Raw genomic sequence first — 115,343 nt, forward strand, 5'->3', positions numbered from 1 at the left:
AAGGAAAACTGTCTGACGCAGGCGTGATGGATGCGATCGCGGGCGTGGGTTTGAGTTTGGCGGCAATTAGCGGGAGTGTGATGTATAGGGAAGCCAGTGGAGTTGGGATAGTACAATCTAGAATTAATTTAGCTGAAGGTCCAACTCGATTCAGTCCTTCAAAGAATGCTGGAATGAAACATATTAAAGACAGACATTTTAATCCATCTAAAAATGCAGGACAGTTTACTATTAGTGGAATAGAACTAAAAAATATCTTACAATCTAAGTTGGTTATAAAAACACCTGTTAAAGAATTAGAATCAGGCGGGTTTGAAAGAGTTGTTGATACTGGTAAGGTTGTTGGGACTGTGAAACCAAGTTTAGGTGGACAACCGACAACATGGATAAAAGTCATAACAGATAAAGCTGGGAATATCATAACAACATTTCCTATTCCAAAACCATAGGGGGAAAAAAATGAATGAAGAAATTTTAAATATTTATAAAGATTTTCAAAATGAAAGCTTGAATATTTTTTTTGATGACCTTATATCTTTTATAAATAAATATCACCATGAATTTTCGAAGTATATATCTGAAGAATATTTAGAGCCAATGGAAAAATTTGAAGCTAACAATTTTATTCTAGGACATTCCGATGATAACTTTGAAGTTGGCATACAATATTATAAAGATTTAATAAAACAAGGCTTGGATAAAGAAAATATCTGTAGGCAAGTTTCGTCGTTAGTATGGGATTTGAGTGGTTATATGTTAGATGAGATATGTCCGAATTGCCATGATAGTAATTTAAGATTAACATCATCAATTGATAAAGAGCAGATTATAAAGTTTTGTGATGAGTGTTTGTACACTGGAATAGACGGAAAATTTGTTGAAATTGATGACGAAATATTTCCAGCTAATAAAAATCAAGTTAATTCATATTTGAAGGAACAAAATATATAAGGGGAGCCACGAAACTCGGCGTTTCGTGTTTATTTCGAGCGCAAAAAGTATGCAAGAAAGACATGATAACTCCTATCCGTCATAGTGCACTAAGGCCTCGGCATATGTAGAAGACTGGGAAGGAAAAACTGTCTGAAGCGGGTGTAATGGATGCGCTTGCGAGTGTGGGTTTGAGTTTGGCGGCAATTAGTGGGAGTATGATGTATAGGGGAGGTAGTAGTACTGCTAAAACAATTAAACCTGATTATGGAAAAAAATTCGACTATTTATTTGGCAAGGCAACAGGTAGTAAGCATAATATTGACAGGTCTGTATCCATGGAAAAACAATTGAATAGTGTTGGTATTTTCGATAATAAAACAGGTAGAGGCATTTTAGAAACACACCTAACTAAGACATTCAATGATAAGAAGAGCGTATTACAAGTTCAAGATAATGGTAGAACAGTGCGAGAGTCGCTTTTAGTTGGTCCGAATGGCTCAGTTAAAATTGAGTCTATCTGGGATAATGAGAAGTTAATAACGGCTAAAATATATGGAGGTAAATAATGGAGGAGTTATTAAAGGGGAAAAATTATCAATTATTTAAAATAGGGACTAAATCTGAACTAATGGAATATCCAGTTCTAGAAATATTAGGGGGAGAAGCACAAGCGAGTAGAGCTTTTTATATTCTACAATTTGTTAATGATTTGAAAATAGGTTTGATAAGTGACGACCAAGGGAATTTTCCAGTTATTCAAATGGTTTCTGATCATATCTGTATGTTTTCTTTAGACACAAATATTTATACAGTAGATACTGAAACTCAAGATATAACAAGTGCCTGTCTAGATTCTTTAGTTTTTGAAATTTACGTAATAAGGGATACAAGTTTTATCATTTGTGAAATAGATGTTTATGCTTTCAATAGCTATTCTTTAGAGGAGAAATGGCATGTTCCATTAAAAGATATAATCATAGATTCTCAAGTAGATGGGGAAATTTTAGTGATTGATACGGATGAGAAGGCATATAAGATTGATTTAATTAAAGGGACATATAATTTTTAAACTTAAAAGACTCGCAGTCGTATTCCTCACTGCGAGTCTTTTTCATGGTTATTATCAGGAGAACGAATGCTTATGCTCCCCATGTTCTCCCCTTCAAGCTCCAAGTTATGTAATTTGTTTTCGCCAACCTCATGAATAGCCCTGTTCATTTCGAAAGAAACGCATTCTTTGTATAGAAACTCCGCAAAAGCACAGTAATAATCATTGTTGCTTCTTACATACATTTGAAAAATCCTATCCAAATAGAACAATTCCCCTTTTTCATCGTGATTCTTTTTACAGAAATCCGCTCCCTCTTTATCACCTGTAGAGCAGAGCGTTAAAAACAAAACGCGAGAAGGCATGAAGCCTCGTATTGTGTTACACTAAACAGATATAAACCCTTTTTCTCCCCATTCCCAACCCCAAGGGAGGTAGTGGGGCTATTGATAGGAGCCCAAAAAATGTTGAGGATAAACTAACTCCAGCTCAGAAAAAAAGTGTAAAGAAGATAAATAATAATGTTAATGATCATTTAACTGATGGTGATTTTAGTGGAACAAGGAGGGATTTGGAAGGAAATCCAGTTCCTAAAAAGGGAGAGTGCGGAAAATATTGGAATCATTTGGATGAGATGCTCAATACCCATAAATCTCTTAAGGGTTCAAAAAGAAGTATTGAAAACTCATTACAAAATCCTAATCTACCTAAAGATGTTAGAAGCTTTCTTCAGAATGAATTACAAAAAGCAAACGATAGTCTTAAAAAGATAGATGACTTATTTAATGAATTTGGAGGTATAGATAAATGGCTGAAAAAATAAAGGAGATTTATCATGTGAGTGATGATTTCCCTATTACGACTGAAAAATATGATGTTTGGTTAAAAGAATTGTTAAATAAAACTGAAGATGAAATAGACGAAAATGATGTTTATACAATGTTTTCTCAGCATGAATTAGAAGATCTGGCAATCAAAAAAGCTATAGAGTTTATTTCGGATAATCCATTGGCTGGCGAGATGTGGGATGGGCAATTTTTAGAGCAGTTAGCAAAAGAGCCTATTGAGAAATTGGAAAGATATAGAAATGAATTAAAAGAGTTACCTTCTCAAATAGATAAAAATATAGATGATTCCTTCTGGGATTTTGATTTTGAAAGAGATGAATTTATGGAAAAATATGAAGGATTTAAGAAAGTAATTTCTAAATTGTGAACTGTAAAAAAGTACTTTATCACAAGGCTAGTAAGCGTGATGCCAATAGCTAACAAAATCTAGCTATGTATTGTACAGTTATCCAGCTAGAAAACGTAAGGTTATTGAATAGGTCTGGGACATAAATAAAAAATAAGCATAAATCTTGTAAAATCCATTTTTAGAGGTGACTTAATTACTAGATCTATGCTTGTTTATTTTTCCTCTTATAGAACAAAGTCTAATTATGCCCCAAGCCCTTTGATTTTCTTCCTAAAACAAGTTACACTAGAGAAAAATAAAGGAGGCTGACATATGATTACAACAACATCTCCAAACATTGAAGGGCAACAAATCGTCGAGTATAAGAAAATTGTATTTGGCGAAGTCATTACTGGCGTAAATTTCGTCAAAGATATTGGCGCGGGTTTACGAAATTTCTTCGGAGGCCGCTCGCAAGGATACGAGGATGAGTTGATTGCGGCGCGCGAAGAGGCGATTCACGAGATGGAGCAACGTGCCGAACAGCTCGGGGCGAATGCCATTATCGGCGTAGATATTGATTACGAGGTTCTTGGTGCTGATAACGGTATGCTGATGGTCACAGCATCAGGTACTGCGGTTATTGTAGAAACACGGGATTATTAAAATCGAAAAAAAAGCCCCTTTCTCCACTTGAAAAGGGTTTTTTTGATTTGATATAGTTTAACGCCAAGCATCTCAATGGGTGCCGCACTAAAAAAAGGCGATTAAAATGCTGAAGCTAAAGTTATTTAGGATATGTATACTTGCTGTATACCAGATGTTGTCTGTTTTTAAATAGACAAGACCAAAAAATAGACCGACCGCCATGTAAGAGACTGTTGATGCTAGTGAAAATTCCACAAAATAATGTGCTAACCCAAATAAAATCGACGAAACAAATAAGCCTACTAGCTTTTGCTTCAGAATAAAATAAACCTTTTCTAATATACATTCTTCACATCATGATGAACCATCAAAAAAAGCATCCTAGTTAACTAGGATGCTGGATGCGGTTCTTTTTTTAATTCTTCCCAAATCGCAATCATTTCATAGGTGACATCGCGCAAGGAATAGGTGGTCATAAATTGATCTTCTGCATGCATAAATAAAATGGTTACCGTTACCTGGTCGCCGCTTGACTCTTTTTGAATTAATTCTACATGCTTTTTATGGCCATCACTTAAATAACCGTTTGCCTCATCGATTTTTTCATAGGCCTGTTTAAATTGTCCTTGTCTTGCGAGTTGCATCGCTTCCATAATACAACTTCTAGCTGCGCCGACTGAACTAATAATTTCAAACGACGCTAGTTCCATCCCTTCCATGAATTAAGCCTCCTCAATCTCTATCACTGTTTCTAAAAAGGTTTCCCGGCCATTTCCGATGAAAATATCGACCTTGCCCGGTTCAATCTGGTATTTTTTCTGACTAGACCAAACTTCAAGTTCTTTTTTTCCAATGTTAAAGCAAATCGTTTGATGTTCATTTGCTTTTAGTTCCATTTTGCAAAAGGCTTTCAATTCGCGTTTGCGCCGAGTGATACTGCCAGACCTGCCATGAACGTATAGTTGGATGACTTCTTTCCCAGTGCGCGCTGAAACGTTTGCTACGTCAACTTTCAAAGTGAAACGCTCACCTTGTTCAAGTTTTTCCGCAGAAAGAATGGCTTTTTCTGTGGTTAATGAACGATATTCAAACTCGCTGTAGCTTTTTCCGTAGCCGAACGGGTAAAGTGCGGCACCGCTTTCGTCAAAGTAGTCTTCTTGGTAAACGACGTCTTTTTGGTTGTAATATACAGGCAACTGTCCCGTTTGACGCGGCATGCTAACAGGCAGTTTCGCCGATGGATTATTATATCCAAATAGCGTCTCCGCGATTGCGACGCCACCTTGTGCACCCGGGTAAAACGAGACGAGTAGTGCGTCTGCGCTTTGCGCAATCTCCGTAACAGCATTCGGTCTACCAGCGATGATAACAACCGTAAGCGGAATGTTTAGTTTGCGCAGTGTTTGGTAGAGTTCCAACTGACATTCTGGAAGTTCTAAGTTTGCCACATCGACATTTTCACCTGCATCCATGTTCGGTCCCTTCGAACTCACTGCCCCGTTTTTTAGAAATTCCATATCAAAATTGCGCGCACTCGAGCCGCCAAGCACGAGGACAATCTGGTCAGACAAAGCCGCCAATTCTTTTGCGCGGTTTAAACTTTCTGGCATCCGCTCGCGAATTTCAGCGCCTTTTTCATACGTAATCACAACACCTTCTGGCGCGACTTGTCGCATCCCGCCGAGAACCGTCACACCTCTCCCAGCCTTTTGCGGCGCCGTATAATCACCAAGCTGATTGTAAAGCGCATCCGCGTTCGGACCGATGACCGCAATATTTTTTACTTCTTTTGAAAAAGGCAGCGTTTGATTTCGGTTTTCCAGCAGACAAACACTTTCTCTGGCTGCCTCTAAATTCAACTCCCGAAAATCAACATCCAAAACCGCCTCATCAACATAAGGATTATCAAATAGGCCAAGTTCAAATTTCAGGGTGAGAACCCGTCGCACCGCTCGGTCAATTATTTTCTCCTCTAGTAGCCCTTTATGAAAAGCCGATTCGATGTGCGGGTAAACTTCGTCCCAAAGACTTAAATCTACTCCGGCTGAAAGCGCCATTTTAGCGGCCACTTCTTCTGTTCCACCGAGCATCAAAAGTCGGTCAAGCGCGCAACCATCGGCCATAACTACACCCGAAAATCCAATTTCCGTACGCAAAATATCCGTCAAAAGCTCTTCGTTCGCATGACAAGGAATCCCGTCGATTTCATTATACGCAGCCATAACACCCTTCGCCGCTTTCCCAGCTACCATTGGCGGTAAAAAAATCTCTCTAAGTTCGCGCTCACCAATTGAAACTGGCCCCGAATTGTGTCCGCCAACCGGCTCACCTTGCGCCGCAAAATGCTTGAGTACAACGGCAATCCGCTCTTCCTTCTGCATACCAGAAACAAGCGCCTCCGTCATCTCAGCAGCTAAATACGGATCCTCACCAAAACATTCCTCCGAACGTCCCCATCTTGGGTCTCGCAAAACATCAAGCGCTGAGGCTAAAGCTAGATGGACTCCCTTCGACGCAATCTCTTTTGCCACGGCTTCCGCCGTTCGTTTTTGAAGCTCCTTATTAAATGAAGCCCCTTTCGCAAGATTCACCGGATAAGACTCGCTTTCAATCGCCTGGTGCCCATGTGGCACTTCTTCTGAAAGAAGCATAGGAATTCCAAGACGCGTGTTTTCAATCACATATTTTTGCAGCAAATTGGCTGCTTTCGCAGATTCTTTACTAGGGATGCCAGTTGACTCATCCATTTTTGACCACGGGTCTGCTCGAAATAGGCCGTATAGCGCGCCAATTCCACCAAATCTCTCCACTTCGTCTTTAAATGTATCCGTCAATGTTAATTGGTCATCTTCATTCCAAGCGAAAGTTTCCCAGCCGTATAAGCGCTGATTGAGTTGTCCACACTTTTCTTGTAGCGTCATTTTTTGCAAGAGTTCTTCCACTCGTTCAGAAATAGATTGTGTTGCCACATGAAACACTCCTTTCTACTATTTTTCTAAAAGTCCGAGTCCTTGTTCCAAAACTTTTTCGCCATTCATTCGTCCGTAGTCGACAATAGCGATAACATCTACTGGTTTGTCGCCCACTGTTTCAGCGACTTTATCTTTCATGTAACTTACTTGCGGGCCAAGTAAGATGGCATCTGCATTTCTCCAATTTTTTTCGAAATCTGTTTCCGAAATTGCCCAAATTTCAATTTCAACGCCTTGTTCGGCAGCACTTTTTTGCATCTTTTTCACTAAAACACTGGTTGACATTCCAGCGTTACACATTAACATTAGTTTTTTCATCAAAATCAGCTCCTACGCTTTTAAATTATCATTTGCTTTTAGGAACGGTAGGTATAACAAGATACAGACACCAATTAGAAAGACTTGGAAAACTGCCGCTCGCCAGTCGCCACCTGTTGCTAAAAACCCAGATATGACTGGCGGTGTCGTCCACGGAACGAGTACAACGACTTTGGAAATCATACCGATACTTGTCGCGATATAGGCAAGTAATAAGCAAAGTGGTGTAGATAGAATAAATGGAATCATTAGGCTAAGGTTATAAACAATTGGCAGACCGAAAACAACTGGTTCATTAATGTTGAATAGGCCTGGCGCCGCTGATAGTCCAGCAATTTCACGATAATCTTTTCGCTTACTCCAAATAAAGATGGCGATAAGTAATGCAATGGTGTTACCACCGCCGCCCATGACGCCAAAAATATCACGGAAAGTTGTGTTGATGATATGCGGAATTGTTGTACCATCTGCAAAGGCAGTCATATTTTCTTGCATGTTCGCAAGTAAAACAGGGTCCATGATTGGTCCAAGAATCCCACTTCCTGCAATCCCAATGGAATAGAGCATTTGCGAAATTAGCATTAACGTAAGGAAACCAGGTACGCTCGTTACTAAGAACGTGAGTGGTTGTTGAATAACTGCACTAATAATGGAATATAAATCTAGACTGAAGATTAGGTTAACTAAGAATGAAACAAACGCAAATAGTAGTACTGTAAGCATTGTTGGAATTAAAACGTTAAACGATTTAATAACTGCTGGTGGTACACTTTCGCCCGAAATACGAATTTTCATTTTTTCGCTCTTTGAAAGTCGAATAAATACTTCTGTTGAAAGTAGCGCAGTCACGATACCAACAAACATGCCTGCTGAACCTGTAAGCGCTGTCGGAATAACACCAGAAACCTCGACAGCTTTTTCCGCCCCAACTGGCACGACTGAGGTCATAAGTGGAATAAAAATAACGATAAGTGCAATGGTTTGTAGCGCTGGCGCAAAGGGATTTTCAAATTTCCGATTTTGTGCCAAAAAGTATGAAACGGAAGCACCGATAAGTAAGGTGATAATTCCTAACGTTCCATTTACAATACTCGTCCCTAGCTCCTGCCATTTTGTTAAAGTGGCTGAACTAATAACATTGGACATAAAACCGTCTGGCTTGATGATGACATTATTAATTAAAACCATAAAACCGGATAACATAATAAATGGAAGAATTGTGGCAAAAGCATCTCGCATTGACTTCAAGTGTATTTGGTTGCCTAATTTTTGTGATAGCCATGTTAATTTTTCAATGAATTTTTTCATGTGCATTCCCTCCTATACCTTAAATATAGCGCTTTCTTAATTGGAAATAAATGCAGTCTTTTTCCGCAACCATTAAAAAGTAGCGGAAATCAAAAAACATGAGAGTCATTTTACGCCCTCATGTTTCTAAACGTGCTAAAATCCGGATAAACTCATTGAAGTTGGTTACTTTTTTTATTTCTTTTGCAAGTTTTGGCGTTTCAACGACTTGGCTTATCATTTCATATACTTGCGAGAGATGCTCCTGCTCTTTATTTTTAATGGCAAGCATGAAAATAATTTGCGCGGCATCGCCGTCCTCATTCCAGATGACAGGTTCTTTTGCAATACAAACGGCAATTTTAGTTTCATTTACATCGGCAAATATTGGATGCGGTACGGCTAATCCATTTCCTAGGTACGTCGCCACAATATCTTCACGTTCTCGAACGGATTCTAGGAAGGCTTTTTGGACGCTCCTCGTCTCTTCGAATTTTTGCGCAAGCAATGTGAGAATCTGGTCTTTACTGTGCTTTTCTTCCAAAACTTCAAAGTAGTTTGCTGAAAAAAACTGCTCAAAGTTATTTTCACTGGTTACCTCTGGGAGGAGTTTCCGAATGTTACGAATGTCGATTTCAGATAGAAAGGGTGTTACTTGCACATACTCGCCGAGCGAATCGCCAAGTGGGACGGTTGAGATTACAAAATCTGCTTGCCAGTCACCTGTTTTATATTCATAAAGCGAATAGCTACCGATTATGTCGATTTCTTCAGTGAATATTTTTTTAATTTTTGATTCTAGCAACTTCGCAGTACCAATACCGGAAGCGCAAACGAGTAGCACGCGCTTTTTCCTTTCTTTTGAGGCATCACTTAACGCGTATAGAAAATGAATCGCTAAATACCCTACTTCTGATTCACTGATGGGCTGATTCAATTCGAGTGCTAGAACTTCTCGGGCAACAAGGCCTAACTCAAAGGCGAGCGGATAATTCGTTTTAATATTTTCAAGATACGGGTTGTGAATATTCATATTAAACTTAATTCGGTTCACCGCAGGCTTTAAGTGTAGTGCCAAATTGGCGATAAATTGCTGATGAGCTGAAAAATCGTAGCCATATTGGCGTTTGATTTCCTCAAGCATTTTATTTACAATAATGATTTCACGGTAGCCGTTATAGCTTTGCAAAACGTGTTTTGAACAGAGGTGTAACAAAATATAGGTTAGTTCGCTTTCCGGGAACTTGATGGATTCAAGCGTTTCAATTTCGCGGATGATTTTTTGCGAAGCGCGTAATTCTTGAATATTAAATTCCAAATCTTCTAGCTCTCCTTGGTTGATATATTGCGCGGCTTTAATGCGTCGCACAGCAATAGCAACATGGATGATTAAATTTTTAATCGCCATATCGGTCATTTGCACTTTATATTGTTCAAGGCTCGCTAAAATAATCGTCTGGATTTTCCGCAAATCAATTTCACCAAAAAAGGTTTGCTCTTCTTCGCTCACAAGTAGGCTTACTGAATCACTTAAAAGATATTTTGAGAAGCAAAAACGAATATTTACTTCGGATCCCTCAATTTTCACCCCGTAACTGGCTCTTTTCGAAAGGGTTAAATGATGTTCTGCTAGCTTCCGCTTCACATCTAAAATATCAGAATTAATGGTCGATTTACTGACGTACAACTCCTCAGCTAGTGTATCTAGCTTTGTAAAGCCGTTTTGAAGGAGCAAATAACGAATAATATACGCTACACGGTCTTCGGCTAGCGTCGGAATTACGTGTAGATTAAAACGTTCCTCTTTAAACGGCGCAAGCCATTCTAAGAAGGCGGTTTCATCGTTTAACTCAAGCCTATATCCCTTTCCACGCACCGCTTCAATTTTATTTCCATCAGCAGAAAAAAGAGCGTTTAACGCTTTCACGTCACTCCGAATTGTTCGCGAATTCACTTGCAAATTAGAAGCTAATTCTTCGCCGCTCATAAAATTCATTTTAGAGTACAGTTGTTGAAGCAATTTTTGCCACCGCGGAATTAACGTTTGCTTTTCTGCCATAAAAAACACTCCTGATAGCAGTAGAGCAGAATCTATAAATTAGACTCTGCTCATTTTCACTGCATTTTATTCAAATAGCGAGCTCACAGATTCATTTTCATGAACTCGGACAATCGCTTCGCCAAGAAGAGCTGCGACTGATAGCTGTTCCATTTTATCAATCCATTTATCCTTTGGAAGGTCAATGGAATTTGTCACAACTAGTTTCTCAATTGGAGAATCTTGGATACGTTCCATCGCTGGACCAGATAATACTGGGTGTGTACAACTTGCAAATACGCGTGTTGCCCCGTTTTCACGAAGCGCATTCGCTGCAAGGGTAATTGTACCTGCTGTATCAATAATATCATCAATCAAAATACAAACTTTACCATCTACTTTTCCGACGATATTCATAACTTCGGCAACATTTGGACGAGGACGGCGTTTATCGATAATTGCAATCGGCGCTTTCAAGCGGTCCGCCATTTTGCGTGCACGCGTCACCCCGCCGTGGTCAGGAGAAACGACCACAATATCATCACCTGTTAAGCCCTGTTCACTAAAATAGTTGCTAAGTAAGCGAACGGCATTCAAATGATCAATTGGAATATCAAAGAAGCCTTGAATTTGCGGGGCGTGCATATCTAGAGTGATCATTCGTGTCGCACCCGCTGTTTCAATTAAATTGGCAACTAATTTTGCTGTAATTGGTTCACGGCTTCTCGCTTTACGATCTTGGCGCGCGTAGCCATAATACGGCATTACAATATTAATTGTAGCTGCTGAAGCTCGTTTTAGTGCATCAATCATGATCAAAAGTTCCATTAAATTTTGGTTAACCGGGTTGCTCGTCGACTGAACGACATACACATGGCAACCACGAATACTTTCTTCAATGTTAATTTGAATCTCGCCATCACTAAAATGAGTTACACTCGATTTCCCTAGCTCAATTCCCACTTCCTTCGCAATTTCTTCCGCAAGCGCGCGGTTTGAATTCAACGAAAAAATTTTCAACTTTGGATCAAAATAATCGTTTGACATAATCAGCCTCCACAAATTTTTATATAAATGATATTTCTTCAAAATAAGGTTGAAAAAATTATTTATTAAACTTATCTACAATTTTTTTAGCGTAGCCTTCTTTGTTTACTTGACGCGCTCGTCCAACGGCAAGTGAACCATCTGGAACGTCATCGGTCAGTGTGGAGCCAGCAGCAATATAAGCATTATCTCCAACCGTAATTGGCGCAATCAAATTGGAATTGCACCCGACAAATACGTTGTCGCCAATTTTTGTTTTAAATTTATTGAAACCATCGTAGTTGACAGAAATCGAACCACAGCCTACATTTACGTTCTTGCCGATTTCGGCATCTCCCATATAAATGAAGTGCGGTAACTTCGTATTTTCCCCAACAGTAGCTTTTTTAGTTTCTACATAGTTGCCAATTTTGACGTTGTTCTCTACATCTGTTTCTGGGCGAAGATGCGCATACGGTCCGATTTGGACATCATCGCCAACTTTGCTGTCTTCAATAGCAGTGGAGCGAATGATGGTGCGATCACCTATTATCGCATTATCAAAGTCACAACCGCTCGTAATCAAGCAATCTTCTCCGATTTTTGTTTTCCCGCGCAACATGACATTCGCTTCTATGACAGTATCTTGACCGATTTCAACATCTACATCGATATACGTGCTTGAAGGATCCACGAGTGTTACACCTGCGCGCATGAGCCGTTCGTTAATGCGATTTCTCATCAATCGACTTGCTTCTGACAAAGCGACTCTGTCATTCACGCCGAGTGACTCTTCAAAGTTTTCCATACGATAAGCGGCAACCACTTCATCTGCATCTTTTAAGATTTTAATCACGTCTGGCAAGTAATATTCGCCTTGCGCATTGTGGTTTGAAACTTTAGAAAGCGCATCAAAAAGCGACTGATTATCAAAACAATACGTACCTGTGTTAATTTCTTGCACGCGTTGTTCTTTTTCAGTAGCATCTTTATGCTCTACAATGCGTTCAACGATTCCTAAATCATCACGCAAAATACGACCATAACCAGTTGGATCCTCTAATTGTGTTGTTAAAATTGTCGCTTTTGCGCGTTTTTCTGAGTGGTACTTGATAAGCGCCCCCATGGTGGAACTTTCGATAAGCGGCGTGTCTCCGCAGACAACGATTGTAACACCATCAAGGTCGGCAAGTAAGTCTTTCGCCTGTAAAACGGCATGCGCCGTCCCCAACTGCTCTTCTTGCTTAACAAATTCACTTTTATCTTTTAAATGTTCACGGACTTCTTCTGCTCCGTGTCCAACAATTGTAACTATTTTTTCCATATTTAGTTGCGCGATTTGATCCACGACATGTTCAACCATTGGTTTCCCACAAACTGGATGCAACACTTTATAAAGCTTTGATTTCATACGTGTGCCTTGTCCCGCTGCAAGCACGATTGCATATTGATTCGTCATATAAAAAGACCTCCAATTACCACTATTCTTCCACACCAAATGATACCGTAAAACCTACTTTTTTTCAAGGTTACAAGCAACGCAAAAAAACCTTACCATTCCTCTGGTAAAGCGATTGTTTTAAAAAAGGCGAAACTTGTCCCTTTAATGAGCTACTTTTAAGTAAATTTAGCATTCGTACTATGTTTGTAAAATTACTCACTTTATAAAGCCCCTTTTCAAAAAGTTGTCTAAAATTAGTATAACATAGTTTTGCTAATCAAAAAAGAGCTCAGACCGACGAAAAAACGGCCCCCTTCGTTCGCCCGCGTCTCCGTTTTGACGCGTTCCGCATAACTTCTCACATGGTCAGGCAAACTATGCCTTCCCTGTTTTCAGTCATCACGCACCTAAGTACGCTCCACTTCGGTACTCGGCTCTGCCTAGAATCTCATCATTTTTCATCAGTCTGATTTTGCTTAAACATTAAGTTTGTCTACAAACAAAGAGCTACTCTTAACGAGTAGCTCGGGTTATTAAATCCATTTTATTCAGCGGAAACTGATTCTGATTCCACTTCTTCTGATACTTCATTCGCTTCTTCTTCGCCAACGCGCTCATATTCAGCTAGAACAACGTCTTGAATTTTCCCACGTGTATCAGAGTTAATTGGGTGGGCAATATCACGGAATTCCCCGTCAACACCACGTTTACTTGGCATTGCGACAAAAAGTCCATTGTTTCCGTCAATAACACGAATATCATGCACGACGAACTCCTCATCTAAAGTGATTGAGGCAATTGCTCTCATTCTTCCATCAGTTTCAACTCGGCGTAATCTCACATCTGTTACTTGCATTTCCGTCACTCCTTATCCCATTTGCCCCTTTACAAAAAAGGATGGTTCGCTTGCGGTATCAGAAACAGGTATCCCCCTCTGTCCGTTTCACTCACTAGTTCCTAATTTTCAGGGATTTTTGTTATTCTGCATCAGCAGAAGTTACTTCAGATGCAACTGGTTCATCAGCCACTTCGTACGCAGCGAGTACAGCTTCCTGTATTTTCGCGCGTGTATCTGAATTGATTGGATGTGCGACATCCCGAAACTCTCCGTCTGGAGTTCGCTTACTTGGCATTGCGACAAAAAGTCCATCGTTGCCATCGATGACACGAATGTCGTGAACAACAAATTCACCATCAATCGTGATTGAAGAAATTGCTCTCATTCTTCCATCTGTCTCAACACGTCGTAATCTCACATCTGTAATTTCCATTTTCTTCACCACCTTAAACTCTAGTTGCAATACTTTTTTCCGAAGTCTAAAAGTCTTTCGGAAAGCTAACCAAGAAAATCGAGATTTCACTTTTTCACCAGGCACCTCTAATTTCCCTATACATATAATAATAAAAAAATAAAAATTTGACAACTTTGTGAATTCGATTCAAAAACATAGGCTATCCTATTAATAATCATTGACAAAACGAATTGTTTTAAAAAAGGTTTTTAAAAGTATACTAAAATAGCTAGTAAACGCTGTTTTTATCCCGTTTTACATTTGATAAACATTTAACACCTTAGAGTTATCGTTTTTTGTGTGTACAATTTTAAAACAAAATTATTTCGATAACAATTCACAAATAAAATAATTTTTCACTGGGGGAGCAGAAGAAATGAAACATCGAAACCATTGATATAAGAGACTTTTAACGCAAAACCCACTTTAACAGTAAGAATTCAAAAGTGTTTTCTCTTTCATTCTGTAACAAACATATTAAAAATAGATGACAAGACAGCCTTTCGTAGAATTTTATACTTTTTAGGTAGATATTTTTACAGCTCTATACAAAAAAGACATAAAATGATAACCACTTTAAAAACGATTATCACCTATGCCTTTTAAAATTTATTCAGACCGAAGTGCATCAATAGGCCGAAGTTTTGCTGCTTTATTTGCTGGTGCAATACCAAATATAACGCCTATACAAAGCGAGAATACAAAAGAGAATATAATTGTTCCGGCCGTGACACCGGAAGGAATATTTGCCACACTGCCAAAGATGATGGCGCCACTAGCACCAATTACTATTCCAATTACACCACCCACTACACTAATCACAACAGACTCAATTAAAAATTGCGTTAGAATCGCACGTTTTTTCGCTCCTAGCGCTTTTCTAATTCCAATTTCACGAGTTCGCTCACTAACGGAAACAAGCATGATATTCATAATACCAATTCCACCTACTACTAATGAAATGGCCGCAATAGCACCTAAAGCAGTTGTAAGTGTGTTACTAATGGTATTAAAGGCATTTAAAATCTCTTGTTGATTAATCACTTGATATTTTGGACCTAATTGCGAGGAGGTGTCTTCTTCATTATCATTCAACTGAATAGAAAGTCGTGATTCAAGTGTGTTTACAACAAAATCAACGGACTCCGCGGAATCAGTTTCTACGTAAATCGTGCGTACATTTGTATCTTTCAACATCCGCTGCGCTGCCATAATAGGAATGAACACTTGATCATCACTTGAACCCATCATGGAGGCGCCTTTTTCTTCTAGAACACCGACCACTTTATACGGCAGACCATTTAGACGGATAGTTTTTCCAACTGGATCAGAAAATCCAAATAAATCACTAGCCACGCTAGGACCTAATACCGCCACTTTCTGTCCGTATTCCACATCAATTGGTAGTAAAAAGCGCCCATTTTCAACTTCTAAACTACGAGCACCTTTGTATTGATCATTTGTGCCGATAACTTTCACATTTTTATTTTGGTAATCGTAAGCGGCATTCACTTGACCAGAAAGTTCAGGCGAAACACTTTTGACACCGCTAATCCCTTGATACTTCATCGCATCATCATAAGAAATTTTATCGTTTGGATTCATAGAATTGTTCATAACTGTGACTAAATTCGAACCAAGGTCACCCATTTGCCCATTGACCTCTTGCGTGACACCTTTTCCTAGCGAAACGAGTAGAATTACGGATGCAACCCCAATAATAATACCTAACATGGTTAAAAAGGAGCGTAGCTTGCTCGTTTTAAGTTGCTTGAATGCCATCTTCATACTTTGGAGGATTGTCATTTGCTTACCTCCTCTTTATACAGACGACCGTCTTGAATGCGAATACTTTTTGTTCCGTATTTTGCGAGTTCTAAATCATGTGTAATCATAACGATGGTGTTTCCAGCTGCGTTTAAGGATTGCAAAATACCCATGACTTCCTTGCCGGTTTTGGAATCAAGCGCGCCTGTAGGTTCATCTGCAAGTAGGATTGATGGCTCCGTTGCCAAGGCGCGCGCAATTGCCACCCGCTGTTGTTGTCCGCCAGACAATTGCGTTGGCAGATTGCGTTTTTTGTCAGCGAGGCCGACTCGGCTCAAGCAGTCCATCGCCATTTTTTCCCGAGTAGAAGAGCCGTAACCTCCGTAAACAAGTGGCAGTTCGACATTTTCAAGCGCGGAAAGCTTTGTTAGTAAATTAAATTGCTGGAAAATGAAACCAATTTTTTTATTGCGTATTTCAGAAAGTTTATTATCATTTAAGCGGTAGACATCGACTCCGTCAAGTTGATAACTACCAGAATCTGGCACGTCTAAACAGCCAATCATGTTCATAAGCGTTGATTTTCCAGAACCAGACGGCCCTACAATGGTGACAAAATCACCTTCATCAACGGATAAAGTCACATCATCAAGCGCTTTAAAGGTTTCGCCACCAAGTGTATATGTTTTGGTGATATTTTTCATCTCAATAAGTGGATGCATATCTTATTACCTCCTTTTCCGCTTGATTAAAAGCCGCCTTCAGTTGTCGTGGATTTTTGGGAAGGTAAGATAACAGTATCACCTTTTTTCAGACCTTTCGTGATTTCGATGTTATCTTCGTTATGCAATCCTGTTTCAACAAATTGTTTTTCTTTTTTCGTACGACCTTCTTTTTCCTTCTTTGGTGTCATAACATAATAACGGTTGTCGTCATCTTTTTGAACAGCCTCAATGGGAACGTAGAGTGCATCTTTTTTCTCATTTACTAAAATCGATGCGTCTGCAGTCATTCCTGATTTCAACCCATCCGTGTTGTCTAAAGAAATGGTAACAGGAAAGGAAGATACACCATTTTGCGCCTGCCCTTGGTCAGCAATTGTTTTGACTTTCCCGGTAAAAGTTTTATCAGGAAGCGCCGTAACCGTCACTTTAACAACTTGATCAATTTTAATATTCGGAATATCTAGTTCATCCATTTGCGCTTGAAACTCAAGTTCGTCGTAATCTGGGAACTGTTTATTTTGCGGCACGATTGCACCCGTTCCAGTCGCGTTAATTTTCATATCCCCTTGTTTTACTTTTGTCGTTACAAAGTCGCTCGTATCAGTTGCTTTTTTCTCGCCACCTTTATTTAAAAACCAAATTACGCCACCACCAATCACTACGATGACAATAATTGCTATAATCCATTTTTTCAATTCTTTTCCTCCTCTATCAACTATGTAATTCTACAATATTTATACATTCTACCACAAAACCACACAAACAACGTACAGCCCCAGACCGATTTCTTTCTAAGAAAACGTGCGTTTTATGTAACTTTTAAATAAAATGCGCGGGCACAGAAAAAAAAAGAAGCCCTTAAAAATGGCCTTCTCCAATTAATTTATTTGACAGTGAAATAATTACCTTCCACCACTTCGATTTGTTTTTCTTTTACATTTACATTTTTAATTTTAACAAGCGACACATAGTCATCAACTAACCGCTCTTCCGCGTATTCTGATTCAACTAAGACCGCGATGCCAACTAGTTTTGCATTGAATTCTTCAAGCAAGCTTTTCATCCCGTTAACCGTTCCGCCTGCTTTCATGAAATCATCAACAACCAGAACGTTTGAGCCTTCTGCCAAACTGCGCTTTGATAATTCCATTTTTTCAATCCGTTTTGTCGAGCCCGATACATAATTGATACTTACAGTGGAGCCTTCTGTCACCTTGCTATCACGACGAACAATAACAAATGGCACACTTAAATGTTCCGCAACAGCTTGCGCAATTGGTATACCTTTGGTCGCAACGGTCATAATGGCATCAATAGGCTGATCATTAAATTTAGTTGCTAAAATTTTCCCAATTGCTTTTAACGTCACAGGTTCACCTAAGAGGTCAGATAAATATAAATAGCCACCCGGTAAAAGACGATTTGGCTCAGCAATACGATTGCATAACGTTTGAACAAAATCAAGCACATCTGCATTTCCAGCAATAGAAATATAACGCACGCCACCTGCAGCTCCCGGAACGGTTTCAAGTGTACCAATTCCACGATCTTCAAACGTCTTTTTAATGATAACTAAGTCCTCACTAATCGATGACTTCGCCGATTTGTAACGTTCAGCAAACATCGTTAGCGGCACTAATTTGCGCGGATGTGATAATAAAAACTCTGTCATATCGATTAAACGTTCACTACGCCGAATTTTCATAAACTCTCTCCCTTTAACTCCGTATATTAAATCAAAAAACAAAATCTTTGTACGTATTTTTCTTTATTATAAAAGACTTCGCAATTCTTGACAACTTAAAAGAGCTACTGCAAATCTCTAAAACTAGCTAGCGTAACATTCTCTTGTGCTAAATAATTTTGTAGTTCTTTTGATGTGAGTAGCGTGACTTCTTTCATACGTTTATCCGTATAAGATGATAACGCCAATAATTCCTCGTCCATAAACGCTGGGTGCGTCATAATTTCAATAACTTTATCCGTATTTTTGTGTGCTTCAACAATTTTACGAATGATTGCCATGTCAACCCCTTCGCCGTAGAAATCATTTACAAATAGGTCTGTGGTTTTGAGACGTTTGTAGTCCACATCTGGCAGACTTCTGCGCACACTAACTCCATATTTTTCTGCCAAGCGATGTTGTACCTCGTAAATATGTGGTTCAAGCAAATGGTGTACGTCAAAGTGTGTGAACGGAATGCCCGTTGCCTTAATTTTTTCAATTTGCGCCGTGAGTTCGCGCTCTACTTCTTCTAAACTAAAGTCAGGTGCGTTTTGTAACAACTCACCGACGTTCCGGTAAAACCTACCCTCATAATTCACGAGCGTCTTTAGGTCCTTTAAAACTGGGCTTCCAAATGTAAGCGCGAGATGAACACCTATATCAAGCCCAGGATTTTCCTTCGCCACTTCAACCGCTAAATCAAACGCATGACCGTTTGCAAGCATTGTTGTCGAACGCACAACACCGTGCTTATACGCGTCTAACGTGCCATACACAGCCCCTTTTGTCATTCCGAAATCATCTGCATTAAAAATGAGTTTCATCCTAATCCTCCTCTATTCTATTCGTCATATGACCATGGTCGTACCATATATACTTCATCACAAAAACCTCTTAATCCGTTATACACACGTTTTGCGCGCGAATGCTGTTTTACAATAGCGAATACAGTTGGCCCGCTACCGCTCATCATTGCTGCATCGGCACCAAATTCAAGCATTTTTTTCTTCAATTGTTTCACTTGACTATTTTTTTCTAGCGTAACACTTTCTAGTACATTCCCCATCGAACTGCAGATACCATCTAAATCGCCTGCAGAAATTGCCGCAAGCATTTTTTTCGTATCAGGATGATCCACTTCTTGTACGCGTAATTCCTTGTAGACAGACGGGGTTGAAACACCGATATTCGGCTTTGCCAAAATAATCCAACACCCGGGCATGCGATTAAGCCGCTCAATTAGCTCACCGCGACCCGTGGCAAGCGCTGTCCCGCCGTAAAGACAAAACGCAATATCCGAGCCAATTTCGGCACTTAAATCGGCTAATTTTTCTAAAGAAAGCCCTAAGTTCCAAAGTTTATTTAACCCTTTCAATGTAGCTGCCGCATCTGTGCTCCCCCCGGCTAATCCCGCAGAAACTGGAATTTGCTTATCAAGGGTGATTTTAACGCCTTGTTTCACTTGGTATCTATCTTTTAAAAGCTGTGCGGCTTGATACACTAGGTTACGCTTGTCATCAGGAATAAAGTGCGCTTTTACATCTAGTTCAATTCGGTCTTCGGGAAGAAGTTCTAATTGCAAGCTGTCCGATAAATCAATCGTCGTCATAACCATTTCCACTTCGTGATAACCGTCTTCGCGTTTATGCAGGGCATCGAGTGATAAATTGATTTTCGCTGGCGCCTTTATCGTTATTTTCATTTTTCCGGCCTCCGTACATCCTTCTAAAATCTCTTTGTTTATTTTATCATATGCACGAAGAAATATGTAGTTGAAATATGATTGAGTTACGCGGATTTTGGAGAACAGCAATAAGTTTTGTTTTCTAAGAAGTTGAAATAGCATTTATTCTGCGCACTGCCACAAACGCTTGGACTCTTTTTCGCTTTCTAAGAGAATTTACGGCTCGAACTTAGAAATTAGGTCTCTGCTCCAAGTTCATACTTGGACTCTAAGAAAGCTAACTACGCTTCTTAAGAGAAGATATGGCTCGAACTTAGGTCGCTTGTCCCAAGTTCATACTTGGACTCTAAGGAAGCAAACTACGCTTCCTAAGAGAAGATATGGCTCGAACTTAGGTCGCTTGACCCAAGTTCATACTTGGACTCTAAGGAAGCAAACTACGCTTCCTAAGAGTCCAAGCAAAAAGCCGAACCTGTTTGGTTCGGCTTGCTTTTCATTATAATGCGACTTCTGTCTTGTCGTCTGTGAACTCAAGTTCGACTGCGTCTGTTAGAATGTCCGTGTAACTGTAAGACACTCTTTCAAAGTTGTTTTCATCTTGATTTAGTTCAACAATGAAAACGGATGGATAGGTTTCTGCTAAAACACCGCAACGTTCAATCGTTTTTTTACGGCCTCCGTTTGCTTTCAATGTTAAAGCTTTACCTAGTCTCTCGTCTAGGCTTTTTTTAATGCTTGCAATGGTTTTTGGCATTATTTTCCACCTCACTAAATAAAATTATAACATAAAGCAAGGAGAAAATCAATAACAGAATATTTTATCAATGAAATAGCACAATGTCAACAGCAATATCTCTTTTCTTATGAAAAATTAATCATTTTTTATAAAAAGTTGTAATTCATTACTAATTTTAGCAAATTCAACAATACTAAATGTTTCACCACGTCTTGATAAATCTATCTCAAGCTCCAAAAAACGCGCCTCTAATTCTGTTTTTCGCGCCTTTAATTCAGGAAACTTAGATGCTAAATTATTCCATAACGTTTTACGTCTTTGAGCAAAAGCTGCACGGGTGACTTCAAAAAAGAAAGCCTCATCTTTTACTTCAGCGGCTGGTTTTTCGCGCTTCACCAAATGAATCACGGCAGAATCCACATTTGGTTGTGGCATGAAAACCGTTTTGGGTACGATGAACGCGAGCTCTGCTTTCATATAAAACTGAATCGCAATCGTTAAACTGCCATAACTTTTTGTTCCAGGCTTAGCACTAATGCGTTCTGCCACTTCTTTTTGCAACATGAACGTCATAGACTCAGCAGGAACTTTTTCGTGTAAAAGCTGTAAAATAATGGGTGTTGTAACATAATACGGGAGATTCGCAACAATTCTAAGTGGCGCATCTGGATTTTCAAACTGCTCGCGCATTACAGTAAGCACATCAGCCTTTAAAATATCCGAATGCACGACAAATATATTCTCATACGGCGAGAGCGTATCCGCAAGAATCGGCAAGAGCCTTTGATCAATTTCAAATGCAACCACTTGTTTCGCAGAACGCGCCAAATGCTCTGTTAACGCCCCAATACCTGGACCAATTTCGATAACATTTGTCTCACTTGTAACATCAGCCGTATCAACAATTCGTCGCAAAATATTTGAGTCGATCAAAAAATTTTGACCAAGACTTTTCTTAAACAAAAAACCGTACTTCTTTAAAATTTCAGTCGTTCGAATAGGGGTCGCAATATCTTTATCCATTTTTTTCCTCCTGTAAAACGGCCTCTAGTGCCTCATCAAATTCCAGTTCTGTGATGCCGAACATTTTTAATCGCACCTCAAGTTGTTTGCCGTTTGTATAACCAATTCGTAAAATATCACCCAGTTTTGCACGACGTCGTTTTGCACCAGCGCCAAATAAGAGCCCTGAGGCGATGATTTTTTCGTGCGGCACTAGCGTTTCAGCCCCAATTCCCACATGCGTTTGATAGCTTAAAAGCGCGTTTTGGATAGCTTGAACGCTTGCATGCTCCACACCAAGCCCCCGTCCGTGTTTTGGCAACGCATCCTTACGCTCAATAAACGCGTGTTTACATCCCGGAACATACGCCTCAATGGTCTTCCTAATTTTTTCTCCCGGAAAATCAGGGTCCGTAAAAACGATGACTCCGCGCTTTTCTTTGGCGTGTTTAATTTCCTCTAAAATGCTTTGGTTGATTGCCGAGCCGCCTGTTTCAATCGTGTCGGCTATTACCGCCCGACTGATTGCCGCTGTGTCATCACGACCTTCCACAACGATAATTTCTTGAATAATTGGTTTTTCCATTTTTAACGTCCTTTTTTAAATCAATAAAGTTATCATACCATAGCCCACAAAAAAAGCGAAGCCTATTTCGCTAGACTTCGCTTAAAATGCTTCTTATAAAACACGTACTGTAACTGTTCTGCGTCCCCAGTTTACACAAGACCCGTGATCTGGGAAATAAACGTCAACGATATTCCCTTTAATAGCTCCACCTGTATCTCCAGCAATTGCAACGCCGTATCCTTCTACCCAAACTTTCGAGCCAAGAGGAATAACACTTGGGTCAACTGCAACTACTTTTAAGCCAGGATTAGCACTTAGATTAATGCCTGTAGCTGTTCTTCCACCACCCGTATAGGCAGTTGATTGCATCGTGAATGTTTTACCACCACTCGGAGCCGCTACATTAGAAGAGCGATTTACACTTGATGCTTTTGGTTTACTTGAGTGACTAACAGAAACTGTTTGAACTTCTTTCGTTCCACGTGCAACAATTTGGTTTTCACTTTTCGTAATAACTGATTCACTAATACGTTTACGTGCTTTTTCTTTACCGTTCTCTAAAACAATTTCATATTTCACTTTTTTAGAGCCAGACTTACCGGCAGAAATAACTTTTGTTTCACCTTTTTTAAGACTAGCATCGTTTTTATAAACTGTATCAAAACCAATGTTCTCGGTTTTTTCTTCTGCTTTTTTATCTACATATGTAACTAAAATTGCCATGTCTTCTTTTAAGGCAGTTTGTTTAGCTGGTGAAACTCGGTCATCTTTTTGAAGTTTAATATTTTTCTCCTCTAAAAGATCGCCAACGTTCGCTTTTGTGGACCATACTTGTTCTTTTTGCGCACCATTTTGTAATACTAATTTAATTGCACGGTCAATTTTTATGTTTAAACCGTCTTTCAATTTCGTATCAAGTGCCACATTAACAACATCATGAGGACGAGTTGTAATATTTTCATCCTTAAGCAATTCTTTTACCGTTGCCTTTGTACTCCACACTTTTGTTTCATTACCATTATCAGTAATATTCACTTGACTGGCATTAGAAAACTTAATTTCCATACCATCTTTAATTTTTGTATTTTTAGACGGTGACACTTCATCGTGCGCACCTAATTTAATTCCTGATTCATCTAAAGCTTCACCAACTGTAGCTGCATGTGTTTTTGCTTCAATTTTTTTACCTGCATTTAAAATGGTGATATCGTTTTTTGTTCCTTCGAAAACGAAATAAAAAACCAGTGCTACTACAATAACAAATCCTGCAATCAAAATCGGTAATTTCCATTTTGACGGTTGGTCTACGTTACTGCTGTTTTCCATGGTCATATATTTCTCCCCTTTCTACTCGCTAGTGATTATATACAAGGGAGGAAAGAACTGTCAATTTTATCGATACTTTGTTCACATTTTCTCAATATATTAATGGAAACGTTGATATAAAGCCATTCTTGTTTTTTCATTTTGCTATACATTCTATTTATGTCAATCAGATGTCAAAAAACTACGACTCAAGACTTAGGCATAAAATCAGGGGATGCGGACAAATCCCACCCCCTCGTATCCAATAAACTTAAGAATTCATTACAGACCAGCGCTTTTGTTACAAAAATATAACAATTAAAAGTCAAGCTGAAATAACGTTATAGCGTTATCCATTGTTGCTGTAGCAATATCTTCATATTTCATTTCTTTCAATTCAGCAATTTTTTCGGCAACCAACTTGACGTAAGCGGGTTCATTTCTTTTGCCTCGATTAGGGTGCGGAGCGAGATAAGGCGCATCTGTTTCAATTAAAATTCGATCAATTGGTATAGCTTCCGCAGCTTTTTTGGGTAATGCCGCATTTTTAAAAGTTACCGTTCCACCAAAAGAAATATAAAAATTCATCGCAAGGCACGCCTCCATAACTTCTACCGTTTCACCAAAACAATGCATGATTCCGCCAACTTCTTCCGCTTTTTCTTCTTTCAAAATTTGGATAATGTCTTCTGTCGCTTCGCGGTTATGAATGACGATAGGCAACTTGACTTCCCTCGCCAGTCGAATTTGTTTGCGAAAAACCTCAAACTGGACTTCCTTAGGCGATGTATCCCAGTGATAATCAAGCCCCATTTCGCCTAGCGCAACCATCTTAGGATGCTTCGTCAGTTCGCGTAGCCATTCTAAATCTGCATCCGTAAAGTCAATTGCATCTGTCGGATGCCATCCTAAAATTAAATAAATAAACTCATATTTATCCGCCAGAATAAGCGCACGCTCAATTGTTTTACGATTAAAACCAACAACCGCCATCTTTGTCACATCATTTTCCTTCGCACGTTTAATCACATCTTCTAAATCATCATTAAACGCGTCATCATTTAAGTGTACATGCGTATCAAAAAGCATTTTTACTCCTCCAAAATTCATCTTTCTTCTATTATAATATAAAAAAAGAAGGTGAGCACTCCTCACCTTCTTACAACTTAAGCCCCTTCAATTAAATCCCGTTTCTTATAACCAAAGTATCCGAGAATAATGAGCGCACACCCGATGACAGTTATAGTAATAAATGTCGGAGCATCAAAACTCTCAATTGGCATTTGTGGGATAAAACTTTGGATAGCCGTTTTTAGGAACCAGTCTGGCAGATCTAAAATACCACTGAAATAGTTGAGCGCAAAAGAATAACCAAGGTAAACATAGACTAGTTTACCAAGTTTAGGCGCAAAGCCGAATACAAATGCGGCCAGACCAACGAAAAAGAGTACTGCTGGCAAGAAATTAAATCCGCTTGCTAAAAAGTTACCCATATCCATGACGGAATTATTTTTCATCACAGAAATTGCTGTACCACCAAGGCTACTAACTGCAAGGAAAATTCCAGCTACTGCCGATAAAATTGCGAGCGAAACCGATGTCCAGTACAATTTAGCACGCGTTACCTTCGTCGAATAAAGTTGACTTAAGCGAAGCCTACTTTCTTCCACAAAAAGTTTGTTTATAATCGCAATTGGCAGAATCGCAACGAGGCTGACCAACACCATCATGATAGTGGCGGTGAATGATTCTTCAATAGAAACGCCCGTTTGTGTAAACATTTGTTTCAATACATCATTACTTTCAAGGAACGTCTGCATATCGCCGTAAATTGAGCCGTAAGCTGCTCCCATCACGACAAATGCAATCAACCAACCAATAATTACACCTTTATTAATCTTGAAAAATAGACCCGGTACAGAAAGTAAAGATTTTTTCGCCGAAGCTCGCCCTTCTCGCTCTGGCAAGTAGCCTGCTCCCATATCACGCTTTTGTTCAAGCGCAAAAGCAATCACAATCATCACAACACTAAAAATCAAAGCATATAAAAGCGGCAACACATTATTTTCGGTAAAAGGATAGGTTAAATATGTCCACCCCATTGGATTTAGCATGGACAAATCAACATTTGCGACATCCGTTCCAGCACGCAAAATATACAAAAGACCTACAATCCCGAGTGATGCACCTGTCGAGCTCGATGAATTCGGCATAATTTGTGCCATAACCAAGGCAATAACTGCCCCAATTAAGCCAGCTGCCGCAATTGACGCCCCGAATAGAATCGAACCGCCTGGTGTAATGCTTGTCGCGCCAAAGCTCATCATCATAACAGCGATAAACGCGCCTAGAAGAACATTGATAACAATCGTTTCCAAAATAACTGCTAGCGAATTGGACTGGCGACCAACTTGAAACGAACGCACAAGTTCAGTTAACCCTAAATCTTCTTCTTTTCTCGTATGCCCTACTACATGCAGCGCCGAAACAATCATGGCGAACAAGCCGCAAAAAAGTAACATTTCATTTGAGTACATGGCTCCAAGCGTATAATCAGCAGCACTGGAAACAGGCGTAGGCCCGACCATTGAAATCATTGCCGGATTTTGCATTGTTTCATACATACCGATTAGGCCAGAGCCTTTTGCGATTTCTTCAAATGCTGGCACATAGGCTCCTGAAAAAGCGCCTAAACCAACTACCCAAAATATAATTTTCTTATAATCGCGTTTTGCATATTGTAAAAACAAAATATGCCAACGAGCAAATTTTTCTTTCATTACATTCCCCTCCAGTCCCATCGCCTAACCTTCATAGTGACGCATGAATAGATCTTCAAGCGTAGGAGGTACAGATTCAAATTTTTTGACACCTAGTTTAGAAGCCGCTAATAAAATCGTATTAATATGTTGGTTGTCGGCAGAAAAAGTGGCTTTATTTTCATTCTGCGTAAAATCATGTACACCTTCCACATTCGCAAGTTCACGAGCATCACCTTCTGTCACAACCGTAATTGTTGAACGCGTTAAATGGCGCAGTTCATCAAGCGTACCCGTTTCCACAACATTTCCTTGGCGAATAATCACAACTTTATCAGCCAAACGTTCTACCTCACTCAAAATATGAGAAGAGAGTAGAATCGCTTTTCCCGCATGTTTAATTTTTTCTACTTCATCTTGGAAAACCGACTCCATGAGTGGATCCAGTCCAGAAGTTGGCTCATCAAAAATATACAAGTCGGACTCAACAGAAAGCGCAGCAATCAAGCCAACTTTTTGACGATTTCCCTTTGAATAGCTCTTTGCTTTCTTTTTAGGATCAAGTTCAAAACGTTTGATTAAATGATCACGTTTGGCTTTGTCACCGCCGCCATGAAGTTTCATAAACAAATCAATAATTTCTCCGCCCGTCAAGCTGCCCCAAAGTGCAACATCGCCAGGTACATATGAAATTCGCTTATGGATTTCAAGACTATCTTTCCAAACGTCTAAATCAAAAACGGTAACTTCGCCGGCGTCCCGCTTAATGATTCCAAGAATTGTGCGAATTGTCGTCGACTTTCCTGCACCATTTGGTCCGATAAAACCAACAACTTCACCAGCGCCAACAGTAAATGTAACATCCTCTAACGCTTGGAATTTCCCGAATTTTTTTTGCAATCCTCGTACTTTCATAATTTCAGTCATAACACTAGACTCCTTTTTTGACGCATTTTATTATTCTTCTCATTCCCTTTTAAACTACAGTTTTAAACTTTTTAATTAAGAACTAAATGTTAAACAATCGTTCTTATTTTTAGTTTTTCACCTTTATTTAAAACTAAATAAGATTTATGAGTCCTATAATAGACCCATTTAATCCAGAAGTCAATGATTTTATGAACTATTTTTTTATTGAAGTTTCTATAAGGTTTATATATAATAGAAGAGAAAATAATTATGAACTTTAAAATAGACTTTAAACTTTTGAGAAAGTAGGGATTAAAATGAATGGTTTCGAAAAACGCACTGAAGAAAAGAAAAAAAGCGTTTTGGAAGCAGCTTTCAATTTGATGAATACAGAAGCTGGCGTTAAAAACTTAACCGTCGATGATATTGTAAAATCTGCAAACGTCGGCAAAACGACCATTTTTAAATATTTTGGTAGCAAGGAAAATATCATTCATGAGGTGTTCTATCAGTTTTTAAATGAAATGGGCGAATCAGCGAAGATGATTATGGCGCAAAATAAACCGTTTGAAGAGACCATCATTATGATGAGCCAAAATAAAATTCTTTTTTTAGACAAAGTAAATAAGCAGTTTTATTTGGATTTAATGGCGTACTTCACCGAAAAAGAGGACGACGGTATGACGCGAATTATGGAGGAATATACGAAGCAAAGTTTTAATATGATGCTAGATTTATTTCACCGCGGGCGGAAAGAGGGTAAAGTGGACTTGAAGTATTCAGACGAGTTCTTAATTCTTTATTTTCAAGCGCTTGTGGAAGGCATTTCCAGCCCAGCAATTTATGAACGCATTTTGCCTTATACGGAGGAATGGACGGAGCTCCTTGTGAAAGGGATTGCGCCATCTGCAAAATAAATGAGCAGAAAACCCCCGAATCCAGTGGATTCAGGGGTTTTCTTATACAGCAAAAATATTACATGCTGCAATTCGTTAATATGATTGTATTATGACACACATGAAAATTCCAAAAACAGAACTATTTTGTTCTTTTTACCAAAAAATTGATGCCATATGCTATAGCTGCAATAACAAGCAGCATAGCTCCATAGACCATTATCGTATAAACTGAATCGTCGAAAGTAAAAATAGTATTAAAATTTAACATACTTTACACTTCTTTCTATGCTTTTAACAGACGTGTGTCACTATTTCACTTTCGCGCCGTTTGGTAGACCGCTTGGGGCTTCGATGACACTTAGTTTGCCGCCAGATTCGCCGGATAAAATCATGCCTTCACTCATTAGTCCGCGTAGTTTGACCGGTTTAAGATTAGCGACGACAATGACTTTTTTGCCTATTAGGTCTTCTGGTGCGTAAAACTGAGCAATGCCTGATAGCACTTGACGGAGTTTACCTTCGCCTAAATCAAGCTGGAAGCACAGCAATTTGTCGGCTTTTTTCACCTTTTCCACCTGTTTCACTTCCGCCACACGAAGATCAAGTTTATCGAAGTCTTCAATGCCGATTTCTGGGGTTTCAAACGGAGCGATTTCCGCTTCTTTTTCTTCAGCCGCGGTGACTGGTTGCGTTTTTTTCATTTGTTCCTGGATATAAGTTACTTCTTCCGCTGCTTCTAGGCGCGGGAAGATTGGCGTGCCTTTTGCGACTACTTTTGTACCTGCTGGAATGTGTCCGAATCCAACAAGTGAGTCGAAATTTTGGTTTTTATCTAAGCCAAGTTGCTCTAAAATGGCTTCAGGCGCTTTTGTTAAAAATGGTTTTAATAATACGGCAATGATACGCAAGCTTTCCGCAAGATGTACCATGACGCTACCTAGTTCCGCCCGTTTCGTTTCCTCTTTCGCTAAAACCCAAGGCGCGGTTTCATCGATATATTTATTCGTCCGCGATACATAAGACCAAAGTTCGCGCAGCGCAACTGAAAACTGCATGCGGTCCATGTTTGCCTCATATTCTTTCACGACCGCATCTTTGAATGCAAGAAGCGATTCATCAAACTCGGTAATTTTCCCAGAATAGCTAGGAATTTCGCCATCAAAATATTTATTAATCATGGCAACCGTGCGATTTAAGAGGTTTCCTAGGTCATTTGCGAGATCATAATTGATGCGGTCGACAAAATCTTCTGGTGTGAATAAACCGTCTGAGCCAAACGGGACTTCACGAAGAAGGTAATAGCGCACGGCATCTAGTCCGTAGCGATCGATGAGCATGTAAGGATCTACGACATTGCCTTTTGATTTGGACATTTTGCCATCTTTCATTAAAATCCAGCCGTGTCCAAAAATCATTTTAGGGAGTGGCAAATCGAGCGCCATTAAAATGATTGGCCAGTAAATGGTATGGAAACGAACAATTTCTTTTCCGACGATATGTACGTCTGCCGGCCAGTATTTTTGGAATTTTGAGTCGTCATTTGAGCCATACCCGAGTGCGGTAATATAATTGGAAAGCGCATCAATCCATACGTAAACCACGTGTTTTGGATTTCCAGGCACTTTAATTCCCCAATCGAATGTTGTACGAGAAACAGCTAAGTCTTCAAGACCTGGCTCAATAAAGTTTTTAAGCATTTCATTTTTACGCGATTCTGGCAAAATGAATTCAGGATGCGAATTGTAATAGTCTACTAAACGGTCTGCGTATTTACTCATGCGGAAGAAATAGGATTCTTCTTTAACGAGCTCCACTTCATTCCCGCTTGGGGCTTTTCCGCCAATGACTTTGCCGTTTTCATCGCGATAAACTTCTTCAAGTTGTGTTTCTGTAAAATATTCTTCATCAGATACGGAATACCAACCTTCATATTCCCCTAAATAAATATCGCCTTGATCTACTAATTTTTGGAAGATTTTTTCCACACCCATTTTGTGACGCGATTCAGTGGTGCGAATAAAATCCGTATTTGTGATTTCTAATTTCTCCCAAAGCCCTTTAAAACCGCTGGCGATTTCATCCACATATGCCTGTTCTGAAATCCCTTGTTCTTCGGCTTTCGCTTGAATTTTTTGTCCGTGCTCGTCTGTACCTGTTAAATAAAAAACGTCAAATCCCCTTAAGCGTTTATAACGCGCCATCGCATCTCCTGCAACGGTTGTGTACGCATGCCCGATATGCGCTTTTCCGCTTGGATAATAAATGGGCGTTGTAATATAAAATGTATTTTTTTCTTTCGGCAACCCTTTCCCCTCCTAAAATTCTAAACGATTCCGTTATATTATAGCATATCCATGTGTCGATTTTTAGATACCTTTTGTAACACCAATCAAAACGCCGCCAATTACGACGAGAATCACGCCTGTAATAACAAACGCCATTTCTTTTTTCGTTTTCTTTTCTCCTAAAAGTAAAATTCCGCCTAGCGTTGAAATCACGACGCCTAGTTGAGATAAGGAGAATCCGGTTGCAACGCCAACAAGTCCGTTTGCATAAAGCATCGCAAGGTTTCCGCCAGCCCAAATCATTCCCGGAATCATAATGAGCCACGTTCGTTTTGTAAAACGCTTCTCTCTTCCGTTATACGTCATGACAAAAGCAGATAGCACCATACCAGCAGCCTGCGGTAAAATGGCATCAAAACCATTGATATGAAAACCTTGAATAATCACCACATAACCGATATAACCTAGCGATGAAATCGTCAGAAGGATTAATCCGCGACTAAGCGATTTCTCCTCGTCCACTTGTCCCTCGGCATAAGAAGTTAAAAAAATTCCACCAATGATGAGAATTAACGCCGAAAACCCTAAAACAAGGCGCAGTGTCGTGTCCCACTCATGAAATAATAGTACGCCAAAAAGTGTTGTCCCAACAAGTTGCATCCCAGTTGAAATTGGCATCGCCTTTGAAACACCAATAATTTTAAACGACTGCAACTGAAACATTTGACCAACAGACCATAAACACCCTGTAAAAAAACTTACGACAAGCGTTTGAACGGTGTATTCAGGTTGTCTAAACGCAAACACAATTAGTGCAAATACGAACGCACCGAGTGTGACTCCCATTGTTTGCTGGCGCGCTGTTCCTCCAACCTTAGTAATGACAAGTGGCATAATCCCCCACAAAAATGCTGGAATTAGTGCAATCAAAATGTTCAAACTTCCGCTCCCCCTTTTAACCCGAATTTTTATACTTCTTCTTATTATAACGGATACTCATTTCGAATGGTAGCTAGCAATAAAAAAACCGCAAATTCTTTTTTAAAAAAGGCGGATTGATATATTTTTATTTAAAGCGGGTAAAGTTTAGATAGACATTTAGAATTAAAGGAAGGTGTAACCCAATGAAATCCACTGGAATTGTTCGAAAAATTGATGATTTAGGTCGTATTGTTATTCCAATTGAGATTAGGCGCACACTTGATATAAAAGTACGGGATCAAATGGAAATTTTCATTGATGACAATGCGATTATTTTCAAGAAGTATACTGCTGGTTTTGAATGCGACGTTACAGGCAAGGTTTCTTCTGAAAATAAACATTTTTTAAGCGGCAAGCTCACGCTTAGTGAAGAAGGCGCGAATCAATTGATTGCAGAAATTAAACGTCAGTTTGATAAATGAAAAAGGAGCTTGGGTATCCAAGCTCCTTTTTCAAATTACTTTTTCTTCCGTCTATGAATAATGTTTTGGAAAGCACTTTTAATAACATCAAAAAAGCTAATAGAGGGTGTCATATTGGCTGGATCGACGTATACGCGTATTGCTCGTAAGGCATCTTTTGGCTTTTTAGAAGAAAAAGTGTATGTGCCGTTTTGCTTCGTTTTAATCGCATAGCGGGGAATCCACTTCCCTTTTAACATGACTGAAACAATGACTTGGTCGACTTCTTCCCACGGAATTTGAATAAACTTGCGCACGTCTCTTGAATTAAAAAATTCAAAACCTTTATCGCCTATCATGATTTTCCCGTAATCCGTGAGCCCTGTAAAAGCAGTAGCATCAATTGTTAAATCTACCTTTGTATTTATCGACTGAACCAAATATATCCGCTCCGTTTCTTTTTACTTTGACATTAATTATACCAGACTATTTAGAAGAAAGTGGTTGGCGGGAACCAACCACTTTAACTGTTTCCGTTTTAGAAAAGTCCGATAACGTGTCCAACTACACCGACTACGAATAAACCTAGGATGATGATAATTGGGCTAACTTTCTTCTTAAGCAACCACATACATAAGAATGTAAGTGCTAAAGCAGCAAGTCCTGGAATCAAACTATCCAAGTTGTTTTGTAAAGTTGTAACTTTTATTTCCGAAAGTGCTAAACCGGCATTTTGTTGCTCAAGAGCTGTTTTAATCCCTTGTGCACCTGCTGGTAAATGATTCCAGTCAATATATGCACCTTCATCTAATTTAACTTTAGAGATGATTGGCGCGAATTGAATATTGACCCACCTCTGTACCAATGCGGCGAGCACGAACATACCGAGTATTGAAGCACCTTTTGTAATATCTTGAAGTAGTCCGCCAGAAAGGTCATCCGTAATTTTAGAACCCGCTTTATAAGCAAACTCTTGCGTATACCACATGAATCCCCAACGAATAATGTTCCAAGCAACAAAGAAAATAATTGGACCAAGAATGTTTCCACTTAGAGCAAGGGAAGCACCTAAGGCACCTAACATTGGACGTAATGTGAACCAGAATACTGGGTCACCAACACCAGCAAGTGGTCCCATCATACCAACTTTTACCCCTTGAATGGCAACATCATCAACTTCTGCTCCGTTCGCACGTTCTTCTTCTAGCGCAAGAGTTACCCCAAGAATTGGCGAAGCGATATATGGATGCGTGTTAAAGAATTCTAAGTGACGTTTCATTGCTTCAGAACGGTCATCTTTAGATTTATATAATTTTTTAATCGCTGGAAGCATTGAGAATACCCAGCCACCATTTTGCATACGTTCATAGTTCCAAGAACCTTGAATAAACGTAGAGCGCCATGCTACTTTCAGGCGGTCTCGTTTCGTTAATTCAACTTTTTCAGCCATTTTTTATTCTCCTCCTTTTTTAGGTTTAATAGTCGTTTAATATATCCCCGAGCGGATCACTCGAATTCCCTTTGCCTCCGCCGTTAGAGTTACCACCACTCATTTTAGAAAGTTGTAGGTAAATAAGTGCTAATGCAACACCTAATGCTCCTAGAGCGATTAGCGTTAACTCGGAAATTGCTGCAACAACAAAACCGATAACAAAGAATGGCCATACTTCTTTCGTTGCCATCATATTGATTACAAGTGCATAACCAACGGCAACGACCATTCCCCCACCAATTGCCATACCATCTGTTAACCAAGCTGGCATTGATTCTAGGAAATTTTGTACAGTAGCAGCTGGAATGAATAAAAGCGCTGCTGCTGGAATTGCGATACGTAGACCTTGCATACAGATTGCCGATACATGGAGCCATTCAACCTGCCTCATATGTCCCTTTTCAGCCGCTCTATCCATCATATGAACAATTGGTACTGCTAAAGTACGAACGATCATTGTTAAGAAAAGACCTGCTACCGCAAGTGGAATAGCAATTGCGATTGCGGACGGAATACCTGCTACACCTTGTCCACCTAAAACTAAAATAATTGCTGATGCTACTGACGCAAGTGCTGCATCCGGTGCAACCGCTGCTCCGATATTTGCCCATCCAAGTGCGATCATTTGAAGTGTACCGCCGAGGATAATGCAGGCAGTTAAGTTTCCTGTTACTAAACCAATTAATGTACACGCTACTAAAGGTTGATGAAATTGAAATTCATCCAAAATCCCTTCAATACCCGCTATAAATGCAACGATTATTACTAAAATCATTGATATAATAGTCATAACGTACCTCCTATTTTTGAATTTATTCGATTACCCTTTTAATTCTGCTTTTGCTTTTTTAATAATTTCATCCATGTTCGCACTAGAATCGTTTGGAACTTTACGAACATCGAATTTAATACCTTTTTCTTTTAGCTTATCAAATGCTTCCACATCTTCTGGTCCCATTGAAAGCACTTTACTTACCACAACTTTTCCAACAGAGTGTGCCATAGAGCCAACATTTACTTCCTCGATGTCTACTCCGCCTTCAACAGCTCGTAATACATCTTCTGGATTTTCAAATAATAAAAGTGCTTTTGTATTTCCAAAACGAGTATCTTTTGCAACTTCAATCATTTTATCTACCGGAATAACGTTCGCCTTAACGCCTGGCGGTGCCGCTTGCTCGATTAATTTTTTACGAAGGTCGTCTTTTGAAACCGCATCCGACACAACAATAATGCGATTTGGTTGGGTTGATTTTGTCCAAGCTGTCGCCACTTGTCCGTGTAATAAACGAGAGTCTACACGAGCTAAAACAAATTTTATTTTCCCATCACCAACAACTGTTCCCGGTGCCATTTGTCCTCCTGTTTGTTCTGCCGTATCCACAGGTGCAGCTTCTGCAGGTTCTAATTCTTCTGGTTTCACACGAATTCCTTCTTTACCGCTCCCAATAATATGTGCTGCAATTTCTTGCGCAGATTCCATTGTAAAGCGTGATGCAAAGGCTTCGATAAGCATCGGCAAGTTAAGACCGGCTACAATTGCCCACGAATCAGCATGTGCTTCAAACAAGTTATTTGCTTGATTAAACGGAGTGCCTCCCCAAAGATCAACTAAAATTAATACTTGATCTTGGTTATCAAACGTTGCAATCGCAGCTTCCATTTTTGCTCTTACGTCATCTGGACCTTCATTTGGCATGAGCGTAATTGCTTGAACATTTTCTTGTTCTCCAAAAATCATCGTACCAGATTGCAAGACGCCAGAAGCAAATTCTCCGTGGGTTGCAAGGATAATTCCTACCATTCTTTTACCTCCTAAGTGAAATATTTTGTTTAAAATAGACAATTTAATGTCTAAGTGGGTTGAATATGTGTTTTCGTTTCTGTCTATTTTAATATTCTTAAATGCACTCCTTTTTAACGAAGAGCATCCAGTTAATATAAAGCAAGTTTTGTGCCAATTATAGTGTATCAAAGCGAACCACATTGTATACCGCTTTTTATCACAGCTAAAAACTGATTCTAGCTTTAGTGTATTGCGTATTAATACGCTATAAGCTAGGAATTATTAGTGTATTATTTAAAGGTTTTCCTCTTATTCTTTACAGTTCTAATCGAATTAAACACTACTTTAATGGCAAAAATTTGTCTTAATCTATACATTGTTACAAAACAAAGTTTAAAAATATATCCTTCATCGCCTGAAACGACTTTTTTTTTTGCATTGCCTTTACCAACTATATTTGTGGTTTCTATTGTGCTAAAGTATACCTATGACAATCAAATGACTTAACAAGGAGGGGGAAAATGCTTAAAGAAAGAATTAATTTTTTACTCGAAAAAAAGGGGATGTCGAGAAAGGAACTTGTGAGCGGACTGATCACCCTGCCTCATTTTTCAAACATTTTAAAAGGACGCTATATTCTCGCTGAAGATTTAGCATCTAAATTCGCTCTAAAGCTTGGGGTAACTGCCGATTATCTGTTAAAAGCCGAAGATGTTTCTAACCATATCTTAAAAGGCGCAAATGATATTGTGAACCAGATGATTGTTTCAATAGATGTTGACAAAACATATGTCACAACATTGCCGAATTATTCAAATTCATTTGTGATTGAATTGACTTCTAGACTCATGTCTGCCTGTTATTATCAGTCAATAGAGGACCATAAAAATTACGCTTCTTTGCATAAAGACTACCTGAACTTTTATTTAAAGGCGTTTTCGGACGATAAAATTAAAGAACTTCCAAGTCCATTAAAAAAAGCGTTTTATTTTTATAAAATCCAGGTTTTTAAATCTAAAAATGATTTTGAACTTGCTTATCAATATTGTATTTTGCTTCTTCCATTACTCGCTGAGGACGTTGAACCTTTTCTTGCTGTGAAAAAAATAGAAGTGGAAATTTTACTTACTCTTGGAAAATTCGAAGTAGCGAAGAAAAGTTTAGATGAAGCGATCCAACAAATCCAGCTAAAGAATTTAAACCATCATCTCCCAAGTTTTTATGTTTTACAAAGTAGCTATTATTTTTATCTAGGTTTTTTGGATGAGGCTCTTATTTGTTTATCAAAAGCCGAAGAAAATATAGTTCATTTGGACACTCAGGTAAAGGGAAGCTACCTCATTACTATTTTTAACAATCGAATTGTCATGCTTATTAAAGCAAAAAAGTTAGTTGAGGCTGAAGCTGAAAGTGACCGTTTTAATGCATTTTTACAACAGTCTTCAGAAGTCCAAGATGCTTTTTTTACTTTAATAAAAATCTACAAGGCAGATATTGCTTTACTTGGGAAACAATTTGACCAGCTAGCTCTGTTAATCGAAGACATCGAAAAGTCACCTAAAAATCGCGATCAACGTTATGCGTTACGTTTTTATAAAGCTATGCTTGCGATTACAAATGGCGACTATCAAACAGCTGAGCAAGAAGCAGAGACAGCTGTTACGTATTTTGAGGCCAACCCAATTATCGAGCGCTTAGTTCCACTTTATGAAACGCTTGGTATTTGCGCCGAGAAAAAAAGGCAGTACAAAAAGTCTTCAGATATGTATAAAAAAATTGTTTATCTATTAAAAGAAAGTTAGGAGAAAAAAATGAAAAAATTATCTCGATTATTATCAGCACTTGGAACATTATCAATTATTGGAACCATGATTTATATCTTCTTACTAAGTAGCAGCGATTTAAGCACCGCAATTGATAGTTCTTTGTTTAGAATTGGAATCTACGGCGGAGTAGCGCTAATAGTTTGTTCTATGCTTCTTTCCGTTTTCGGACTCAGTAGCACGAGGGTGAAAAACGGGGAGGCTGCTTTAGGGATTATTCGTAATATCACACAAACTGGTACTTATGTGAATGAACAACCCCAAGTTACCATTCAGCTGGACGTTATTAAAAGTTCTGGAGAGAATTTCCAAGGGGAAGTGACAACAATTGTCCCTCTCACACAATTATCCGCGTTCCAAATCGGCGCTACAATCCCTGTTGTCACGAACGATGCGCAAAAAGTTGGACTTCCAAAAAACGGGGATCCTACGCTCTCGCAAAATGAAATGCAAAGCTTATTTGAAGAATTTGGGATAAAACAAGGGTTTATGGATGCTGAAGCAGTTAAAATTGGCAGAGAGGGAGTTAGAAGTTATGCCACCGTAATTGGGATGCGCCCACTAAACAGCATGTCAGCAGCTAAAGTTGATGTTTCACTAGATCTTGAAGTTACACTAAAAGATGACAGTAAAAAAAGCATCACTGTTGAAAAAACGGTGTTTAATGAAGCACTCGACCAGGTTCAACCAGGAAAAGTCATTGAAGTTATTTATTTGGAAAGCGATGTCGAAAAACTTGTGATTCAAACGAAAAATACGGCAAAAAACGCCTTCCAGACCGCACTTCACGAATCTTAAACACATAAAAAACAACCAGTAAGTTAAGCTTCAAATGAGCCGCTTGACTTACTGGTTGTTTAATTTGGAGATACAATTTTATAGTTCGCAGGGTTTTTGAGAGGGAGAATAAAGACTTCGTCGCAATTGTTTATGCCATATATGTTCCCATCTTCCACTCTTATATCAACAATTGGGTTGATGTCATCGAATAGAAGCCAATTAAATTCTTTATTTTCATCCAAAACAAGAATATAGCCGAAACTGCCGTGGCTTGCATCGCCGCAATATACCGTATATTTCCCCTCATTCACTGTTTTGAAAATATCGATTTCACCAAAAAAATCTTGGTATTTTTCTATGTTTGGCAAATAAGAATAGAGGAGATGCGTATTTTCCAGCTTTTCTAGACGCCGAATATTAGCAAAATATTTCCCATCTTGGAGCAACAAGCCATCAATATACGGGAGTCTTCTTTCGTTCCAGAGCTTAAAAATTAATTCTGAGACTTCTTTTTCCATTTTCAAATAACCTTGATCATATAAAAAGTCACGCACTTCCTGAAAAACCTCAATTTCCTTTTCATCTGTAGTTGGTTCTTCGCTCATGGCGTACAATTTTGGTAACAGCGCTTGAATTGTTTCTTTTTCCAGCTTAGGAAGTACAAGCGTTATGATGCTATATTTCCACCATTCATCACTGCCGTCTAAGACCGTCAAAATGGGGTCTGTCATAACGCTTTGATGTTTCACGACAAGGTCCAGAATTTCTTTTGAAATCGGCCAGTTTACATCTTGCAGCCATTCTAAAATGGGCATTCCAATTTCTTTAAATTGCGCATCATCTAATTTTTTTAGAGCATTTATTGCCGAAAAATCATTTTTATGTTTTGGAATGAGATTGTCCATTCGTAACTTCACCTCACTCACTTTTTTTATCTAGCTCATGGTATGCTCCGTATACTTCACGTTTTGGTAATTCGCGTTCTTTCATGACCACTTTAATGGCTTCTTTGGAAGATAAGTTCTGTTCTGTCATCACACTTTCAACATGCGCTTTAATGGTTAAATCGCTCCACCAGGCGACGTTTGCTGGCGTAGGATTTTCATTTCCTTCAATGATTAAACAAAATTCGCCGCGGACATTCTCGTTTTCAGCCCAAGAGAGAGCTTCTAGCACGGTGCCGCGGAGAAATTCTTCGTAGCGTTTTGTGAGTTCTCTGCAGAGCGTGATTTTGCGCGATTCACCAGTGGCTTTTAATATTCCTTTGAGCGTTTCTTTGAGGCGGTGAGGCGATTCGTATAAAATCCATGTTTCCATGCGTTCTGCTAGTTCCATGAGCGCTTCTTTTCGTTCTTTATTTTGCCTTGGCAGGAAACCGTAAAAATAAAATGGTTGCGGGGCAAGGCCTGATGCGATTAGCGCGGTTAAAGCAGCATTTGCTCCGGGGAGCGGAATGACGGTTAAACTTTCGGCAAGGCACGCCTTAACAAGTTCGTGACCGGGATCGGAAATTGATGGCATTCCGGCGTCACTCACGAGCGCGATTTTCATGCCGGATGCAATTTGGGCAACTAGTTCATTTTGGCGATTTAGCTCACTATATTGGTGGTAGCTCACCATTTTTGTGTGGATGTCAAAATGGTTAAGGAGCTTAATCGTATTTCGCGTATCTTCAGCGGCAATTAAATCGGCTTCTTTTAGCATGCGAACCGCACGAAAAGTCATATCCTCCAAGTTCCCAATTGGCGTTGGCACCAAATAAAGCGCGCCGCTCTCCCGCTCAAAACTTTTCTGTGATTTCATCCGTTTCCCCCTCCTTCAAATAAATTTCCTTTTGCTTCCGCGACAATTTTTTAAACGCGGCTTCCGCTTTAGTAGCCTCACTTCTGGTTAAAAATTTCTCCGTGTGAATGACTTTGACGGGGCGCCTTGTTTTGGTGTATTTACAACGAATGCCAGCATTATGTTCGGCTTCGCGGCGCAAAACATCAGTCGTATAGCCGCCATAAAACGTGTCATCATTACATTTTAGTACGTAGAAAAAATGTTCACTTGCCTTCGCCATATAAAATCTCCTTTAAAAGCGGGGTGTAATCGCCGTTTTTCTCGTGCACAAAAATGGGCGGCAAATAGCGCACGCCAGATTTCGCGTCCTTTATCCCTTCAACAAGAACCATATTCGCATCGCGGTCCAAATGCGGATGAACAAATTGCACGCGCTTCGGTTCTAGGCGATATTCCCGCATAAAATCCACTATTTCAACGAGGCGTTCGGGGCGGTGAACAAAACTAGCTTTGCCGCCTTGGCGCAAAAGCTCTGCACTCACTTGGATAGTGTCTCTAAGGGTGCACATGACTTCATGACGCGCAATTTTGTAATGTTCGTTGGCGTTTACCTTACTAGACGGGGGCGTGTTAAAATACGGCGGATTACATGTCACAATTTGATGTTTTTCCTTACCAAGAGTTTTTGTAACCTCACGCAAGTCAGCCTCTAAAATCGTAATTTGGTCAGCTAAACGATTATATGAAACGCTTCGACGTGCCATATCGGCTAGCCGCGGTTGAATTTCAACAGCTGTGATGGGTACTTCTGTGTGCTTACTTAAAAGGAGCGGAATAATACCGTTGCCACTACAAAGGTCAACAATATCGCCTTTTTTGCGTGGAATATATGTAAAATGGGCTAGTAAAACGGCGTCAAGAGAAAATGAAAAGACGGATGGGCTTTGGATAATTCGCATTTCTTCAGCAAGTAAATAATCAAGTCGTTCGTCATCTCTTAACAATCGTTTCATCTCCTTAGAAAAGACCTCTCCCCGTTTTCCGAGAGAAAGGCCGTGTTTACTTTTTATTTAACAATGAAAGACAAAATAAGCAATCTTCATCATTTCCTCGCGGGCTACCAAAGTGAACATTGCAGACGTGGAACCCTTCTTTATAGAGTTTCACTAGGTTTTCGTGCCCTGCATTTTGTTCAATCATTTGTTGCATCGCTTCTTTACGTTCTTTTGCCATAATTCCTTTTTCGTGTGAGTCTTGTAGTTTTCCGCTCGACTCACCTTGACGTTTTCGCAAAAGATCATTTTCGAATTCTAGGCGGTTATTTTCTTCTATCATTTGGGCTAGGCTTGTTTTTAGTTCGCCAAGCTGTTGATAAAGTTCGCCAATTTGTTCTTCCATGTTGCTTACTGAATCAAAAAGTGCTTTTTTTTCCATTATTTCCACCTCAAGACTTTGCTAGAAATGAGTTAAACGGACGGATTTCATCTAGTGCGTATTCAAGAATCGTTTCTTCTTCTGGCATGCGCACCTGTAAAAGACGCTGTAACAAGTTAATGCCTGTTACCTTCGCTTCAGTTCCTTCTGGTGTTGTGATGACCGTTCCGACATCTGGCATTTCTCGTTTTGCAACTTCATATTCATCATTTTCATATTTCAAACAACACATTAATCGTCCACATAGCCCTGAGATTTTTGTAGGGTTAAGTGATAAATTTTGATCTTTTGCCATTTTAATTGATACGGGCTCAAAATCACCTAGAAAGGTGGAACAGCAAAGCATGCGTCCACAAGGGCCAATCCCGCCAAGCAATTTTGCTTCATCGCGCACACCAATTTGGCGTAACTCAATGCGCGTTCTAAATACAGAAGCTAAATCTTTCACGAGTTCACGGAAATCGACTCGACCTTCTGCTGTGAAATAAAAAATAATTTTATTTCGGTCAAACGTATAATCAACGTCAACTAAGTTCATATCAATTTCGTGTTCCTTAATTTTTTCCGAGCAAAGACCGAATGCCTCGCTACACGATTCATGGTTTTCTGCTACACATTTGTAGTCCGCTTTTGTTGCGATTCGCACAACATTTTTAAGCGGCAAAACGACATCTTCCTCATCGACAAGTCTAGGCTCGATGACAGCGTGTCCGAATTCAATTCCTTGCGCATTTTCGACGATGACTCCTTGCCCTTCCTTGATTTCTAAATCACCAGGCGAAAAATAGTATATTTTACCAGCGTCTTTAAATCTGACACCTACAATTTTAATCAATTGGATGACCTCCCTGAACTTTCAATACAAGTTGCTCCATCAAAAGTTGTGGACTCATATTTGAATCCAGTTTTGTTTTAGCACTTAAAATAAGTTCGATGTCACCGGTAATTTTCGTTAGTGAAAATTTAAGTGCATCATTTTTTAGCATGTCTTTTTGTCCCACGCAAATGGGTTGATATTCCGAAGAAAGCGCAATATGTAGCACATCTCGGAGCAGAAGCATGAATAAATCTAGCCCCGTTTTAAGATTCTCTTTTTCCTTAAATAACGGCATCCATGTTTCCTGAATAAAAATAAGTGGATTAGGCCCTGAATGATATAAGCCCTCATATAATTTTACAGCGGCAGCTCTTGCATCTGCGAAAAATTCATCTTCTTCAAAATGCATCGCTTCTTCGATACTTCCAGTTAAACTTGCGTATATTCGTGCTTTCTGTTCTGCAATCCCCGCAACAACAAGCCGTTCTACAAGCTGGTTGAAGTTTAATTCTTTAAATTGGACGGGCTGCAAACGTGAAGATATAGTTGGTAAAATCTGACCTTGGTTTTCCGTTAAAAATAAAAGCAACATCCCCGGCTCAGGTTCTTCAATAAATTTAAGAAGACTATTCGCCGCTTGAAGTGTCATTTTATCAGCTTCTTCAATAATGAGCACTTTCTTATCAGATTCCATACCACGTTTTGTGAGCTCCATTTTTAGCTCACGCACTTGGTCAATTTTAATGCTAAGTCCGTCAGGTTCTAAAAAATGAACATCTGGATGGTTGTGATTTTCGATTCGGGTACAATTAACACATTTCCCGCAAACAAGCGACTCGTTTGTCTGCTCTAAGCAAAACAAACTTTTTGCAAGCCAAAGCGCCATTTGTTTTTTTCCAGTACCTTTTGCCCCAGCAAACAAATAGCCATGCGATAAGCGATTAGAGGCTACTGATTGCGTAAAAAGATCCATAACAACAGGCTGCAAAGTACGTAATTCATCTTGTAGTCCCACAAAAATCTCCCTTTCAAGTTCATTCTTTCCTATTATAACATGACAGTCAAAATTTCGTGTAATTTTTTTGTTTTCTTGAAAAAAGTTAGGTTTACATCACTTATGATAGACAAGTAGGCGTTTTCGGAATAGAATGAAGAAGAACAGCGGATATATGCAAAGGGGGCATACACATGCAAGAATCACCAAAAAATATTGCTGATTTTTTGCGCGCACGTACATCTGATATGATTTCGGACTGGCTTGATTCCATCTACTCCATGAAAAAGCCATATACAAGTTTCGTGTACGCGCCGCTATACAAAGAAGAATTACGCGCAGATAGCAAACAAACCGCGAGTTTGATTATTGATTTTTTTAACCCAGATGAAAAAAAGTTTAAAAACTCACTCGCAAAATGGCTCGACCACATGTACAAACGTCGCATGGAAAATGAAGTGCCACTACCTGAAGTACTCATGACTTTGGATAAACTGCGCTACCAATTTTTAAAATGGACAGGAACATTCGCGATTGCCACCGATTCAATTTCAAAAAAGCAATACTCAGAAGCCATTCATTCTATAAACTACGCCTTTGATGTCATCAACGAACAATTCGCCGATTTATATTTCACACAAATTATGCAAAACCTTAATGCACAACAAAATTTAATTGCAGAAATTAGCACGCCCATTATTTCCATCACCGATTCTATCGCCATCTTACCTTTAGTTGGCCGTGTTGATCACGACCGTGCCGAACAGCTTATGGAAACTGCAACAACACGTTGTAGCCAAATGAATGTGGAATATTTATGTATCGATTTATCTGCCATAACTACCTTTGAAATGACGCTTGTTAAAATGCTATTTAATCTAGCTAGCGTTTTAAAACTACTTGGCATCGAACTAGTCTTATCTGGTATCACGCCCAAAATGGCACAACAAATGATACAGCTCAATCAAAATGTTAATATTCCCGCCTATCATTCGCTTAAAGAAGTTTTAAAAGATAAAGTTTAAAATCACGGAGCACTAGCCCGTGATTTTTACTTTATTAAAAAATGAATTTTTCTAATGCATATCGAACGCCGTCTTCATTATTGGTTTTTGTAACAAAAGTGGCTAATTGTTTGACGTATGGCGTGGCATTCCCCATTGCAATGGCAGTTCCCGCAAATTCCATCATCGAAATATCATTTTCAGCATCGCCTAAACATAAAACCTCACTCGCATCTATCCCAAGTTTAGACGAAAGATTTTTTAACGCCTCTCCTTTACTAACATCTTTATGAAGAAATTCAAGGTTGTACGGGACGCTACGTACGATATAATAATCATTTTTCAACTCATCTGATAAATTTTGCATAACCTCAACGATTTTTTGAGGTTCATCCAGCAACATAATTTTAGGAATTTGAATATCATCTGCCGAGTTTTCAACGGGCTGATAGTAAAGTGCTGTATTTAGAAGCAGCGAATCTTGGCAAGTTAAAATGGAAATCTCTTCATGTGGCACATACATATTTTTCGTATCAAAATAAGTGACGTGCGCTTTAAATGGCTTACAAAAATCAAAAATACGCTGTAAATCTTCTTTTTTAAGCGCCGTCTCCACAATGACTTCACGTGTTTTTGTTGTTAGCGTAACCGCACCGTTCATCGTGATTGCAACATCTTCTGAATGAAATAAATCAAGTTCTTTTAAACTTTTTTCAATTCCTGAAAGTGGACGACCCGTACATAAAACTACTTTTACATTTTTTTCGCGCAAGGCTAAAATGGCATTTTTAACGCCAGCTGTGATTTCATGCTTGTCATTTAGAAGTGTTCCATCAATGTCGATGGCAACTAATTTAATCATGATTTTCCTCCTGTTTTTTCCAAAAATGGATTAGTTCATTTTCCAATTGATTTTGATTCATAGCGAAATATATGTTCTGCCAGTGGGCTGGTAACTCCCTCAAATACCTGATTTCTTGAAAGCGGTCATCAAGCAAGAGCACCACGCCTTGGTCGGTGTCACTTCTAATTACACGCCCAGCCGCTTGAAGGACTTTATTTAATCCAGGGATTTGATAGGCATAGCGAAAACCTTGATTTCTCTTCATTTGGTAGTAGTCACGCACGAGATTTTGCTCTTCAGATGGTTGCGCGAGGCCAACTCCGACGACACCGACTCCAATTAAACGCGCCCCTTTTAAATCAACGCCTTCTGAAAATATTCCACCTAAAATCGCAAATCCCAGCATTTCGCCCCGTTCCTGAAACTCTACTAAAAAGCTTTCTCGCTCAATTTCAGTCATATTGGCGGCTTGTTTAACAACTGAAACTTTAGGAAAACGGCTGATATATTTTTCATAAACAGCCTCCATGTAAACATAGGAAGGGAAAAACATGATATAATTTCCCGTTTTCGTCTTCCGAAGCGTTTCGATGCAATCAACAATCCGCTCATAGCTAGACGCCCGCTCGTGATAACGCGTGCTAATAAATGTCGGGCAAATAATTTTCAACTTTTTTTCGGAAAAAGGAGATGGGAATGTCAATTTGCTCGTATCTTCTTCTCCGCCAAGTACGTCGCTGTAGTAACCTAACGGATTTAGCGTTCCTGAAAACAAAATGCTAGCAACACCTAAATCCATTTTCTTACGTAAAATTTCTGCAGGGTCAATACAAATTTGCTTTATTCGAGTGTCTCGACCTGTTTCAATCAGTGTGTTGTAATTTTCTGCATAAAATTCCGTCATTTTCATATAATGAGTCGCTTCAAAAAACAATTCTAACACTTCGCTATGATTTTTTGCATCTGCGTTCACAGCTAGCCATTCTTTAGCAACTTCAACAAACTGACTGACGTGTTCGTTAAACTCTGCTACGGGTTCTTTCTGAATAAAAATGTGCTTTTTCTCGTCACATCGTTTTCGAAACTGAATAAAATCTCGATTTAATTCGTTTACCACCTTATATATAGCTTTATCTGACTTGGATAAACTTTTTTTTATATTTAAAACCTGTTGTTTAGCGAGCTCAGCTGAATACATGGCTTTTGCGCGTTCAACTAAATTATGGGCTTCATCAATCAAAAATGCATAGTTTTCTTTGTTTTCTAAGAAAAAACGTTTTAAATAGACTGTTGGATCAAAAAGGTAGTTGTAATCACAAATAATCATATCACAAAAGATAGCCACATCTAAGGATAATTCAAATGGACAAACAACATACTTCCGTCCATATTTTTCGACTATTTCCCGGGAAATAGTTTGTTCATTTCGTATAAGGTCCATCAAGGCATCATTTATGCGGTTATAGTAGCCATTTGCGTATTGGCAAAAGTCTGGTTCACAGCGACGCTCATCTAAAAAGCAAATTTTATCTTTTGCAGTGATTGTTAGCGCGCGTAAATTTATTTCTTGTCTTCTTAATCCTTCCACCGCGTCTTCAGCTACTTGTCTTGTAATCGTTTTAGCTGTTAAATAAAAAATTTTATCAATTTTTTTCTCGCCCATTGCTTTTAAAGTTGGAAAAATAGTTGAAATGGTTTTACCAATTCCTGTTGGGGCTTCACAAAACAATTTATCTTGATTACTAATCGTTCGGTAAACCGCAATGGAAAGCTCACGCTGACCTTTACGATATTTTCCAAACGGAAATTGAAGTTTTTGCAAGGAGTCATTTCTTTTAGCCTCAAAATCAAGGCGAAGTTTCGCCCAAACCGCATAATCAGCAACTAAAGCATTAAAAAAGGCTTCCATTTCATCAAAGCTCATTTTGCGTTCAAAACGCGTCACGCGCTCTTCTTCTATATGATAGTAGGTTAATTGCAAAGTGAGATTTTCTTTTCCTTCTTGTTTCGCATAAAAATAACCATAGCAAATTAACTGTGCCCAGTGAACTTCCTCACCTTCTCCTTCGATTTTTCCAAAAGGCGTATAGGTGGACTTAATTTCATCAATCGTTTTTTCCTCTATAATCCCGTCAGCTCGCCCATCGACTTGAAAGAGAATATCTTGATACACATATTCAACTTGAAGCGGTACTTCTTTTTGATAACTTTCACCCGCTTTATTTTGTAGCTCTTGATGTATTTTCGTTCCAAGTTGCGCACGATAAGGGTCTATCCCGCGGCTATCAATGCTCCCTGATTTCAGCAAAAATTCAACAAGCTTTCGAACTGATATCTTTACGGTCGCAATCACGTTCACCCCCCATTCTATTACAGAATACCATAGAATGTATGTTCTTACAAAAAAACATAATGTTGACTTATCTTGTCGGAATACTTATAATTAATAAACCATATGAAAATAGGAGGGTTTCGCATGATTCGCATAAAAAAAGGGATTGCTATATTTTCGATTTTATCATTTTTGGTGCTTGCAGCTTGTGGAAATAGTTCTGCTAATGAGGCGGCGACTAAAAAAGTTAGTTTTATTGAAACAAGCGAACTTCTAACTTTAAATACAACAAACGAAGAGGATTTCACGAGTTTCACTGCACAAAACCAAGTTTTTGAAGGGTTATATACGTTAGATGAAAAAGACAATTTTGTACCAGGCGTGGCGGCTGAAATGCCAGAAATTAGCGATGACCACATGACTTATACGATAAAATTAAAAGACAACGCGAAATGGTCGGATGGCTCAAAAGTTACGGCTCACGATTTTGTTTATGCGTGGCGGCGCGCAGTCGATCCAAAAACGGCTCCAGGGTATGCGGCGCTTTTTAAGGACTCGGTACTAAACGCGACAGAGATAAATGACGGGAAGCTTGCGCCAACAGAACTGGCAGCGAAAGCGGTGGACGATCACACTTTGCAAATAAAACTTAAAAAGCCGGTTCCATATTTTATTTCACTGCTTTCTTTTGAGACATTTTTTCCCCAAAAAGAAGCTTTTGTTGAAAAAGCAGGTGATAAATACGGAACTGATGCGGCGCACACGCTCTACAACGGGCCTTTCATAATGAAGGAGTGGAGCGGAAATACGAGCAAAAGCTGGACTTATGCGAAAAATAAGCATTATTGGGACAAAAAAAATGTGGCAATTGATGAAATCGGCGTGAATGTAGCAAAAGATATTAATGCGGGGGTAAACTTGTATGAAACAAACAGCGCTGATCGCGCACCGCTTTCGGGTGAGTATGCTAAGCAATTTAAAAATCGCGATGATTTTGTTAGCGAAAAAGATGCGCTGATTAGCTATTTGAAAATCAACCAGAAACGCGGGGGCAAAGCGACTCCACTTGCGAATAATAATTTACGGCACGCGCTTAATCTTGCTGTAGACAAGGAACTGCTCACAAATGATGTCCTCGGAGACGGCTCATTTCCCGCAAACGGATTGATGCCAAAAGATTTTGTCCAAAATCCTGAAACGGGCGCTGATTTTAGAACGGATAGTGGTGACCATTTAGTTTATAATTTAGCAAGTGCGAAAAGCTATTTTAAAAAAGCACAAGCTGAACTTGGCACGAATAAAATCACGCTTGAACTGCTTGGTGATGACCAAGATACGACAAAAAACCTCTTTGCTTTCTTAAAAAATCAGTTTGAAACAGGCCTACCTGGTCTTACCATTCAAATTAAAACGATGCCAGCCAAAGCCGCATCAGAACTAACGCGCACAGGCGATTATGATTTATCTTTAGCTGCTTGGATGCCAGATTTTAAAGACCCGTGGACGTATAGCAGTTTATTTTTATCGGATTACTACAATAATTCAATGAGCTATCATAGCGAAAAATATGATAAGCTTGTCCGGTCAACAGATGCTGAACTAGCCAATGCGCCGTTAAAGCGTTGGAATGCCTTTGTGGCTTCGGAGAAAGTGTTATTAGATGAAGATGCAGCAATCCTTCCGCTTTATCAACATCAAACGGCAGTTCTGCAAAATAAAAACATAACTGGCGTTCAAAAACACGCTTTTGGGTCACCGTATAGTTATAAATTTGTGAAGTTGGCGAATTAAAAGCGGCTGGGACAAAAGTAAATATGAAAATAAAAGAACCAAAATCAGGATGTAAATCCATGTTAATAACTGGATTTCGCTTGATTTACGGTTCTTTTTTAATTATGTTCCAGACTCTTCTATATTAAATCTCTAGAGTTTGTCCGTGATTCATTCTCTGTCGTAATGAGTTCAAACCGTGGATAAGCTATTCTTTTTAGCTCTTCATCTACTTTTTTACGAAAAGCTATTTCCGCTTCATTGACATAACCAGTAAAATAAATTTCCTCAATATCCTCTTGATTAAAAAAATAGGAAGTTTGATCAGTTTGTCCATTAGGGTACAGACATCCGCTATATTCAAAATAGCCTATCATCCCTTGATTATTGTATAATGCAAAACGACTAATAATTAAGAGTTGCTGTTTTCCATTTTTCAAACGTACAACAGAACCTAGTGGTAACAATTCGTCCATTTAAAATTCTCCCTTCTCTATTGGTAATTGATTTCTTTTATATAGAGCATACATTTTTTTTCTTTTGAAGGGTCTCTGTAAAATAAACAGCGGAATAGGTAACATCCAAAAAAGAGCTGTAGCAAAAAATAAAATTGCCTCTCCATCTGAAAAGTAGAGCACGATGCTGCTCCCTACAGCCAACAAAAGAGTCCAAAACCCTAGTCTAAGATTTTTTTTAAGTTGCTTTTCACCTTCTTCAAAGTAAAAGGCTGCTTTTTCTATGGATATTGGAGTCCCAAAGACTCTTTTCTTACTAAAACAATCAATCAAAATAATCAGTAACACACTGATAATGATACCTAGTAGAATGCTCAAACCTACTAAATAATTTGTTGGCATGTTTATGATAAATGACCCAAAAAGCGCATACAAAACAACTCCAACAGTTCCAGAAAGTAATGTAACAACTGTATTTTGAGTAGAATACTTCCCTTCAATGATTTTCTTAGCATCTACATTATAAAAATAATTTTTATTTTCGTTTTTATCATAAAATACTGGAATCCATGGTGATTTCATCTTTTCTATCCTTTCTTAGCCAAAAACACTTCCTAAGCCATTCATAAAACCTGAAGCTGCATTGCCAATTTTATCGCCAATACTTTTAACTCCTTTTTCTATACTTTCCCCTACTTTTCTAGTTGTTTCACTGACATCCTCCACAACTTTTTTTGCGCCCCTAATAATATCATCTTTTTTATCATAAATCTTATCAAAAACATAGTTCCCTACTGCTGTAATTCCAACGCCTACCGCAAATCCCAAAACTCCACCTACTACCGTTCCAACTATTGGTATCGGAATCGCTGTCCCTATCGCAGCACCTATAGCTGCACCTGCTTCTCCACCAGCAAGACCAATACCCACATGAACCGTAGATTTCACAACTGCATCAACTACATCTTCACCTTGCGCGATTTGTGTAATACCATCAATGATTCCACCAACAGCTGGAAGCCCATATTTCCCCACTTTTGCCACTGTACTCCCTGTTTTAATTAAATTTGTCGTGAGGGAAGACGTATTGGGATTGACCATAACAAAATTACCTGCTCCGCCTGGTCCCATTTTCCCTGTTACTTTAGTCAACAGAAAACCAAAGCTTTGAAACGCTTTTCCACTTGACTCTACACTTGCATTAAATAAATCTTGTGGAAGGTTGTCTGTGATTGATTTTGGAATTTCGTCAACATCTTTCATGAAATAGTCTATAATTTCTTGGGGCGCCTCCATATTTGGATTTGTCTGAGCGAGTACAAATAATTTTGTTTGCTCAGCTTCAGATAAATTTGGTACTTTTTTTCTCATTTTTTCCAAAAATTGAGCATTGTTTTGTTTTACTTTTTTATCAATCATCTTACTTAGCCCATATTAATTTTTCTTGAGATGGAACATCAAACGTCCCAGTGGAACTATTCCAAGCGTTTTTCGATTGGGCAATCCCTTTGTCAATAGCCTGCTTTAAACTCGCAATCTCCGAGAAGATAAGCGGTGAATTTGCATGAAAAGCCATTAGTTTTTGAAGCTTCTCTTCAAGTTCTTTCTTATTGGTTTGATAAGCCTCCACCAATGCATAATTAAGATTTAATTGCGTTCGTTGATCCACTTCAGGCAGTTGAGATTGTATAATTTGTGTTTGAAATGCATTCGCTTGGTCGATTAGCCTATCCGCTTGTCGGATTTGTTCCTCCAGCTCCGCTTGCTTCAAATCCCCATTATCTACTTCACTTTGATAACGCTCTGAAAATTGATGTACAGCTTTTTCTGTGGTCTCGGTTAACAAAATCCCCCCCTGAACCAAAGGGTATAATACAGCACTATAAAATGCTTTTGCTGAGTCATATGCTTTCCCCTTTAATAATGGACTATCTTCTGTAAACTGATTAATCGCTTGTTGAAGAGCTTCATACCCCTTCAAGTGTTGTTGACAAACTTGACTCGTACTTGTCACTTGTGCTTTCGATTTCGACACATACATATCAACGCTCATACTTTATCCTCCCGTTCGTCTAAGCTTGCCTTTCGTTTCTCCCAGGCGACTTCATTCAATCGTTCTCCGAGTTCTCTCTTCTCTTGTAGAAACTTCTCATCAGTCATAGCTAACTGCTCTTGTATCGATTGAGAAAGTGAAAAAACACGTTCTTGCATCTGATTATGCAAAATGGCGCGATCATTTTTACGGTAGCGCCAGCTGACATCTTCTACAAAGCGGAGCCCTTGCTGAAAATGAGTCGTATATGCCTCTTGAAAGCACTGCACAGCTTTCCTTTTTTGTTGATTTTCTTCTTCTTTTCCTAATAATTGATTTTCCTCTCGTTGCCACTCCGTCCACGTTTTCACGAAGCGGAGCCTCCAATCATCGAAAGATTTTCCCCAACCTCCGCATCTTTCGCTGCGAATGCCTCTGCGACACTTTGTAAATTCGCACTTGCCTCTTTTAAAGCACTCGCAATCTGGAAGACTGCCTCTCTTTCTGCTTGAATCGCTTCGTGAGCCTGAGCATTCCCACCAACAGTCGTTTCTTCGTCTTTTGTGACGGTTCCTTGCACCTGAAGAAGTGAAACGGCTTGTTGAAGGGCTGCGGCTTTTTCAGATGCTTGCCCTACATCACTTGCTACAGTGTTCATTCATCATCCCCTCTTTCTTCCTGTCCGATTTTCCCTCAAGTATACAATAGCACAATTTTATCCATTTGTCTTTATTAATAGTAAACTTATTGTCCTTGAAAAATATCACATGTTATGAAGACATTATGGAACATATCTTTGAAAGTTATTCGTGTATATCACTTAAAGATACATATACTAAAATGCTGCCCAGCCGAACTTCCTTAGGCACATTTTCCTTGCAGGGTTTATATGATGTCGATAATTTATAATTAATTTCTTAAACCGCTCGCTCTTAACGGATTCTTGTTGCGCTTCAAAAAGCATTCAAAACAGATTGGCTGTCGCATTAATCACTTAAAAACATTTCATTTTAATTAAATCGTTTTTAGGCGTTGACTTTCCACCCACTTCTTGAAATAATTAAAGTATTTTATAATATCATTTAAAGGAGTGTTCGCATTGGCATTTTATTTTAATGAACCATCTCGTACGTTTAGTGAGTTTTTGCTCGTTCCCGGGTATTCTTCTAAGGAGTGCGTGCCGAAAGAAGTGAGTTTGAAGACTCCAATTGTTAAATTCAAACGTGGGGAAACGTCTGCAATTACGATGAATATTCCGCTCGTTTCTGCTATCATGCAAGCTGTTTCAGATGACAACATGGGGATTGCCCTCGCTAAAGAAGGTGGCGTCTCGTTCATATACGGCTCACAGTCGATTGAAAGCGAAGCTCGGATGGTTTCGCGCGTCAAAAATCATAAAGCGGGCTTTGTTATTAGTGATTCAAATATCCGCCCTGACCAAACTTTGCAGGACGTTTTGGAATTAAAAGAAGCAAGCGGTCATTCCACGATGGCCGTTACAGATGATGGCACCGCACATGGCAAGCTTTTAGGCGTTGTCACAAGCCGCGATTACCGCGTGACTCGTATGGATAAAACGGAGCTCGTGCGCGATTTCATGACGCCGTTTGAAAAACTCATTACGGCAAGCCACACGACGAGTTTGAAAGAAGCAAACAACATCATTTGGGATAACAAGCTGAACGCCCTTCCACTCGTAGACGAAACGAATCACCTCGCCTACTTCGTTTTCCGCAAAGATTATGACTCAAACAAAGAGAACACACTTGAACTTTTGGATGAAAACAAGCGTTATGTTGTCGGTGCGGGGATTAATACGCGTGACTATGAGGAAAGAGTGCCCGCTCTAGTAGAAGCAGGTGCTGACATTTTATGTATCGATTCTTCGGAAGGTTTCTCCGAGTGGCAAAAACTAACACTTGATTTTATCCGCGAAAAATACGGCGATTCTGTAAAAGTGGGTGCTGGAAATGTTGTTGACCGTGACGGCTTCCGATTTCTTGCTGAAGCTGGCGCTGATTTCATTAAAGTTGGCGTGGGCGGGGGCTCCATCTGCATTACGCGCGAACAAAAAGGTATTGGCCGCGGTCAAGCAACCGCAGTAATCGATGTAGCAAAAGCGCGCGATGAATATTTCGAGGAAACGGGCATCTATATCCCAATTTGTTCTGACGGCGGCATCGTTTACGATTATCACATGACGCTTGCACTCGCAATGGGCGCTGACTTCATCATGCTAGGGCGCTACTTCTCTCGCTTTGATGAAAGTCCAACAAACAAAGTCAATTTAAATGGCACTTACATGAAAGAATATTGGGGCGAAGGCGCTAACCGCGCTCGCAACTGGCAACGTTATGACATGGGTGGCGACAAAAAATTGTCCTTTGAAGAAGGCGTTGACTCCTACGTGCCGTATGCCGGCTCGCTAAAAGACAATGTTGCAATCAGCTTGAACAAAGTACGTTCAACCATGTGCAATTGCGGCGCGCTAAACATTCCCGAACTTCAGCAAAAAGCGAAAATCACGCTTGTTTCGGCGACTTCCATCGTAGAAGGCGGCGCCCATGACGTTGTTGTAAAAGACGCAACGAATAATTTGATGCAATAAAAAAAGCGACGCTTACGCAAAATAATCCCCCCAAAAGCTAGACTTTTGGGGGGATTATTTTATACTGCTTTTTCGATAACTTCCTTGCCTGATTTCAAATTATTGCTTAAGTAACGTCCTATTCGAATGGACTGCTTTTCGATAATCTGATAATAAATTGCTGACGCACCTAAAATAAAAGGTATGCTAATAATTTGTATCATCCATATCGAGATGTCGAAATAAGAGAGTATATATATGGCTGGTATAAATACGACACAATGCACTAAGTATAAACTAAACGATATTTTTCCTAGCCATAAAAACGCCTTGTTTTCTAAGAAATTTTGCGCTCTTTCCGTTTGATAACAAAGAAGGAGAATGATAACGCAAGAAATCCCTAGTATGACGTCAGAAATAGCTTGTTTTTGCGCGATTCCTAATAAATTAAATAGACTAACATGTAAATAAAGGACCATCGCTAAGCTAAAAAGAAAGATTTTAACTTTTGCGTTAAAGCTTGCAATATCTTGCCAGTGTAAACTTAGTAGAATACCGGCAATAAAGAATCCTACATTAAATACCGTTGTTCCAATTAATAATTTTGAATTTAATAGCATAAGAAGGGCTAAACCTATAAAAAATGAGGCGAAAAGCAGCATTATTGATATAATAATATGGCTTTTCTTCACTAAAAGATATAACACTGGAAAAATTATTGAAATTCGCAGTTCAATAATTAGCGACCAAATTACAGGATCAATTTTATCCACGTCTTGTCCTGTCATCAATAAATTGGAAATCACTGAATGCACATCATTGTACTGGCTCCCAACCGTATTAAACCACGTTGATAGACCGCTAATACCTTCTGGCTGAAGAACTACAAAAATAGCCTCCGCACACAAAATGATAACAAAAAACGGAATATAAATTCTGCAAAATCGTTTGACTAAATATGAGAAGTAAGTTCTAAATCTCAGCTCATTCATCTTCTCAAAGCTCAAACTTAGCGCTATTCCGCTTAAAACAAAGAACAGAATTACTGCACTCCTTCCAAGCGGCTCGAATAATTCTTTTAAAATTGAATTTGTACTGTAGGTTTCTGCAAAATGTGCTAAGACCACCGTTACTGCCGCTATTCCCCTTAAAGAATCAAGGAAATATATATGTTTCTTCAAAAATTTCTCCTCCATTTTAATTGCTTTAATTATTTCTGCTTCATTAGACTAAAACACTTAATTCAGCATTCAAATATGCTTCTAAGCCTTGCGCAATACTAAACCTAGGAACATACCCTAAGGTTTTAATCTTCGTAATTGCAGCAAACGAATACTTAATATCGCCATTTCGGGCAGGGTAATTTTGTCTTGGGATTTCAACGTGAACTAATTTCTCAAATGCCGTTAAAACCTCATTTAATGTCCACTTTTCGCCAGAAGCAATATTAAACACTTCACCGTTGCTACACTCCGTTTCCCCAAGAAGCCGCAAACCTTGAACAACATCTTTTACGTAAACAAAATCTCTAATTTGTTCCCCATCTCCGTAGATGTTAAAATTTGTTTTCACTCCTTCTTTCAGTTGCATTACTGTATTCGCGATAATAGATAATACACCTGAATACGGTGAACTTGGATTTTGTCTAGGACCATATACGTTGAAGAATCTTGCAACAGAAACATTGAGATTAAATAAATTCCCATAAGAAATGACATATTTTTCCGAACTATATTTATCTATTCCATACGGCGTTAACGGGTCAATTGCCGATGTTTCGGTTTTAGGTAAAGTAGGCTCTGCTCCGTAAACGGCTGCCGATGATGCAAATACAAATTTTTTAATTGGCTCCTCTTGATTTCGGCATGCTTCTAGCAAGAAGATAGTGCTATCAGTATTGACATAATGTGAAGCTACTGGACGATTGACAGTTTCCGCCACACTTGCAATCGCAGCTAGATGATAGACATAGTCAAACGTATATTGTTCAAACAAAGTTTCGATAGTTTGAATATTACATACATCCCCTTGCAAAAAAATGGCTTCATTTGGTAAATTTTCAAGCTTGCCTGTACTTAAATTATCCACTACAACAACTGTATTTTCTTTAACCAACTCTTGAACTAGATGACTTCCAATGAATCCTGCTCCACCCGTTACTAAGATAGTGTTTTTCATACTAACTCCTCCTTAATTAATATTTACGGTCATAGGGACGATATTTTTTTCTGAGTATAACTTGTTTCTCAGCTCTCCCTAAAATTTCATCTCTAAAAAACAATACTGCTCCACCTTTTTTTATCTTTGTAATTTTATTTCTATTTATAAGCGAATAAAAACTTTGTCGAGATATTGCTAATATTTCCATCGCTTCAGCGGTTGATAGGAAATATTGGTTTAAAATATCCATTTGTTCTTTCTGTGATAAATTATCCATTTTCCACCTCATATTTTTTAAATAATTTTTCATTTAACTTGCGAATATCAAATTCAGTTTCAATTTTTTGTCTTGCCTCACTAAGCAGTTCCATTTTTTTCTGCTCATCAAGTTTCATATAGCGAATGATAGCATTTGCAATTTTTCTAGGACTATGTTCAGAAACTAGAAAGCCTGATTTTCTATCTTGAATAAGTTCAGGTATTCCACTATGAAAGGTTGAAATGACCGGTTTACCTTGTGCCATTGCTTCCATTAATGAAACGGGTATCCCCTCCATATCTCCATCAGGTGCGGTAATACTGGGTAAGAGAAAAATATCGCTGTGCTTAAACATCTCTTTGACAGCCTTCTGCTCCTTAAATCCATGGAATCTGACATTTTCCATAACATCTAATTTTTCCGCTAATTCTTTTAGCACAAATCGTTCATCACCGTCTCCTACAATATCCAGTACAACATCCTTGCCTTTTTCTTTTAAAATTTTTACTGTTTGAATGGCATCGGCTATACCTTTTTTAGGCGCAAGGCGAGCGACAATCAATAAACGAACATCCGAATAAACGTTCACTTCTGGGAAAAATTCAAACATTTTAGTATCAATCCCCATATGATGAACTTGAACTTTTTCTCTATCCGCTCCTAATGCAATTAGCTGTTGCCGCCAGTAATTACTTATTGGTAATAATTTTGTGTTTGTTTTAAATAAGAATTTATAATAACTTTCACCTTTTTGTTTTATTGTACGAGTTAAGTCGTAGCCGTGGAAAAAGGTCACCAGCTCTCCTTTTAAAAAGCCACAGTCTTGCAATATACTCGCAATAAGCCCGACATTTCCATAATGCGAAACAATTAAATCGGCTGATTGCTGAACTTTTTGCATACATATGGCGGGCGTCAAAGTCCAAACAATTTTACCGTATTTCCTTCGATTTAAACTTTTTAAAACAAGGATTGGTCTAGTAAACACTCCTTTTAAAGTTAGTTTAAACCTTTCTTTTTTAGAGCTTGGGATATTCAAATACGTCACTTTTTCTAGTAAATTATAATTTTTGACATCTGCATGTACTTTTTCTAAATTCCCCTTGTTCAAGGCTAAAATTTGCACCTCACAACCTAAATCGATTGCCCCAGTGATTTGATTTAAAATAAAGGTTTCTGATAGTGTTGGGAATTCAGTCACGAAAAATAAAACTTTTTTATTTTTCATAGGCTAAATACATTCTTTCTTCCATTTTTCCATATGAAACTTTTTTGCTTTTGAACTCGTCCTTTAATAGATTTTTTGTATCTAAGATTAGTTGACTATTTTGTCCAATCGCTTTCATATCAAAAACTTTATGCCCTGTTAATAAGACTACCAAATCGTATTGATTAAAAGCGCTGTAGTCTAGGTCAATGGAATGCTTAATTTCTCCATTTCCAACTCTAAAAGCGGGTGCTTTCGGATCACAAAAATCGACTTTGGCGCCTTGTTTTTTTAGCTCCTCGTAAATGTGTAATCCTGGAGATTCTCGCAAATCATTACTATCTTCCTTATAGGCCATACCAACAAGTAATATACGCGAGCCATTAATTGCTTTTTGGTGTTTATTTAAAGCAACGGCCGCATGTTCTACCATTTTTTCTGGCATTAAATGGTTAGTCTCATGTGCTAATTCGATAAAACGGCTATAGAAATTTTTTGATTTAGCTTTCCAAGATAAATACATTGGATCAAGCGGAATACAGTGCCCTCCAATACCAGGTCCTGGAGTAAATTTCATGAAACCAAACGGCTTACTGCTTGCTGCCTCAATTGTTTCCCAAATATCTATATCCATTTTTTCAGCTAAAAGTGCCATTTCATTAATAAAAGCAATGTTGATGCTTCGGAAAGTATTTTCAAGTAGCTTGCTCATCTCTGCAACTTCTGCTGAATTAACGGGAACGACTGTCTCGATAACTTGACTATATAAAATTTCTGCAAGCTCTTTTGAGTATTCATCCACTCCTCCGACTACTTTCGGTGTATTTAATGTGTCATATCTTTTATTCCCTGGATCAACACGTTCAGGGGAATAACTAGCAAAGAAGTCTTTTCCCAAAGTAAAGCCATTGTCTACCATTGTTTTACAAATGAATTCTCGTGTCGTTCCAGGATACGTTGTACTTTCAAGTGATACTAAAACACCTTTTTTAGCATGTGTTTTGATAATTTCCATGGCATTCACAATGTAACTCATATCCGGCTCCATTGTTTCAGTTAATGGTGTAGGAACACAAATGATAATAGCATCCGCGGCACCAATTGCCCTTGCATCATTTGTCACATTGAAATTACTCGCCAACTCTTTTCTAAGCATATCGTCACCAATATCTGCAATATCTGACTCACCTTTTTGCAAAATATTAATTTTGTTTTCACTTATATCAAACCCAATTGTTTGGAAACCCTTCTTAGAAAAAGCAATTGCAAGTGGTAATCCCACATAACCAAGTCCCACAATGGCTATTTTCGCGTCTTTATTTAAAAATTTTTCTTTTAAAATGGATAACATATTATTTTAGTTCCTTTCCCATTAAATGAATTAAAGCGTTTGTTACTCTCTTTTGCCCTTTCGTATTAGCATGATACACCGAATCATATACTTCTTCTTTTTCTAAACGAAATAACTCAAAATTAAATCCTGCTGGTACATACTCTTTAAATTCTGTATATAAATCCTCTAAATAACTCTTATTAACTTTATTAGCAAAAAATGCTGGTGGCAAAACCGTCACACTCACTTTCTTTTTTTCCATTCTTTCAATAAACTTTAAAATTTCTTCTATAGCAGGCGTTCTTGTGTAAGCGTTTGGAAAAGGAACTTGCTTTTTCTTCTCCGGCTCGCAAATTTGTGAATCTAACTCCAGATAGCATCCAGTTTTACCGAATTTTGCTTGTTTTCGGCGAGCCATCTTTTCAGGGCTTGCGGAACTATATGCATGTTTTAAAGATAGTAGAAACAATTTCCATTTCTGCTTATATCTTTTACGCCTTCCAAATAGTTGTTTTTTTAGGAACATGTCAATGCCGAAACCAAAAACATAATAAGGTGGATTTGTATATTGGTTAAATTCAAGTGGTAAAATGACTTTATCTCCTTCATTTAAATGTTTTTCAATATACTCAGCTAAATATGAAAATCCTAGTCCAACATTAACGCCAAAATTAATAACTTTCTTCCCATACACTTCAGTAATCTCATCTGTATTGAAGCTATATAAAACGCTGCTTCCACCTGCTATAACTATCTTTTCTCCAGATATTTCTTGCAACATCTCTTCTTTCTTATTTAAAAGATCGAGCATATTTTGGATGCTATTAAAATTAAACATATTAGGACTCCTTTCTTTTGTATCGGCGCACGCCTTTCCTTGCAATAATAATTTGCTTTACCTTCTCAACAAAGAAATCTTTTTTCAAAATTAAACATGTACCATAAACTGCTACACCTATCGCGACTTGTAAAACCATTCGGTACATCGATCCTATTGGGACATACAAAACGGCTATCTCTCCTAAAAATGCGACTCCGCTAGCCCATACATATGGCATTATTTTCTTTACAAGCTGTTTTATGTTAAAAAAGGATTTGGCGAAGTAAGCTTGTACGTCACATAACACCATTGTAAAGATAAGATAAGCGATAGAAGTTCCTATGCTTTTCAAGTGAGTAATTAAAATCAAATTAGCGATAAAGCTACATAAAGCCGCTATAAGAACAGAACTTGTATAGGCTTTATTTTTCCCCGAAGTAATAAGCACTTGAATTCCAAAAATTCCCGCCAAGCCAGAGAAAAACAAACTTGGAGCTAGTATTTGCAAATTAAGGACCGAAGCCTGAAAATCTTGACCTAAAAACCAAGGAATAAACGTTGGAGCTATCGCAATTAATCCCGTTACAATGGGCAAAGTGCTAAATGATACATATTGAACAGAAAAATAAAATGACTTTTCAAAGCTTTCTTTGCTTCTAGCATTGTATTGCTTAACCATTCGTGGGCTCATTACAGTTGAAAGAGCAGTCACAAAGACAACGAATAATGTAATCAGCTTGAATGCTTGATTGTAAAATCCTACATCCACTTCAGCTGCAACGTTACCTAAAATTACTTTATTTAACGCTGTAGGAATGAGTGTTAGGATTGGAACAACCGCAAAAATCAATATTGGAAAAACATGTTTTTTGACTAATTGAAAGCTAATACTAAATCCTCTTAATTGTTTTAAAAGTGGGATCCACGTGACTAATTGTCCCAGCAATAAAGAAAGAGCATTGATAAGAATATAAATTGATAAGTCATCTGGAGATTTCACTAACATAAAAATCCCTATGATGGATACAATCCTAACAACCATATTACGAATCATAATATTTTTCATATTTTCTTGACCCGTAAAAAACCATGTAACATCTAAGACATATGCCAAAATTGTTAAACTGTTTATCAAAAATAACTGTGTATAGTTTGTACTCGAAAACGTAAAAATGAGATACATAGCTAACACAAATGTTGAAAACGCAAATTGTATTGTGTATAAGCTGGAAAATTCTGTTTTCAAATTATTCTTATCCGCAACGGCCGCAATTTCTTTCCTCCCATAATCACCAATTCCTAGTGAAGCAAAGGCAATAAAAAGTTGAACCACCGAGCCTACATATGCTTCTATACCAATATTTTCCGGTTGCAGTACTCGAATAACATATGGCATGGTAAATATGGGTGTTATAATGAGTAAGATTTGATAAAGCAAAACAAAAATATAATTAATGGTTATTTTTTTATTCATTTTTTATACTGCGTCCTTACCAATTAAAACCTGTTTTACAGTTAGAAAAATAATCAATATGTCTAGCTTCATACCAAATTTTTCTACGTAATAATAATCTAACTCCATTTTTTGACCATGATTCATATTGCTTCGTCCATTAACTTGAGCCCATCCGGTTATTCCCGGCTGTACCGCCAACCTTCTCTTTTGACCATGAGAATAACACTTCGTTATATCTAATATTTCTGGTCTTGGTCCTACTATGCTCATTTCACCTATTAGGACATTCCAAAGTTGCGGAAGCTCATCTAAACTAAATTTACGGATAAAAGCACCTATTTTAGAAACATTAGGTTGTTCTCCTGAGAGAGACTTAAAAACAAAATCATCTGGAACTCCGTTTTCCCAATCATAAATCGTGTTTTTCCTAGGGCTAGCCACCGGGTTGCTGCGCATTGAGCGGAATTTATAAATTTGAAATGGTTGCTCAAATTTACCTGCTCGCGTTTGAGTAAAGATTATCTTCTCTTTAGGTGAATCAAATTTCACAAGTATGGCAGTAAAGAGGAAAAATGGTGATAAGACTATAATCCCGATAAGTGATAAGCATATATCCAAAATTCTTTTTTCTTTTTGTTTTAAACTACTTAAGTGCTCAACTGTTTTGTAAGCCATGAAATCCCTTCCTATCTTATTGTTTTTACTGATCCTCCCGTACGCAAATGCTTAAAGAAACCATTCCATACGTAGCAAGGAAAATAAACTAATGATTGTAAAAAAGATAATTTTTGATTTTCTCTATAGACTAACCAAATCTGTTTAGCCATGTGTAATTTATTGTTTGACAGAGAAGACGTGTTACCTTTCCGATAATAAGCAAGCGTTTCTGTAAGACCTGCTGCTTTATGACCTGCTCTTAGAATAGATAGCCATGTTGCAGTATCTTCTGCCCCACCTAAATCTGGCATCTCTATTTCCCCAGTTTTTTCTATGTCAATTACAACCGTAAGACAACCAATAATCGTATTTTTAAGGAGCTGTTTATAAGAAATAACTTCCGGAACATCTACACGTCCTGTTATCTTCTCACCGGCAGCATCCATCACTTCGTAAGCTGTATAGCATAGAACTAATTCCCGCTCTTCCATAAATTGAATTTGTTTCTTTAACTTATCTACTTTCCAAAAATCATCACTGTCTAAGAAAGCGACATATTTTCCTAAAGCCTGTTTAAGCCCGTAGTTTCTCGCACCCGCTACACCAACATTTTCTTTCAGCTCAATTATCTTCACTCGTTCATCTTGATAACCCTTCACAAGTTGAACTGTAGAGTCTTGCGAGCAATCATCGATTACTAATAACTCAAAATTTTGATAGGTTTGAAGCAAGACGCTATTTATAGAAGATTCAATATATTTTTCAGCATTGTGAGCTGGCATAATAATACTAACTAGTTCCAAAACCCGATTCTCCTTTATTAAAGTAATAAATATTCAGCATGCTTATAGCGAGACCGATTCCTAAACTTAAATGGCGCTTATCAATTGAATTACTCAGACCAATACTTGCCGAAAAGAAACTCATCAGAACTAGCAAGACAATAATACCTACTAGATTGAAGCCATTTTTCAAAGTATATTTTATGCCATAGAAAAGGATGAGCATAAAAAATATAAGTAATGGAATAAATGTGAGCAATCCACCATTTGCTAAAGCCTCTAACCAATAGTTATGTGCTGAAAAATAATTATCTTCCCATCGTTCATAACCATACATGTAATAGTCTAGTTTTACTGGTAAAATCCCTGCGCCCATTCCATTAAAATTTGATTCTTTTATCAACTTCCAAGATAATTTATACATTTCCATACGGTCGCTTGTCGATCCACCTTTTTCATTAAAAGCTTTTGAAACGATAGATATAATCTTATTAATAAAGTCCGAACGAGAGAATGTAAGCAACAGCATTCCAGCCATTATGCCAACATACATGCTGACTAACGACCAAACTTTCGACCATGAAAGCAAGAAAACAAATAGCTCAATTAAGATAATTACCATTGAAAGCCGTGAATACGTCATAATTACGAGGTATAATGCTAGCGATGACACTACAACAATTGATGTAACCCGTAACCAGACTAACTTAATTCGCGTGAGTGTAAAAATGACGAATGGTAACAGTATGGTAATTTCGGATGCAAAATCATTTGTATTTAGCAAAAAACCCGTGGGCTGAAATTGGCTTGTTGTTGTTTCATAATAATAACTTCCAGAACGCGATAAATGCATTCCTGTTAACACTTCAAAAATTCCTAATCCTAAAATACCGATATAAGCAATGGTCATTAGCTTACTAAAAAGCTGGAATCTTTTAATATCATTAATGTAGTATACACAGAGAAAAATGACGTATAACCATTCAAACGTAAAATATAAGTAACGGATACTTAAACTCATATTTGGTGTCCAAAATAGAGTTATTGTCATACCTGAAAGAAATAATATAAAGGTTATAAAAAACCATCTTACATGCTTTAATCGTTGCCAGTCCTTTTTCTGTGTTACACAAAACAAGAAAAAATGTACTGGGATTAAAAGCCGAAACAAGAAAATGTTCTCGCTACCTGGAATTCCTAAATAAGAGCCAAAAAAACCAGCAAATAATATAACAAAACTTAGTACGTTCGTCACTTTGGTATAATTAATCTTGAAAACAATAGGAATAACAAGTAAAAATAAAAGCGAAACTAAATAACCGTAAGGTATGAAAACGCAAATTTCTAAAATAACAACCGCTGCAATAATAAACAGCAAAAGCTTTAAATGAAATTTATTTTTCCATAAATTAGTAATAAGCATAAGTGCTCTTATCTTTCTTATTATATTGGTGACCGTTTAATATCGCTCCAATTAGTGGCGTTCCTGAACTATCAACGTATGCTTTAATTTCTTCAATTTCGCCAATTTTCGTTATACCTTCTCGCACTACGAATACAACACCATCACAGATAGAAGCAATAATCCGACCATCAGCTAAAACGCGAATTGGGGGCGTATCAATTAATATGATGTCATACATATCATCAAGCTTTTCCAGTAAGCCTTTAAAACTTTCCGAACTTATAATTTCAAGTGGATTAGGCGGTAAAGGGCCTGTTGGCATAAAATGGAAATCATCTTCAAGTTCAAAAATACTTTGACTTAATAAATCCGGATTTTGCATAACGGTCATAAGCCCGTTATTTCTGTCATAGGATAGTTGACGTGTCAGACGCGGTCTGTGCAAATCCATATCCATTAACAGCACCTTTTTTCCTTGCCTCGCAATTTCTTGAGCGATGTTACTTATACAAAATGTTTTTCCTTCACCTTTATTAGCGGAGGTAAACATTATTCGTTTATGCTTTTTTTGGGCTAAAAACGAGAGTTGTAAACTTACTTGAATAGCCCGAATCTTTTCGGCCTCAAAGTTCTTCTCTCCTCGTTTATATAGCAATAACTTCTCTTTTGGTTTAAAAACGCTTGGTTTTTCTTTTGGATGTATAGGATGTAGTTTAATTTTTTGATTGAACACTAATTATCTATCCCTTCTATATACGGTATGTCTCCAAGGAAAGTTATTTCTAAATCCGTCAAAGCTTCTTTATGGCGGATAACACTGTCATAACTAATTTGAAGTAAAACAATAACAACGGCCAAGCCTAGACCAAGTCCAGCTGCCAAAATGTATTTAGTGACGTTAGTTACTGTTTGTGCCGTATCAGCTTTTTCTAAGATGATAATATTTGTTCCATTAAAAAGCTTAGGAAAATCTTTCTGTGCGACTTCGGCTATACCATTTGCAATTTTTTGTGCAACTTTTGGATTCCCATCAGTAACACTAATTGTGTAAACTAATGAATTTGTGTTACTTTTAATTGTAATTTTATCTGCTAATTCAGCAGTGGACATATCCCAATTATTCATCTTAATGACTTCTTGCAATGTTCGACTACTCGCAATTGTTGTGCTATACGTATCAGCTAACTGAATAGAGGATCGTACATTATCTGACGTTTGAGACGCATTTTCAGTATTTGCCGGTGTAGCCAACAATTGGGTTGATGTTGAATAAGTTGGCTTCACTAAAAAATGTGTAGTTAAAAATGTTAAAGTAACTAAAACTAGGGGGATGATAATAAACCAGAACCACAATTTTTTTAAACTGTCGAAGAACTGATTAATCGATTTTACATGCATCATTTTCTTAATTCTCCATCTCTTTATACTGATAAATATTTATCAGCAATTTTTTTGCTTCCATCTCCCAGTTATAGTTCATCTCATATGCACGACGGCCATTTATGCCTTCTTGCAAATATTTCTCTCTATTTTCAGCACGTTTTTCTACAATCTTCAATTGGTTTTCAATATTAAACGGGGAACACGTTTCTCCGCATTGATGTTTTTCTATAAAACTTTCCCAATCTGGCAAATTCGTCGCCAAAATAGGTAAAGAGGCTGCCATATATTCATATAATTTTGTTGCCATTGAATTTCTATGATTTGGAATGTCATGTAATAGACACAGGCCTAAATCAGCCGTACTGTAAGCTTCCCAAATTTCTGGATATGGAACTCGCCCATACAATATTACTACTTTTTCTAAATCGTAATTTTTCAAATATTCTTTAATTTCGGTCTGTAGACTTTTAGTTATCGGACCTAATAAATCTAAACGATACTTACCAGGAGATTCATTTTCCAATGCATTCATAAGCTTTAACATCTCCCAAACCCCACGTTCAGCAGTAATACTGCCTACATATATTAACGTGAAAGGCTCAATGTCACTCTTTTTTTCTATTTGCTCAACAAAAACCGGAAAGTTATAAACAGAAGTGACTTTTTTATCGTCCAGATGAGCATAGTCATCACGATAAGATGCTTCAGCCAAAATGATATAATCACAATAGTCCATGGTATATTTTTCCATTCTTAAAACTATCTTCTTCAAAGGTTTTCTCAAAAAACTAGGTATCCAGCTTTTTGTTTCAATATCTTTAGGGAAGTTTTCATGCATATCATAAATGAACTTTGAGCCCCTAGGTTTAACTTTCTTTAGCCTTGGAAAAAGTATGAGCAGTTCAGGATCATGGATGTGATAATATTTAGCATCAGATTGCTTTGCTGCTTTATACAGCTTACGCCATCTAAAAATACGTGATAACTTTGATTTACTCTCTGGCAAAACATGAATATTAATCCCTGGATAGGTTTGTAAAGGCATTCCATTATCAATTGCGAAGAAATCAACTTCAAAACCAGCTTTCGCTAAAGATAGTGCTTCTTTATAAAAAATACGCGTATCATTCCAAACATGAACCGAACTGAACAACATTACTTTGTTTTCTTTAACCATTCATTTTTCCCTTCCCTTTTTACTTAGAAACTGAACCCAACTTCCATTCAATTTTTACATTATTTTCGTTGTTGATTGGACTATATACTAGTGTATAGTTGTCTGTTTGGTTTTCAGGGATTGCAAAATATGCATTACCAGTTAACTCTTTACCAGCTTCAATCATTTCACCAAAGCTATCGTGGTATCCGTAAGTTTTGATTTTATCGCCACTTTTAGTTTGTAGGTAGAAATCTCCAGCACCAACGCCAAAGCTCATGCTTGTTTTATTTTTGATATTCATTTCGATAACTGTTAACTTTTTACCTTTTTCATTAAAAGTGTCATCTTGTTTGTAAGCAAATGTCTTCGGTGTCATTTCAATATCTTGCATGATTTTTGTTTTATTTAACTCTGAAGTGCTTTTTTCTGTAGTCTTTTTGCTTGTAGAAGTTGTTTTTGCATCAGACGTTTTGCTATTTGATACATCACTGCTATTGTTAGTAGAACTGCATCCTACTACAGTAATTGCTAGCATCGCTACTATCATCGTTGTAAATAAAGATTTTAAAAATTTTTTCATGTTTTTCTTCCTCACTTATTAAAAATATCCTCCCTTCTTCTTTTAAAAAGAAGAAGGGATTCTATTAAAAATTATTTTGTTTCTTTAACTGTTGCACGGTCTAATTCTTTACCGTTTGAAGTTTGACCAGATACTTCAAGTTTACGACCTGTATAATCCGCTGCGTATACTTTGTAAGTACCATTTTGCAAATCAACTTGGCCATTACGTGTTTCTTTACCATCTACGAACAATACTACTTTTTGGATTCCGCCATCAAACGTACCAATAACACAGCCTTCATTTGAAGTTGCTACAAAATCTTTAGCAGTAATAGTCGATTTTTGTATAATATTAACTTTTTGTTTATACTCAACGCCACCAACTGTAGTCATAACATATACTTCTTGATCAACACTGTTCACTAAATCTTGTGCCCAGATTTCAAAAGTTTTGTTTGTAGTATTTACTTGACCATTTCTACGTTGCCCATCAACAAGAAGTTCAATCTTCGTTACACCAGTACCTTCGTAGCTACCACTTACTACGCCATCACCAATTGTGTAATCAAGTGGTTTTAATACTACTTCTTCACCTAAAACTTTACTTGTTGCTTCACTTGTAGTCCAGTTTTCATCTTTAGCAACAATTGTAAATGGATTACCAATAACATTCATGTTTTTATTGTCATTTACATAAATTTCATATGTGCCATCTGCTTTTACTGGAACTTGTTTGATGAATTGACCATCTTTGTCGTATGCAATTACATATTGTGCGCCTACAGCAGTACCAGTTACAGTACCTGTTCCAACGTAGTAAGGATCAATTGTTGGTTTTGCAAGGTTTTTACGTTCTCTTACTGTATCACGATTAGAGCCTTTTCCGCCGTGTCCATCAGATGCTTCAACAGTGAAGTAGTTACCCACTGTATGCATTAATTCGTTGTCATTAACGTATACTGAATATGTTCCATCTTCATTAACTGGAACTTCACGGATTTTCTTACCTTCATGGTCATATACAGTAATGGTAGTTGCACCTTTTGGAGCTGTACCTTTTACATAACCAGCGTTTACAAGATAAGGATTAATTGTTGGCGCACCAAGTTTTCTTGGTAATACAACAGAGTTTTCAGAGCTTTCACTTGAACCTGCTTTTGCTACAACAGTAAATACGTTTCCTACATTGTGCATTTTGTCGCTGTTGTTTACATATGCACTATATGTGCCGTCTTCGTTAACTGGTACTTTGTTAATTGGATTTCCTGAAGCATCTGCATTATCATAAATCCAAATTTCTGTTGCGCCTTCTGGGGCTGTTCCAGTAACAAATCCATCATTTACAATATAATCATCAATAGTTGGTTTATCTAAGTTAACTACTTCCTCAGTAACAATTGTAGTATCACTTGATGATTGATCTCCTAAAGTTGCTACTGCTTCTACTACTGTCCCTACTTCTTGTGTAGGAATATCAATGCTGAAATTACCATTGTTATCAACTTTTCCAGAACCAATAGTTTGACCATTTACTTTGATTTCAATGTTTGCATTTGGTTCAGCTGTACCAGTTGCTTTTGTAGAAGTAGTTGTCAAGTCATTAAGCGTTGTTTGAATCATATCTCCTTCACCAGCACCTGGGCGGTTTTCCCAAGAAATTGTTTTGCTCTTAATTGGAAGTAAAGAACCACCACTTAAAAGACTCGAAGATAATCTGTCTTTCTTAGTTTCATAACCTTTAACTAGGAATTTATATTTGTTTTTCTTTTCAATTTGTTTCCCAGTATCTTGTTGCCATTTTTGAATATCAAATCTAATATCTAGTGTATTCCATAGCGCAGAGAAAGTTCCATCATAGTTTGCAGTACGATAGATTAACGTTTTGCTATCTTTATTGTAAACAATCGCATCATCATATTCCTTGTCTTTCCACGAGTTTAAATATGTGTAATGCTTTTGCGTATTGTGTTTTACTTCTTTAAGTTGTCCACTTTCAATAATATAGTAGTTTACATTTTGTGTTGAATATCTTTCGCGGTTCCAAAGTAACCAACCTTCATCAATCGTTGTTGTTCTTGAAATTGAGCTCATTTGTGGGCTATCAGAACCTTCTGTGCCATCATAAGCAATATAGTCATACCAGTTCTCAGTATCAAAGAATTCGTAGAAAGCTGGATCTAGAGTGATCTCATTGTGCATTCTAATACGTTCAGTAGCTAATGAATCTGAAAAACCAGTCCATGCAGCTGTGTGTAGGTTTAAATAGTTACCATTTAAACTAGTTTTCCCGATGTTTCTCGCACCATCAAAACTTGCTGCATAGTAAAGACTTGCTGCACGAGTTGATGCATTGTTTTCATCTTCTTCTGTTGCTTCTTCGTTTTTGATAGCTTGGCTTTTATCGTTTGACTCAGTAGCTGCTGCTTCTTTGTCATCTGTTGTTACTTCATTCTCACTAGTAGTCCCTTCAGAGACTTGAATATCATCGTTTGTTGTAGTTGCTTCGTTACCAGCTGTTGCTTGAATGTTTTCATTTAAAGCTTCCTCTGCACTTGCAGCTAATGGTAAAGCTGTTGTAATAACTTGACCTGCAACTAAGAGGATTGCGGTCCCTTTAATTAAACCTTTTTTCATTAATTCTTCTCCTTTGAATGTAAGTTTTTTATTAGTAATTATTTTCAAAATGATTTCAAAATCATTCATCCAATTAACTCCCAAGATGCATAATCTTGAAATTGTATAATCTAGATACAATAATTACCCAATCTTTCTTTTTGAAAACTCTAGGGGGTAAACTTATTTCTTGAGTCAATAAAATGACTTAGTGCTTGAGTTTCCATTTGCTGCAGCAATAACCAATTGGCGACTCAACGTTTATTAGTATAATTCGAAACATACGCTTTAAAAAATCAAAAAGCCAAATATTAAAATTAACTTTTTGCGCGAAAAAAATTATTATAGCTTTTAAATCGAATTTTGAGCTTTCCTATTACCACAAAAAAAAAAAGCAAAACAAACAAAAATGCGTTTTTTATTTCTCGAATTTTGTTTTTCCCCACTTACTCACTATGTTTTAATACAGGATACAGTTAACATTTCACAAGGGGGAATATAACATGCTGATCGGATTAGATTTATTTGACTCGAATATTGAGCTTGAATGGAACCTACTAGAAACACTTAGAAAGGAAGACCGGTGGTTTACTACAGAAGAACTTGCTGCCAAGCTAGAAAAAACGCCTGCTTTAATACTTAAAACCATTTCTCTTTTGAAAGATAACCTTGAAGACTTTAACAATGCTTACATACAACTTCATATATCAAAAGGAAGAGGGATATACCTTGAGATACAAGAGAACAACATAGATTTCGGACTCTTTCTAATCCACCTAACTTCGAACACAACAATATACAAGCTGTTTTATAGTATTTTTACTGAGACCTTTATTTCAACCAAAAAATTTGCCTATGAGAATTTCCTAAGCGAAACAACCGTCAGAAGACAAATAACAAAAATGCGTGAAGCTATCAAACCATACCAACTCTCTTTTACACGGAGCGAAGTCCATGTAGTTGGCAATGAGATTCAAATTCGTTTTTTTATGAATATGGCGTTTTGGAGACTATTCGCAGGAAAAGTATGGCCGTTCTCACAAGTCGATGAGAAACATTTACAATATGTAGTAACTAAACTTTTAAAAAAAATAAACCTCGAATTAAGCATTGTACAAAAACAGCAAATCATCTATTTCCTTGCTGTTGGTACCATACGACGACGCAATGGGCACTTTATTCCTTTCAATTCTAGTTGGGAGGAACTTTTAATGAATAATAGTAGTTATTCGATTTTTAAAAAGCACATTTCAGAATTCACACCAACTATTAAATTACATGATGGGGAGATTTCATTCCTTTACTTTTTAATTATTATTCAAAGCAAGACGCCTCAAATCACACCTTTGTTACTATCAAATTATAGAACTAACCATGTAAATAACACCCGATTATTTCAAGCAAATAAACTTTTTATTGAGAAATTCGAAGCTGAAATTTCCCCTATACCTGCTGCTAAAAAGCGATTATTTGCGCTAACATCGTTTTCTGATCATCTATTCGCAAGTCTTACAACAAATTTTTCAACTGGAATTAGCGGCTCTAAGTTTTTGCCTTTTACGCAAAATAAATTAGTTAATTTAAAAAGCAAAATTAATCATCTCCTCGACACACTATACGAAGAAAGTCATGACCCTATTTTTCTCGAAAAAAAATATTTAGCGCCTAAATATGCTCTGCTTTTAAATTTATTTTCATCCCTACATATTTTTGAACGCGAAATTAAAGTGCGAATCGAGACTGATATGTCATATATTATGAATAAGAATATTGCCCGCGAACTAAAAGCAGCATTTATGAATAAATTTAATTTACGTTTCATTGAAATTGATAGCGAAGAAGAAGTTGATTTGATTTTAACGAATATTCCACTTGAAAGATTGATGAACCATCATGCTCATTCGAAAATTGTTTCCATCCATCGTGAATTAGCACCACGAGATTTAAATTTAATCAATTCCGCTTTAGAAAAACTGAACTAAAATCAAAAAAACAACTCCTATAACTGCTTTTTTGACAATTCCTTACCATCTCGCTGTTTTATAATGAATTCTGGAAGATTATTATAAAAGGAGCAAAAAAATGACTTTTATTAACCCTTGGATGAGCGATTCATTTATAAAATTCAGTTCACTCTACCTAACCAACCAGAACGTCTTTTCACTCAAACAATTATAGAAAAAGATTTGTTTGATGAAGAAACCATAACCAAAAGGTGGTTTCATGTATTTCCTGAAACCCATGTCGAGAATGTCTCTTTCACAAACGAAGCAATGGAAATGAATGAGCGGAAGTTCGGAGCACTTATCAACAAGAAATAAGCCCTCTCCTCTTTGTATAAAATTAGAAAAGAGAAATTCAAAATAAAAGAACAGTGAGTCTGAAAAAGACTCACTGTTCTTTTATGCACGTTTTTCCTTAGCAATTCTGAAAGCTGCGATAATTAAAATTGCTCCAAGAATAACTGAAAGACCAATAAAATCTCCCGTACTAGGAAGTTTATTATTATCATTACCGCCTGACCCATCCGGTTTTCCTGGTTTAGAAGGCTCTGGCTCTGTAATGCTTGAATCTTTTTCATTGTACTTAGCTAATTCAACGACAGTCTCATAATTACTTTCTGTAATCTCAAAATTGACCGGCTCATCATTTAGAATATACCCATCCTTCGCTTTCGTCTCAATAAATGAATATTTACCTAGCGTAAGATTTTCTACTTGGATTTTTCCGTCATCATCCGTAATAAGATCATTCATGACAACTTTTCCATCTGCATCTACTAATTTAAAATGTGTGTTACTTAATGCTCCTTTCGTTTCCTTATCAAGCTTTTCAAGTTGGACAGTTCCTAACATCTCATCATTCAGCTTAACAAGTTCTATAGTCACATCATAGTTGTCTTTCGTGATTTCAAACTCCACTGGCTCGGTGTTTAAAATATACCCATCTTTTGCTTTGGTCTCAATAAATGAATATTTTCCTAGTTTTAGATTTTCAACAGAAATTTGACCAAGTTCATCGGTAACTAGATTCTCTCCTTGCTCATCAACCAGATTAAAGCTTACACCACTCAATTCTTGTTTATTCTTACTATCTTTTTTAGTTAATTGAACAGAACCAAGCATTTCTTTGTTGTCAATCGTAATCTCAACTGTCTCACTTTTTTCGTTACTAATGGTCACCTTATGTGTGGAATTATCTAACAAATAGTTATCGGGTGCTTTTGTTTCTGTTAATTCATAATCCCCAGGTAACAAGTTTTCAAATAAATATTCTCCATTTTTATCAGTTGTACCAGTATATATCTCTCCACTTTCAGACTCCAGTTTAAATTCTGCACCTTCTAGTTTTTCACCCGTTGCCTCATCCTGCTTAATTACCTTCTGTGCTCCTCTTATTAATTTATTTTCCATCTGTAATTCTATTGGAGTAATACTATTATTTGTCACTTCAAAATGGATAGGCGTACTATCTAGTTCGTAACCTTCTGGCGCTTTAGTCTCAATTAGATAGTAGTTTCCTGGCAACAAATCAAGAAAAATTACTTCTCCCATTTCATCTGTTATACCTGTCTTAATAAGTTGGTCATCACTATTAAATAAGCTAAACTCTGCTCCTGCAAGAGGGTTTCCAGTCTCTCCTACTTTCTTTAAAATGACCGTGCCATCAATTTTCTTTGTTGTTACTGTATTTGAATTGTAATTAATGCCATTTAGATTAATTTGCCCTGTATTAGACACACTATCGCCTGGATTTAACGCCGAAGTATTAACTTCGAAACTTACACTTTGACGTTCACCAATTGGTATATCTTCTTTCAAAGTTAGTGTTAAGAGATTATCTTGCTCTGTAATTTCAAACATATTACTATTTTCTGTAATTCCAACATATACTAAACGATCATCTAATTTATCCGTAAACGTTTGTCCTGCTTTGATTGTTCCTGTTATAGAAGCAAGCGTCAATGTATAGATAAGCTTTGTATCATTTTTAGTCACAATCGTTTTATCTACCGATTTATTTAAAACTTTATTAAAATTATCATTGCCATTAAGTCTTGCTAAAACAGTATCTGATTTTGTAACCTCATCACTAGTAAGTGTTGCCGTATTCTTATAAATATCTAAATTCTCTATGACATTCACTTTATATTCGATTAAATACGAGTCTTCCATACCAATATGATCAAATGTGACATTTAATTCTTGAGTATCCGCATTAAATAAAATATTATCTTTAAATTGACTCGTCACGTAGGTTCTTGAACCATCTTCACTAACTTTAATAATTCTAATCCCATCTACATTTGACGAATCAGCAGCATTAACACCATCGGTCAATCGCGGATTTGGATCCACCTGCAAACCTTGAGGAATCGTATCATTCACCGTAACATTATTTAATTCGGCAGTCTGAAAAGGGTTCACCGCTAAATGATACGTGTTATAACGCGATTGTGTTGTATTAAGCAACCCCACACCATTCGAATCGACAGAGCCTTTCCACCATTTTTCAAACGGAGAAGGTTCACCGCCTTCACTTGGTTTAATGGAAACCGTCTTAGAAATCTCTTGGCCATTATACTCTACTTTAAAAGTTTGCTCCGGGTTAATCGTCGTATCTGGTCTCATCAAAGGGGCTTGAAAAACAATATTAAATGAAGCAGACCATGCACCATTTTCACTAAATTCCGGGTTAGGTCTAACATAAACTATCATATAATCATCATCACTTGCCGAAGGATTTTCTAAACTAACAAATTCAAAAGCACCCTCCTCTGAATGTAAATCTTCTACATCTCCTGCTGAAAATATCTCTCTAGGTATTGATACCGCGATAAGACCATTTTCATCTACAATCGCCCCTGCATCCGCGCTTAACGTGACTTGTAAATTGACTTGTTCTTGACTGCCAATTGGGTCATTAACATCTAAAGAAATTCCTATATTTCCCGCTTCATTTTGTGCTGCAATCCCAGTCCCTGAAAGGAAAGTTGAAAACATAACAAAACATGCAATCACTGCCATTGCTATTCTCTTACTCAAATTATTCATCTCCTTTGTGTAGTTTAACTTTCAATAAATACAAATCCTATAAATCAATAGAATCAATGTTATTTTATTAAAGTTTCACTACAATTAGGAGCCAAGATTCCGTTTTTTAAAAGATGGAATTTGGTTTCTCAAGCAGAATGAATCATATAAAAAAGATTTTAGCAGTGCTAAAATCTCAGTCAATATAAAAATTTGAAGATTTCGATTTTTATGAAACACATTCGTGAAGATTAGCCGGTTTATCAAGAAAATAACCTTGTTGCAAGTTTAATCCGATGTTTTGAAATTCTTTTGACACGCTAAATTCTTCAATATTTTCTAATATTAATTCCTTTTTGTTTTGTTTGGCAAAATTTTGCCATGCCTCCACAAATAATTTAATTGTAGATAATGTAAGGTCGCGTACCGAAAACTTAAATCCATCAACAACTGGTATATAATAAGTTGCACGCTCAAGGCTATTAATACCGCAACTAACATCATCCAGAAAAATCTTATAGCCCATAGATTTTAAAGAGGCAATTTTACCGTATAAATAAGCATTAATTTCTTGCAGTGTAAGGTGATATTTATGCTCGGGCACAATGATTAAGTCTTCTGTTATTTCAATCGTTATATTACTAGAATATTTACGTAATCGTTCTAGCATTTGCAAAGTTTCAATATAAAAAAGTTGTGTAGAATTGATATTTATGGAAATTGGGGCAAAATTTAAATTTTTCATTGCTTTTTCAATTTCATTTTGAAACCACTCCACAAAAAATGAATATCTCGTTTCCATGAATTCCTGTTGAAAAATCATTTCTGGAAACTCCCATCTTCCTTTTTCAGACTTTCTTAGAAGCAGCTCATACATGATAATTTCATCTTTTTCTATATCATGGATTTTTTGTGCGAATAAACTATAATTTTTAAACATATCTCTGCCCTCTTTTCTACTCGTCGATAAAGTTCATTTTACAAGCTTTACGCTTAAAGCGTAATCAAATTTCCAATTTTTAAACCATGCTTTTTGCAAAATTTCCATCAAAATCAGAAAATAGATTTCATCCTCACTAATTTTGGGTAAACTAATTGTATGGAGGAGGAATGATTAATTTATGAAAATTGGCATTGAAATATTCGACCAGACTGTGGAAAATGAGTTAGCGATTTTAAAAATTCTTCGAAGTGAAAATCGCTGGTTTACCACGGAAGAAATTAGCAATATTTCGAATATTAATAATACACAAACACTAAAACTTCTTAAGAAACTGATTAGTGATATGAACGATTTTGGCACAGAGTCTATGGAAGTCTTTTTTTCAAAAGGGAGAGGGGCCAAATTTGTTACTAAACAACCTGATGCAAATCCTCGAAAATTTCTAATCTTTTTAGTTGAAGAAACTATTGGTTTTAATTTATTTACGGCAATTTACAATGAAGATTACACCTCAGCGTCAAGCTTTGCTATGGAACACTTTGTTAGTGATGCAACGGTCCGGCGTCAGCTTAATAAGTTTAGAACTTCCATACAGCCTCTTGGACTTGACCTAATGCGAAGTGATGCAGTGTTAACTGGGGAAGAGACGCAAGTTAGATTATTTTTAAACATGGCTTTATGGAAAATTTATGCTGGCGATGGCTGGCCTTTTGAGAACGTAAATGAAAAACGTATGCAATACATAGCAGACAATATTCTCGCTAGTTCAGGCATATCACTTACCCCCATTCAAAAAAGGCAACTTGTTTATTTGCTTGCCATTAGCATTATTCGAAGAAGAAACAATCATTTCATTGATTTCAAGGAATCTTGGCATGAATTAATTCAAGATAATGAAAGTTATTCTCGTTTCGAAACATTAATATCTCCTTTCGCTTCATTTAGCGAGACTCATCCAAGTGAAATTGCATTTTTATTTTTCTTGCTCATCATTCAAAGCGAAAACATCCAAATTATTAATTTTCTCGAGGAAAATTTTGAAGCGAATAAAAAGAATAATACGATTGTTTATAGGGCAACTGAAAAACTTCAGGAAAAGTTACAAAAATATATTACCCCTGTTCCAAAAGAACTTCACAAGTTATTTTTATTAAATGCTTTCTCCTATCACCTTTTCGCACACATCTTCCATGATTTTTCAACAGACATAAACGGCTATGACTATTCTATTATTATTGATTCACCATTCGGAAATCCTATCCTAGACCACTTAAAAAGTAATCTCCATGCCCTCATTAAAGAACTTCAAGCAGAAACAAAGCTTGAGATTTTTCAAGAAGAAAATTATTTAACTTCAAAATATGGTTTATTGCTTAGCCTTCTAAATGCCCAAACTTCTTTTGAGCCCATAATTAAAATAAAAATTTCCACGGATTTACCATTCCTCGTTAATTTACGCTTAAAAGAGAGGATTTTAAATGTATTTAAAGATAGCTACAATATTGAGTTTCTTACTGCGTCAGACAGTAATCACGGTGATATTTTATTAACTAATATCACACTTCCTCGAGATGGTCCTGAGTATAAGCAAGTTCGAATCGTTTTTATAAACCGTATCCTAACGCTTAGAAACATCATTATGCTCAACCAAAATCTATATGAACTCTCACAAGAAAAAAATAAAGACAATTAAATTTCTCAAGGAGAAACACTCAAAGTTTACACAAAATAAATCGTTTCACACAAAAATCAGACGAATGACAAATGGTGAGATTTTAAGCAAAGCCGAGTACCAGAGCGGAGAGTACTTAAGTACGTGTACACCAGAACGGAGGGCTGAGCGACGAAGATTGCTGTTTGTCATCCGTCTTAGTTCTTTTTTTAAATAATTAACATAAATAACACATTTTACGGTTGTTGGTTTTATTTTGCTTTGATAAAATGAATTTGAGCGCTCATTTAGTTAGCGCTTACAAATCGCCTTGTGCGGAAAAGGGAGAGTATGATTGTGAAAAAAATGATAAAAAAAGTATCACACGTTTTACTCGCAGCAGGCTTAACACTTAGTTTTAGTTTACCGGTCGCATTAACAAATGCTAGCGCCGCAGAAACGACTGTGCCTATTCAACTTCTTGGCATAAATGATTTTCACGGAGCGCTGAATACAACCTCAAAAGATGTAAACGGGGCAGCAATTGGGGGGGCGGATTATCTTTCTGCCAACTTGGATAAGGCGGAAGCTAGTTTTATCTCGGATAATCCTAGTGCGACATCTGCCAATTCACTACGCGTACAAGCTGGCGACATGGTAGGTGCTAGCCCAGCCGTTTCTGGCTTGCTTCAAGACGAGCCGACAATGAAAGTTTTAAATGAGATGAATTTCAAAATTGGCACGCTTGGTAATCATGAATTTGACGAAGGCCTTCCGGAATACAAGCGCATACTAGATGGTGTTTCCACTGATAAATTTGGACCAATTGTTGAAAGTTACCCGCGCGTCAAAAGTGACATGCAAATTGTTGCCGCAAACGTGGTTAACAAAGGAACCGACACAGTCGCAGAAGGATTTAAACCCTATGTGGTTGAAGAAATTGGTGGTGTAAAAGTTGGTTTCATTGGCATTGTCACAACCGAAATCCCTAATCTTGTTTTGGCTAACTACATAAAAGACTACGACTTCCTAAACGAAGCTGACACGGTTGTGAAATATTCTAAAGTGCTTCGCGACCAAGGTGTAAACGCGATTGTTGTGCTTTCTCATGTTCCTGCATTAACGTCAGGAAATCCAACAAATCAAGCTGATCAAACCGTTTCAGGCGATGCTCAGGCGATGATGGAAGCGGTGAACCAAAAAGATCAAAACAACTCCGTCGACATCGTTCTTGCAGGGCATAATCATCAATATACAAACGGGATTGTTGGGAAAACACGCATCGTACAAAGCTATAACAACGGCAAGGCCTTTTCAAATATAACAGGTGAACTTGATCCAGCGACGGGCGATTTTGTAAGCACACCCAATGCAAAAATCGAATACAATTATCGCACAGGTACGCCTGACGCGACCATAACGGCGATTACACAAGATGCCGCTGACCGAATTGCCTCCACCATCACCGAACCAATTGGACATACCGCAAGCGGAACCATTTCCCGCGAAACCAATTTGGAGGGCGCAGCAATTGATACAAAAGAATCTGCACTCGGCAACTTAATTACCGATGCCCAGCGCTACATGGCGAAAAAAGCCGGAGTAAACGCCGATTTTGCGATGACAAATAACGGCGGCATTCGAGCCGACCTTATTACAACAGATAATAATGAAATCACATGGGGCGCGGCCCAGGCCGTTCAACCGTTTGGAAATATTCTACAAGTCGTCAAACTTAACGGCGCTACAATCCTTGAAGCACTCAACCAACAATACGGCAATGGCGAAAAATATTTTCTTCAGATTTCTGGCTTAAAATATACGTATACGGATAATGATGACCTGGACCAAGCTTACCGTGTCGTGAGCGCCACAACAGACGACGGGACACCACTTGACCCAAACAAAGAATACACCGTCATCATTAACGACTTCCTTTACGGCGGTGGAGACGGGTTTCAAGCGTTTACAAAGGGTCAGCTTGTTTCAGCGATTGATCCCGACACCGAAACATTTATCAACTATATTAAAGATCAAACGGCCAGAGGAAAAATCATTACTGCCGAAAAAGAAGGCCGCAAGACGTACAAAACAGCAGCGCAACTTGAGGAAAATGCCATTTCTGCTATAAAAGAAGCAACAAAATTCGATTCTCTAGTAGAAAATGATAAAATTTTTTCAGGTGTAACGCTTCCGGGGGCGACCATCTCCGTCCAAAAAAGCGGTAGCACAAACCTCCGTGCGACAAGCGATTTAACGGCTACGGCGGATACATCTGGCGCCTTCCAAATTGATGTGTCATCACTCGGCCTTAAAGCAGGTGATACGCTCTCCGTAGTAGTGACAGACACAAACGGCTACAGCACACCGTTTAACGTAACCGTAGCTGCAAGTGAAACAGATCCAGAAGTAACACCCACGCCTGAAAATCCAAGCCCAGATGGAACCAGCCCAACTGTAACCCCTAATCCCGAAAATTCATCGGGTGAAAAAGCCGCTAGTCCAACTGGAGAAAGCGCGGCGAGTAAATCTGAAAAACTGCCATCCACTGGTGACCTTGTCGGAATTGCATCACTTATCGGCTTAATTCTAACCGGCACTTCCATTTATGTACTACGCCGCAAACTATAAATTATCCATTTATAACAAAAAGAGTCTGGGATTTGTGGTCCCAGACTCTTTCTTATTTCACTTCAAATTGTAATTCGCGTAGCGCCTGATAGACTGTGGCGTAGAATTTCACTTCCTTGCGCCAAGCTTGATTGGCGGACCATTCTTGCACCAACTCCGGATTAAGTCCCGTTACAATTACTTGGATACCTAAAAGTTGCAATTGTTTGCAGAAAGCGTGAATCGCCTGAATGAAGCCTTCATAGCCTTTTTGTGTGCCCGTAAAATCAAACAAAAGCGTTTCAACTTCTTTATCGTACAGCCATTGACTGCTTTTTTCACATAATAATTCAAAACTAGCTGCCTCGACATAACCGCTCACTGGGAGAATCGCAATTTGCTTGCTCAATAAAATGGTTGGTGGTTTTAATAGTTCAATTATTTCTTCGCGACGTTTGACTTCCTCACGCAAACGAACAATATCCGTGACATCTTTTTGGGTCCCAAAATAATACAAGTGCTCATCTTCATCCCAAATAGGCTGAATTGTTAATTCATTATAAAAGGGTTCCCCGTTCTTCTTATAATTTTTTAAAATCTCAGTGACACTTACTTTATTTTTAATAGCTTCAGAAACTCGTTTCAGAGCCTCTGGATTTGTATCCTCACCTTGTAAATAAGCCCCATTTTTCCCGATTATCTCTTCTTTCGAATATCCCGTCAACTTTTCAAAAGACTGATTTACAAATACAAATGGTGTCCCAGAAATTTGAGGATCAGCTATAATAACGGACGACGGGGATAGGCGCAAAGCTTTATACATAATACTAGCAGGAATTGGATAGTCTTTCATTAGTAAAAGCCCCCTTCTCTACTTACTTTAACTTATTTTTTAGCAAAAGAAAACTTTTATAGTTAAAAAATTATCATTTCCAAACTTTATCTAGTTTATCAGCATAAAAAGTAATTGCTTTTTTATAGGCAATAACGGATTCATCGCTCGAACTTTCAGCCACTGTACGAAGCAAAATTTCCATACTTTCAGAATGTCGGTTTAAATTATATAGCACCATAGCATAAAAAACATCAAGTGCGAGGTTATTTGGAAATTGCCGCCTAGCTTTTTGGATGATCTCTTCCGCAACATCATATTTCCCTATCGCGCGATATGTACTGCCTAAACCTAAATAAGCCTCGGCTAAATCTGTTCCACCCAAGCCATTTCGAATCGCTTTTTCGTAATAAACAATTGCCTCACTTTCTTTTTCTAAACAATCAAAGCTCCAAGCAACATGATATAAAACATATGGATTTTCCGGATCAACTTCTAGCAGCTTTAGCAGCAATTGATTGGATTTCTCCAAATCACCATTTTCTCTACTAGATAATGCCTCTTCTAGCAATTTGTTCATAGCCCCCGCCCTTTCTTCCCGTAAGCCAAACTATATAAAGCTACCTTACCTTATTTTTAAGTAAAAGTGAATAAATAAAATCAAAAAAACTTGCGCCCAACTTGAACGCAAGTTTCTTATTTTTATTCTTCTACTGCTTCCATTGCATCTTTTGGTGTTCCAAAGAAGTAAGTTAAAATGAAACCACCAATATACGCTGAAAGAAGTCCGATACAATACGCTAACCACATATTGTTAGAAATTAGCGGAATGAGCGCTACACCAGATGGACCAATTGCGATGGCACCAACGTTTCCAAAGGCACCAATTACGGCACCGCCGATACCGCCTCCTAGACAGGCTGTAATGAACGGGCGTCCAAGTGGTACGGTTACCCCGTAAATAAGGGGTTCGCCAATACCTAAAATCCCTACTGGTAATCCCCCTTTAATCATCGTAACAAGAGGTTTATTTTTCCGGCAACGAATCCAAAGTGCGATAGATGCACCTACTTGGCCGCCACCTGCCATCGCAAGAATTGGAAGTAGTAATGTTGCACCTGTTTGAGCAATCATTTCAACATGAATCGGCGTCAATACTTGGTGAAGCCCTAGCATAACCATTGGTAAGAACAAGGTTCCAAGCACGAATCCAGCGAAGACGCCACCGACTTCAATTGTCCAATTGATAGCGGATACTAATCCTTCTGAAATTAGTCCAGCAATTGGCATGATGACAAATATTGTTATAAGACCGATAACGAGTAAAACGATTGTTGGGGTTACAATAATATCAATTGCATTTGGAATAACTTTACGCAATGCTTTTTCAAGTACACACATAAGCCAAACAGCAAATAGAACACCAATAATACCACCTTGTCCAGCTAAAACGGGGTCTCCTGTGAAAATGTTTGTAATTACATGACCTTCTCCGAGTCCCATAAGCATTGTCACACCTGCAATTCCTCCCCCTAGAACGGGAGTACCGCCAAATTCGCTCGCTGTGTTTATCCCTACATAAATAGATAAGAAAAAGAAAATACCTTTATTAATTACAGTTAAAATATCAACATACTGTGTCCATGTGCCAGCATCTAAGTTCCCAGCGACGATGTTATTTGCAAGAATTGCAGCAAGTCCGGCAATAAGTCCGGCTCCAACAAATCCTGGAATTAGCGGTACAAAAATGTTTGAAATCGATTTCAATAAACGTTTAAAACCAGAGGAATTATTTTGTTTCGCTTTCATACCTGCTTTTGTTGCAGCCGCTTTTTCCTCTACTAGTTCTTTGCCAGATTTTTTTGCGCCATCTAAGTTTTCATTAATGACTTCGCCAATTTTGACGCCAGCATCTTCAGCCATCGCTGCAGCTACTTTATTAACAACACCTGGCCCAACAATAATTTGAATTGTTTCGTCTTCTACAACCCCTAAAACGCCAGGGATTTTTTTCAAGCCTTCGAGATTTACTTTTTCTGGATTTCTAATGCCTAGGCGAACACGCGTCATACAATGCGCGATACGCGATACATTATCCATGCCACCTACATTTTCAAAAATCTTTTTACCAATTTCTGCTTCTTTAGACATCTGATTCACTCCCTAAATTGTTTTTCTTACAAAACCATTTGAAGCTACGAGTTTTTCTTCTGCATCTTCTTTGGTTGAATTTGTGAGAAGCATGACGATTGCCGTTTTCACATGTTTATCTGCTTCTAAGTAAACTTTGCTTGCTTTTTCATAAGTGCATTCTGTTGCTTCCACAATGATACGTTTTGCGCGTTCTTCTAATTTTTCGTTCGTTGGCTTCACATCAACCATTAAGTTGCCATATACTTTGCCAATACCAACCATCGCAGCCGTTGAAATCATATTCAGAATCAGCTTTTGAGCCGTTCCAGCCTTAAGCCGTGTTGATCCTGTCAAAACTTCTGCACCCGGCACGACCTCTACTTCAATATCAGCATGCTTTGAAATCGCTGCGTCTTGATTACACGAAATCGCAGCAGTAACAGCACCGACACTACGCGCATAATCGAGTCCACCAATTACATATGGCGTTCTTCCGCTTGCAGCAATCCCGACAACAATATCATTTTTCGTCAGGCTAATCGCCTTTAAATCGTCCGCGCCAAGTTGGATAGAGTCCTCAGCACCTTCTACAGCTTCGACAAACGCCTTTTCTCCGCCAGCAATTAGACCCACCACCTGCTCTTTTGGCACGCCAAACGTTGGAACACATTCTACCGCATCCAGTACACCTAAGCGTCCGCTCGTTCCTGCACCCATGTAAATGAGGCGTCCACCATGATTAAAACTATTAATGGTACCCCTTACAATTTTCGCAATCGCTGGTAAAGCTGGTTTAATACTCGCTGCCACTTTACTATCCTCTTCATTCATGATCGCTAAAATTTCATTTACATCAAGCTCATCTAAATTGAGCGTTTTTTCATTTCGTTTTTCTGTAGACAAATTTTCTAACATAGTATCACTCCTCACAAATTGATTATAATCGTTTTGAAACAAAATTTCAATACTTTATTTTATTTTTAAAACATTAATTTGAAATTTTGTTTCAAACAAAGTATACTAAACGTAAGAGAATGGAGGTAAAAATAATGTTAGGAATTAGTATTTATTTACAAGACACCGAAAATATAACAGAATTTGTTACAAAAGCACATGCGAATGGCTTTAAAACGATTTTTAGTTCGCTCCATATCCCCGAGGAAAGCCAAGTTGATTACCGCGCACGTTTAAATGAACTTGGCGGACTTGCACGCAAACATAAAATGAAGCTTATTTTAGATATTTCTGAAAACGCTTTACTTAAAATTGGTCTGCAATTTGATACTGCTGAACAAATTTGCGATTTTGGCGTTACTGGTTTACGCATAGATTACGGAATTGGCGCTAAAAACATTGCCATCATGTCGCATAAAATCGCCATTTATCTAAACGCCAGCACCATCGATCAAGTGCTTTTAGACACTTTAAACGCACACGGTGCCAATATGAAACAAATCGAAGCATTCCACAATTATTATCCAAAGCCTGAAACTGGTCTTAGCGATGCTTTTTTCCAAAAGAAAAATACGTTTTTGAAGAAAAATGGTATGCGCCTATCCGCTTTCGTGCCCGGTGACGCGGCGAGTCGCCAACCGCTTTTCGAAGGCTTGCCGACGCTTGAAAAGCACCGCTACAAGCCCCCTTATGCGTCTACGCTTGAGTTATTTTCACTTGGCATTGACGATGTCTATGTGGGCGATCCGGCGCTTGATGTTGCCCATCTTGATTTTTGGCGCGAGCTTTCGGAGCATCAAACGGTATCACTTCTTGGAAAAATAGATGAAAGCATTCCTGTTGAAATTGCCGCGCATTTAGAGCATGGCGACCAAAACCGGATGGATGAGGCACGCGATTTGATTCGTCTTGAAAACAGCCGCATCCACCTTTCCAATTTAGCCCCTAAACCTCAAAATACGTGCACAAGAAAACGCGGCTCCATCACAATGGACAATCAGAATTATGGTCGTTATGCGGGTGAAATTGATATCACCAAATCTGATTTACCAGAAAATGATAAAATTAATGTTATCGGTCAAATTGATGAACGTTACCATGATTGTTTACCCTTTATAGCTGGTGGTCAAAAAGTGAAATTACGATTGAAATAGTAAAACCCCTATAGCTTTGCTATAGGGGTTTTATAAAAAGACTAGATTAAACGTATTTATTCTTTTGAAAAATCATACGTAACTTTCCCATCGAGTATGGTTAACATGGTGTTATTTTCATTTTCTGGATCCGCCAGCCTTATCGTATATCCTTTTGCTAAATTCGTTTCAATTTGCTTCGACAACAATTCAAAGGCTTTAATTAATTTTTTCCATTTTTTATCAGATGGATTTTCTTTAATTGCGTTTAGCGATTCTTTCAATTTATCATTTGTCATGAGTACAGTAAATTGTTTGTCTTGATACTGGATATCAGCACCATCTCGCAAGCCTTCTTTTAGCATTTGTTTAATTTGCTCTACTTTTTCATCGTTTTGTTCCTCTGAATTATTCTCCGTTATACTTTCTTTTTTCATTGTCTGCTCCTCATCTTTAATTGGCTTTTTGGAAGTAGTCTGTTCTCCGCAGCCAGTAATTAGAGTCACGCTCACTAAAGCAAGTGTGATTAATCCATTTCGCAATTTTTTCGTCATATATCTCTCCTATACTGCAGTCCTTATGATTAGCATCTCCGACTATCCTTACTCTGATGAGGCTACAAGCGGCAAATCATTTGAGTATTTTTCCAATTTATCTATATTTAAGACTGTCCATGGCTTGCTTGAAAAATTAATGGCGCCTTCTTCCGCAAGCTCATTCAATGCCTTCGATACGATTTTTCTAGAGCAGCAACAACATGATGCGATAAAGTCCATCGAGAAGAACCTTGGAAGTTCTTTTGTATGATCTACCGTCCAGTCCATCTTGTCACTTACCATTTTAATAAATCGCGCCACTCTTTCTTTCGGACGAAGTTGAAATTGAACTTCAAACATATCAATTTCTGCTCTAAATTGCTCTAGTAGGAGGAAAAATAGATGTGACAGTAAATTGTCTTGATCTAACATGTCAAAAACTTCATCTATATCTAAAACAATTAAAGTGGCTTCAGTCAATGCCTCAACAATAAAATTCTCTTTTGCATTATAAAAATGACCAACCCAAACAGCATTTTTAAAGGAAATTTTCTTCATCTCTTTATTATCCATATAATTAATTTGAAAATAACCAGATTTTTGAATGTACATTTTATTTTCCTTAAATTTAATCCGCTGATATTTCTTTATATATCTTATCGTGTGGGGGCACTTATTTAAAATATAGTCAATAATTACATTATCTTCTTCCAGTAAGTCTTGTAGTTCAAAAAATTTCATCTCATGTCACTCCTCATTACAAAGAATATCCCTCCCTGCAAATAATCATATCGAATAATTTAGTGACCTTGACCCTAATTTTCGGAGTAAAAAACACAAAAATTTTACGTTTATTCACAATTTCAGTAATAAATATTCACAATTGACTACTGCAGTATCTTTGTTAGTACTAAAACAGGTTTATCTTTCTATAATTGTTTCCCATTCACATAGATGCAAGTGCTTCAACTGGTTTACATTTTGCAGCTTTATTGGCTGGAGAAATGCCAAAAACCACCCCAATGACAAGTGCAAAAATGAACGCAAAGCTAATGACACCCATACTAATTCCAGATGGCACATCAGCAATCGCGCCAAACAATAACGCGCAGGAACTCCCGATTAAGATTCCAATAAGCCCACCTGTCACACTAATCACCGCTGACTCAATCAGAAATTGGATTAATATTGTGCTACGCTTTGCACCTAGAGCCTTACGGATTCCAATTTCCTTTGTCCTTTCCTGAACTGAAACGAGCATGATGTTCATGATGCCAATACCACCTACAACAAGCGAAATAGCAGCGATTGCACCTAATGTATTCGTAAGTAGTGTGTTTATCGTAGTAAATGTGTCCAAAATTTCCTTTTGGTTCACAATTTGGAAAATGGGGCTATCACTATTTTTAGTTTCGTCTTTAAATTTAAGCGATAGTCGACTCTTTAAAATGCTAATCACAAAATTCACTTTTTCTGCAGAATCCGCTTCAAAGTAAAGCGTATTGATTGTTTGCTTTTTAAGTAGCCGTTCTGCTGACGAAATCGGTATAATAATCTTTTTATCTGTTGACCCTAGTAGTGACTCGCCACTTTTTTTAGTAACACCTACAACACGATAATTAAAACCATTTATTTTAATTGTTTGATTAATTGGATCAGCAAATCCAAATATTTCAGAAGCAATGTCATGACCAATGACAGCGATTTTTTGATTACTATCAATATCTATAGAAGAAAGAAATCTTCCTTTTGCAAGCTTAACGCTATGAACTTGCTGAAATTGTTCATTTGTTCCAACAATGCTAAAAGTTTTTCCACCTTGGTTCGTTAGCACATTAGCACTACCATCAATTTCAGGCGAAATATGGGAAACACCATCAATATTTTTGTATTCTGAAACATCCTTTAAATCTAGCTGATTCGTTTTGCTTGTGGAATTATTGTAAACTGTAATCAAATTTGAACCTAAATCGCCTAATTGTTGATTGACTCCGTAGGTAACACTCTTTCCAAGCGAAACAAGCAAAATGATGGATGCTACACCAATAATGATACCTAACATGGTGAGGAAAGAACGCATCTTTCTAGCAAAAATTTGTTTTAAAGCCATTTGCAAGCTTTGAAAAATCAACATACGTTTACCTCCTGTATGAGCTTGCCATCCTGCATTTTTAGGGTTCTCGTCCCTTGATTTGCAATCTCCTTATCATGCGTAATCATAATGATTGTTCGACCTTCTTGATTAATCGTTTGAAGCATCTTTAACACTTCCCACCCGTTCTTCGAGTCTAGGGAACCAGTTGGCTCATCGGCAAGTAAAATAGCAGGCGACCCTACTAAAGCTCTTGCAATCGCTACACGTTGCTGTTGCCCACCAGATAATTGATTAGGCAAATGATGGAATTTATCTTCTAAACCGACTTGTGAAATATAATGCTTTGCTTGCGCGATACGCTCAGATCGACCGACTCCTCGGTATATCAAAGGAAGTTCAACATTTTCTAAAACGGATAAATTTGTAAGTAAGTTGAATTGCTGGAAAATAAAGCCAAGTTGCTTATTTCGCACTGTCGCTAATTTATTGTCCGACATACCTAGCAGTTTCTCCCCTGATAAATAATAATCGCCACTATCAGGTAGATCTAAGCAGCCAATAATATTAAGGAGCGTTGATTTCCCGGAACCCGACTGCCCCGTAATGGTCAAAAACTCGCCACTTTTGACACTAAAAGTAATATCATCTAAAACTTGTAGCGTCTCATTTCCCATTTGATAAGACTTAGAAATATGTTTTAAATCAATTAACACAACAATTTCTCCCTTCTGCTTACTCAGCACTTGAAGACGTTGAAGGTAACAATATTTCTTCGCCTTTTTGCAAGCCTTTCTTAACTTCAATAATATTATCGTTACGGATACCTGTTTCGATAACTTGCTTCACTTTTTTCGTTTGATTCTCTTTATCTTTTTTCGATACTAAAACATAATACTTGCCAGCACTATTCTTTTGCACCGCCTCAATTGGGATATTTAGAACATGTTCTTTTTTGTTCACAAGAATAGAAGCCGACACCGTCATCCCCGCCTTTAATTTAGCAGCGTCTTTTAACGTAACCATTACCGTAAAAACAGCAACATTATTTTCGACAGTCCCTTTTTCCGAAATCGATTCAACTGTGCCTTTAAATGTTTGATCCGGGAAAGCTGTAACATCAATCGTTACCTCCTGCCCTTCTCTCACTTCCGCAATATCCATTTCATCAATTTGTAAATTCAATTCCAAATCACTATAATCTGGGTATTGTTCGTTTTTAGGCACAATTGTCCCCGTTCCATTTGCATTTACTTCTACCGTACTTTCCTTCACTTTTGTTGTTACATTATTTTCTTTGGCTAAATCGGTTGCATTATTCCCGCTTAAAGAAACACCAATTATCAGTACGACGATAATAATTACAACAATAATTCCTAGTGTCCAAAATAATTTCTTTTTCATGCCTTCTCCTCGTCTACTTCGTCATTAATAAAACGCGACTGAATAAATGAAGCATATAATTCATGACTTTCAATCAGCTCGTCATGCGTGCCCTGCCCAGTTACCCGTCCTTTATCTACAAAAATAATTTTATTCGAGTGCTTAATTGTATCGATGCGATGCGCGATGACAAAAATTGTTTTACGTTTCATCAATTGAAGTAGTGACTTCTGCACATATTGCTCCGTTCTCACATCTAGACTTGCTGTAGCTTCATCTAAAAGTAAAATTTGAGCTTTACTTAAAAATGCTCGCGCAATAGTTATCCGTTGTTTTTGACCACCAGAAAGTTTTACGCCATGTTCTCCAACTTCAGCATCTAATTTTTCGGGTAATGCCTCAACAAAACTATCCGCATATGCAAGTTTGAGTGCCTGCCATAAATCATCGTCTGTGACTTGATGTTTTAAGCCATAAACTAAGTTTTCCCGAATTGTTCCCGAAAGAAGTAAATTATCTTGTAAAACATAGCTGAACTGGGAGCGCCAGGATTCTAGCGAAATGTGCTTCATCGAATGTTCCCCAATAAAAATATTCCCCTCAGTTGGGTGATAAAATCGCTCAAGAAGCGAGAAGATTGTCGATTTACCAGCACCACTTGGGCCAACAAACGCAATCATTTCACCCGGTTTACTTTCAAAAGAAACATCATCAATAACTTTATGTTCATCGTCGTAAGAGAAAGATAAATTTTTGGCAAAAATACTCTTATTTGAGAATGAAACATTATCCCCTAATGTTAAGTTTTCAGATGTTTCATTTAAAATCTCATAAATCCGCTCTGTAGCTCCTTTTGCTTTTTGAAGCTGGGAGAAGAACGTAACAAATGAAGTGATTGGTGATAAAAGTTGAAAAACATATATTAAGAAGGCGATTAATGTCCCAATAGTCAGTGTTCCAGCATTGACACGAATACCACCATAAATAATGATTCCGATTAAAATACCCATAACGACAAATACGGTTATCGGGCTAATAATCGCATTAATTTTGGCTTCTCGATTACCAAAATGAAATAGTTTCATAAGGTCATTATGTCCATTTTTAACTTCTAAATTTTCAGAAGTAGTTGCCTTCACTAGACGAACATTACTTACAACCTGCGAAATTTTCGAACTAAATGCTGCCGTTTCTGCTTGCAAGCCTTTTGAAATAGCAAATAATTTTTTCCCTAAAGGGGCTACAAATAAAATAAGAATCGGAATAGCAATAAATAAAATAACTGTTAATTTTGCATCCATAACAAGTAAGATGATGATGGTACCCGTTAATGTAATCGTGCCATTAATAATTTGTGGAAACTGATCAGATACTAATGTCTTGATTAACCCCGTGTCATTAATCATTCGACTAACAAATTCACCAGAGTTTGTATTATCAAAAAAACGAATTGGTAAATAAAGAATTTTGTTCCATAACTTATCTCTTATCGCAAGAACTAATTTCAAACCGATTAAATTAAGCATATAGATGGCGAAACCACTTAATACTACTTGGGCAGCAAATAAAATAAGCAAGTAAAAAACAATGCTATAATCGAAATCCTTACCCATGAAACCATCAATAAAATTTTTGGCAAAAAGTGGTACAAATAATGAAACAACTGTCGATATCACAGAAAAGACAATCGCAACTGCGAACAGCGGCTTTGAAACTGTCTTTTGTGAAATTAAGCTTCCAAATTTTTTCCAGCTGTAATTACTTTCTTGACTTTTCATTTTTCCCTCCCTGTTAAATAACTGTATACAAAATTCATTGTATACAGTTTCTTCGAGTTTAATATTTAAAAGTGCAATTTCGAGTAAAAAATTATAGTAAAATATTGATTAACGCAATTAGAGTTGATTTAATACCAGCCACTCCTAAGCCAATCCAAGCAATAAAAAACGATAGCATATATTATTTCTCCCTTTTGATTAATGAAAGAGATAAGCACATAATTATGTACTTATCTCTCCGCTAGAATTAAACTAAAATATTCCAGATGCCTTCGATAGCATATTTAATTCCTGTAACAGCTAGTCCAACCCATGCAACAAATCCTGAAATGAATCCCATGTTTTTTTCACCTCCTTCAAAGTTCTTTCTCTTTTTTAAATTATGAGTTCATGTCAGCAAATTTTTTCAAATATGCTAAAACTTCTTGCAACATTTGTAACCAAAGCATGTGTGCTCACCTCCTGTACATTAACATTCTATACTGCCCTGCACTGTAAATCTGTAGAAGGAAGGTGAACAATTTTACGTTTTTTAGATACAAAAACCAAAAAAAATGCTTGACATTGTACCTTTTTTGTATTACTGGAACAAACTATCAATATAGTTTAAAACATCCACTTTAAATTGCTGAATTGCTTTAATAAGATCTAAAAAGAATTGCATGTTGTTTCACCTCCTTTTTTAAATTTCCACTCCTTTTAAAAAAGGAATGCAATAAGTTCTTTAAGTACAGACCAATTTAGCTCTCCGTTTTCAAAAAGCTTCGTGCTAGTTAGCCATTCCCAAATACTTCCCATTTTGCCCCTCCTTTCCACTACCTCTTCAATTGTAGAAAAAATCTCACTAAAATACTGTAAAGATTTTATGAAAACTTTCACATTTTTTGTTCCATTATCCCCATTTTTTTATTTGCTTCTTTTGGGATAAAAAAAACGATAGAACCAAAATTGGTTCTATCGCTAAATGGCAAATGTTTTGAGCATCTGAGTAAAACTAAGCACAGACTTCAACCAGTTAAAATTTTCCATGCACTTCCTACTAAAATGAGGAACAACACACTAAAAATAGTAATATTCTGCCAGATTTTCGTCGTTACTTGTCTATCATGTTTCGAAGTGATGTGCCGCTTTTGACTTTCCATCATCGCTTGTTGCTCTTTTTGGCGTTCAGTTTGCGTTTTTTTATTGAAATGGTGAATAAATTTACTGTATTCTAAGCAAGTTTCCTCACTTTCGCCAAACATTTTCAGCTCTCCATAATGTAGCCAGGCTACTCGGTCAGAGATTTCCTTCACTTGACTGATGGCATGACTTACGAAAAAAATTGTCTTTCCTTCTTCTTTAAAACGGTCAATTTCTTTTAAGCATTTTTGATAAAAAGTTTGATCTCCAACTGACAATGCTTCATCAATGATTAATATCTCTGGATTTGTTTGAATGGCAATAGCAAAGCCTAATTTGGCTCGCATGCCACTAGAGTATTGCTTTAAAGGACGGTGAATAAAATCATGGAGCTCCGCAAATTCAATAATCTTTCGAATCCGTCTTCTAATTTCAAATTGTTTGAAATCCATCAAAAGCAACTTTAATTGAATATTTTCAATGCCAGTTAAATTGGGCTTAAGCCCCGAATTGATGGCTAGCAGGGAGACAGCCCCGTTACGCCTAATTTGACCATTTGTTGGAGCTAGATGGCCGGCTATTAGGCTCGCTAATGTTGATTTCCCAGATCCATTCAACCCAATTAAGCCAATGCATTCCCCTTTTTTAATTTCAAGAGAGATTTTTTCTAATGCTTGAAAATAGTAGGCACCTTCGTTTTTGGAAAAAGGGCGCATGAAGTGATACCATTTTTTTTGATCTAGTAAAAATAACTTGTCCACATCGTCTACTTGTACTGCGACATCTGTTGGAAAGTAATGACGGCTATTTTTATGTCTTCGTTTCTTACGCATAGCGACCTCCTTTTACTACATGTACTCGACAAAGTTAGCGCGGTATTTATTTGTGATGTAAATGCCCGTAAGCAAAATAATTAGTACGAATGAAAAAAAGTACACTGCTCGAAAGGGCTCATCAAAAAACCAGCCTCTTGAAAGGAGTGCGTCACGAAAACCTTCGATAATATAAACAAATGGATTTAGCGTTAGTACTTTAGTAAAAAAGGAATCAGGATGCGCGGCTACGTTAACGACGGCACCTGAAATAAAAAATAATAAGCGCATTGCTGACGTGATGAAAAGTTGTAAATCACGAAAAATGACGGTAATTGCGGAAGTTAGTACGGCAAGCGCAAGTAAAAATAATAACATACAAAAAAAATAATAGATGAGTTGCAACCATTCGAGCGTTGGCAAGAAACCTTGACTTATAAAAAGAAGTAAAAAGAGAGTTTGCATGACAAAAAATCCATTTAACCCTTTTACAACTGCAATTGTTGGTAAAATTTCGACCGGAAAATGCGTTTTGGCAATTAAATTTAAGTTTCTTGTAATTGATCCGGCCCCTGCAACAATACTCGCACTCATGTAAAACCAAGGAATAAGGCCTGTTAGCATCCAATAAATATAAGGAATATCAGAATGTATAACAGTTTGCCCATTTAAGCGAATCCCAAAAACAAGGTAGTAGATGATAATTTGAATCGCAGGACTTAAAAATTCCCAAAGTAAGCCAAATACGTGATTTTGGTGGTTCGCTTTCTGGTCAAAGCGGGCGATAAGAATAATTTTGTCTAAATTTGAAACTTGAGTTTTCCCCCAAGATAATAAAGGTCTCAATTTTTTTCCTCTTTCCTCATAACGATTTCCTGAACTTTCTTGAGTAGAAACGGGGTGAAGTAAATGCCCGTATCACTGTGTTTTTCATACTGCCCAATGTCAAGCGTGTAAGGAACTGCCTTCTCATCTAATTTCTTAAGTAGCGGTTTAAGATGTTCAGGATAATGGAAATCGCCCTTCCCCACATGGAAATGCAACTCTGGAAAAGATTGAACTTTGAGCGCTTGATTTAAAATGAGCCCATTCCAAAAGCGTTTTCCAAAAACTGGGTCAGCTCCGAGGAAACGGTTGAACCTTTCCTGCATGGATTCAGAAGTCGCACGCTGCTCCAAATATTTGGCGATATAAACTTGCGGGGCACCAATTACAGCTTTTCCAAAATGATATTTAAAGCTATAGTAAAGTGCTGCAGCGCCGCCCTTGCTTGAACCTGTCGCGATAATATTTTCAGCGGGTATTTGGTACTTATTTGCGATTGTCGTAATAAGCGCCACAACACTTCTTTCAAATTCTTGTTCACCACCAAAACCGACATAGTAACAAAATTGATTTTGAAAAGAGTCTAAAATAAACAATTTATGTGTCAGAACGGGCTCGAGTGTGCGCATATGGTTATAAACGGGTGGGCCACCTTGGAACTCAGTTGAATAGAGACCTGAAAAAGAAAGCACGAGATGGCGCGCATCGTGATTGCCAGCTTGAAATAGATATTTAACAGGATGATCACTAAAGAAAACCTTTTCTGCCGCAAGCGTTGTTTCAATCTGCTTTTTATGCAAGACATCAATCCACAAAACATTTGATAACTGATTAAAAACGACTGTACCGTTTTCCCGAACGAACAAGCGAACTTGATAAGAGCCACTATATATTGGTTTAAAAGTAAGTTTTCCTTGCCGTTTAAACGTTTCGTACCAAACCCGGTCTATGACTTGCCCGTCTTGATAAATGTAATAGGCAAACTCATAATACTTTTTTGTTTTTTGCGTTGTTTCAAACGCCAGCTGTAATTTGCCTTGTTGATAGTTTAGTTCGTACATCTTGATTTCCAATTGCCAAACACCCGCCTTTCTAGTCCGCCTTCAAAATATAAGTGTCCGCTCCAATTTGAACCGTCTGCTCATTCGTTCTTTTCGTTTCATCTCGTATAAGATCTTCTAATACACCAAAAATAAATGGCGTATATTGATTAACAAGTCGTGTGTGCCGTTCATTACCCCTATTTAAAAAAAGTTGGCTTTTAATCCCTTTTTCTTGTAAAAAATGGCGATAGGTGAGTAATGCAGAAAACTGAATATCTTCTAGCCCTGTATAAAAACAAATTCTAGTTGAGGAGCGTTTGTCATAAAGCGGCGCTGAATAGAACACTTCATTTACACGCTCCTCAAAAATCGCATTTTCTGCAAAAAATAAGCTTTTTTCTGCAGGACAAAGTATATTAATATAGTCCGCTACGTGAATTTGTGGCACGAGAGAAAAAACATCTGTAATGAGTGGATTCATAAGTCCATAAAGTAGCGCACCCGTCCCACCTTTACTTGAACCAAAAGCAATAACTTTTTTATAACGATATTTTTGAATAAATTGGGTAAGTTCCATGTTGAACTTTTCGTGTATAAATTTACCCGAATCAATTAAATACCATCCGTAAACCTTGGAAAAGTGATCTTTCACAAACAAATAATCGGCCGCTTTTACGCGTTCAGCAAATTTTATCCACGTATAGCGCTCATGCATCAAAGCAACTTGCTTCTGATCTACTTCTTGCTTAAAAATTGCTGGAATAGCATCATTTAAAGGCTTCCCTGCGTTTTGAAAGACAATCACAAGTGTATCGCTCCCGTTTTGAAAGTGTTTCCCATGTAACATCTTCTCGCGCCCCTTTAAATATCCACAATTTTTGTTTTATGCACTGATTCACTTATTTTCGTTTTAACTTCATTCGTTTTATTATGCTTTACAAAAACTTTAACAAAATATTCCCCACCCTCTGTTAAGCGAATTTGGTTTGTATCAAATTGGGTATATTTTGATTTAGCTACTGCTTCTGCTTGACCTTTTTTATAAATATAAAATGCAAACGTAAAAGACGCTTGCTGGTCTTTCGTATTTAGGTGGCATTTCGTTTGCAAATAATCACCTATTAAGAACACATCTATTTTTTGTATAAGATCTACTTGTTTTTCCACTTTCTTCTTCATCCTTTTTTTCATATTTATCTCCTTAAATCGGTTTTTGAAGCATTTCAATGCACAAGTTTTCAATCCGCTTAATAATCGCTTGGCAATCAAATTTTTGACGCGCAAATTTCTTTCTACTTTCAACTTTATCAGCTTGCCATTCCCCTCGTATGACAGCTTTTACAGCTTCTTCCTTAGACGAGATGATGTAGCGACTTGGATATACAGTATCTGCACCCTTCCAGTCCCGAATAACAGGTATCGCGCCACTCGCCATCGCTTCTGAAACTGAAACATGCGAGCCTTCGTAATCACTTGGCGAAAGTAAAAAGCCAATTTTTTGTAGCCATTCTGGTACATCATTCCCGTGAGGATCAAAAATAACATTTTCACGCCACGGCGCCTTCTCAATTCGCTCTAGCACGGCCGTATAGAATTCGCGTTCTTTTTCTCGCGCCATTAACCAAGGCACTTCTTCTGGTCGCTTACTTTTAATAAATAATTTATAACGTTCATCCTTTTCAAAAAGCGCTTCAAATATATCAATAGCTAAGTCCACTCTTTTTCTTGCTGGTAAAATCCCGCAAATACCAAGATGAAATTTGCTATTTGGTTGTTTAGGTAAATCTAGTTTGTCAGCATCAATTAAATTATCAATGTATTTCATTTTATAACGCGGTATTTGGAAAATGGCATGAAATTCTTCCAACATGTAAGGTGTGATAACAATATATTGGTCCACTTTAGAATGATTGACTTGATGGAGAAATTTTAAATCTTTTTCTTGAAAGTGAAGGCGCGCAATTAGAGTTTGATGTTCTTTTTTATGTTCCGCGTACCAAACGAGGTTGCCAAGTCCCCACTCGCAAAAAACAATGTCAGCCCATTCGACACAAGCCCGGCTATGTTTTTCATCATGCTTTTCATGCGACGAAAACACATCTAGTTTTACTTCAAAAGCTGGATTTTCTTTAAAATAATCGATAAACATTGTCGCAAACTTTAAATCATGTCCAGCAAACACAATTTTTGTCGGCGCCTTTTTAAATGACCAAATGAACGTGCGCAAGCGATTATACGCCGCCTTAAAAGTAAATGCTTTGCTTGCATTATAAATTTGCTCGGCAGCTTTTGCATAAAGTGCTTCGTCACGTAAGGCAGCCTCTGTTTTTTCCATAAACTCTGCTTCCGTTTCAACAAAAAGTGGGTAATCACCTCCGAGTAAATCCTCGTGCATTTTCGTGCGCCTTACTAGCGCTGGCTTCCCTAATCTTCCGTACTCGAGTAACTTGCTTGATAGTTCCACACTTTCATCATTATCGAGCGCGGCACTTCTCCAGGCGATTCCAAGATCTGCATCCTCAATCAAATGCTCACATTCTTCCCTTGAAACGGCGCCGACCCAATCAATGGCTGCTGTTTCTTCCAAATCTTTTTTTACGCGCAATTGATTTTCCTTCTCCCGCAAACGATCTTGAAATTTATCCCCTACAATTTGAGTGTGAATTCGTTTATCCCGCTCTGCTAATTTTTTTGTCACTGAAATAATTTCTTCCGTGTGCCAATCCTCATGGAATTTACCACTATAAATAAGCCTAAAATGCTTATTTCGAAAACTCGGTGTAGCTTCAAAATTAGGAATCATTGGGTACAAAAGTTCAATTTTCTCCCCATCAACATGAATTAACTTTTTAAAAGCCTCTTTCGTTTCTTTCGTTTGCAAAAAAAGAAAATCAAAATGCTCGTAAACTCGCTTTAAGTCAGCGCGTTCCGCCTTAGTAGAACGTTCATCATGTTTAAAGTCGGTGAGGTATGGCACGGTAATTGATTGAAAGACATCATACTTCATAATTTCGCGGACCAAATTGAAACCACGAACAATCACTAAATCATAATGATTTTCCTTGTGAAGTTGCTTCATAATTTGAACGGCCTCTTCAACAGAAAGTCGTGAATGATTGGACACCACTTTTTTATCAAAAGGCTGTATCAAATGGACATTTTTTATCTCTTTTAATGCGCCCGTTAAATACGTCTTTTTCTCCTGCGCTTTTAAAAGCAAGTCCACTTTAACGTTTGGATTTAAAGCTAGCACCTGAGCCATTGAAGTTAGCCAAACCGCTGAACCATCCATAAAATTAAAATCAATATCTCCATATAATAAAATGCGTAATTGGCTCATTTTCCCCTCCTATAGTTCTACTGAATTAAGTGCTAACGGATTGGCACTTGCCCCTTCTCCAACAAAATTAAAACGGTCAGCACTAAACATTTTTGCTCCAAATCGTGCGTAACCTTCTAGATTCACATCCTGCTCAAAACTTTCAAGTAAATTTCTCATATTTTTTCGAAAGTGATAATTTGTTTGCATAATACTACGGGATGGCAGTAACTTTTGAACAAACAAGTATTCAGAATCCGCATGCACATATTCTAGCTTCTTTTTATTTGCTCTGTAAAACGAAGCTTTCCCAATAAAGTCCGCATCTGTATATAGCGAAGCTAACATGAGGTCCTTCAAATAATTCCTGCCGTAAAAATGATTCTCCGAAAAATAGGCCATAAAATCCGTATCAAACAATTTTTTTAAATCCGTATAGTTTTCCATGTAAGAAAGCAAATAACAAGAGGTTGTTTCCGTTTGATAACGATTTATAATGGCATTAAAATCAGAAAAGTCCTCTACACTCCGAATAAACAATGCCAGTTTCTTTTTTGAATAACTTTGTCTTTCAAAGGTTTTTATGATACTTTGAATTTCTTTTTCAGACTTAACAATCGCCATGACACAAACTGACTTTGTTGAATCCGGCAAATGAATACCCATATTTTTCAAAAGAAAATGTAGGCGATGCTTATAAGTATGGTTCTCATAAACTTCGCGAATTCCTTCTAGTGACCTCTTACGATAAGTTTGTTCGTCCTTCACAACTGCACGCATTTGGGCGCGTAATTGGTTTTTCTCTTCAGAAATCATGACGATATTTCCAAAAAGTTGCCAAATCCCTTCCGAATAACTGCTTAAAATTGGTGTTCCAGAGGCTAAGCCCTCAAATACGCGGCGCGAAAACATTGTTGGCGAATGAATCACACTATTTACATTAAGCATAAACCTGTACCCCTTATACGCCTTATCAATTTCTTCGTACTTCAAACTACCAAGAACATTTTTTCTGAATTTTTCAGGAAAACGAAATTCTGGTTCCGGGCGTTCAAAGTTCCGGTCATAAATGGCTAGTCCAAATTCTTGAGCGAACGATAACATTTCATCCATCACTTCACGTCTTTCTGGATGGCGGTTTGCATAGTAGGAACCTGCAAAGCAAATTTTATTCTCACGCGGAGCATCTAATTGAATAGGGTTGTGCTTTTTCGGTTGTGCTGCAAATGGTAGTGCATATACTTGTTCATGTTTCGCATGTTTTTTATACGCGGGTATCCGATTCGCATCTGTTGTATAAATATAATCAAATCGTTTGGCTGTATCGATAAATTTGTCAAAGTGTATCGGGTCTTCCTTGTTCCAAAACACGGTCGGAATGTCCCTTTTTTGGCACCATTTTAATAAATCAAATAACACTTCACGGCTGACGTTTGCATATCTCCCAACTTGATATTCCCAAGCGCCACCGTTACCATGCCAAGCAGATTCAACAAATAAAAGATGTGGTATATCTTTACTAAGCACTTCTTCCCAATTTTCAGGTGTAAAAGTGATTAATTCGACTTCTTCTTGAAAATTTGCCATTGTAAACTCATCAACGATGCATGCCATTTTCACACCACGAAGAGTTTTCACTTGTTCAACTTGGCTTGTAGCTATTATTTTTTCTGCTTTCTTTTCAAAAACTCTCTCCACAACCGCTTTTTTTATCCGAACAATCCCTTTTCCGGTAATTTTAAGCGCAAAGCGAAGATATTTTGTATTTTTTCCCACTGTCAAAAATTGCTCCTTCTCAATCGGGATCAATGTTGTTTTTTCTTTTTCTGTATCGTTATATTCGGCGATGGCTAACTTTACTTGTAAGCCTTGCGAAAGTTCAGTTTCAATTTGAATAGCTAATGTTTCGTCTGGTAAAACTCGAATAAAGTGTGTTGGGAATCTCGAAAAAGCTACATTATTTTCCATAAATGAAGCGTAATTCGCACGGTCATCCCCATTCGCAAAACAAAGGTTGTCTTCCAGCATATATGCATGAAGTCCTTCCTTCCCAACATACCACCAGTTTTTCGCATCACAAAAATGTGCATCTGTTATTAATTTTGGCTGAATATCTGCAATGATTTTTGTTTGAAAATGATTTATTTCTTGATATATGTCTACTATTTGCTTTTCAATTGCATCTTCTTTCGTAATTTCCAATATTTTCCAGTCCATTTCATTGTTTTTGTATTCATCATTTTATGGTGCTTCTCAGCTAACTTTTTGAGTGTTTTTTCTTTTTCCAAAAGCTCTTTCTTCGTGTCATCGCGCTCTTTAAATAACGCTTTAATTTCTGTATTTAAAGTTGCCATCCAGGCTTTTTGCTGCTCAAGCAAGTCAAATGTTTTTCGTTTATAATCGCTTAATTCTGCTTGTGTTTCTTTCCACTTTTCACAAAAGCTAATTTCGTTATCTATTTTTGTTCTAAGTGTGCTTAGTTCTTCATTCAATTGCTGATTTTCTGTTTGGAGCTTTCCAAGTTGTTCATTTCTTTCTTGAAGTTGTTTTTCTAAACGTTGATTTTCTGATCTAAGCGAAATCTCTTCATGAATATGCGCCGCTTGCCTTAGTTCTAACGACTTGTTTATTTCGCTTACTTTAGCCATTTTTCTTCTCATCCTCACTTATTTTCTGATAAATCCTTAAAAATTTGATTTTTTCATTTTCCCAGTTATATCGCTTCCTTGCAGTTAGTGCATTTTCACTCATTTTCTGGCGAATGCTAGGATTTTGCAAAAGATAATTAACTGCTTCTGCAATAGATTCTGGACTTTCTGAATTGACAAGAATTCCGTTTCCTTCTCGTTTGATTACTTTTTTCATTTCTGGGAATGAACATGAAATGACTGGAACCCCGGCCATCATATATTCAAAAAGCTTGTTGGAAGCTGCTGAAAAATGATTAAAACATGTGTTATTTAACAATTGAAAGCCTATATAGGCATTTCGTGTATAGCTTGGTAATTTTTGTACGGGAACTTTGTCTAAAAATTTCACCCGATTAGTTAAGCCGCGCTGCTCTGTCATGTCTATTAACTCACGTTTTAGTTTGCCATCACCAATAAAAACGACTACACCTTGCTCTATATAAGGGACAGCTTCCAATAAGGTTTCTAAGCCTCGTCCAATTTGCAAGCCGCCTTGGTAAAGCAACAATGGTTCGTCTTCTGATATTTGAAGTTGCTCATGAAGTGATATTTTATTTTGGCTTTCATCAAAAAAAGGATAGTTATATATCACTTCTGGTGTAAAACCATAAATGCGCCGAATAAATTTGGCTCTAGTTTCATTTTCATGAATGACACAATCTGGAAAATAAATAAGCCATTTTTCAGCAATCTGGTAGATTTTAGAATCATAGCCTGATCGACTTATGTTCACTTCATGCGAATCAAAAATGAGCTTTTTCCGCTTGAATTTCGCACAAAAAATTCCTTGAAAAAGTGTATTCAAATCATTGGCGTGATAAATATCCGTTTGAATCCGCAAGCCTAATATTAGCATTTTTATGATTAAAATTAATTTGCGCAGAAAAAACCGAGCTTTCGTTTCAAAGAGAAGAATACAAAACAAAATTAGTATAATGCCAGATATTGGAGCTACATACGCAACACATAGCGCGACTAAGTATACTAAAGCTTTTTGTAAAAATGTTAGTTTATAGTCTATTCGGCGTATTTGAAAATTTTCCGTTCGCTTTTCAAAAGCTTCTTGATGCCCTTTTAAGGCTATTAGACAAACGAAATATCCCGCTTCTTGAAGGGCCATACACTCTCTTAGCACCCGTGCATCATTTGTAAATTCGTTCCAAACGAACATTGTTACTCTTTTTTTCATCGCTCATCCTCAAAAATTATTTTATACAATAAATCTTTATTTACTTCCCAATTAAAATTTTGCCTTGCATATTCATTACCATTTTGACCATAGTACTTGCGCAAATCTGGATTTTCGATAAGCTCACTAAGGTTCTTTTTCATCATGGAATAATCATTTTTATTGAAAACAAGTCCCGCTCCTGCCTTTTCAATAATTTTCTTCGAATATCCAGATGTTATACCAATAATTGGTAGGGAAGCACCCATATAGTCAATTAATTTACCTGGTATAACGGTTTTAAAAATAGGATGTTCCTTTAATCCAATATAAGCAATGTCTGCCTTACGCAATCTTTCCCACACTTTCCGTCTTGATTCTGGCGGTTTAATCTCAATATTTCTAAGACCCTTATCTAAAATTTTCTGGCAAATCTCTGCATAATGTTTTCCGTAGCCAATTAACAAAAAATGAACATTTTTACATGACTGAAAATCTTCTGCCAAACGAAACAAACTTTCTATATCTTGAGCCATTCCCATATTTCCAGTGTAAACGACCGTCACTTTCTCTTTATTTGAAAAAGTTGGAACTATTTCGAGCTCTGAATTTGTTAGTCCATTGGGAAGAAAATGAATTTTTTCTTTGTCCCTAATTGTTTTTTGAATATAGGTTGTAAAACCCTCACTATTTACAATTAACTTATCTGCTTTTTGGTAAATAAGTTTTTCTATTTTATAATTTAAATAACGAATCACTTTTGGGAAAATTCCCTTTAACGCGCTTAAAGTTTCTGGCCATAAGTCGCGAATATCAACGATAAATTTTGCTTTAAACTTCCACTTGGCTACGAGTCCAACAAGCGGTATCGAAAGAGGAGGAGATGTTACAAATACCACATCATACTTTTCGGTTTCTGCTAAAATCATTTTATAAAAGCGAAATAGAACTTCTATATATAGCAACAAACGGCGCAAAAGATTTTTTTCGAACCTACTACTCCTTGTTTGGATACGTTCGATTTTTAAACCTTGAGGCGCCTCTTGCCAAAAATCTTTTTGTTCATAAAGTTCTTTTTGCGGATAATGTGGTTCCGTTGTCCAAACCGTAACTTGTGCAGCATCATTTAAATAGTGACAAATCCCTCTCATTCGATTAGCCGCACTTCCGATTTCTGGAGGGAAATTCTGGGTAATGACCAATATTTTTTTCATATAAACTTTTTTCCTCTAAAGTTTTTAGACCCTCACTAAATGATTTTTTAATTCAAAAAGATTACCCAAATTAAAATAGTTTTCATCATTTTTATAAAGTTCTAGAATATTTTTAGTATCAATGACAATTGCTTGATTCGTTTTAGCAAAATCCTCAGCTTGTAAATTCTTAAACACACTATGATCGGCCAAAATTAATACTAAATCGGCATTTTCCAGGGCTACTTCCAAATTAGGCTCAATAAAATCCGCCTTTATGTGCGGTTCATAGGCCACAACTTGATAATCTCGTCTCGCCAGTAATTTCTGATAAATTTCAATTGCTGGACTTTCGCGAATATCATCAATGTCACCTTTATAAGTAAGCCCCATCACAGTAATTTTCGGATGTATTTTATCAGCTAAAGCCATACTTACTTTTTCAATGACATATTCTGGCATAGACGTATTAATTCCTCTTGCCATCTGGATAAGCGGTGACTCTTCTGGCGCTTTCGCCGCAATAAAATACGGATCAACTGCTAAACAATGTCCACCAACACCAGGGCCTGGGGAATGCAAATTGACACGTGGATGCTTATTCGCTAGCTCAATGACTTCCAGTGCGTTAATATCAATACGGTCGCACACTTTAGCAAGCTCATTGGAAAGCGCAATATTAACATCGCGATATGTGTTTTCCATTAGCTTTGACATCTCCGCAACTGCCGCACTAGTTTCAAGTAATTCTCCTTTTACAAAAACACTATAAACAGCTTTACCAGCCGCCGCACAAGCTTCTGTCATGCCGCCAATAATACGGTTATTATGAACTAACTCATGAATGACTTGGCCTGGGAGCACGCGTTCCGGGCAGTGGACAAGAAAAATGTCTTCCCCAATAGTAAATCCTGCGTTTTCAATCACAGGTTTGATGTAGTCTTCCATTGAACGCGGCGCAATAGTCGATTCGACAATGACCGTATTTCCTTTTTTTAAACAAGGTAACGTCATCTCTACCGCAGATAAAACGTAGTCTAAGTTGCATGATTTAAGTAAATCATCGTTATTTGGGGTAGGCACAGCGATAATAAAAACATCTGCCGCTTTTGGGATTAACCCAACATGGAAATTCCCTTGTTCTATCGCTTGATTGAGTGCACCTTGTAATCCTGGCTCCTCAATGTGCACTTGCCCCTTTTGTAGCAAGTTAACTACTTGTGGATTGACATCCACACCTAAAACTTTTTGATTATGGTTGGCAAACATAATTGCAGTTGGCAACCCAATATAACCTAATCCTAAAACTGTTATTTCCACAAGCTCGCCCCCCATATTATTTCGCAGCTGGAATATCAATATCCCAATTTGCTACATCCTTTTTACTCACTACATAAATAAGTTCACCTTTTTTGACTGATTTTGGCAATTCAAAGAAGGCGCTACCGGTTAGTTTTTTCCCTTGAGCAATAACATCACCAAAGTTATTCCCTTGTGGGAAAACCAAATATGTTTTTCCATCTGCTTTAATTTTAAAATCTCCTGCGCCAATGCTTACTTCGCCAGAATCTTTATTTGTGATGATCATGCCGATTTCCACCATGTTTTTGTCGCCTTTTGCATTCTCTGTCGTTTGAATGGAGTTGATTTTTATATTCATATTGTTTACTGTTTTTGAAACATATTCTTTATTTTCTGTTGTTTTTTTTTCTTTAGCCGAATCATTACTGCACGCTGCTGAAATGGATATAGTCCCAATTATTAGCAGTATGAGTAAGCCTTTCATACTTTTCTTCATTTAAAATTCTCTCCTTGCTCTTCCTAATCAAAGAATCGTGTATAAGCAGTTGTATTCGAACGCCTTTTTATAACTTAGACGTTCGAATACATTACTTACATGTAGTTTTTATTCCGTCAACTGGACATCTGCTTCTGATAATTTATTTCCTAAACTGTCTTTTCCGTACACTTTTACTTTGTCAGTGACGCTTGTTACTTTTCCTTTTAGGAAATATTCATACGTATTATCTGCTTTAACAGGAATGGTTTGTAATTCTGTCCCATTAACTTCAACTGAGACACGTGTAACATCACCAGTATATGTGCCCGTTAAATAGTTGTCCGTAATTTTATAACTGTTAGCTGCAATTGTACCTGTTACTTCTGTTAGAGTTAGACTTACTTCCGCAACTTGTGTACCGTCTGCTGCATAACCAACCATTTTCACATCATCATTAACACTGGTAATTAATGGTGCTGCATAATAACTGATTACATTGTTTTCTTTTGGTGGAATTCTTGATTGTTCTACTCCGTTCACAACTAATGCAACTCTGTATACATCTCCGGTATAAGTACCTTCTACGTATTTATCATTACCAACTTTAAATTCGTTAAGTGTGATTGTACCTGTTACAGGTGCTTTATCTATGATTGTAACCGGGACGCGATTTAATTCTTTCCCTAAAGAATCATACCCAATTGCATATACCACATCATCTGGGCTTGTGATTAGATTTTTTGAATAGTATTCGTACTTATTACCACTTACAGGAATTGCGCTTTGCACAGTACCGTTAACTTCTAGAGCTACTCGTGTTATATCTCCCGAATAAGTTCCTTTTACACGTTCCTGTCCAATTTGATAAGAAGCTGCCGTAATTGTTCCGTCTGTTGTATAAATATTTAATTGTTTGGAACTAACAACCTTACCTTTTGAGTTCAAACCTTCAACCATAACGATATCCGTTACATCCGTTACGATATTTTTAGCATAATATTTAACCACGTTACTGTTTGCTGGAATAGTTGAATATGTTTGATCTCCTTTAACAACACGAAGCTTGACGATATCACCTGTGTAAGTTCCTGTAATCCTTTCATCAACGCCTAGTTTATAGGAATTTAGTGTAATTTCTCCTGTAGTATCAGGTGCTGTGATTACCGTTACTTCTTTACTATCTAATAATTTTCCTTGTGCATCATAGCCCTTGATAATAACTATATCCGATACTTGAAGGATTTTATCATTTGCATAGTAACTGATGACACCTTTTTCAACCGGAATTCTTGTGAATTCTTTACCATTAACTGTCAGGCTAACTTTAACGATATCACCTGTGTAAGTTCCTTCAACTTGGTTGTCAGAGCCTTTGTGGAAATCACCTACTGTTATTTCGCCAGAAGTCGTTTTTTGTACAATGTTTACGATTGTCCGGTCAAGCTCCTTACCATTTGCATCGAGCGCTACCGCATAAACAATATCCGTAACACTTGTAATCAGATTTTTTGCATAATATTTATACGGACTTCCTGATACTGTAATAGCTTGCTTTTCTTCATCGTTTACAATAAGTTTTATTTTTGCTACATCGCCCGTATACGTACCTCTCACATAACCGTCAGGGTCTTGTAGCAAATAATCATTTGCTGTAATCGTTCCTGAAGTTGGCTCTTTAATATTGACTTGCGCACGATCCAACTCTTTACCAGTTGCATCAAGAGCAACGATGTACACTTCATCCGTAGCATTTAATATTTTATCTTTTGCAAAATAGTTATAAGGATTAACTGTTACAGAAATCGTTTGTTTTTCTTCACCATTTACGATAAGTTTTAGTTTTGCTACATCACCCGTATACGCACCTGTCACATAGTTATCCGTACCAATTGTAAAGTCATCTGCTGTGATTGTTCCAACAGTTGCTTTTTTCACATTAACTTTTGCACGGTCCAGCTCATTTCCGTCCGCATCAAGTCCGACGATATATACTACGTCTGTTGGATTCTTAATCTTGTCACTCGCGTAGTACTTGTAAGTAGGATTAGTTGTTACAGAAATCGTTTGCTTTTCCTCACCATTTACAATAAGTTTTAGTTTTACTACATCGCCTGTATACGTACCTGTCACATGACTATCGCTACCGATTGTGAAATCGTTTGCTGTAATTGTACCTTCAGTATTTCTTTCAACTGTAACTGTAATCGTCTTCGTTGCTTCGTTTCCATCGCTGTCCGTTACTTTATAGCTAACTTCATACGTGCCAGCCTTCGTTGTATCTACATTGTTTGCTGTTACTTCAATGGCACTTGTTAAATCGCCATCTTCTGCGTCATTTGCTGTTACATCTGCTTTTGGATCAAACGTGTCACCTACTTTGATTGTTTTATCTTCTGCTGTAATAACTGGTTTATCGTTTGTTCCTACTGTTACGGTAACGGTTTTCGTTGCTTCGTTTCCGTCGCTGTCCGTTACTTTATAGCTAACTTCATACGTGCCAGCCTTTGTTGTATCTACATTGTTCGCAGTTACTTCGATTGCGCTTGTTAAATCGCCATCTTCTGTGTCATTTGCTGTTACATCTGCTTTTGGATCAAACGTGTCGCCTACTTTGATTGTTTTATCCGCTGCTGTAATAACAGGTTTATCGTTTGTCCCAACTGTTACGGTAACGGTCTTCGTTGCTTCATTTCCGTCGCTGTCTGTTACTTTATAGCTAACTTGATATGTGCCAGCTTTTGTAGTATCTACATTATTTGCTGTCACTTCAATGGCACTTGTTAAATCGCCATCTTCTGTGTCATTTGCTGTTACATCTGCTTTTGGATCAAACGTGTCGCCTACTTTGATTGTTTTATCCGCTGCTGTAATAACGGGTTTATCGTTTGTTTTCACTGTCACAGTAACGGTTTTCGTTGCTTCGTTTCCGTCGCTGTCCGTTACTTTATAGCTAACTTGATATGTGCCAGCTTTTGTTGTATCTACATTATTTGCTGTCACTTCAATGGCACTTGTTAAATCGCCATCTTCTGTGTCATTTGCTGTTACATCTGCTTTTGGATCAAACGTGTCGCCTACTTTGATTGTTTTATCTGCTGCTGTAATAATCGGACTGTCATTTGTCACTACAGTAACTGTAACTGTCTTCGTTGCTTCGTTTCCATCACTATCTGTTACTTTATAACTAACTTCGTACGTACCTGTTTTCGTTGTATCCACGTTATTCGCTGTCACTTCAATGGCACTTGTTAAATCACCATCTTCTGTATCACTTGCTGTGACATCTGCTTTTGGATCAAACGTGTCACCTACTCGAAGTGTTTTGTCTGATGCTGTAATAACAGGTTTATCATTTGTTCCCACAGTAACAGTAATAGTTTTTGTCGTTACATTACCATCACTATCTGTTACTTTATAACTAACTTGATACGTACCTGGTTTTGTAGTGTCTACATTATTTGCTGTTACTTCAATGACACTTGTTAAGTCCCCATCTTCTGTGTCACTAGCTGTAACACCTGCTTTTGGATCAAATGTGTCACCTACTTTAAGTGTTTTATCACTTGCGTTAATGACAGGCTTATCATTTGTAATTGTGTCATTTGATAGTCTTTCAAATTTCTGATTTTCAAACTCTGTTTTGAATGCTGGCACATTTGTAATTGAAACCGTGCTTACATTTCCGTATAAATCTGTTATTGATGTTAAATTTTTCCACACATATTTTGGTGTTCCAAGAATGTCAGTTCCTTTTTCCCAAGCAGCAACATTTTGGTTGGTAGTTGAGAAAACACCGCCATTACCTTCCATATAGAGTGCTAAGCCCGTTCTGTTTTCATTTCTAAAGTCAAAGTATTCTACACTATCCATTGTCACTTTCCCAGAAGGAGAGATTTGAACAGCATATAGACTTATCGGAGAGGAAATAGCTTCAAATGAGGCAGTTTTTGTCATTGTTAGTTGATTTACATAAATGCGTGACTCAGATGACATTACTGCTTTTTGATAATTTAATTTCACCTTACTTCCTGAACCAACATTTACAGCTGTTTCAACACCTTTAATACCCGCATATCTGCTGACAATATTAAGTTCTGCTGTGTCATTAATCGCAAATGTTTGTTGAGGTCCATTAAAATACATACCGATTCCCATTGAATCAATAGATAGCTTAGCGCCCGCTCCTAGTTGTACATTTCCTGATGAATAGACTTGAATAGCGTTAGCATCACCCGTGTTTTTAATAGTTGTCGTAGATGCTTGATCAAAAATAAGGTTTTTCACGTTAAACACATCTGTTACACTCGGTGTCGTGAAACTATTATTTCCTTTGATATAAGTAGTACCGTTAATATTTGAAACTGCTTGTCCGCCATTTAAAGTGACATTCTCAAGTGTAACACCGTAGTTCACTACACTCGTTTTAAAAATAACTCTCGAGCTTGATGAAAAATCAATATTCGAGAAAACGACATTTGCCACGCTGGACAAATCACTTACGAAACTACTATTATTAAGCGTTACTTTATGATTTGCACCTTCGATTGTCACGTCATGTTTAATGACGTAGTTTGTGAAATCATTTAATACTAAATCATTTTTTAATATGACTTTGCTAACTAATTCATTATTTAACGCACTTCGTAGTTCTGCCTCAGTACCTACTTCAAGCGTTACCCCTGCTTCTGCCTTCGTTACCCCTGTTTCCGCCTTAGCTGTTAAAGGTAAGAGCGAATTAGATAATGTTAATAAAACTAGCATTGCAACAACTAGTGATGATAAGATTTTTTTCATGCCATAGCTCCTTTTTTACTAATAAATTAAGTCGTGATATATCTTTCAGAATTGTAAAATTTTTAAATTTCCATGATACTCACTCCCTTAAACTAACTTCCTTTCCATAAAGAAGTTAAGATTTATAGTATAGTATAACAATGAGCCCCCTATATGTCTGTATACTATTTATGAGGAATTACACTTTTTACGCCTCTTTAAATCAAAAAAAAGTCTTGACAAATTCCAAAAAAAGGATTATGTAACCATTGCAATCCATCTAATATTCACCCGAAAAAAAAAGCTCACTCCATCCACTTTACGCGAATTTAGTAAGCCTTGTTCACATACCCATCATTTTTCAAAAACCATTTCAGCAAATTGCCCATATTGATGCACTTCCATTAATTTGAAACGCTTTACCTCTTCCTCTTGTGTAAATAACGGAATCCCTTTTCCTAGTAACACTGGCGCCACTTGAACATATAATTTATCCACCATATTTTCGTTCAAAAGCGGTGCCAAAACGCTGTTCCCACCAACAATCCAGACATTTTTATCCGCCGGAAGCTGTCGCACAAATTCTACCACATCACCTTGAACTTGCTGAAAGCTCTTTAAAGCAAGTTCTTTTCCGTGAGTGAAAACGTAATTTTGCGTTGTTGCATAAAGCGATTCGATGCCTGCAATATCAACAATTTCATCATATGTCTTCTTCCCCATAATTGAAATATCCATTTGACTATAAAATTCCGCATAGTTGGTCTCCTCTGGAGCACCCGTTTGATGCAGCCAGTCCAAGCGATTGTTAGCATCTGCCAAGTATCCGTCCATCGAGATACAGCCGTAGAAATAAATGCTCATAACAATTTCCCCTTTCGCGCAGTTGGCCCTCTTTAAGTGATAAAAAAAGGTATGCGCAAACTCATTTTATTCCCGAAAGCGATTAGTTGCTTCTCGTGATTTTTTGATGTGCGTAATCATGTCTTCGTAACGTTTTGAGGCAAAATAATAAAACAAAATATCAATAACCAAAAGCTGCGCCTGCCTAGAGCTTGTAGCAGTACTTCGTAGTTCAGCTTCCGGGGCGCGCGAAGTTTCAAGCACAAAGTCCGCAATAGATTTTAGTTTATTATTGCCAAAACGCGTTAGGCTAACGACTTTCAAGCCGCTTCGTTTCGCCTCTTTCGCCAGTTGTAGAACTTCCGATGTTTCCCCGCTATTTGAAATCGCAATTAAAATACTATTTGGATTGCCTGCTGAAAATGCCATAGCTAAAACATGCGGATCTTGCGATAAGAAAACATTTTTACCAGCACGTAGCCATTTTTGTGCAATATCCTCCGCAATAAGCCACGATGCCCCAACACCGTAAGCATAAATCGTTTCAGCTCGTTCCATCTCGGCGCAAACTTGCAAAATAGCTTCCTCTCTCAATTGGCTAGCTGTGTCTTGCGTAGTTTGGATCATATTCGAAACCAGTTTTTCACGTATCGAATCAAATGACTCGTCTGGTTCAATATCATAATAGCCTGCTTTTTTAGGTAATGCGAGTTCCATCGAAAGCTGCCGTTTTAGTTCCGGAAAACTATCCAAATTGAGTGATTTTGAAAAGCGGATAACTGCTGCTGCACTGGCATCTGCCTTATTTGCAAGACTTTGAACAGAAGCTTTAACAGCAAAATGAGGATCGTTCAAAATGGCTCGTCCAATTTTTTGCTCCGATTTCGGTAGCGAGTCTAATATGCCATTAATTAAATTGATAATACTACCATTTGCCATAAAATCATTCTTCCCTACTGTTTTTCTTTGATTATAACACAGCTTACTTTAAACAAAAAAGAAGACGCAAAATTCCACGTCTTCTTTTACATAAATTAACTACGTTTTCTTAAATAAAAAGCAGCTAATAGAGTCACAATTGTTCCAACTGCTACGGCACCCCCTGTAGCAGTATCGCCAGTCTTAGGTAATTTCGCAACAGGATCTTTTACTTTCACTGGCGTAGTTTTAGCAGTCACGGTTTTTGTTACACCCGGCTTATTTACTTGCTTCACTACTACACCTTCGCCCGTGTATGTGTATCCTGCAATGTCACTGTATTCAAGACTTTGCATATCAACACTCATAATATAGATTGTTTGGTTTTTTTTTAGCGGTGTTTCAAGATGGATGTGGAACTCCCCATTTGCATTAGCATAACCTGTACCAAGAACCGTTACACCATCCTCTGCTGTTATGCCAACAAAAGCATATGGACGCGTTTTTCCATAAATATCGCTTGCCGTTGATTTATTGGTATCCATTGTTGGAGCAGCATAGGACGCTTCTTCACCAATAGTTGATTCAGGGTCTACAACATGATAGGTCATCGTAACACGAGCTTCATTTCCTGCCGCATCACGAGCTACAATTACTGCTGTAAATATCCCTACTTTAGATGTATCAAGTGTCTCACGACCATCTGCAAAGAAAACTTCATAATCGACTGAGTTGTCATCTGCAACAACAAAATCTTCTGCATACCAGAAGTCCTCGCCTAATTCAAGATAAATATCCTCATCTACAAGCTCAATAGTTGGTTTTTGTGTATCTTGTACAACATAGTTTACCGTGATTTCTTCCGTTGTAGTACCATCAGTCGCAATCACTACAACAGATTTGTTCCCGATAGAAGAAACATTCGGTTTTACTTTAAAACTTAACGCTACACCATCTTCTGCAGTTACAAAATAATTTGGTGTTGTTGTAGCATTTACCTCAACTTTCACTCCAACTTTAGCTACTGCAAGTGGAGTTGCCGTTAAGTTTGCTAGTTTTGTTTCATCAACTGTTTGAAGTGCTGGTTTTTCTGTTTCTACTGTTTCTCCGCTTTTTTCTACATTTGGTGTTTCACTTACTTGTTCTTTCGTTACATCTTCTTTTCCCGCTTCATTAGGATTAGATTGAACCACATCTGCTGGACTTTGTTCAGATACTTCTGCTAACGTTTGATTAACTTCACCATTTGAAATGTCCGTTTCGTTTGCAAATGCTACCGTCGGTAATGCAAGAACTATTGATAATGCTAAAACACCATAAGCTAGTTTCACACCTTTTTTCATAATCAATCTCCCTTATATTTTATTGTGTGCATTAAAATAAAGTCTTCCTTTTGTTTCATTTTTATCTCAAATTCACACATTTTAAGTATATCATGTAACCTTTATGAAATATGTAGATGAATTGTGAATCTTTTCTCTAAAAGCGTATAAAAAAAATCTCAAAATAGCTTTTTTGCTAAGTGGCGTGAACTCTTACCCCTTAGAGACCGGAAAAAGCGTGTTTTTCAAACAAGTTTCTTTTTAAATTCGCGTTTATTGGAGTTTGCTTTCACATACATAGAATCAATAAAGGTAGCATATGGTTTAACGAAACTCACTTTCTATAGCAGCTTCTAAACTTGTAAATTTTGCAGTTATTTTTATAAAAAACTAAACTTTTTAAACATGATTGAGATATAATGAAAGAGAGCTTAGATGGGAGGCAATCTTATTGAAGAATATAATCGTAATCGGAGACGGAGGACATAGTAAGATCGTTCAACATCTGATAAAACAACTTAAAAATTATCAGTTAATCGAAATTTGGGATGATAAATTTCAAACAGATGAGTATATTGACAGCGTCCGCTACCGTCCACTTACAAAAAACTTAGATGAAAAACGGACAGATGCTTTATTTTTTATCGCCATAGGTCATAATGCGGCGAGAGAGAAAATAGTCCATGCTCTTGCTAAAAATCAAAATACCTTTACATCACTCATACACCCAACCGCGATTGTGGAAAGTCCCAATCAAATTGGGGTTGGAAGCCTAATTATGGCTCGTGCAATAGTCCAACTAAACGCTCATGTAGGAAATCATGTAATAGTGAATTCTGGGGCAATCATCGAGCATGACACCGAGCTGTCTGATTTTAGTCATATTGGACCAGGATCCGTTTTAACAGGTGGCTGTAAAATTGGTCAGGGCACGCTAGTCGGTGCAAATAGCACATTTATCCCTCTTGTTACTGTTGGAGAAAATGCCAAAATTGGAGCGGGTAGTGTGGTAACGAAGGATATACCTGCCGCTTCAGTTGCTGCTGGTGTTCCAGCTAAAATCATTTCGAACAAATAACCGTATTCGGGCTCGAATACGGTTATTTGTAGCTTAAAGCAGATTTAATTTCAGCTTGCAATTTAGCTTTATTTGAAACTTGATAATAGTAGATGCCATCAATCTTTACGCCAACGCCAGGAATTGTTTTATGGATAATATTTTTGCGGGCATCTTGATAATTTGATAAAATATCTCGTAAATTATGAAAGGTCAAATTGGTTTCCATATTAATCCCAGTAGCTTCAAAAATTTTATCAAAATTTACAATTGTTCCCGGAGATGCTATTTTGTCTACAATCGCTAAAATAACTTGTTGCTGGCGCTTTTGGCGACCAAAGTCACCTTCAACGTCTGTTTTACGGATTCGAACGTATGTCAGCGCGTCCTTCCCGTCTAGGCGGACTTCACCTTTTGAAAAGCTTTTCTTACCAATACTAATATCTTTGTCATTATAAACGGTAACACCACCAACTGCATCGACCAGGTCACGGAAACCTTCCATATTAATTTTAACAAAAAAATCAACTGGTGCATCAAGAAACATCTCCGTCGTCTGAATTGAAAGCGGTACGCCACCAAATGCATAGGCGTGATTAATTTTATCTTCTTTATTTTTATCGGGGATAAAAACACGCGTATCACGAGGGATACTTGTTAAGGTAACTTCCTTTTTTGTTGGATTGACGGTCATATAAATCATTGTATCTGTCCGCCCTACATCATGTGTCCTAGCATCTGTTCCGAGCAGCAAAATTGAAAATGGCTGCCCGACAACTAACTTTGCGGATGTTTCATCTTGGTTTGCATCTTTTTCTGGAATCCCAGTTTTCGTATAGATTTTCTGGAACATTTTTGTTGAGGAGTAGACAAAATAACTCGTATAAACTAGCACAGATAGTAGTAAAATACTAATACTCCACCAAATTATCCGTTTTCTCATCCTTCTTTTCTTTCTCAAAGCGGGTTTCACTTCCTCTTAGTTTGTTTCAGCTAAACCATAATAGGTTTCTTCGTATTTTGTTCCAGTTGCTTTTTTATCATTTAAAACAGCACCGATTACTCGTCCGCCTGCTTGACGAATTTTTTCAAGCGATTTAATTGCTGCCTGTCCTTCCGAAAAACCACTCCGCAAATTGAAAACCACACCATCAACTAAATTCGCAATTAAAATTGGGTCGACAACTGGTAAAATAGGAGGAGCATCAAAAATAACCATGTCAAACATGCCTGAAACTGTCTGTACAAATTGTTTCATTCTTGATGAAGACAACAATTCAGCAGGATTAGGCGGAATTACTCCACTTGTTATCGCGTATAAATTGTCATGCTTTGTTTCTTGTATACAGTCCTCTAAAAGCTCCTGTCCTGTTAAGAAATTACTAACACCAACTGTATTAATTAAATGCAAATAACGGTGTACAGCAGGTCTTCTTAAATCCGTGTCAACTAGTAGGACCCGGTAACCCTGATCGGCAAATGAAATCGCCAAATTAGCAGAAATAAAAGACTTCCCCGTGCCAGGTTCAGGCGATGTGACTACTAATGTTTTGAGCGCTTCAGCAGACGAAAATAGTGTATTCGTCCGGATAGCGCGAATTTGTTCTGCAAAAACTGAATGAGCATTTTCGGCATTCAACGTAATCCCTCTACCCAAAAATGACTTTTGTTTAAATTTCATCGTTGTATTCCTCCTCTTTCCACATGATTCACAACACCTAAAATCGGCAACTCTAGAAGCTTC

Annotated in this window: 108 protein-coding genes and 1 pseudogene (1 of these 109 running past the window's edge); 19 read left to right on the forward strand and 90 right to left on the reverse strand. The window is 37.6% G+C overall.

The genetic code is table 11. The features are described from left to right. From R8923_RS08225 to R8923_RS08255, 7 genes and pseudogenes are all read left to right on the forward strand, one after another. Nucleotides 1–449 (forward strand): annotated as a pseudogene (locus R8923_RS08225) (hypothetical protein); the annotation flags it as partial. 10 nt (nt 450–459) lie between these two features. Further along, nucleotides 460–951, forward strand: coding sequence for a hypothetical protein (locus R8923_RS08230; protein WP_485872301.1), 492 nt, complete (start codon nt 460–462; stop codon nt 949–951). Between the two features lie 146 nt (nt 952–1,097). Continuing rightward, entirely contained in the window at nt 1,098–1,499 is a 402-nt protein-coding gene (locus tag R8923_RS08235) for a hypothetical protein (RefSeq protein WP_485872302.1), read from the forward strand. Continuing rightward, entirely contained in the window at nt 1,499–2,002 is a 504-nt protein-coding gene (locus R8923_RS08240) for a hypothetical protein (protein WP_485872303.1), read from the forward strand. Before R8923_RS08235 ends, R8923_RS08240 begins: the two co-directional genes overlap by 1 nt. 424 nt (nt 2,003–2,426) lie before the next feature. Further along, entirely contained in the window at nt 2,427–2,804 is a 378-nt protein-coding gene (locus R8923_RS08245) for a polymorphic toxin type 28 domain-containing protein (protein ID WP_485872426.1), read from the forward strand. Further along, on the forward strand, nt 2,789–3,196 hold the full coding sequence (locus R8923_RS08250) for a contact-dependent growth inhibition system immunity protein (protein ID WP_485872304.1): 408 nt from the start codon (nt 2,789–2,791) through the stop codon (nt 3,194–3,196). The genes R8923_RS08245 and R8923_RS08250 overlap by 16 nt, the downstream gene beginning before the upstream one ends. 294 nt (nt 3,197–3,490) lie before the next feature. Continuing rightward, complete coding sequence (locus R8923_RS08255; protein WP_485872305.1) at nt 3,491–3,823, forward strand: putative heavy metal-binding protein; 333 nt, start codon at nt 3,491–3,493, stop codon at nt 3,821–3,823. Between the two features lie 87 nt (nt 3,824–3,910). Here R8923_RS08255 and R8923_RS08260 read toward each other — a convergent pair whose 3' ends face one another. From R8923_RS08260 to R8923_RS08370, 23 genes are all read right to left on the reverse strand, one after another. Next, a complete protein-coding gene (locus R8923_RS08260; RefSeq protein WP_485872427.1) occupies nt 3,911–4,147 on the reverse strand; it encodes a CPBP family glutamic-type intramembrane protease in 237 nt (78 codons plus the stop codon). Between the two features lie 47 nt (nt 4,148–4,194). Further along, on the reverse strand, nt 4,195–4,524 hold the full coding sequence (locus tag R8923_RS08265; RefSeq protein WP_485872306.1) for a PTS sugar transporter subunit IIA: 330 nt from the start codon (nt 4,522–4,524) through the stop codon (nt 4,195–4,197). Nucleotides 4,525–4,527: 3 nt separating this feature from the next. Beyond that, a complete protein-coding gene (locus R8923_RS08270) occupies nt 4,528–6,726 on the reverse strand; it encodes a glycoside hydrolase family 3 N-terminal domain-containing protein (RefSeq protein ID WP_485872428.1) in 2,199 nt (732 codons plus the stop codon). Nucleotides 6,727–6,792: 66 nt separating this feature from the next. Then, on the reverse strand, nt 6,793–7,095 hold the full coding sequence (locus tag R8923_RS08275; protein ID WP_485872307.1) for a PTS sugar transporter subunit IIB: 303 nt from the start codon (nt 7,093–7,095) through the stop codon (nt 6,793–6,795). Nucleotides 7,096–7,107: 12 nt separating this feature from the next. Then, a complete protein-coding gene (locus tag R8923_RS08280; protein WP_485872308.1) occupies nt 7,108–8,403 on the reverse strand; it encodes a PTS sugar transporter subunit IIC in 1,296 nt (431 codons plus the stop codon). 118 nt (nt 8,404–8,521) lie between these two features. Continuing rightward, nucleotides 8,522–10,441 (reverse strand): BglG family transcription antiterminator, encoded by a 1,920-nt coding sequence (locus R8923_RS08285; RefSeq protein WP_485872309.1) that lies wholly within the window; start codon nt 10,439–10,441, stop codon nt 8,522–8,524. Nucleotides 10,442–10,507: 66 nt separating this feature from the next. Continuing rightward, nucleotides 10,508–11,467, reverse strand: coding sequence for a ribose-phosphate diphosphokinase (locus tag R8923_RS08290; RefSeq protein WP_485872310.1), 960 nt, complete (start codon nt 11,465–11,467; stop codon nt 10,508–10,510). Nucleotides 11,468–11,525: 58 nt separating this feature from the next. Then, nucleotides 11,526–12,905 carry a bifunctional UDP-N-acetylglucosamine diphosphorylase/glucosamine-1-phosphate N-acetyltransferase GlmU gene (gene glmU / locus R8923_RS08295; RefSeq protein ID WP_485872311.1) on the reverse strand — a complete coding sequence of 460 codons (1,380 nt, stop codon included), beginning with the start codon at nt 12,903–12,905 and terminating at the stop codon, nt 11,526–11,528. A 526-nt stretch (nt 12,906–13,431) separates the two neighbouring features. Next, a complete protein-coding gene (gene spoVG, locus R8923_RS08300) occupies nt 13,432–13,743 on the reverse strand; it encodes a septation regulator SpoVG (RefSeq protein ID WP_485872312.1) in 312 nt (103 codons plus the stop codon). A 121-nt stretch (nt 13,744–13,864) separates the two neighbouring features. Next, a complete protein-coding gene (gene spoVG / locus R8923_RS08305; protein ID WP_485872313.1) occupies nt 13,865–14,158 on the reverse strand; it encodes a septation regulator SpoVG in 294 nt (97 codons plus the stop codon). 630 nt (nt 14,159–14,788) lie between these two features. After that, nucleotides 14,789–15,985: an ABC transporter permease gene (locus tag R8923_RS08310; protein ID WP_485872314.1), complete on the reverse strand. Its 1,197-nt coding sequence runs from the start codon at nt 15,983–15,985 to the stop codon at nt 14,789–14,791. Then, nucleotides 15,982–16,668 (reverse strand): ABC transporter ATP-binding protein, encoded by a 687-nt coding sequence (locus R8923_RS08315; RefSeq protein WP_485872315.1) that lies wholly within the window; start codon nt 16,666–16,668, stop codon nt 15,982–15,984. The genes R8923_RS08310 and R8923_RS08315 overlap by 4 nt, the downstream gene beginning before the upstream one ends. 26 nt (nt 16,669–16,694) lie before the next feature. Next, entirely contained in the window at nt 16,695–17,312 is a 618-nt protein-coding gene (locus R8923_RS08320; protein ID WP_485872429.1) for an efflux RND transporter periplasmic adaptor subunit, read from the reverse strand. 242 nt (nt 17,313–17,554) lie between these two features. Continuing rightward, nucleotides 17,555–18,376: a pur operon repressor gene (purR, locus tag R8923_RS08325; RefSeq protein ID WP_485872316.1), complete on the reverse strand. Its 822-nt coding sequence runs from the start codon at nt 18,374–18,376 to the stop codon at nt 17,555–17,557. 104 nt (nt 18,377–18,480) lie between these two features. Then, nucleotides 18,481–19,221, reverse strand: coding sequence for a chitin disaccharide deacetylase (chbG, locus tag R8923_RS08330; protein ID WP_485872317.1), 741 nt, complete (start codon nt 19,219–19,221; stop codon nt 18,481–18,483). A 17-nt stretch (nt 19,222–19,238) separates the two neighbouring features. Continuing rightward, complete coding sequence (gene ispE, locus R8923_RS08335; RefSeq protein ID WP_485872318.1) at nt 19,239–20,099, reverse strand: 4-(cytidine 5'-diphospho)-2-C-methyl-D-erythritol kinase; 861 nt, start codon at nt 20,097–20,099, stop codon at nt 19,239–19,241. A gap of 478 nt (nt 20,100–20,577) precedes the next feature. Then, complete coding sequence (gene veg / locus R8923_RS08340) at nt 20,578–20,835, reverse strand: biofilm formation stimulator Veg (protein WP_088810770.1); 258 nt, start codon at nt 20,833–20,835, stop codon at nt 20,578–20,580. 117 nt (nt 20,836–20,952) lie between these two features. After that, nucleotides 20,953–21,840 (reverse strand): 16S rRNA (adenine(1518)-N(6)/adenine(1519)-N(6))-dimethyltransferase RsmA, encoded by an 888-nt coding sequence (gene rsmA / locus R8923_RS08345; protein WP_485872319.1) that lies wholly within the window; start codon nt 21,838–21,840, stop codon nt 20,953–20,955. After that, nucleotides 21,833–22,405 (reverse strand): ribonuclease M5, encoded by a 573-nt coding sequence (rnmV, locus tag R8923_RS08350; RefSeq protein ID WP_485872320.1) that lies wholly within the window; start codon nt 22,403–22,405, stop codon nt 21,833–21,835. The genes rsmA and rnmV overlap by 8 nt, the downstream gene beginning before the upstream one ends. Before the next feature lie 93 nt (nt 22,406–22,498). Further along, a complete protein-coding gene (locus R8923_RS08355) occupies nt 22,499–23,719 on the reverse strand; it encodes a resuscitation-promoting factor (RefSeq protein ID WP_485872321.1) in 1,221 nt (406 codons plus the stop codon). 291 nt (nt 23,720–24,010) lie between these two features. Then, a complete protein-coding gene (locus tag R8923_RS08360; RefSeq protein ID WP_485872322.1) occupies nt 24,011–24,781 on the reverse strand; it encodes a TatD family hydrolase in 771 nt (256 codons plus the stop codon). Between the two features lie 77 nt (nt 24,782–24,858). Continuing rightward, a complete protein-coding gene (locus tag R8923_RS08365) occupies nt 24,859–26,472 on the reverse strand; it encodes an ABC transporter permease (protein WP_485872323.1) in 1,614 nt (537 codons plus the stop codon). Nucleotides 26,473–26,496: 24 nt separating this feature from the next. Then, nucleotides 26,497–27,378 (reverse strand): ABC transporter ATP-binding protein, encoded by an 882-nt coding sequence (locus R8923_RS08370; RefSeq protein ID WP_485872324.1) that lies wholly within the window; start codon nt 27,376–27,378, stop codon nt 26,497–26,499. A 299-nt stretch (nt 27,379–27,677) separates the two neighbouring features. Between R8923_RS08370 and R8923_RS08375 the strand changes: the two genes are divergently transcribed. After that, the gene (locus tag R8923_RS08375) at nt 27,678–28,277 is read left to right on the forward strand and encodes a TetR/AcrR family transcriptional regulator (RefSeq protein WP_485872325.1); all 600 of its coding nucleotides are present in this window, start codon (nt 27,678–27,680) and stop codon (nt 28,275–28,277) included. Nucleotides 28,278–28,567: 290 nt separating this feature from the next. On the opposite strand, the gene metG is transcribed toward R8923_RS08375, so the two are convergent. Further along, nucleotides 28,568–30,562 carry a methionine--tRNA ligase gene (gene metG, locus R8923_RS08380; RefSeq protein WP_485872326.1) on the reverse strand — a complete coding sequence of 665 codons (1,995 nt, stop codon included), beginning with the start codon at nt 30,560–30,562 and terminating at the stop codon, nt 28,568–28,570. Nucleotides 30,563–30,625: 63 nt separating this feature from the next. Next, nucleotides 30,626–31,483: a GRP family sugar transporter gene (locus tag R8923_RS08385; RefSeq protein ID WP_485872327.1), complete on the reverse strand. Its 858-nt coding sequence runs from the start codon at nt 31,481–31,483 to the stop codon at nt 30,626–30,628. Between the two features lie 185 nt (nt 31,484–31,668). On the opposite strand from R8923_RS08385, the gene R8923_RS08390 reads away from it, so the two are divergent. Further along, nucleotides 31,669–31,947: an AbrB/MazE/SpoVT family DNA-binding domain-containing protein gene (locus tag R8923_RS08390; RefSeq protein WP_485872328.1), complete on the forward strand. Its 279-nt coding sequence runs from the start codon at nt 31,669–31,671 to the stop codon at nt 31,945–31,947. 35 nt (nt 31,948–31,982) lie between these two features. On the opposite strand, the gene R8923_RS08395 is transcribed toward R8923_RS08390, so the two are convergent. From R8923_RS08395 to R8923_RS08410, 4 genes are all read right to left on the reverse strand, one after another. Next, complete coding sequence (locus R8923_RS08395) at nt 31,983–32,366, reverse strand: DUF956 family protein (protein WP_485872329.1); 384 nt, start codon at nt 32,364–32,366, stop codon at nt 31,983–31,985. A gap of 98 nt (nt 32,367–32,464) precedes the next feature. After that, entirely contained in the window at nt 32,465–33,376 is a 912-nt protein-coding gene (locus R8923_RS08400) for a PTS system mannose/fructose/sorbose family transporter subunit IID (RefSeq protein ID WP_485872330.1), read from the reverse strand. A 25-nt stretch (nt 33,377–33,401) separates the two neighbouring features. Continuing rightward, nucleotides 33,402–34,208 carry a PTS mannose/fructose/sorbose transporter subunit IIC gene (locus tag R8923_RS08405; RefSeq protein ID WP_485872331.1) on the reverse strand — a complete coding sequence of 269 codons (807 nt, stop codon included), beginning with the start codon at nt 34,206–34,208 and terminating at the stop codon, nt 33,402–33,404. Between the two features lie 30 nt (nt 34,209–34,238). Beyond that, nucleotides 34,239–35,222 carry a mannose/fructose/sorbose PTS transporter subunit IIA gene (locus R8923_RS08410; RefSeq protein WP_485872332.1) on the reverse strand — a complete coding sequence of 328 codons (984 nt, stop codon included), beginning with the start codon at nt 35,220–35,222 and terminating at the stop codon, nt 34,239–34,241. Nucleotides 35,223–35,725: 503 nt separating this feature from the next. On the opposite strand from R8923_RS08410, the gene R8923_RS08415 reads away from it, so the two are divergent. Both R8923_RS08415 and R8923_RS08420 read left to right on the forward strand, forming a co-directional pair. Then, nucleotides 35,726–37,006, forward strand: a complete 1,281-nt coding sequence (locus R8923_RS08415; protein ID WP_485872333.1) for a helix-turn-helix domain-containing protein — start codon at nt 35,726–35,728, stop codon at nt 37,004–37,006. A gap of 9 nt (nt 37,007–37,015) precedes the next feature. Beyond that, the gene (locus R8923_RS08420) at nt 37,016–37,825 is read left to right on the forward strand and encodes a hypothetical protein (protein WP_485872334.1); all 810 of its coding nucleotides are present in this window, start codon (nt 37,016–37,018) and stop codon (nt 37,823–37,825) included. 59 nt (nt 37,826–37,884) lie between these two features. Here R8923_RS08420 and R8923_RS08425 read toward each other — a convergent pair whose 3' ends face one another. Genes R8923_RS08425 through holB form a run of 7 tightly spaced genes read right to left on the reverse strand, consistent with a single transcriptional unit; the run spans nt 37,885 to nt 42,858 of the window. After that, on the reverse strand, nt 37,885–38,712 hold the full coding sequence (locus tag R8923_RS08425) for a DUF5071 domain-containing protein (RefSeq protein WP_485872335.1): 828 nt from the start codon (nt 38,710–38,712) through the stop codon (nt 37,885–37,887). Nucleotides 38,713–38,725: 13 nt separating this feature from the next. Then, nucleotides 38,726–39,610 carry a 16S rRNA (cytidine(1402)-2'-O)-methyltransferase gene (rsmI, locus tag R8923_RS08430; protein WP_485872336.1) on the reverse strand — a complete coding sequence of 295 codons (885 nt, stop codon included), beginning with the start codon at nt 39,608–39,610 and terminating at the stop codon, nt 38,726–38,728. After that, a complete protein-coding gene (locus R8923_RS08435; protein WP_485872337.1) occupies nt 39,588–39,872 on the reverse strand; it encodes a GIY-YIG nuclease family protein in 285 nt (94 codons plus the stop codon). The genes rsmI and R8923_RS08435 overlap by 23 nt, the downstream gene beginning before the upstream one ends. Next, nucleotides 39,856–40,605, reverse strand: a complete 750-nt coding sequence (locus tag R8923_RS08440) for a tRNA1(Val) (adenine(37)-N6)-methyltransferase (RefSeq protein ID WP_485872338.1) — start codon at nt 40,603–40,605, stop codon at nt 39,856–39,858. Before R8923_RS08440 ends, R8923_RS08435 begins: the two co-directional genes overlap by 17 nt. Before the next feature lie 46 nt (nt 40,606–40,651). After that, nucleotides 40,652–41,026: an initiation-control protein YabA gene (locus R8923_RS08445; protein ID WP_485872339.1), complete on the reverse strand. Its 375-nt coding sequence runs from the start codon at nt 41,024–41,026 to the stop codon at nt 40,652–40,654. A gap of 10 nt (nt 41,027–41,036) precedes the next feature. Further along, nucleotides 41,037–41,861 (reverse strand): PSP1 domain-containing protein, encoded by an 825-nt coding sequence (locus R8923_RS08450; RefSeq protein WP_485872340.1) that lies wholly within the window; start codon nt 41,859–41,861, stop codon nt 41,037–41,039. Further along, the gene (gene holB, locus R8923_RS08455; RefSeq protein ID WP_485872341.1) at nt 41,854–42,858 is read right to left on the reverse strand and encodes a DNA polymerase III subunit delta'; all 1,005 of its coding nucleotides are present in this window, start codon (nt 42,856–42,858) and stop codon (nt 41,854–41,856) included. The genes R8923_RS08450 and holB overlap by 8 nt, the downstream gene beginning before the upstream one ends. 173 nt (nt 42,859–43,031) lie before the next feature. Between holB and R8923_RS08460 the strand changes: the two genes are divergently transcribed. After that, nucleotides 43,032–43,862, forward strand: a complete 831-nt coding sequence (locus R8923_RS08460; RefSeq protein ID WP_485872342.1) for an STAS domain-containing protein — start codon at nt 43,032–43,034, stop codon at nt 43,860–43,862. A 34-nt stretch (nt 43,863–43,896) separates the two neighbouring features. On the opposite strand, the gene yidA is transcribed toward R8923_RS08460, so the two are convergent. Both yidA and R8923_RS08470 read right to left on the reverse strand, forming a co-directional pair. Beyond that, on the reverse strand, nt 43,897–44,703 hold the full coding sequence (yidA, locus tag R8923_RS08465) for a sugar-phosphatase (RefSeq protein WP_485872343.1): 807 nt from the start codon (nt 44,701–44,703) through the stop codon (nt 43,897–43,899). After that, nucleotides 44,696–47,035, reverse strand: a complete 2,340-nt coding sequence (locus tag R8923_RS08470; protein WP_485872430.1) for an ATP-dependent DNA helicase — start codon at nt 47,033–47,035, stop codon at nt 44,696–44,698. Before R8923_RS08470 ends, yidA begins: the two co-directional genes overlap by 8 nt. A gap of 126 nt (nt 47,036–47,161) precedes the next feature. Here R8923_RS08470 and R8923_RS08475 point away from each other — a divergent pair, with 126 nt between their 5' ends. Then, nucleotides 47,162–48,808, forward strand: coding sequence for a peptide ABC transporter substrate-binding protein (locus tag R8923_RS08475; RefSeq protein WP_485872344.1), 1,647 nt, complete (start codon nt 47,162–47,164; stop codon nt 48,806–48,808). Nucleotides 48,809–48,927: 119 nt separating this feature from the next. On the opposite strand, the gene R8923_RS08480 is transcribed toward R8923_RS08475, so the two are convergent. Genes R8923_RS08480 through R8923_RS08505 form a run of 6 tightly spaced genes read right to left on the reverse strand, consistent with a single transcriptional unit; the run spans nt 48,928 to nt 51,932 of the window. Beyond that, entirely contained in the window at nt 48,928–49,263 is a 336-nt protein-coding gene (locus R8923_RS08480) for a DUF4176 domain-containing protein (RefSeq protein ID WP_485872345.1), read from the reverse strand. Continuing rightward, nucleotides 49,264–49,824, reverse strand: coding sequence for a hypothetical protein (locus R8923_RS08485; RefSeq protein WP_485872346.1), 561 nt, complete (start codon nt 49,822–49,824; stop codon nt 49,264–49,266). Between the two features lie 15 nt (nt 49,825–49,839). Further along, nucleotides 49,840–50,661, reverse strand: coding sequence for a hypothetical protein (locus R8923_RS08490; protein WP_485872347.1), 822 nt, complete (start codon nt 50,659–50,661; stop codon nt 49,840–49,842). Nucleotide 50,662: 1 nt separating this feature from the next. Then, a complete protein-coding gene (locus R8923_RS08495) occupies nt 50,663–51,295 on the reverse strand; it encodes a T7SS effector LXG polymorphic toxin (protein WP_485872348.1) in 633 nt (210 codons plus the stop codon). Further along, the gene (locus tag R8923_RS08500; protein ID WP_485872349.1) at nt 51,292–51,645 is read right to left on the reverse strand and encodes a DUF3958 family protein; all 354 of its coding nucleotides are present in this window, start codon (nt 51,643–51,645) and stop codon (nt 51,292–51,294) included. Before R8923_RS08500 ends, R8923_RS08495 begins: the two co-directional genes overlap by 4 nt. Further along, nucleotides 51,642–51,932 (reverse strand): TIGR04197 family type VII secretion effector, encoded by a 291-nt coding sequence (locus tag R8923_RS08505; RefSeq protein ID WP_485872350.1) that lies wholly within the window; start codon nt 51,930–51,932, stop codon nt 51,642–51,644. Before R8923_RS08505 ends, R8923_RS08500 begins: the two co-directional genes overlap by 4 nt. A gap of 441 nt (nt 51,933–52,373) precedes the next feature. On the opposite strand from R8923_RS08505, the gene R8923_RS08510 reads away from it, so the two are divergent. Next, nucleotides 52,374–53,882: an IMP dehydrogenase gene (locus tag R8923_RS08510; protein WP_485872351.1), complete on the forward strand. Its 1,509-nt coding sequence runs from the start codon at nt 52,374–52,376 to the stop codon at nt 53,880–53,882. Nucleotides 53,883–53,941: 59 nt separating this feature from the next. Here R8923_RS08510 and R8923_RS08515 read toward each other — a convergent pair whose 3' ends face one another. The 15 genes from R8923_RS08515 to R8923_RS08585 all read right to left on the reverse strand — a co-directional run bounded on the left by R8923_RS08515 (nt 53,942) and on the right by R8923_RS08585 (nt 69,677). Then, nucleotides 53,942–55,042, reverse strand: a complete 1,101-nt coding sequence (locus R8923_RS08515) for an acyltransferase family protein (protein WP_485872352.1) — start codon at nt 55,040–55,042, stop codon at nt 53,942–53,944. Nucleotides 55,043–55,085: 43 nt separating this feature from the next. Continuing rightward, a complete protein-coding gene (locus tag R8923_RS08520) occupies nt 55,086–56,039 on the reverse strand; it encodes an NAD-dependent epimerase/dehydratase family protein (protein WP_485872353.1) in 954 nt (317 codons plus the stop codon). 16 nt (nt 56,040–56,055) lie between these two features. After that, entirely contained in the window at nt 56,056–56,298 is a 243-nt protein-coding gene (locus R8923_RS08525) for a helix-turn-helix domain-containing protein (protein WP_485872354.1), read from the reverse strand. Beyond that, a complete protein-coding gene (locus R8923_RS08530) occupies nt 56,291–57,508 on the reverse strand; it encodes a glycosyltransferase (protein WP_485872355.1) in 1,218 nt (405 codons plus the stop codon). Before R8923_RS08530 ends, R8923_RS08525 begins: the two co-directional genes overlap by 8 nt. Then, nucleotides 57,498–58,838: a nucleotide sugar dehydrogenase gene (locus R8923_RS08535; RefSeq protein WP_485872356.1), complete on the reverse strand. Its 1,341-nt coding sequence runs from the start codon at nt 58,836–58,838 to the stop codon at nt 57,498–57,500. Before R8923_RS08535 ends, R8923_RS08530 begins: the two co-directional genes overlap by 11 nt. A gap of 1 nt (nt 58,839) precedes the next feature. Then, entirely contained in the window at nt 58,840–59,658 is an 819-nt protein-coding gene (locus R8923_RS08540) for a hypothetical protein (RefSeq protein ID WP_485872357.1), read from the reverse strand. A gap of 1 nt (nt 59,659) precedes the next feature. After that, nucleotides 59,660–61,114, reverse strand: coding sequence for an oligosaccharide flippase family protein (locus tag R8923_RS08545; RefSeq protein WP_485872358.1), 1,455 nt, complete (start codon nt 61,112–61,114; stop codon nt 59,660–59,662). 3 nt (nt 61,115–61,117) lie between these two features. Then, entirely contained in the window at nt 61,118–61,771 is a 654-nt protein-coding gene (locus tag R8923_RS08550; RefSeq protein ID WP_485872359.1) for a sugar transferase, read from the reverse strand. Between the two features lie 11 nt (nt 61,772–61,782). After that, nucleotides 61,783–62,556 (reverse strand): glycosyltransferase family 2 protein, encoded by a 774-nt coding sequence (locus R8923_RS08555; protein ID WP_485872360.1) that lies wholly within the window; start codon nt 62,554–62,556, stop codon nt 61,783–61,785. Continuing rightward, the gene (locus R8923_RS08560; protein ID WP_485872361.1) at nt 62,543–63,556 is read right to left on the reverse strand and encodes an O-antigen ligase family protein; all 1,014 of its coding nucleotides are present in this window, start codon (nt 63,554–63,556) and stop codon (nt 62,543–62,545) included. The genes R8923_RS08555 and R8923_RS08560 overlap by 14 nt, the downstream gene beginning before the upstream one ends. Nucleotides 63,557–63,944: 388 nt before the next feature. Continuing rightward, on the reverse strand, nt 63,945–64,673 hold the full coding sequence (locus R8923_RS08565; RefSeq protein ID WP_485872362.1) for a CpsD/CapB family tyrosine-protein kinase: 729 nt from the start codon (nt 64,671–64,673) through the stop codon (nt 63,945–63,947). Continuing rightward, complete coding sequence (locus R8923_RS08570; protein ID WP_485872363.1) at nt 64,673–65,341, reverse strand: YveK family protein; 669 nt, start codon at nt 65,339–65,341, stop codon at nt 64,673–64,675. Before R8923_RS08570 ends, R8923_RS08565 begins: the two co-directional genes overlap by 1 nt. Nucleotides 65,342–65,345: 4 nt before the next feature. Beyond that, nucleotides 65,346–66,500: a glycosyltransferase family 4 protein gene (locus R8923_RS08575; RefSeq protein WP_485872364.1), complete on the reverse strand. Its 1,155-nt coding sequence runs from the start codon at nt 66,498–66,500 to the stop codon at nt 65,346–65,348. A gap of 19 nt (nt 66,501–66,519) precedes the next feature. Next, complete coding sequence (locus R8923_RS08580; protein WP_485872365.1) at nt 66,520–67,062, reverse strand: DUF4352 domain-containing protein; 543 nt, start codon at nt 67,060–67,062, stop codon at nt 66,520–66,522. A 71-nt stretch (nt 67,063–67,133) separates the two neighbouring features. Continuing rightward, complete coding sequence (locus tag R8923_RS08585; protein WP_485872366.1) at nt 67,134–69,677, reverse strand: Ig-like domain-containing protein; 2,544 nt, start codon at nt 69,675–69,677, stop codon at nt 67,134–67,136. A gap of 482 nt (nt 69,678–70,159) precedes the next feature. On the opposite strand from R8923_RS08585, the gene R8923_RS08590 reads away from it, so the two are divergent. Beyond that, entirely contained in the window at nt 70,160–71,638 is a 1,479-nt protein-coding gene (locus R8923_RS08590) for an AcpB/EbpR/MafR family transcriptional regulator (RefSeq protein WP_485872367.1), read from the forward strand. A 420-nt stretch (nt 71,639–72,058) separates the two neighbouring features. Here the strand turns inward: R8923_RS08590 and R8923_RS08595 are convergent, their stop codons facing one another. Then, entirely contained in the window at nt 72,059–74,701 is a 2,643-nt protein-coding gene (locus R8923_RS08595; protein ID WP_485872368.1) for an MSCRAMM family protein, read from the reverse strand. A gap of 217 nt (nt 74,702–74,918) precedes the next feature. Beyond that, nucleotides 74,919–75,629, reverse strand: coding sequence for an EAL domain-containing protein (locus tag R8923_RS08600; protein WP_485872369.1), 711 nt, complete (start codon nt 75,627–75,629; stop codon nt 74,919–74,921). A gap of 181 nt (nt 75,630–75,810) precedes the next feature. On the opposite strand from R8923_RS08600, the gene R8923_RS08605 reads away from it, so the two are divergent. Further along, complete coding sequence (locus tag R8923_RS08605; protein WP_485872370.1) at nt 75,811–77,325, forward strand: helix-turn-helix domain-containing protein; 1,515 nt, start codon at nt 75,811–75,813, stop codon at nt 77,323–77,325. Nucleotides 77,326–77,634: 309 nt separating this feature from the next. Further along, nucleotides 77,635–79,914, forward strand: coding sequence for a 5'-nucleotidase C-terminal domain-containing protein (locus R8923_RS08610; protein ID WP_485872371.1), 2,280 nt, complete (start codon nt 77,635–77,637; stop codon nt 79,912–79,914). Between the two features lie 52 nt (nt 79,915–79,966). Here the strand turns inward: R8923_RS08610 and ytvA are convergent, their stop codons facing one another. From ytvA to murQ, 4 genes are all read right to left on the reverse strand, one after another. Further along, complete coding sequence (gene ytvA, locus R8923_RS08615; RefSeq protein ID WP_485872372.1) at nt 79,967–80,746, reverse strand: YtvA family blue-light photoreceptor; 780 nt, start codon at nt 80,744–80,746, stop codon at nt 79,967–79,969. A gap of 73 nt (nt 80,747–80,819) precedes the next feature. Next, nucleotides 80,820–81,305, reverse strand: coding sequence for a tetratricopeptide repeat protein (locus R8923_RS08620; RefSeq protein ID WP_485872373.1), 486 nt, complete (start codon nt 81,303–81,305; stop codon nt 80,820–80,822). A gap of 122 nt (nt 81,306–81,427) precedes the next feature. Beyond that, nucleotides 81,428–82,876 (reverse strand): PTS transporter subunit EIIC, encoded by a 1,449-nt coding sequence (locus R8923_RS08625; protein ID WP_485872374.1) that lies wholly within the window; start codon nt 82,874–82,876, stop codon nt 81,428–81,430. Between the two features lie 12 nt (nt 82,877–82,888). Then, on the reverse strand, nt 82,889–83,773 hold the full coding sequence (gene murQ / locus R8923_RS08630; protein WP_485872375.1) for an N-acetylmuramic acid 6-phosphate etherase: 885 nt from the start codon (nt 83,771–83,773) through the stop codon (nt 82,889–82,891). Between the two features lie 134 nt (nt 83,774–83,907). On the opposite strand from murQ, the gene R8923_RS08635 reads away from it, so the two are divergent. Beyond that, nucleotides 83,908–84,966 carry a MupG family TIM beta-alpha barrel fold protein gene (locus R8923_RS08635; RefSeq protein ID WP_485872376.1) on the forward strand — a complete coding sequence of 353 codons (1,059 nt, stop codon included), beginning with the start codon at nt 83,908–83,910 and terminating at the stop codon, nt 84,964–84,966. 56 nt (nt 84,967–85,022) lie between these two features. On the opposite strand, the gene R8923_RS08640 is transcribed toward R8923_RS08635, so the two are convergent. The 22 genes from R8923_RS08640 to R8923_RS08745 all read right to left on the reverse strand — a co-directional run bounded on the left by R8923_RS08640 (nt 85,023) and on the right by R8923_RS08745 (nt 112,563). After that, nucleotides 85,023–85,499 carry a hypothetical protein gene (locus R8923_RS08640; protein WP_485872377.1) on the reverse strand — a complete coding sequence of 159 codons (477 nt, stop codon included), beginning with the start codon at nt 85,497–85,499 and terminating at the stop codon, nt 85,023–85,025. 48 nt (nt 85,500–85,547) lie between these two features. Next, complete coding sequence (locus R8923_RS08645; protein WP_485872378.1) at nt 85,548–86,222, reverse strand: Crp/Fnr family transcriptional regulator; 675 nt, start codon at nt 86,220–86,222, stop codon at nt 85,548–85,550. 205 nt (nt 86,223–86,427) lie between these two features. Further along, on the reverse strand, nt 86,428–87,615 hold the full coding sequence (locus R8923_RS08650; protein WP_485872379.1) for an ABC transporter permease: 1,188 nt from the start codon (nt 87,613–87,615) through the stop codon (nt 86,428–86,430). Beyond that, nucleotides 87,609–88,250, reverse strand: coding sequence for an ABC transporter ATP-binding protein (locus R8923_RS08655; RefSeq protein ID WP_485872431.1), 642 nt, complete (start codon nt 88,248–88,250; stop codon nt 87,609–87,611). Before R8923_RS08655 ends, R8923_RS08650 begins: the two co-directional genes overlap by 7 nt. Before the next feature lie 58 nt (nt 88,251–88,308). Next, the gene (locus R8923_RS08660; protein ID WP_485872380.1) at nt 88,309–88,977 is read right to left on the reverse strand and encodes an efflux RND transporter periplasmic adaptor subunit; all 669 of its coding nucleotides are present in this window, start codon (nt 88,975–88,977) and stop codon (nt 88,309–88,311) included. Continuing rightward, nucleotides 88,974–90,734, reverse strand: a complete 1,761-nt coding sequence (locus R8923_RS08665) for an ABC transporter ATP-binding protein (RefSeq protein WP_485872381.1) — start codon at nt 90,732–90,734, stop codon at nt 88,974–88,976. The genes R8923_RS08660 and R8923_RS08665 overlap by 4 nt, the downstream gene beginning before the upstream one ends. A gap of 1,007 nt (nt 90,735–91,741) precedes the next feature. Continuing rightward, on the reverse strand, nt 91,742–92,689 hold the full coding sequence (locus tag R8923_RS08670) for an ABC transporter ATP-binding protein (RefSeq protein WP_485872382.1): 948 nt from the start codon (nt 92,687–92,689) through the stop codon (nt 91,742–91,744). A gap of 15 nt (nt 92,690–92,704) precedes the next feature. Continuing rightward, entirely contained in the window at nt 92,705–93,514 is an 810-nt protein-coding gene (locus R8923_RS08675; RefSeq protein ID WP_485872383.1) for an ABC transporter permease, read from the reverse strand. Continuing rightward, nucleotides 93,511–94,566 (reverse strand): hypothetical protein, encoded by a 1,056-nt coding sequence (locus R8923_RS08680; protein ID WP_485872384.1) that lies wholly within the window; start codon nt 94,564–94,566, stop codon nt 93,511–93,513. Before R8923_RS08680 ends, R8923_RS08675 begins: the two co-directional genes overlap by 4 nt. A 19-nt stretch (nt 94,567–94,585) precedes the next feature. Continuing rightward, nucleotides 94,586–95,383: a hypothetical protein gene (locus R8923_RS08685; protein ID WP_485872385.1), complete on the reverse strand. Its 798-nt coding sequence runs from the start codon at nt 95,381–95,383 to the stop codon at nt 94,586–94,588. 14 nt (nt 95,384–95,397) lie between these two features. Then, entirely contained in the window at nt 95,398–95,727 is a 330-nt protein-coding gene (locus R8923_RS08690; RefSeq protein ID WP_485872386.1) for a hypothetical protein, read from the reverse strand. A 10-nt stretch (nt 95,728–95,737) separates the two neighbouring features. Beyond that, on the reverse strand, nt 95,738–97,876 hold the full coding sequence (locus tag R8923_RS08695; protein ID WP_485872387.1) for a glycosyltransferase: 2,139 nt from the start codon (nt 97,874–97,876) through the stop codon (nt 95,738–95,740). Nucleotides 97,877–97,885: 9 nt separating this feature from the next. Beyond that, a complete protein-coding gene (locus R8923_RS08700) occupies nt 97,886–100,057 on the reverse strand; it encodes a CgeB family protein (protein WP_485872388.1) in 2,172 nt (723 codons plus the stop codon). Next, nucleotides 100,018–100,503 carry a hypothetical protein gene (locus R8923_RS08705; protein WP_485872389.1) on the reverse strand — a complete coding sequence of 162 codons (486 nt, stop codon included), beginning with the start codon at nt 100,501–100,503 and terminating at the stop codon, nt 100,018–100,020. The genes R8923_RS08700 and R8923_RS08705 overlap by 40 nt, the downstream gene beginning before the upstream one ends. Then, nucleotides 100,496–101,734: a glycosyltransferase gene (locus tag R8923_RS08710; protein ID WP_485872390.1), complete on the reverse strand. Its 1,239-nt coding sequence runs from the start codon at nt 101,732–101,734 to the stop codon at nt 100,496–100,498. The genes R8923_RS08705 and R8923_RS08710 overlap by 8 nt, the downstream gene beginning before the upstream one ends. Further along, complete coding sequence (locus R8923_RS08715) at nt 101,731–102,927, reverse strand: glycosyltransferase family 4 protein (RefSeq protein ID WP_485872391.1); 1,197 nt, start codon at nt 102,925–102,927, stop codon at nt 101,731–101,733. Before R8923_RS08715 ends, R8923_RS08710 begins: the two co-directional genes overlap by 4 nt. A 24-nt stretch (nt 102,928–102,951) precedes the next feature. Further along, nucleotides 102,952–104,226, reverse strand: a complete 1,275-nt coding sequence (locus R8923_RS08720) for a nucleotide sugar dehydrogenase (RefSeq protein WP_485872392.1) — start codon at nt 104,224–104,226, stop codon at nt 102,952–102,954. Between the two features lie 16 nt (nt 104,227–104,242). Continuing rightward, a complete protein-coding gene (locus R8923_RS08725) occupies nt 104,243–104,704 on the reverse strand; it encodes a DUF4352 domain-containing protein (protein ID WP_485872393.1) in 462 nt (153 codons plus the stop codon). Between the two features lie 108 nt (nt 104,705–104,812). Further along, on the reverse strand, nt 104,813–109,480 hold the full coding sequence (locus tag R8923_RS08730) for an immunoglobulin-like domain-containing protein (protein WP_485872394.1): 4,668 nt from the start codon (nt 109,478–109,480) through the stop codon (nt 104,813–104,815). A 333-nt stretch (nt 109,481–109,813) separates the two neighbouring features. Further along, nucleotides 109,814–110,323 (reverse strand): dihydrofolate reductase family protein, encoded by a 510-nt coding sequence (locus R8923_RS08735; RefSeq protein WP_485872395.1) that lies wholly within the window; start codon nt 110,321–110,323, stop codon nt 109,814–109,816. Between the two features lie 66 nt (nt 110,324–110,389). Next, nucleotides 110,390–111,241: a MurR/RpiR family transcriptional regulator gene (locus R8923_RS08740; RefSeq protein ID WP_485872396.1), complete on the reverse strand. Its 852-nt coding sequence runs from the start codon at nt 111,239–111,241 to the stop codon at nt 110,390–110,392. A 95-nt stretch (nt 111,242–111,336) separates the two neighbouring features. Next, nucleotides 111,337–112,563, reverse strand: a complete 1,227-nt coding sequence (locus R8923_RS08745) for an LPXTG cell wall anchor domain-containing protein (protein ID WP_485872397.1) — start codon at nt 112,561–112,563, stop codon at nt 111,337–111,339. Between the two features lie 430 nt (nt 112,564–112,993). Between R8923_RS08745 and R8923_RS08750 the strand changes: the two genes are divergently transcribed. After that, nucleotides 112,994–113,620 carry an acetyltransferase gene (locus R8923_RS08750; protein ID WP_485872398.1) on the forward strand — a complete coding sequence of 209 codons (627 nt, stop codon included), beginning with the start codon at nt 112,994–112,996 and terminating at the stop codon, nt 113,618–113,620. A gap of 22 nt (nt 113,621–113,642) precedes the next feature. Here R8923_RS08750 and R8923_RS08755 read toward each other — a convergent pair whose 3' ends face one another. The 3 genes in view from R8923_RS08755 to R8923_RS08765 are tightly spaced (at most 36 nt apart) and all read right to left on the reverse strand, a layout consistent with a single transcriptional unit that may run on beyond the window. Beyond that, nucleotides 113,643–114,542: an LCP family glycopolymer transferase gene (locus R8923_RS08755; protein WP_485872399.1), complete on the reverse strand. Its 900-nt coding sequence runs from the start codon at nt 114,540–114,542 to the stop codon at nt 113,643–113,645. Between the two features lie 36 nt (nt 114,543–114,578). After that, entirely contained in the window at nt 114,579–115,280 is a 702-nt protein-coding gene (locus R8923_RS08760) for a CpsD/CapB family tyrosine-protein kinase (RefSeq protein WP_485872400.1), read from the reverse strand. Beyond that, nucleotides 115,277–115,343 carry the 3' end of a YveK family protein gene (locus R8923_RS08765; RefSeq protein ID WP_485872401.1) on the reverse strand. 617 nt of this gene lie beyond the right edge of the window, so only the last 67 of its 684 coding nucleotides appear in the window; its start codon lies beyond the right edge, outside the window; the stop codon is at nt 115,277–115,279. The genes R8923_RS08760 and R8923_RS08765 overlap by 4 nt, the downstream gene beginning before the upstream one ends.

Source organism: Listeria tempestatis (assembly GCF_963575625.1).
GTDB classification, from domain to species: Bacteria; Bacillota; Bacilli; order Lactobacillales; family Listeriaceae; genus Listeria; species Listeria tempestatis.

Bases quoted from the DNA above. Each gene is read 5' to 3' on its own strand.
- R8923_RS08230 (WP_485872301.1), top strand. From the start codon at position 460: ATGAATGAAGAAATTTTAAATATTTATAAAGATTTTCAAAATGAAAGC.
- R8923_RS08235 (WP_485872302.1), top strand. From the start codon at position 1,098: ATGGATGCGCTTGCGAGTGTGGGTTTGAGTTTGGCGGCAATTAGTGGG.
- R8923_RS08240 (WP_485872303.1), top strand. From the start codon at position 1,499: ATGGAGGAGTTATTAAAGGGGAAAAATTATCAATTATTTAAAATAGGG.
- R8923_RS08250 (WP_485872304.1), top strand. From the start codon at position 2,789: ATGGCTGAAAAAATAAAGGAGATTTATCATGTGAGTGATGATTTCCCT.
- R8923_RS08255 (WP_485872305.1), top strand. From the start codon at position 3,491: ATGATTACAACAACATCTCCAAACATTGAAGGGCAACAAATCGTCGAG.
- R8923_RS08265 (WP_485872306.1), bottom strand. From the start codon at position 4,524: ATGGAAGGGATGGAACTAGCGTCGTTTGAAATTATTAGTTCAGTCGGC.
- R8923_RS08270 (WP_485872428.1), bottom strand. From the start codon at position 6,726: ATGACGCTACAAGAAAAGTGTGGACAACTCAATCAGCGCTTATACGGC.
- R8923_RS08275 (WP_485872307.1), bottom strand. From the start codon at position 7,095: ATGAAAAAACTAATGTTAATGTGTAACGCTGGAATGTCAACCAGTGTT.
- R8923_RS08280 (WP_485872308.1), bottom strand. From the start codon at position 8,403: ATGAAAAAATTCATTGAAAAATTAACATGGCTATCACAAAAATTAGGC.
- R8923_RS08285 (WP_485872309.1), bottom strand. From the start codon at position 10,441: ATGGCAGAAAAGCAAACGTTAATTCCGCGGTGGCAAAAATTGCTTCAA.
- R8923_RS08290 (WP_485872310.1), bottom strand. From the start codon at position 11,467: ATGTCAAACGATTATTTTGATCCAAAGTTGAAAATTTTTTCGTTGAAT.
- glmU (WP_485872311.1), bottom strand. From the start codon at position 12,905: ATGACGAATCAATATGCAATCGTGCTTGCAGCGGGACAAGGCACACGT.
- spoVG (WP_485872312.1), bottom strand. From the start codon at position 13,743: ATGCAAGTAACAGATGTGAGATTACGCCGAGTTGAAACTGATGGAAGA.
- spoVG (WP_485872313.1), bottom strand. From the start codon at position 14,158: ATGGAAATTACAGATGTGAGATTACGACGTGTTGAGACAGATGGAAGA.
- R8923_RS08310 (WP_485872314.1), bottom strand. From the start codon at position 15,985: ATGACAATCCTCCAAAGTATGAAGATGGCATTCAAGCAACTTAAAACG.
- R8923_RS08315 (WP_485872315.1), bottom strand. From the start codon at position 16,668: ATGCATCCACTTATTGAGATGAAAAATATCACCAAAACATATACACTT.
- purR (WP_485872316.1), bottom strand. From the start codon at position 18,376: ATGAAAATTCGGCGTAGTGAACGTTTAATCGATATGACAGAGTTTTTA.
- chbG (WP_485872317.1), bottom strand. From the start codon at position 19,221: ATGAAACTCATTTTTAATGCAGATGATTTCGGAATGACAAAAGGGGCT.
- ispE (WP_485872318.1), bottom strand. From the start codon at position 20,099: ATGAAAATAACGATAAAGGCGCCAGCGAAAATCAATTTATCACTCGAT.
- veg (WP_088810770.1), bottom strand. From the start codon at position 20,835: ATGCCAAAAACCATTGCAAGCATTAAAAAAAGCCTAGACGAGAGACTA.
- rsmA (WP_485872319.1), bottom strand. From the start codon at position 21,840: ATGGATAAAGATATTGCGACCCCTATTCGAACGACTGAAATTTTAAAG.
- rnmV (WP_485872320.1), bottom strand. From the start codon at position 22,405: ATGGAAAAACCAATTATTCAAGAAATTATCGTTGTGGAAGGTCGTGAT.
- R8923_RS08355 (WP_485872321.1), bottom strand. From the start codon at position 23,719: ATGACCATGGAAAACAGCAGTAACGTAGACCAACCGTCAAAATGGAAA.
- R8923_RS08360 (WP_485872322.1), bottom strand. From the start codon at position 24,781: ATGCTTTTTGATACGCATGTACACTTAAATGATGACGCGTTTAATGAT.
- R8923_RS08365 (WP_485872323.1), bottom strand. From the start codon at position 26,472: ATGAAAGAAAAATTTGCTCGTTGGCATATTTTGTTTTTACAATATGCA.
- R8923_RS08370 (WP_485872324.1), bottom strand. From the start codon at position 27,378: ATGACTGAAATTATGAAAGTACGAGGATTGCAAAAAAAATTCGGGAAA.
- R8923_RS08375 (WP_485872325.1), top strand. From the start codon at position 27,678: ATGAATGGTTTCGAAAAACGCACTGAAGAAAAGAAAAAAAGCGTTTTG.
- R8923_RS08390 (WP_485872328.1), top strand. From the start codon at position 31,669: ATGAAATCCACTGGAATTGTTCGAAAAATTGATGATTTAGGTCGTATT.
- R8923_RS08400 (WP_485872330.1), bottom strand. From the start codon at position 33,376: ATGGCTGAAAAAGTTGAATTAACGAAACGAGACCGCCTGAAAGTAGCA.
- R8923_RS08405 (WP_485872331.1), bottom strand. From the start codon at position 34,208: ATGACTATTATATCAATGATTTTAGTAATAATCGTTGCATTTATAGCG.
- R8923_RS08410 (WP_485872332.1), bottom strand. From the start codon at position 35,222: ATGGTAGGAATTATCCTTGCAACCCACGGAGAATTTGCTTCTGGCGTC.
- R8923_RS08415 (WP_485872333.1), top strand. From the start codon at position 35,726: ATGCTTAAAGAAAGAATTAATTTTTTACTCGAAAAAAAGGGGATGTCG.
- R8923_RS08420 (WP_485872334.1), top strand. From the start codon at position 37,016: ATGAAAAAATTATCTCGATTATTATCAGCACTTGGAACATTATCAATT.
- R8923_RS08425 (WP_485872335.1), bottom strand. From the start codon at position 38,712: ATGGACAATCTCATTCCAAAACATAAAAATGATTTTTCGGCAATAAAT.
- rsmI (WP_485872336.1), bottom strand. From the start codon at position 39,610: ATGAAATCACAGAAAAGTTTTGAGCGGGAGAGCGGCGCGCTTTATTTG.
- R8923_RS08435 (WP_485872337.1), bottom strand. From the start codon at position 39,872: ATGGCGAAGGCAAGTGAACATTTTTTCTACGTACTAAAATGTAATGAT.
- R8923_RS08440 (WP_485872338.1), bottom strand. From the start codon at position 40,605: ATGAAACGATTGTTAAGAGATGACGAACGACTTGATTATTTACTTGCT.
- R8923_RS08445 (WP_485872339.1), bottom strand. From the start codon at position 41,026: ATGGAAAAAAAAGCACTTTTTGATTCAGTAAGCAACATGGAAGAACAA.
- R8923_RS08460 (WP_485872342.1), top strand. From the start codon at position 43,032: ATGCAAGAATCACCAAAAAATATTGCTGATTTTTTGCGCGCACGTACA.
- yidA (WP_485872343.1), bottom strand. From the start codon at position 44,703: ATGATTAAATTAGTTGCCATCGACATTGATGGAACACTTCTAAATGAC.
- R8923_RS08475 (WP_485872344.1), top strand. From the start codon at position 47,162: ATGATTCGCATAAAAAAAGGGATTGCTATATTTTCGATTTTATCATTT.
- R8923_RS08480 (WP_485872345.1), bottom strand. From the start codon at position 49,263: ATGGACGAATTGTTACCACTAGGTTCTGTTGTACGTTTGAAAAATGGA.
- R8923_RS08485 (WP_485872346.1), bottom strand. From the start codon at position 49,824: ATGAAATCACCATGGATTCCAGTATTTTATGATAAAAACGAAAATAAA.
- R8923_RS08490 (WP_485872347.1), bottom strand. From the start codon at position 50,661: ATGATTGATAAAAAAGTAAAACAAAACAATGCTCAATTTTTGGAAAAA.
- R8923_RS08495 (WP_485872348.1), bottom strand. From the start codon at position 51,295: ATGAGCGTTGATATGTATGTGTCGAAATCGAAAGCACAAGTGACAAGT.
- R8923_RS08505 (WP_485872350.1), bottom strand. From the start codon at position 51,932: ATGAACACTGTAGCAAGTGATGTAGGGCAAGCATCTGAAAAAGCCGCA.
- R8923_RS08520 (WP_485872353.1), bottom strand. From the start codon at position 56,039: ATGAAAAACACTATCTTAGTAACGGGTGGAGCAGGATTCATTGGAAGT.
- R8923_RS08525 (WP_485872354.1), bottom strand. From the start codon at position 56,298: ATGGATAATTTATCACAGAAAGAACAAATGGATATTTTAAACCAATAT.
- R8923_RS08530 (WP_485872355.1), bottom strand. From the start codon at position 57,508: ATGAAAAATAAAAAAGTTTTATTTTTCGTGACTGAATTCCCAACACTA.
- R8923_RS08535 (WP_485872356.1), bottom strand. From the start codon at position 58,838: ATGTTATCCATTTTAAAAGAAAAATTTTTAAATAAAGACGCGAAAATA.
- R8923_RS08540 (WP_485872357.1), bottom strand. From the start codon at position 59,658: ATGTTTAATTTTAATAGCATCCAAAATATGCTCGATCTTTTAAATAAG.
- R8923_RS08545 (WP_485872358.1), bottom strand. From the start codon at position 61,114: ATGAATAAAAAAATAACCATTAATTATATTTTTGTTTTGCTTTATCAA.
- R8923_RS08550 (WP_485872359.1), bottom strand. From the start codon at position 61,771: ATGGCTTACAAAACAGTTGAGCACTTAAGTAGTTTAAAACAAAAAGAA.
- R8923_RS08560 (WP_485872361.1), bottom strand. From the start codon at position 63,556: ATGAGTTTAAGTATCCGTTACTTATATTTTACGTTTGAATGGTTATAC.
- R8923_RS08570 (WP_485872363.1), bottom strand. From the start codon at position 65,341: ATGATGCATGTAAAATCGATTAATCAGTTCTTCGACAGTTTAAAAAAA.
- R8923_RS08575 (WP_485872364.1), bottom strand. From the start codon at position 66,500: ATGGTTAAAGAAAACAAAGTAATGTTGTTCAGTTCGGTTCATGTTTGG.
- R8923_RS08580 (WP_485872365.1), bottom strand. From the start codon at position 67,062: ATGAAAAAATTTTTAAAATCTTTATTTACAACGATGATAGTAGCGATG.
- R8923_RS08585 (WP_485872366.1), bottom strand. From the start codon at position 69,677: ATGAAAAAAGGTTTAATTAAAGGGACCGCAATCCTCTTAGTTGCAGGT.
- R8923_RS08590 (WP_485872367.1), top strand. From the start codon at position 70,160: ATGCTGATCGGATTAGATTTATTTGACTCGAATATTGAGCTTGAATGG.
- R8923_RS08600 (WP_485872369.1), bottom strand. From the start codon at position 75,629: ATGTTTAAAAATTATAGTTTATTCGCACAAAAAATCCATGATATAGAA.
- R8923_RS08605 (WP_485872370.1), top strand. From the start codon at position 75,811: ATGAAAATTGGCATTGAAATATTCGACCAGACTGTGGAAAATGAGTTA.
- R8923_RS08610 (WP_485872371.1), top strand. From the start codon at position 77,635: ATGATTGTGAAAAAAATGATAAAAAAAGTATCACACGTTTTACTCGCA.
- ytvA (WP_485872372.1), bottom strand. From the start codon at position 80,746: ATGAAAGACTATCCAATTCCTGCTAGTATTATGTATAAAGCTTTGCGC.
- R8923_RS08620 (WP_485872373.1), bottom strand. From the start codon at position 81,305: ATGAACAAATTGCTAGAAGAGGCATTATCTAGTAGAGAAAATGGTGAT.
- R8923_RS08625 (WP_485872374.1), bottom strand. From the start codon at position 82,876: ATGTCTAAAGAAGCAGAAATTGGTAAAAAGATTTTTGAAAATGTAGGT.
- murQ (WP_485872375.1), bottom strand. From the start codon at position 83,773: ATGTTAGAAAATTTGTCTACAGAAAAACGAAATGAAAAAACGCTCAAT.
- R8923_RS08635 (WP_485872376.1), top strand. From the start codon at position 83,908: ATGTTAGGAATTAGTATTTATTTACAAGACACCGAAAATATAACAGAA.
- R8923_RS08640 (WP_485872377.1), bottom strand. From the start codon at position 85,499: ATGACGAAAAAATTGCGAAATGGATTAATCACACTTGCTTTAGTGAGC.
- R8923_RS08645 (WP_485872378.1), bottom strand. From the start codon at position 86,222: ATGAAATTTTTTGAACTACAAGACTTACTGGAAGAAGATAATGTAATT.
- R8923_RS08650 (WP_485872379.1), bottom strand. From the start codon at position 87,615: ATGTTGATTTTTCAAAGCTTGCAAATGGCTTTAAAACAAATTTTTGCT.
- R8923_RS08655 (WP_485872431.1), bottom strand. From the start codon at position 88,250: ATGGGAAATGAGACGCTACAAGTTTTAGATGATATTACTTTTAGTGTC.
- R8923_RS08660 (WP_485872380.1), bottom strand. From the start codon at position 88,977: ATGAAAAAGAAATTATTTTGGACACTAGGAATTATTGTTGTAATTATT.
- R8923_RS08665 (WP_485872381.1), bottom strand. From the start codon at position 90,734: ATGAAAAGTCAAGAAAGTAATTACAGCTGGAAAAAATTTGGAAGCTTA.
- R8923_RS08670 (WP_485872382.1), bottom strand. From the start codon at position 92,689: ATGCGTAAGAAACGAAGACATAAAAATAGCCGTCATTACTTTCCAACA.
- R8923_RS08685 (WP_485872385.1), bottom strand. From the start codon at position 95,383: ATGTTACATGGGAAACACTTTCAAAACGGGAGCGATACACTTGTGATT.
- R8923_RS08690 (WP_485872386.1), bottom strand. From the start codon at position 95,727: ATGAAAAAAAGGATGAAGAAGAAAGTGGAAAAACAAGTAGATCTTATA.
- R8923_RS08695 (WP_485872387.1), bottom strand. From the start codon at position 97,876: ATGAGCCAATTACGCATTTTATTATATGGAGATATTGATTTTAATTTT.
- R8923_RS08705 (WP_485872389.1), bottom strand. From the start codon at position 100,503: ATGGCTAAAGTAAGCGAAATAAACAAGTCGTTAGAACTAAGGCAAGCG.
- R8923_RS08710 (WP_485872390.1), bottom strand. From the start codon at position 101,734: ATGAAAAAAAGAGTAACAATGTTCGTTTGGAACGAATTTACAAATGAT.
- R8923_RS08715 (WP_485872391.1), bottom strand. From the start codon at position 102,927: ATGAAAAAAATATTGGTCATTACCCAGAATTTCCCTCCAGAAATCGGA.
- R8923_RS08725 (WP_485872393.1), bottom strand. From the start codon at position 104,704: ATGAAGAAAAGTATGAAAGGCTTACTCATACTGCTAATAATTGGGACT.
- R8923_RS08730 (WP_485872394.1), bottom strand. From the start codon at position 109,480: ATGAAAAAAATCTTATCATCACTAGTTGTTGCAATGCTAGTTTTATTA.
- R8923_RS08735 (WP_485872395.1), bottom strand. From the start codon at position 110,323: ATGAGCATTTATTTCTACGGCTGTATCTCGATGGACGGATACTTGGCA.
- R8923_RS08740 (WP_485872396.1), bottom strand. From the start codon at position 111,241: ATGGCAAATGGTAGTATTATCAATTTAATTAATGGCATATTAGACTCG.
- R8923_RS08745 (WP_485872397.1), bottom strand. From the start codon at position 112,563: ATGAAAAAAGGTGTGAAACTAGCTTATGGTGTTTTAGCATTATCAATA.
- R8923_RS08755 (WP_485872399.1), bottom strand. From the start codon at position 114,542: ATGAGAAAACGGATAATTTGGTGGAGTATTAGTATTTTACTACTATCT.
- R8923_RS08760 (WP_485872400.1), bottom strand. From the start codon at position 115,280: ATGAAATTTAAACAAAAGTCATTTTTGGGTAGAGGGATTACGTTGAAT.